The sequence below is a fragment of the Agarivorans sp. JK6 genome (assembly GCF_045277145.1).
GTDB lineage: Bacteria > Pseudomonadota > Gammaproteobacteria > Enterobacterales > Celerinatantimonadaceae > Agarivorans > Agarivorans albus.
Genome location: NZ_CP113525.1, coordinates 434297 through 548705, shown reverse-complemented (window position 1 = coordinate 548705; position 114409 = coordinate 434297). Strand labels below are relative to the sequence as shown.

The 114409-nt window shown below is 45.0% G+C and carries 115 protein-coding genes, 3 tRNA genes, 3 rRNA genes and 1 riboswitch (2 of these 122 cut by a window edge); of the genes, 54 read left to right on the top strand and 67 right to left on the bottom strand.

Translation table 11 applies throughout. The features are described 5' to 3' along the window. Window positions 1-1694: the beginning of a NahK/ErcS family hybrid sensor histidine kinase/response regulator gene (locus OV592_RS02630; protein ID WP_406610290.1), read on the bottom strand. 1828 nt of this gene lie to the left of the window's left edge; only the first 1694 of its 3522 coding nucleotides appear in the window; it begins with the start codon at window positions 1692-1694; the stop codon falls past the left edge of the window. A gap of 632 nt (window positions 1695-2326) precedes the next feature. On the opposite strand from OV592_RS02630, the gene OV592_RS02625 reads away from it, so the two are divergent. The 3 genes from OV592_RS02625 to OV592_RS02615 all read left to right on the top strand — a co-directional run bounded on the left by OV592_RS02625 (window position 2327) and on the right by OV592_RS02615 (window position 5742). Further along, the gene (locus OV592_RS02625; RefSeq protein WP_152785681.1) at window positions 2327-4126 is read left to right on the top strand and encodes a DUF294 nucleotidyltransferase-like domain-containing protein; all 1800 of its coding nucleotides are present in this window, start codon (window positions 2327-2329) and stop codon (window positions 4124-4126) included. Window positions 4127-4134: 8 nt separating this feature from the next. Next, window positions 4135-4767: a 3'-5' exonuclease gene (locus OV592_RS02620; RefSeq protein WP_406610289.1), complete on the top strand. Its 633-nt coding sequence runs from the start codon at window positions 4135-4137 to the stop codon at window positions 4765-4767. 162 nt (window positions 4768-4929) lie between these two features. Then, window positions 4930-5742: a family 16 glycosylhydrolase gene (locus OV592_RS02615; RefSeq protein ID WP_152785683.1), complete on the top strand. Its 813-nt coding sequence runs from the start codon at window positions 4930-4932 to the stop codon at window positions 5740-5742. A 130-nt stretch (window positions 5743-5872) separates the two neighbouring features. On the opposite strand, the gene OV592_RS02610 is transcribed toward OV592_RS02615, so the two are convergent. Continuing rightward, window positions 5873-6382, bottom strand: coding sequence for a hypothetical protein (locus tag OV592_RS02610; RefSeq protein WP_406610286.1), 510 nt, complete (start codon window positions 6380-6382; stop codon window positions 5873-5875). A gap of 373 nt (window positions 6383-6755) precedes the next feature. On the opposite strand from OV592_RS02610, the gene acs reads away from it, so the two are divergent. Both acs and OV592_RS02600 read left to right on the top strand, forming a co-directional pair. Further along, window positions 6756-8708, top strand: coding sequence for an acetate--CoA ligase (acs, locus tag OV592_RS02605; RefSeq protein WP_406610285.1), 1953 nt, complete (start codon window positions 6756-6758; stop codon window positions 8706-8708). 201 nt (window positions 8709-8909) lie between these two features. After that, window positions 8910-9272 (top strand): rhodanese-like domain-containing protein, encoded by a 363-nt coding sequence (locus OV592_RS02600; protein ID WP_406610284.1) that lies wholly within the window; start codon window positions 8910-8912, stop codon window positions 9270-9272. Between the two features lie 62 nt (window positions 9273-9334). On the opposite strand, the gene OV592_RS02595 is transcribed toward OV592_RS02600, so the two are convergent. Together OV592_RS02595 and OV592_RS02590 are read right to left on the bottom strand one after the other, a co-directional pair. Next, window positions 9335-12514 (bottom strand): efflux RND transporter permease subunit, encoded by a 3180-nt coding sequence (locus OV592_RS02595; RefSeq protein WP_406610283.1) that lies wholly within the window; start codon window positions 12512-12514, stop codon window positions 9335-9337. Window positions 12515-12537: 23 nt separating this feature from the next. Then, window positions 12538-13761 (bottom strand): efflux RND transporter periplasmic adaptor subunit, encoded by a 1224-nt coding sequence (locus tag OV592_RS02590; protein ID WP_406610282.1) that lies wholly within the window; start codon window positions 13759-13761, stop codon window positions 12538-12540. A gap of 182 nt (window positions 13762-13943) precedes the next feature. Here OV592_RS02590 and OV592_RS02585 point away from each other — a divergent pair, with 182 nt between their 5' ends. Beyond that, window positions 13944-14594, top strand: coding sequence for a TetR/AcrR family transcriptional regulator (locus OV592_RS02585; protein ID WP_152785693.1), 651 nt, complete (start codon window positions 13944-13946; stop codon window positions 14592-14594). 25 nt (window positions 14595-14619) lie between these two features. Here the strand turns inward: OV592_RS02585 and OV592_RS02580 are convergent, their stop codons facing one another. Continuing rightward, window positions 14620-15462 carry a helix-turn-helix domain-containing protein gene (locus tag OV592_RS02580; RefSeq protein WP_406610281.1) on the bottom strand — a complete coding sequence of 281 codons (843 nt, stop codon included), beginning with the start codon at window positions 15460-15462 and terminating at the stop codon, window positions 14620-14622. A 142-nt stretch (window positions 15463-15604) separates the two neighbouring features. Between OV592_RS02580 and OV592_RS02575 the strand changes: the two genes are divergently transcribed. The 4 genes from OV592_RS02575 to accC all read left to right on the top strand — a co-directional run bounded on the left by OV592_RS02575 (window position 15605) and on the right by accC (window position 19422). After that, window positions 15605-16990: an MATE family efflux transporter gene (locus tag OV592_RS02575; RefSeq protein ID WP_406610280.1), complete on the top strand. Its 1386-nt coding sequence runs from the start codon at window positions 15605-15607 to the stop codon at window positions 16988-16990. A 143-nt stretch (window positions 16991-17133) separates the two neighbouring features. Further along, on the top strand, window positions 17134-17580 hold the full coding sequence (gene aroQ / locus OV592_RS02570) for a type II 3-dehydroquinate dehydratase (protein ID WP_406610279.1): 447 nt from the start codon (window positions 17134-17136) through the stop codon (window positions 17578-17580). Between the two features lie 36 nt (window positions 17581-17616). Continuing rightward, window positions 17617-18069, top strand: a complete 453-nt coding sequence (accB, locus tag OV592_RS02565) for an acetyl-CoA carboxylase biotin carboxyl carrier protein (RefSeq protein WP_406610278.1) — start codon at window positions 17617-17619, stop codon at window positions 18067-18069. 12 nt (window positions 18070-18081) lie between these two features. After that, window positions 18082-19422, top strand: a complete 1341-nt coding sequence (gene accC / locus OV592_RS02560) for an acetyl-CoA carboxylase biotin carboxylase subunit (protein ID WP_016402066.1) — start codon at window positions 18082-18084, stop codon at window positions 19420-19422. A gap of 267 nt (window positions 19423-19689) precedes the next feature. Here accC and OV592_RS02555 read toward each other — a convergent pair whose 3' ends face one another. Further along, entirely contained in the window at window positions 19690-20718 is a 1029-nt protein-coding gene (locus OV592_RS02555; RefSeq protein ID WP_406610277.1) for an MBL fold metallo-hydrolase, read from the bottom strand. Window positions 20719-21009: 291 nt separating this feature from the next. Between OV592_RS02555 and OV592_RS02550 the strand changes: the two genes are divergently transcribed. The 5 genes from OV592_RS02550 (at window position 21010) to fis (ending at window position 24441) form a co-directional block, all read left to right on the top strand. Continuing rightward, window positions 21010-21405: a hypothetical protein gene (locus tag OV592_RS02550; RefSeq protein WP_152785705.1), complete on the top strand. Its 396-nt coding sequence runs from the start codon at window positions 21010-21012 to the stop codon at window positions 21403-21405. A gap of 107 nt (window positions 21406-21512) precedes the next feature. Beyond that, window positions 21513-21893: a hypothetical protein gene (locus OV592_RS02545; RefSeq protein ID WP_338623629.1), complete on the top strand. Its 381-nt coding sequence runs from the start codon at window positions 21513-21515 to the stop codon at window positions 21891-21893. A 214-nt stretch (window positions 21894-22107) separates the two neighbouring features. Then, window positions 22108-22986, top strand: coding sequence for a 50S ribosomal protein L11 methyltransferase (gene prmA, locus OV592_RS02540; RefSeq protein ID WP_406610276.1), 879 nt, complete (start codon window positions 22108-22110; stop codon window positions 22984-22986). Between the two features lie 163 nt (window positions 22987-23149). After that, window positions 23150-24106, top strand: a complete 957-nt coding sequence (dusB, locus tag OV592_RS02535) for a tRNA dihydrouridine synthase DusB (protein ID WP_016402071.1) — start codon at window positions 23150-23152, stop codon at window positions 24104-24106. Window positions 24107-24141: 35 nt separating this feature from the next. After that, window positions 24142-24441, top strand: coding sequence for a DNA-binding transcriptional regulator Fis (fis, locus tag OV592_RS02530; RefSeq protein WP_016402072.1), 300 nt, complete (start codon window positions 24142-24144; stop codon window positions 24439-24441). 134 nt (window positions 24442-24575) lie between these two features. On the opposite strand, the gene OV592_RS02525 is transcribed toward fis, so the two are convergent. The 3 genes from OV592_RS02525 to udp all read right to left on the bottom strand — a co-directional run bounded on the left by OV592_RS02525 (window position 24576) and on the right by udp (window position 28187). Beyond that, entirely contained in the window at window positions 24576-25637 is a 1062-nt protein-coding gene (locus OV592_RS02525; RefSeq protein ID WP_406610275.1) for a hypothetical protein, read from the bottom strand. Window positions 25638-25639: 2 nt separating this feature from the next. Next, a complete protein-coding gene (locus OV592_RS02520) occupies window positions 25640-27115 on the bottom strand; it encodes an MBOAT family protein (protein WP_338623622.1) in 1476 nt (491 codons plus the stop codon). A 304-nt stretch (window positions 27116-27419) separates the two neighbouring features. Next, on the bottom strand, window positions 27420-28187 hold the full coding sequence (gene udp, locus OV592_RS02515; protein ID WP_016402075.1) for a uridine phosphorylase: 768 nt from the start codon (window positions 28185-28187) through the stop codon (window positions 27420-27422). A gap of 242 nt (window positions 28188-28429) precedes the next feature. Between udp and OV592_RS02510 the strand changes: the two genes are divergently transcribed. Continuing rightward, window positions 28430-28837, top strand: a complete 408-nt coding sequence (locus OV592_RS02510) for an META domain-containing protein (protein WP_016402076.1) — start codon at window positions 28430-28432, stop codon at window positions 28835-28837. 10 nt (window positions 28838-28847) lie between these two features. Here OV592_RS02510 and OV592_RS02505 read toward each other — a convergent pair whose 3' ends face one another. The 3 genes from OV592_RS02505 to OV592_RS02495 form a co-directional block, all read right to left on the bottom strand. Next, window positions 28848-29897, bottom strand: coding sequence for an SO_0444 family Cu/Zn efflux transporter (locus OV592_RS02505; RefSeq protein WP_406610274.1), 1050 nt, complete (start codon window positions 29895-29897; stop codon window positions 28848-28850). After that, entirely contained in the window at window positions 29881-30288 is a 408-nt protein-coding gene (gene zntR / locus OV592_RS02500) for a Zn(2+)-responsive transcriptional regulator (RefSeq protein WP_406610273.1), read from the bottom strand. Before zntR ends, OV592_RS02505 begins: the two co-directional genes overlap by 17 nt. Window positions 30289-30410: 122 nt before the next feature. Further along, the gene (locus tag OV592_RS02495; protein WP_016402079.1) at window positions 30411-30827 is read right to left on the bottom strand and encodes a VOC family protein; all 417 of its coding nucleotides are present in this window, start codon (window positions 30825-30827) and stop codon (window positions 30411-30413) included. A 131-nt stretch (window positions 30828-30958) separates the two neighbouring features. On the opposite strand from OV592_RS02495, the gene soxR reads away from it, so the two are divergent. The 9 genes from soxR (at window position 30959) to OV592_RS02450 (ending at window position 41073) form a co-directional block, all read left to right on the top strand. Next, a complete protein-coding gene (gene soxR / locus OV592_RS02490) occupies window positions 30959-31420 on the top strand; it encodes a redox-sensitive transcriptional activator SoxR (protein WP_406610272.1) in 462 nt (153 codons plus the stop codon). Window positions 31421-31499: 79 nt separating this feature from the next. Further along, on the top strand, window positions 31500-31676 hold the full coding sequence (locus OV592_RS02485) for a DUF6435 family protein (RefSeq protein ID WP_016402081.1): 177 nt from the start codon (window positions 31500-31502) through the stop codon (window positions 31674-31676). Between the two features lie 128 nt (window positions 31677-31804). Continuing rightward, window positions 31805-33568, top strand: coding sequence for a diguanylate cyclase (locus OV592_RS02480; protein WP_406610271.1), 1764 nt, complete (start codon window positions 31805-31807; stop codon window positions 33566-33568). Between the two features lie 295 nt (window positions 33569-33863). After that, complete coding sequence (gene purH / locus OV592_RS02475; protein WP_220719188.1) at window positions 33864-35456, top strand: bifunctional phosphoribosylaminoimidazolecarboxamide formyltransferase/IMP cyclohydrolase; 1593 nt, start codon at window positions 33864-33866, stop codon at window positions 35454-35456. An 85-nt stretch (window positions 35457-35541) separates the two neighbouring features. Further along, window positions 35542-36831, top strand: coding sequence for a phosphoribosylamine--glycine ligase (purD, locus tag OV592_RS02470; RefSeq protein ID WP_406610270.1), 1290 nt, complete (start codon window positions 35542-35544; stop codon window positions 36829-36831). A 155-nt stretch (window positions 36832-36986) separates the two neighbouring features. Continuing rightward, entirely contained in the window at window positions 36987-37583 is a 597-nt protein-coding gene (locus OV592_RS02465; RefSeq protein WP_338623602.1) for a YitT family protein, read from the top strand. 9 nt (window positions 37584-37592) lie between these two features. Then, complete coding sequence (locus OV592_RS02460) at window positions 37593-38789, top strand: methyltransferase (protein WP_406610268.1); 1197 nt, start codon at window positions 37593-37595, stop codon at window positions 38787-38789. Window positions 38790-38863: 74 nt separating this feature from the next. Next, window positions 38864-40489: a succinylglutamate desuccinylase/aspartoacylase family protein gene (locus OV592_RS02455; protein WP_406610267.1), complete on the top strand. Its 1626-nt coding sequence runs from the start codon at window positions 38864-38866 to the stop codon at window positions 40487-40489. Beyond that, window positions 40489-41073 carry a DNA-3-methyladenine glycosylase I gene (locus OV592_RS02450; RefSeq protein ID WP_406610266.1) on the top strand — a complete coding sequence of 195 codons (585 nt, stop codon included), beginning with the start codon at window positions 40489-40491 and terminating at the stop codon, window positions 41071-41073. Before OV592_RS02455 ends, OV592_RS02450 begins: the two co-directional genes overlap by 1 nt. Before the next feature lie 70 nt (window positions 41074-41143). On the opposite strand, the gene OV592_RS02445 is transcribed toward OV592_RS02450, so the two are convergent. Then, on the bottom strand, window positions 41144-42310 hold the full coding sequence (locus OV592_RS02445) for an acyltransferase family protein (RefSeq protein WP_406610265.1): 1167 nt from the start codon (window positions 42308-42310) through the stop codon (window positions 41144-41146). Between the two features lie 11 nt (window positions 42311-42321). Then, window positions 42322-42762, bottom strand: a complete 441-nt coding sequence (locus OV592_RS02440; RefSeq protein ID WP_406610264.1) for a hypothetical protein — start codon at window positions 42760-42762, stop codon at window positions 42322-42324. A 1025-nt stretch (window positions 42763-43787) separates the two neighbouring features. Here OV592_RS02440 and OV592_RS02435 point away from each other — a divergent pair. Further along, window positions 43788-44741: an NADPH:quinone reductase gene (locus OV592_RS02435; protein WP_406610263.1), complete on the top strand. Its 954-nt coding sequence runs from the start codon at window positions 43788-43790 to the stop codon at window positions 44739-44741. Window positions 44742-44795: 54 nt separating this feature from the next. On the opposite strand, the gene OV592_RS02430 is transcribed toward OV592_RS02435, so the two are convergent. Continuing rightward, window positions 44796-45863: a TRAP transporter substrate-binding protein gene (locus OV592_RS02430; protein ID WP_406610262.1), complete on the bottom strand. Its 1068-nt coding sequence runs from the start codon at window positions 45861-45863 to the stop codon at window positions 44796-44798. A 200-nt stretch (window positions 45864-46063) separates the two neighbouring features. Further along, window positions 46064-46762, bottom strand: coding sequence for an aquaporin Z (gene aqpZ / locus OV592_RS02425; RefSeq protein ID WP_016402094.1), 699 nt, complete (start codon window positions 46760-46762; stop codon window positions 46064-46066). Window positions 46763-47041: 279 nt separating this feature from the next. On the opposite strand from aqpZ, the gene OV592_RS02420 reads away from it, so the two are divergent. Continuing rightward, window positions 47042-47581 (top strand): YfaZ family outer membrane protein, encoded by a 540-nt coding sequence (locus OV592_RS02420; protein WP_016402095.1) that lies wholly within the window; start codon window positions 47042-47044, stop codon window positions 47579-47581. 67 nt (window positions 47582-47648) lie between these two features. Here OV592_RS02420 and OV592_RS02415 read toward each other — a convergent pair whose 3' ends face one another. From OV592_RS02415 to OV592_RS02405, 3 genes are all read right to left on the bottom strand, one after another. Continuing rightward, entirely contained in the window at window positions 47649-48878 is a 1230-nt protein-coding gene (locus OV592_RS02415) for an ABC transporter substrate-binding protein (protein WP_406610261.1), read from the bottom strand. Between the two features lie 71 nt (window positions 48879-48949). After that, a complete protein-coding gene (locus OV592_RS02410; protein WP_016402097.1) occupies window positions 48950-49801 on the bottom strand; it encodes a carbohydrate ABC transporter permease in 852 nt (283 codons plus the stop codon). Continuing rightward, window positions 49801-50733 carry a carbohydrate ABC transporter permease gene (locus OV592_RS02405; protein WP_016402098.1) on the bottom strand — a complete coding sequence of 311 codons (933 nt, stop codon included), beginning with the start codon at window positions 50731-50733 and terminating at the stop codon, window positions 49801-49803. Before OV592_RS02405 ends, OV592_RS02410 begins: the two co-directional genes overlap by 1 nt. 259 nt (window positions 50734-50992) lie before the next feature. Here OV592_RS02405 and OV592_RS02400 point away from each other — a divergent pair, with 259 nt between their 5' ends. Continuing rightward, complete coding sequence (locus tag OV592_RS02400) at window positions 50993-52096, top strand: ABC transporter ATP-binding protein (RefSeq protein ID WP_406610260.1); 1104 nt, start codon at window positions 50993-50995, stop codon at window positions 52094-52096. Window positions 52097-52366: 270 nt separating this feature from the next. Further along, window positions 52367-54046: a 2-isopropylmalate synthase gene (gene leuA, locus OV592_RS02395; protein ID WP_406610259.1), complete on the top strand. Its 1680-nt coding sequence runs from the start codon at window positions 52367-52369 to the stop codon at window positions 54044-54046. Window positions 54047-54085: 39 nt separating this feature from the next. Here the strand turns inward: leuA and OV592_RS02390 are convergent, their stop codons facing one another. Then, a complete protein-coding gene (locus tag OV592_RS02390; RefSeq protein ID WP_220719202.1) occupies window positions 54086-54565 on the bottom strand; it encodes a peptidylprolyl isomerase in 480 nt (159 codons plus the stop codon). A gap of 103 nt (window positions 54566-54668) precedes the next feature. Then, a complete protein-coding gene (locus OV592_RS02385; RefSeq protein ID WP_406610258.1) occupies window positions 54669-54860 on the bottom strand; it encodes a hypothetical protein in 192 nt (63 codons plus the stop codon). A 262-nt stretch (window positions 54861-55122) separates the two neighbouring features. Here OV592_RS02385 and OV592_RS02380 point away from each other — a divergent pair, with 262 nt between their 5' ends. Further along, entirely contained in the window at window positions 55123-55554 is a 432-nt protein-coding gene (locus tag OV592_RS02380) for a hypothetical protein (protein ID WP_016402102.1), read from the top strand. Between the two features lie 140 nt (window positions 55555-55694). Here OV592_RS02380 and OV592_RS02375 read toward each other — a convergent pair whose 3' ends face one another. The 3 genes from OV592_RS02375 to OV592_RS02365 form a co-directional block, all read right to left on the bottom strand. Then, on the bottom strand, window positions 55695-56048 hold the full coding sequence (locus OV592_RS02375; protein WP_406610257.1) for a sirohydrochlorin chelatase: 354 nt from the start codon (window positions 56046-56048) through the stop codon (window positions 55695-55697). A 148-nt stretch (window positions 56049-56196) separates the two neighbouring features. Further along, on the bottom strand, window positions 56197-56469 hold the full coding sequence (gene hupA / locus OV592_RS02370) for a nucleoid-associated protein HU-alpha (protein WP_016402104.1): 273 nt from the start codon (window positions 56467-56469) through the stop codon (window positions 56197-56199). Between the two features lie 165 nt (window positions 56470-56634). Then, window positions 56635-57222 (bottom strand): YjaG family protein, encoded by a 588-nt coding sequence (locus tag OV592_RS02365; protein WP_406610256.1) that lies wholly within the window; start codon window positions 57220-57222, stop codon window positions 56635-56637. Between the two features lie 115 nt (window positions 57223-57337). Between OV592_RS02365 and OV592_RS02360 the strand changes: the two genes are divergently transcribed. Then, window positions 57338-58270 (top strand): D-2-hydroxyacid dehydrogenase, encoded by a 933-nt coding sequence (locus tag OV592_RS02360; protein ID WP_406610255.1) that lies wholly within the window; start codon window positions 57338-57340, stop codon window positions 58268-58270. Window positions 58271-58313: 43 nt separating this feature from the next. On the opposite strand, the gene OV592_RS02355 is transcribed toward OV592_RS02360, so the two are convergent. After that, entirely contained in the window at window positions 58314-58550 is a 237-nt protein-coding gene (locus OV592_RS02355; protein ID WP_016402107.1) for a TIGR02922 family protein, read from the bottom strand. Between the two features lie 255 nt (window positions 58551-58805). Between OV592_RS02355 and OV592_RS02350 the strand changes: the two genes are divergently transcribed. Next, window positions 58806-59018: a DUF4177 domain-containing protein gene (locus OV592_RS02350; protein ID WP_016402108.1), complete on the top strand. Its 213-nt coding sequence runs from the start codon at window positions 58806-58808 to the stop codon at window positions 59016-59018. 2 nt (window positions 59019-59020) lie between these two features. After that, window positions 59021-59404, top strand: coding sequence for a TM2 domain-containing protein (locus tag OV592_RS02345; RefSeq protein WP_406610254.1), 384 nt, complete (start codon window positions 59021-59023; stop codon window positions 59402-59404). Here the strand turns inward: OV592_RS02345 and OV592_RS02340 are convergent. The 6 genes from OV592_RS02340 to nudC form a co-directional block, all read right to left on the bottom strand. Next, window positions 59401-59568, bottom strand: coding sequence for a PLDc N-terminal domain-containing protein (locus OV592_RS02340; RefSeq protein WP_016402110.1), 168 nt, complete (start codon window positions 59566-59568; stop codon window positions 59401-59403). The two genes, OV592_RS02345 and OV592_RS02340, sit on opposite strands and share 4 nt — an antisense overlap. 24 nt (window positions 59569-59592) lie before the next feature. Next, window positions 59593-59913 (bottom strand): hypothetical protein, encoded by a 321-nt coding sequence (locus OV592_RS02335; RefSeq protein WP_016402111.1) that lies wholly within the window; start codon window positions 59911-59913, stop codon window positions 59593-59595. Window positions 59914-59923: 10 nt separating this feature from the next. Next, the gene (locus tag OV592_RS02330; protein WP_406610253.1) at window positions 59924-60706 is read right to left on the bottom strand and encodes a sulfite exporter TauE/SafE family protein; all 783 of its coding nucleotides are present in this window, start codon (window positions 60704-60706) and stop codon (window positions 59924-59926) included. A 24-nt stretch (window positions 60707-60730) separates the two neighbouring features. Beyond that, window positions 60731-60913 carry a hypothetical protein gene (locus OV592_RS02325; RefSeq protein ID WP_016402113.1) on the bottom strand — a complete coding sequence of 61 codons (183 nt, stop codon included), beginning with the start codon at window positions 60911-60913 and terminating at the stop codon, window positions 60731-60733. 172 nt (window positions 60914-61085) lie between these two features. Beyond that, complete coding sequence (hemE, locus tag OV592_RS02320) at window positions 61086-62150, bottom strand: uroporphyrinogen decarboxylase (RefSeq protein WP_406610252.1); 1065 nt, start codon at window positions 62148-62150, stop codon at window positions 61086-61088. A 104-nt stretch (window positions 62151-62254) separates the two neighbouring features. After that, window positions 62255-63049 carry an NAD(+) diphosphatase gene (gene nudC / locus OV592_RS02315; protein WP_249483406.1) on the bottom strand — a complete coding sequence of 265 codons (795 nt, stop codon included), beginning with the start codon at window positions 63047-63049 and terminating at the stop codon, window positions 62255-62257. Between the two features lie 184 nt (window positions 63050-63233). Between nudC and rsd the strand changes: the two genes are divergently transcribed. Continuing rightward, complete coding sequence (gene rsd, locus OV592_RS02310) at window positions 63234-63713, top strand: sigma D regulator (RefSeq protein ID WP_406610251.1); 480 nt, start codon at window positions 63234-63236, stop codon at window positions 63711-63713. 97 nt (window positions 63714-63810) lie between these two features. Here rsd and fkpA read toward each other — a convergent pair whose 3' ends face one another. Further along, a complete protein-coding gene (gene fkpA, locus OV592_RS02305; protein WP_016402117.1) occupies window positions 63811-64578 on the bottom strand; it encodes an FKBP-type peptidyl-prolyl cis-trans isomerase in 768 nt (255 codons plus the stop codon). Window positions 64579-64725: 147 nt separating this feature from the next. On the opposite strand from fkpA, the gene OV592_RS02300 reads away from it, so the two are divergent. From OV592_RS02300 to OV592_RS02290, 3 genes are read left to right on the top strand one after another with little or no spacing between them, the layout of a single operon-like run. Then, entirely contained in the window at window positions 64726-65703 is a 978-nt protein-coding gene (locus OV592_RS02300) for a WD40 repeat domain-containing protein (RefSeq protein WP_016402118.1), read from the top strand. A gap of 1 nt (window position 65704) precedes the next feature. Then, window positions 65705-65926: a SlyX family protein gene (locus OV592_RS02295; protein WP_016402119.1), complete on the top strand. Its 222-nt coding sequence runs from the start codon at window positions 65705-65707 to the stop codon at window positions 65924-65926. Window positions 65927-65934: 8 nt separating this feature from the next. Beyond that, a complete protein-coding gene (locus OV592_RS02290; RefSeq protein ID WP_016402120.1) occupies window positions 65935-66432 on the top strand; it encodes a GNAT family N-acetyltransferase in 498 nt (165 codons plus the stop codon). Window positions 66433-66550: 118 nt separating this feature from the next. Here the strand turns inward: OV592_RS02290 and OV592_RS02285 are convergent, their stop codons facing one another. Then, complete coding sequence (locus OV592_RS02285) at window positions 66551-66748, bottom strand: YheV family putative zinc ribbon protein (protein WP_016402121.1); 198 nt, start codon at window positions 66746-66748, stop codon at window positions 66551-66553. Between the two features lie 101 nt (window positions 66749-66849). Here OV592_RS02285 and OV592_RS02280 point away from each other — a divergent pair, with 101 nt between their 5' ends. After that, window positions 66850-68769 (top strand): ABC transporter ATP-binding protein, encoded by a 1920-nt coding sequence (locus tag OV592_RS02280; RefSeq protein WP_406610250.1) that lies wholly within the window; start codon window positions 66850-66852, stop codon window positions 68767-68769. A gap of 73 nt (window positions 68770-68842) precedes the next feature. Further along, window positions 68843-69190, top strand: a complete 348-nt coding sequence (locus OV592_RS02275) for a hypothetical protein (protein ID WP_016402123.1) — start codon at window positions 68843-68845, stop codon at window positions 69188-69190. A 66-nt stretch (window positions 69191-69256) separates the two neighbouring features. Here OV592_RS02275 and mgtE read toward each other — a convergent pair whose 3' ends face one another. From mgtE to metA, 3 genes are all read right to left on the bottom strand, one after another. Next, window positions 69257-70594: a magnesium transporter gene (gene mgtE / locus OV592_RS02270; protein WP_016402124.1), complete on the bottom strand. Its 1338-nt coding sequence runs from the start codon at window positions 70592-70594 to the stop codon at window positions 69257-69259. 226 nt (window positions 70595-70820) lie between these two features. Then, window positions 70821-74501 (bottom strand): methionine synthase, encoded by a 3681-nt coding sequence (gene metH / locus OV592_RS02265; RefSeq protein ID WP_406610249.1) that lies wholly within the window; start codon window positions 74499-74501, stop codon window positions 70821-70823. An 89-nt stretch (window positions 74502-74590) separates the two neighbouring features. Continuing rightward, window positions 74591-75532: a homoserine O-succinyltransferase gene (gene metA / locus OV592_RS02260; protein ID WP_406610248.1), complete on the bottom strand. Its 942-nt coding sequence runs from the start codon at window positions 75530-75532 to the stop codon at window positions 74591-74593. A gap of 158 nt (window positions 75533-75690) precedes the next feature. Here metA and OV592_RS02255 point away from each other — a divergent pair, with 158 nt between their 5' ends. Next, window positions 75691-76953, top strand: a complete 1263-nt coding sequence (locus OV592_RS02255; protein ID WP_016402127.1) for an HD-GYP domain-containing protein — start codon at window positions 75691-75693, stop codon at window positions 76951-76953. 88 nt (window positions 76954-77041) lie between these two features. On the opposite strand, the gene rplQ is transcribed toward OV592_RS02255, so the two are convergent. The 23 genes from rplQ to OV592_RS02140 form a co-directional block, all read right to left on the bottom strand. Then, the gene (rplQ, locus tag OV592_RS02250; protein ID WP_040307251.1) at window positions 77042-77434 is read right to left on the bottom strand and encodes a 50S ribosomal protein L17; all 393 of its coding nucleotides are present in this window, start codon (window positions 77432-77434) and stop codon (window positions 77042-77044) included. A gap of 38 nt (window positions 77435-77472) precedes the next feature. After that, window positions 77473-78459, bottom strand: a complete 987-nt coding sequence (locus OV592_RS02245) for a DNA-directed RNA polymerase subunit alpha (protein WP_016402129.1) — start codon at window positions 78457-78459, stop codon at window positions 77473-77475. 23 nt (window positions 78460-78482) lie between these two features. After that, entirely contained in the window at window positions 78483-79103 is a 621-nt protein-coding gene (gene rpsD, locus OV592_RS02240; RefSeq protein WP_016402130.1) for a 30S ribosomal protein S4, read from the bottom strand. Window positions 79104-79129: 26 nt separating this feature from the next. Further along, window positions 79130-79519, bottom strand: coding sequence for a 30S ribosomal protein S11 (gene rpsK / locus OV592_RS02235; protein WP_016402131.1), 390 nt, complete (start codon window positions 79517-79519; stop codon window positions 79130-79132). A 13-nt stretch (window positions 79520-79532) separates the two neighbouring features. Next, the gene (gene rpsM / locus OV592_RS02230; RefSeq protein WP_016402132.1) at window positions 79533-79889 is read right to left on the bottom strand and encodes a 30S ribosomal protein S13; all 357 of its coding nucleotides are present in this window, start codon (window positions 79887-79889) and stop codon (window positions 79533-79535) included. Between the two features lie 107 nt (window positions 79890-79996). Beyond that, the gene (gene rpmJ, locus OV592_RS02225) at window positions 79997-80110 is read right to left on the bottom strand and encodes a 50S ribosomal protein L36 (protein ID WP_000868186.1); all 114 of its coding nucleotides are present in this window, start codon (window positions 80108-80110) and stop codon (window positions 79997-79999) included. Window positions 80111-80151: 41 nt separating this feature from the next. Next, window positions 80152-81477 (bottom strand): preprotein translocase subunit SecY, encoded by a 1326-nt coding sequence (secY, locus tag OV592_RS02220; RefSeq protein WP_016402133.1) that lies wholly within the window; start codon window positions 81475-81477, stop codon window positions 80152-80154. An 8-nt stretch (window positions 81478-81485) separates the two neighbouring features. Further along, window positions 81486-81920 carry a 50S ribosomal protein L15 gene (rplO, locus tag OV592_RS02215; RefSeq protein WP_406610242.1) on the bottom strand — a complete coding sequence of 145 codons (435 nt, stop codon included), beginning with the start codon at window positions 81918-81920 and terminating at the stop codon, window positions 81486-81488. A 2-nt stretch (window positions 81921-81922) separates the two neighbouring features. Continuing rightward, entirely contained in the window at window positions 81923-82105 is a 183-nt protein-coding gene (rpmD, locus tag OV592_RS02210; protein ID WP_016402135.1) for a 50S ribosomal protein L30, read from the bottom strand. A gap of 6 nt (window positions 82106-82111) precedes the next feature. Beyond that, on the bottom strand, window positions 82112-82615 hold the full coding sequence (rpsE, locus tag OV592_RS02205; protein ID WP_016402136.1) for a 30S ribosomal protein S5: 504 nt from the start codon (window positions 82613-82615) through the stop codon (window positions 82112-82114). A 10-nt stretch (window positions 82616-82625) separates the two neighbouring features. Then, complete coding sequence (gene rplR / locus OV592_RS02200; protein ID WP_016402137.1) at window positions 82626-82976, bottom strand: 50S ribosomal protein L18; 351 nt, start codon at window positions 82974-82976, stop codon at window positions 82626-82628. Window positions 82977-82985: 9 nt separating this feature from the next. Beyond that, window positions 82986-83513 carry a 50S ribosomal protein L6 gene (gene rplF / locus OV592_RS02195; protein WP_016402138.1) on the bottom strand — a complete coding sequence of 176 codons (528 nt, stop codon included), beginning with the start codon at window positions 83511-83513 and terminating at the stop codon, window positions 82986-82988. Between the two features lie 15 nt (window positions 83514-83528). After that, entirely contained in the window at window positions 83529-83921 is a 393-nt protein-coding gene (gene rpsH, locus OV592_RS02190; protein WP_016402139.1) for a 30S ribosomal protein S8, read from the bottom strand. Window positions 83922-83947: 26 nt separating this feature from the next. Next, window positions 83948-84253 carry a 30S ribosomal protein S14 gene (rpsN, locus tag OV592_RS02185; protein ID WP_016402140.1) on the bottom strand — a complete coding sequence of 102 codons (306 nt, stop codon included), beginning with the start codon at window positions 84251-84253 and terminating at the stop codon, window positions 83948-83950. A gap of 13 nt (window positions 84254-84266) precedes the next feature. Continuing rightward, window positions 84267-84806 (bottom strand): 50S ribosomal protein L5, encoded by a 540-nt coding sequence (rplE, locus tag OV592_RS02180; RefSeq protein WP_040307252.1) that lies wholly within the window; start codon window positions 84804-84806, stop codon window positions 84267-84269. Window positions 84807-84818: 12 nt separating this feature from the next. Beyond that, entirely contained in the window at window positions 84819-85133 is a 315-nt protein-coding gene (rplX, locus tag OV592_RS02175; protein WP_016402142.1) for a 50S ribosomal protein L24, read from the bottom strand. A gap of 10 nt (window positions 85134-85143) precedes the next feature. After that, the gene (gene rplN, locus OV592_RS02170; protein ID WP_016402143.1) at window positions 85144-85512 is read right to left on the bottom strand and encodes a 50S ribosomal protein L14; all 369 of its coding nucleotides are present in this window, start codon (window positions 85510-85512) and stop codon (window positions 85144-85146) included. A 323-nt stretch (window positions 85513-85835) separates the two neighbouring features. Beyond that, a tRNA-Thr gene (locus OV592_RS02165) sits at window positions 85836-85911 on the bottom strand. A 40-nt stretch (window positions 85912-85951) separates the two neighbouring features. Continuing rightward, a 5S ribosomal RNA gene (rrf, locus tag OV592_RS02160) occupies window positions 85952-86067 on the bottom strand. Window positions 86068-86178: 111 nt separating this feature from the next. Further along, window positions 86179-89066 (bottom strand): 23S ribosomal RNA (locus OV592_RS02155). 234 nt (window positions 89067-89300) lie between these two features. Beyond that, a tRNA-Ala gene (locus OV592_RS02150) sits at window positions 89301-89376 on the bottom strand. 21 nt (window positions 89377-89397) lie between these two features. Then, window positions 89398-89474: transfer RNA gene (locus OV592_RS02145), tRNA-Ile, on the bottom strand. Between the two features lie 74 nt (window positions 89475-89548). After that, a 16S ribosomal RNA gene (locus OV592_RS02140) occupies window positions 89549-91091 on the bottom strand. Together the 16S, 23S and 5S rRNA genes with 3 tRNA genes alongside form the textbook arrangement of a ribosomal RNA operon. Before the next feature lie 610 nt (window positions 91092-91701). Here OV592_RS02140 and OV592_RS02135 point away from each other — a divergent pair. After that, window positions 91702-92163 carry an RNA-binding protein gene (locus OV592_RS02135; protein WP_338623521.1) on the top strand — a complete coding sequence of 154 codons (462 nt, stop codon included), beginning with the start codon at window positions 91702-91704 and terminating at the stop codon, window positions 92161-92163. Here the strand turns inward: OV592_RS02135 and murI are convergent. From murI to OV592_RS02120, 3 genes are all read right to left on the bottom strand, one after another. After that, complete coding sequence (murI, locus tag OV592_RS02130; RefSeq protein WP_406610241.1) at window positions 92160-92945, bottom strand: glutamate racemase; 786 nt, start codon at window positions 92943-92945, stop codon at window positions 92160-92162. The two genes, OV592_RS02135 and murI, sit on opposite strands and share 4 nt — an antisense overlap. Window positions 92946-93026: 81 nt before the next feature. Then, the gene (locus tag OV592_RS02125; RefSeq protein ID WP_406610240.1) at window positions 93027-94877 is read right to left on the bottom strand and encodes a TonB-dependent receptor domain-containing protein; all 1851 of its coding nucleotides are present in this window, start codon (window positions 94875-94877) and stop codon (window positions 93027-93029) included. A gap of 36 nt (window positions 94878-94913) precedes the next feature. Further along, window positions 94914-95140: riboswitch (cobalamin riboswitch) on the bottom strand. 56 nt (window positions 95141-95196) lie between these two features. Beyond that, window positions 95197-96372: a DUF5610 domain-containing protein gene (locus OV592_RS02120; RefSeq protein ID WP_406610239.1), complete on the bottom strand. Its 1176-nt coding sequence runs from the start codon at window positions 96370-96372 to the stop codon at window positions 95197-95199. 146 nt (window positions 96373-96518) lie between these two features. Between OV592_RS02120 and trmA the strand changes: the two genes are divergently transcribed. Both trmA and OV592_RS02110 read left to right on the top strand, forming a co-directional pair. Further along, entirely contained in the window at window positions 96519-97622 is a 1104-nt protein-coding gene (trmA, locus tag OV592_RS02115) for a tRNA (uridine(54)-C5)-methyltransferase TrmA (protein WP_406610237.1), read from the top strand. 118 nt (window positions 97623-97740) lie between these two features. After that, on the top strand, window positions 97741-98199 hold the full coding sequence (locus OV592_RS02110) for a YHS domain-containing (seleno)protein (RefSeq protein WP_406610236.1): 459 nt from the start codon (window positions 97741-97743) through the stop codon (window positions 98197-98199). 16 nt (window positions 98200-98215) lie between these two features. Here the strand turns inward: OV592_RS02110 and OV592_RS02105 are convergent, their stop codons facing one another. Then, window positions 98216-98554 (bottom strand): DUF1422 family protein, encoded by a 339-nt coding sequence (locus OV592_RS02105; RefSeq protein WP_016399695.1) that lies wholly within the window; start codon window positions 98552-98554, stop codon window positions 98216-98218. 9 nt (window positions 98555-98563) lie between these two features. Further along, window positions 98564-99184, bottom strand: a complete 621-nt coding sequence (gene fabR, locus OV592_RS02100) for an HTH-type transcriptional repressor FabR (protein WP_016399696.1) — start codon at window positions 99182-99184, stop codon at window positions 98564-98566. 284 nt (window positions 99185-99468) lie between these two features. On the opposite strand from fabR, the gene OV592_RS02095 reads away from it, so the two are divergent. Then, complete coding sequence (locus OV592_RS02095; protein ID WP_406610235.1) at window positions 99469-101547, top strand: alpha-amylase family glycosyl hydrolase; 2079 nt, start codon at window positions 99469-99471, stop codon at window positions 101545-101547. Between the two features lie 159 nt (window positions 101548-101706). Here the strand turns inward: OV592_RS02095 and metL are convergent, their stop codons facing one another. Together metL and metB are read right to left on the bottom strand one after the other, a co-directional pair. Continuing rightward, a complete protein-coding gene (gene metL / locus OV592_RS02090) occupies window positions 101707-104118 on the bottom strand; it encodes a bifunctional aspartate kinase/homoserine dehydrogenase II (RefSeq protein WP_406610234.1) in 2412 nt (803 codons plus the stop codon). Between the two features lie 28 nt (window positions 104119-104146). After that, entirely contained in the window at window positions 104147-105304 is a 1158-nt protein-coding gene (gene metB, locus OV592_RS02085; RefSeq protein WP_406610233.1) for a cystathionine gamma-synthase, read from the bottom strand. A gap of 152 nt (window positions 105305-105456) precedes the next feature. On the opposite strand from metB, the gene metJ reads away from it, so the two are divergent. From metJ to OV592_RS02070, 3 genes are all read left to right on the top strand, one after another. Further along, window positions 105457-105756 carry a met regulon transcriptional regulator MetJ gene (gene metJ / locus OV592_RS02080; protein ID WP_220719238.1) on the top strand — a complete coding sequence of 100 codons (300 nt, stop codon included), beginning with the start codon at window positions 105457-105459 and terminating at the stop codon, window positions 105754-105756. A gap of 228 nt (window positions 105757-105984) precedes the next feature. Next, complete coding sequence (locus OV592_RS02075; protein ID WP_406610232.1) at window positions 105985-106353, top strand: hypothetical protein; 369 nt, start codon at window positions 105985-105987, stop codon at window positions 106351-106353. Between the two features lie 380 nt (window positions 106354-106733). Beyond that, window positions 106734-107222 carry a DUF3859 domain-containing protein gene (locus OV592_RS02070; RefSeq protein WP_016399702.1) on the top strand — a complete coding sequence of 163 codons (489 nt, stop codon included), beginning with the start codon at window positions 106734-106736 and terminating at the stop codon, window positions 107220-107222. 76 nt (window positions 107223-107298) lie between these two features. Here OV592_RS02070 and rpmE read toward each other — a convergent pair whose 3' ends face one another. Beyond that, entirely contained in the window at window positions 107299-107511 is a 213-nt protein-coding gene (gene rpmE, locus OV592_RS02065) for a 50S ribosomal protein L31 (protein WP_016399703.1), read from the bottom strand. A gap of 240 nt (window positions 107512-107751) precedes the next feature. Here rpmE and priA point away from each other — a divergent pair, with 240 nt between their 5' ends. From priA to hslV, 7 genes are all read left to right on the top strand, one after another. Continuing rightward, window positions 107752-109956, top strand: coding sequence for a primosomal protein N' (gene priA / locus OV592_RS02060; RefSeq protein WP_406610231.1), 2205 nt, complete (start codon window positions 107752-107754; stop codon window positions 109954-109956). Between the two features lie 187 nt (window positions 109957-110143). Beyond that, complete coding sequence (gene argS, locus OV592_RS02055; RefSeq protein ID WP_406610230.1) at window positions 110144-111898, top strand: arginine--tRNA ligase; 1755 nt, start codon at window positions 110144-110146, stop codon at window positions 111896-111898. 2 nt (window positions 111899-111900) lie between these two features. Next, window positions 111901-112464, top strand: coding sequence for an SPOR domain-containing protein (locus tag OV592_RS02050; protein ID WP_152783562.1), 564 nt, complete (start codon window positions 111901-111903; stop codon window positions 112462-112464). Window positions 112465-112782: 318 nt separating this feature from the next. Further along, window positions 112783-113085 carry a PilZ domain-containing protein gene (locus tag OV592_RS02045; protein WP_016399707.1) on the top strand — a complete coding sequence of 101 codons (303 nt, stop codon included), beginning with the start codon at window positions 112783-112785 and terminating at the stop codon, window positions 113083-113085. Window positions 113086-113192: 107 nt separating this feature from the next. Further along, window positions 113193-113861: an AAA family ATPase gene (locus tag OV592_RS02040; protein WP_016399708.1), complete on the top strand. Its 669-nt coding sequence runs from the start codon at window positions 113193-113195 to the stop codon at window positions 113859-113861. Beyond that, window positions 113848-114171 (top strand): replication protein RepA, encoded by a 324-nt coding sequence (locus OV592_RS02035; protein ID WP_406610229.1) that lies wholly within the window; start codon window positions 113848-113850, stop codon window positions 114169-114171. Before OV592_RS02040 ends, OV592_RS02035 begins: the two co-directional genes overlap by 14 nt. 109 nt (window positions 114172-114280) lie before the next feature. After that, window positions 114281-114409, top strand: partial view of an ATP-dependent protease subunit HslV gene (hslV, locus tag OV592_RS02030; protein WP_016399711.1) — the start only. 402 nt of this gene lie beyond the right edge of the window; only the first 129 of its 531 coding nucleotides appear in the window; its start codon is at window positions 114281-114283; its stop codon lies beyond the right edge, outside the window.

Sequence of the window (114409 nt, the reverse complement as noted above, 5' to 3'; positions counted from 1 at the left end):
ATGCGTTGAGTCCCCAAAAAGCGCGATGCCAGCATGTGAAGCTCTTCTACACTCACCTTTGATTGGTATAGAGCACCTGCATCATCACTTTTACCGGTTTGGCCAACAAAGTTACTGGCTTGCAGCCATTCGGAAACGGCTGGGCTAGATAACTTAGACACCAATAAATACGCCAACAAGTTACCCAATAAACTAAGCACAATGCCCCAGTTTTCATTGGAGATCAGCGCGTGACCAGCAAGTTGCGGTGCAGTCAGCCAATCAGCAATCCATTGGTTAAAAATCAAGGGATTTAGGCCATCGGTCATATTGAGTAAATTGAGTAGCCATAAGCTCATGCCCACTAACAAACCAGCATAAACACCGGTTCGATTGCCTTCTCGCCAGTACAAACCAAAGATAAGTGGAATCGCTAATTGAGCGATTGCAGCAAAAGATAAGAAGCCAATGTCAGCAAGGTTTGTTAGCTCGCCCAACATCAAGAAGGTACCCCAAGCCAGTAACAGAATCACCAAAATGGTGGTGCGGCGAACATTAAGCAGTAGTTCGCTAAACTGAGCGAAATTGCGACGGCTCAAACCGCCTTGTTTTAGCAGCAGCGGTAACACTAAATCGTTGCTCACCATAATCGCCAAAGCAATGGTAGACACCACCACCATGCCACTGGCGGCGGAGGTTCCGCCTAAAAATGCCACCATGCCCAACCAATCGTGCCCTGCGGCAAGCGGTAAACTAATCACATAGTTATCGGCAGGCGTATTCGCTGGCAATATAAAATCACCCGCAAAGGCAATGGGTAATACAAAAATAGCCAGCAACACCAAATAGGCAGGAAATAGCCAACGTGCGGTTTTTAAATCATTAACTTGGTTGTTTTCTACCACAGTCACATGAAATTGGCGGGGTAAACAAATAACTGCCGACATCGCTAACAGCGTGGCAATTACCAAATCGGTCACATCGGCAACGCTGATCTCTTGCCATTTAAAGCTAAAGGACTCACTTACCGCTTGCTGAGCGCTAAGTGGCAAATCCCATAGTATCGATACCGCCAGCAAACCCACACAAACAAAGGCCACCAGCTTAACCAGCGACTCAAAAGCAATCGCTACTATCACCCCACGGTGATGCTCTGTGGCATCAATATGGCGAGTGCCAAATAACATGGTGAATATCGCCAAGGCGATACTCACAAACAAGGCGATTTGCGAGCTACTGCCTTTGCCCACCGCTTCACGCATTGCATCGCCGCCGAACAAGTCTAAACCCATCACAATGGCGCGTAATTGCAATGCGATATACGGCAAAACACCAATAATACAAATAAGCGAAATAACTACTGCTAAGGTTTGTGACTTGCCATAACGTGCTGCGATAAAGTCGGCAATGGTTGTGATGTGTTCGCGTTTAGCGATTAACACCACTCTAGCGAGTAATTTCCAACCAAACAGAAATAGCAATACCGGACCAAGGTAAATGGGAATAAATGATAAGAAGTTCTCGCTGGCTTGGCCCACGGTGCCGTAAAAGGTCCACGAGGTACAATAAACAGCGATAGAAAAGCTATAAAAAGCCGGTTGCCAGTGCAAACGGGCACTGGCATTTTGATCGGTAAAATAGGCGATCACAAATAGCAAACCCAAGTACGCCAACGACAGCGGGATAACTAACCAGCCCTCACTTACTATTTGCATCTATTCTTTCTATCCTTGTGATCACTAACCCACTCGATACAAGGCTTAACCCAGCCTTCACTATCAGCAACTAGAACAACATCCATTTTCTACCTGCCTACAAACATTGATTTACTGCTCATTTTATCTGCAGCTCGTTCACTTAGCTTACGCTAGCAAAAAAGATTGTCGATAACTGTGATTAATACAAAGAGTTATCAAACTATTACTAGGGTCTGTTGATCTTTGCTGATGGTTTTTGCAGCAATTTATTAGCCATTTAGGCAAGGCAGTGAGTGTGCAGTTAAGTAGGCTTAATAATCACTCGCTAACGCTGAATAAATGGCTAAGAAATGCTGCCCGAAGGGTTCGGATAAGCGAACTTTACTCTTTGTTAAGCACTTCTTGCTTAGCCCACTAGGCTTCTAAGTGCTCGCCGCGATTAAAGCCCGCTTATCTCGAACAAAATTTCAACACCAAAGATCAACAGCCCCTAGGAAAGCAGGGAATTTAGACTTAACAAAAACTGTAATTTCTGGCTGCCAAAATTCGCTTAAGGCCGCGTTTAGACTAAAGTCGTCTAGGTTCGCTAAGCAAAAAATATCATGCTAAATGCGGATAAATACCTGAGTTAAACACGACTAGGTGAGGCAATGAGTACCGACTTTAATTTTCAGCACCCGCCCTTTGACCAGCTTGAACCCAAGCAGCGTGAGCTGGTGTCTAGCAATCTAGACATTCACTATTTTCAAAGCCAGCAAAAAATAGTTACAGCGGGCGCACAAGCCTCCAGTTTGTTCATTATTATTAAAGGCCAAGTTGAAGAGCGTGCCGACAATAATGATGAGGTATTTGCCCACTACACGCTAGAAGACTGGTTTGATGTACGCTCGCAATTTGGCGGCTATGCAAAACATGACTACATCGCGCTAGAAGAAACCCTTTGTTACGCCCTGCCTAGCCAAATTTTCCGCCGCTTAGTGAGTGAAAACAGCGATTTTGGTGACTATTTTCAGCGCGACTTAGCCACCCGTCACCAACTGGTAGAGTCTCGCGAAGGCAATAAGAACTTGGCAGAATTCATCCTCACCACCATTGATGAACGCAACGTACAACCCGCAGTGGTCATTGAAGGAGAGACCTCGCTGCAGCAAGCCACCCTAATTATGCGCGAGCAAAAGCTGGAGTCATTGCTGGTCAATCACGATGGCTGCTTTGGCATGCTAACAGGTACCGACTTACTCCATGCTGCGGTACTGGTGCAGCAATCTCTCGATACTCCGGTTTGCCAGTTAGCCAACTTCAACTTAATCAGTGTGAACAAAGGCGATTTTTTGTTTAACGCCATGCTGTTAATGACGCGCAACAGCATCGAACGCGTGGTGGTTAAAGACCAGCAAAAGATCATTGGCATACTGGAGATGGCGCATCTGCTTAGCTTGTTTTCGACCCACTCTCACGTATTGGCTTTACGCATTGCTCGCGCCTCAAGTATTGAAGAACTCAGCGAAGCGGCACACACCCTCAATAAACTGGTAGAAAACCTCTGCAATAACGGCATTCGCACCTTATTTATTATGAAGTTGCTAGCCACCATGAATGAGCAAATTATTAGCCGAGTGTTTGAACTGAGCATCCCTCACCAACATCACAACCACATATGCTTAATGGTGATGGGCAGTGAAGGTCGTGGCGAGCAAATCGTTAAAACCGACCAAGATAACGGCTTAGTCATCGAAGATGGTTACGATTGGCCAGAGCGACAACAGCAACTAAATCAGTTTAGCGAATACCTGCTCGAGTTAGGTTACCCACCTTGCCCCGGCAACATAATGGTTAACAACCCAGAATGGGTGCAGCAACAAAGCCAATGGAGTAAAACCATTGCCAATTGGATAGAAACCGGCCACGGCGATGCCATGATGAACCTCGCCATAGTATTAGATGCCCACGCCATTGCGGGTAATAAAAGCCTACTGCGTAGATTACGCAAAGATCTAATGGCACAAATGGCTAATCGCAGCGTTACCTTGGCGTTTTTTGCCCAGCCAGCCTTAAAGTTTCATACCCCACTCACCATGTTTGGCAATATTAAATCCAAACAAGCAGGCTTAGATATCAAGAAAGGCGGGATTTTTCCTATTGTGCATGGGGTGCGCGCTCTAGCCTTAGAGCACGCAATTAGCGCGACCAATACCTTAGAGCGCATAGAACAACTCGCCTCATTAAAAGTGATAGACGAGGACAGTGCAGCTAACCTTAAAGAAGCACTATTACTGTTTTTTAAACTGCGTATTCAACAGCTGTTCCCCGCTGAAGAGGGCCAAGACTATCACGTACTTAAGCTAGACAAGTTAAATCACAGTCAGCGAGATTTATTACGCCATGGCTTACACGTAGTGAAAAAGTTTAAGCAGCTATTAGCGCTACACTTTAATATTCGCGATTACTAGGCGGTTAAATGTTGCAGCGTTTGCTTTACCAACGAAAATATAAAGACAGCGAATTCGCCACGTTGTTTGCCCCTTATCGTGGTAAAGAATATGTAGCATTAGATTTAGAAACCACCAGTTTAGACACCAAACTGGCCGACATCGTTTCGATGGGTGCGGTCATCATCAGTGAAAATCGTATTTTGGCCAGCCAGTGTTTTGATATAAAAATTCGCGCTACCGATAAACTTGCTGGCGACTCAATTAAAGTGCATCGCCTTCGCCACAGTGATTTAGCCCAAGCCTGCAGCATTGAAGAGGCTTTGCCGAAACTGCTGCAGTTTATTGGCGCTCGGCCAATCGTGGGTTACAACATTGGCTACGACCAACGGATTTTAAACCGCCATTGCAAACAACGTTATGGTTTCAAATTAGTGAATCCACTCATTGATGTAGGTCGAATGTTTGCCGACAAAGTACATGTAGACCACGTGGGTATAAGCCCCAATCAAGACTTAGTGCATATATGTCAAAGTTTAGGTATTCCGCTATCTGGTCGCCATCAAGCGATTGACGACGCGATAACTGCAGCGATGATCTATTTGCGTTTACAACTGGGCCCAAGGCCAACCAGTGCGCTGCCTAAAGCCATATCGGCTTAACCACCCTGTTGATAAAATAAACGCTAGTATGAATGGGATTTCATCGTTCAATTGAGCTATAAGCGCTTAATCACAGCTCTGTGATTTGCTGAGAAAAGCCGCTAGTTCCAAGCATATTTTAAGGCTACATTAGCCCTAGTTTTCTCCAGTTTGGAAGGTTAAATGAAAAAACTCGCCCTATTAGTTTTACTTGCCAGTTCAGTCTCTTACTCCGCTTTTGCAGAGCAACCAAACCAAGATACCTTGGCCCAAACCGGTGCGCTAAACAGCAGTAAAACGCCGCTATTTGGCGCCGAAGTTTACAGCAACGACAAAGTGCTTTATGGCAAATTTGTGGTTCGCATGAAGTTAGTATCCGAGCCCGGAGTAGTTTCGTCGTTTTTCACTTACGACAACGAATCTTGGCAAGGCAATGGCATTCCGTGGAGCGAAATAGACTTCGAAGCCATTGGTAAAACGCCTCATCAGCTGCAAACCAACCTCATCACTGGCCAAGCCAATAAACGCAAACACAGCGAAAAGAAACACAAAGTTCCACAGCTAGAAGAGTTTGTTGAATACGCCATTACCTGGACACCAAACGAGATTATTTGGGATGTTGATGGCGAAACAATCCGCCACGACACCGCCGAAAATTCAAAGCAAGTTATCGCCATGCGCGACATTCCACAAAGCTATCGCATGAACATTTGGATTTCGGAAGCCATTGGCTGGGTAGGTCGCTTTAAAGCCAGTAGTTTGCCACTTCACCAAGTTGTAGATTGGATTGAGTATCACGAATACCAAGATAACGGAGAGTTTGCCTTAACTTGGCGTGACGATTTTGACAACTTTGACCAAAAGCGCTGGGGCAAAGGCGATTGGGGCTTTGAGTCAAACTTAGTCACCTTCTCTCCGAACAATGCCAACATTGTTAACGGCAAGCTAGTACTTAGCCTAAGTGCCGAGGGCATGGATTTAAATTACAGCGAGTAACTCAATCAAGAATCCCAGCCACCTAGCTGGGATTCTTTAAAAACTAGTTAACCTGAACCAGGGATAAGGAAGTGACGATAATGTTGCAACCAAGTACTTAATCTAGTGTCATGTTTCTAGCGAGCTCAGCTTAGTTATATTGAGTTTCACTAGTTTTATCGAACACCTCACCTTGAGTGTTATCAACAGTGAGTTTAATTCTGCCGGTATTGTAGCGGGTAATCATAACCTTTGAGTTGGTCTTCAAAGCCACTTCATCGGCTTGTGTTATTTCCATCACCTCACCTGAGTTAGACTCCACCAAGTACTGAAAAGCCTCTATCTCTTTATTATTATTGGCTTCTATTGCCGCGCCCACTAAACCAATTACCGCTAATGCTGCTCCCGCATCACGTGCGTTTTCACTACGCCCAGCACCCGCCATAAGACCGCCAGCGGTCGCTACAGCGAGTCCAGTATGTAAGCCTTGTTTATCTATATCTGAGGGTTTTACTCTTACCTGCTTAACACTAAGAACCACTGCTCGCGTCACCTGAACCGCACTTTCATCAGAATTATGTACATCTGGATCATAACGATCGGCCATACTTGAGCACGCGCTGGTAACAATAACCATGGCAATGACGAGAAGTTTTTTCATAGTGTTTCCCATTTGAGCTTGTTAAAAAGCCCAAATGTACCCGCACTTGAACAAGTTATTAAACGAACACCTTTAAGCGAAACTAACAGCTAAAGTTATCCCCCTTAGCTGCAAAAACCACCAAAGCAAAATAACGTTAATTGGGAAGTGTTGCTTTAGCTCGCAAATTAATCCAACACAGGCCGTGAGCCGCCTCTCAGTTTCATCGCGCAACATAAAAAATCACTTTGATTAATAAAGCATTTTACTATTCTTCACAAATAATTAACCAAAAGTCTAATTGTCGACAACCTGTGTCAGTGCGAGTCTAGATTAAAATCCGAGACGTCAATGACGATATCCCGCCTCACATCGAGGAAGCAAGGAGAGGAAGATGAGTGAACAAAAGCTGTACCCCGTTAAAGCTAACATTACAGACAACTGCTTACTAAACGATCAGCAATATCTAGATATGTATCAAGAATCTATCACCCAGCCTGATCAGTTTTGGGGGAAGCACGGTAGCGAGTTACTCGATTGGATCCAGCCTTTTACTAAAGTAAAAAACACCTCATACGACCCTGGTCATGTGAGCATCAAATGGTTTGAAGATGGCCTGCTAAACGTAAGTGCCAACTGTATTGACCGTCATCTACAAGAGCGCGGTGACGAGGTAGCAATTATTTGGGAAGGCGACAACCCAGAAGAAGACAGCAAACTCACTTACAACGAACTGTACCAACAAGTTTGTAAATTCTCTAACGCGCTTAAACAGCAAGGCGTTAAAAAAGGTGAAGTAGTATGTTTGTACATGCCAATGGTACCAGAAGCGGCTGTGGCCATGTTGGCTTGTACCCGTATTGGCGCCGTGCACTCGATTGTATTTGGCGGCTTTTCTCCTGAAGCACTGGCGGGTCGTATTATTGATTCAAATTCTAAATACGTGATTACTGCCGACGAAGGTGTTCGCGGCGGGCGTGGCGTACCACTTAAAGCCAACGTAGACCAAGCCTTAGAAAACCCAGACTGTGAGTTTGTTAAAAGTGTTGTGGTACTAAAACGTACCGGCGGCGAAGTAAACTGGAATGCCAACCGCGATGTATGGTGGCACGACATTACCGAAAACCAAGCTGCCGATTGTCCGCCAGAACCAATGAATGCCGAAGACCCGCTGTTCATCCTTTATACCTCTGGCTCTACCGGCAAACCTAAAGGCGTATTACATACCACGGGCGGTTACCTGCTTTACGCCACAATGACCTTTAAATATGTATTCGATTATCACCCAGGCGATATTTACTGGTGTACCGCCGATGTCGGTTGGATTACTGGCCACAGTTACCTGGTATACGGGCCATTAGCCAATGGTGCAACCACCATCTTGTTTGAAGGTGTGCCTAACTACCCTACCTCAGCACGTATGAGCGAAGTATGTGACAAACACCAAGTGACCATTTTATACACGGCTCCAACCGCTATTCGCGCCCTAATGGCGCAAGGTGATGCCGCCGTGCAAGGTACCAGCCGCAGTAGCCTGCGAATTATGGGCTCGGTAGGTGAACCGATTAACCCGGAAGCGTGGGAATGGTATTACCGCACCATAGGTGACGAGCGCTGTCCAATTGTCGACACTTGGTGGCAAACAGAAACCGGCGGTATTTTAATTACTCCACTACCAGGAGCAACCGCACTTAAACCTGGTTCTGCTACTCGCCCATTCTTTGGCGTGCAACCAGCCTTAGTAGATAACGAAGGTAATGAGCTAGAAGGCGCTGCCGAAGGTAACTTGATTATTAAAGACAGCTGGCCAGGACAAATGCGCACCGTTTATGGTGACCACGAGCGTTTTGAGCAAACCTACTTTTCAACCTTCCCTGGAACCTACACCACCGGAGACGGTGCACGCCGCGATGAAGATGGCTACTTCTGGATTACCGGTCGCGTAGATGACGTACTCAATGTAAGTGGCCACCGCATGGGTACCGCCGAAATTGAAAGCGCACTGGTTGCCCACCCTAAAATTTCAGAGGCTGCCGTGGTAGGTGTACCTCACGAAATTAAAGGCCAAGGCATATATGCTTACATCACCCTTAATGCCGGTGAAGAGGCCAGCGCCGAGCTACATAAAGAAGTGAAAGCATGGGTACGTAAAGAAATTGGCCCAATTGCCACGCCGGACATTTTACACTGGGCAGAGGCTTTACCTAAAACCCGTTCAGGCAAAATTATGCGCCGTATTTTACGTAAGATTGCCACCAACGAGACCGACTCTCTAGGTGATACCTCGACCCTAGCGGATCCATCTGTGGTTGATAAGCTGATAGAAGAAAAATCGAATGCAGCTTAATTGCTAAAACCAAAAAGCCGCTTTAGTTAGCGGCTTTTTTCTATCCAAAAATAGTGCAACATGGTACCAATCTGTATCCAAAAGTTAACAGCAAGCTTAAAAAATCGTTTAACCAGATCAAGAATTTCGCCATCGATTACCGATACACTATTAAGCAATTTCACATCACCACGCTGGCTTCTGAACAAGGATGAGAAGAAGATGATTAATGTATTTAAAAGCTTAGTGCTTTGCTGTTTTATAGGTCTATTGTCTCAAACCCACGCTTCAGAGCGCTCCGATCTTGCTTGGCAAAGTGTAGAGCAGCAACACGCGATACTCATTGATGTTCGCAGCGAAGGAGAGTTTAGCCAAGGGCACTTGAGTAACGCACATAACATTCCGCACACCGTGATTGCCCAGCAGATCACCGCCATCACCAAAGATAAAAGCCAGCCTATCGTGGTTTATTGCCGTTCGGGTAATCGTTCTGGTTACGCCTTACAAGTATTACAAGCTATGGGTTACCAGCAGGTGGTAAACGGTGGTGGCTTAAAAGAAATGCTCGCCTCAAAAAGCCATTGATTACAAAAACGCCGCTACATTATCTGTAACGGCGCTTTAGAGTAATTGCCACTGTGTCTGTGTTACTTAGCAGCCAATATATCAGCGTCTAGCGCCAGCGGCTCGGCTTGCTCACTGGTTTTAGGATTACGTTTTGCCAGCAAATAGTAAAATAGTGGGGTAAGTAGCAAACCAAAAATGGTAACCCCAATCATGCCAGAGAACACCGCCACGCCCATCGCTTGACGCATCTCTGCCCCTTCACCAGTAGAAAACACCATTGGCACAACCCCCATAATAAAGGCGATAGAGGTCATTAGAATTGGCCGTAAACGTAAGCGTGATGCTTCTAATACCGCTTCCATTACTGTGCGACCTTGATCTTGTAACTCCTTAGCAAACTCGACAATTAAAATGGCATTCTTCGTAGCCAAGCCTACCAATACAATCAAACCAATTTGAGTGAAGATGTTGTTGTCTCCACCCCAAAGTAATACTCCACTAATGGCCGACAACAAAGTCATAGGAATGATTAAAATAATCGCCATTGGTAACCGCAAGCTCTCGTACTGAGCAGCTAACACCATAAATACCAAAATAATCACCAAGGGATAAATCAGCATTGCAGTATTACCCGACAGCTTTTGTTGATAGGTAAGCTCGGTCCACTCAAAGGTCATGCCGATTGGCAAAGTTTCCGCCAAAATTTGCTCGATGGCTGCTTGAGCTTCACCCGAGCTATAACCCGGCGCCGGCCCACCATTGATCTCGGCAGTGGTATAGCCGTTGTAGTGCATCACTCGGTCTGGGCCCGCCACATAAGAGACATCAACAAAGGAGCCTAGCGGGATCATCGCACCATCGGCATTTCTCACCTTAAGTTGGCTAATTTGCTCTGGCGATTGCCTAAAGGACTCATCGGCTTGAATGTTCACCTGATAAGTTCTGCCAAACTTATTAAAGTCATTTACATAGGTTGAACCCATGTAAGCTTGCAAGGTAGAAAATACTTCATCTATCGCCACCCCTTGTTGCATGGCTTTGGTTCTATCTAAATCCAAATCAAGCTGCGGCACATTTACTTGGTAACTAGAGAAAATCCCCGTAAGTGCCGGTGTTGCCCAGGCCTTTTGCATAACTTGCATGGTGACATTGGCTAACTCTTCATAACCAAGGTTTGCGCGATCTTGGATCTGCAATCTAAAGCCACCAATAGTGCCTAAACCCTGCACTGGTGGTGGTGGGAATATCGCAATAAAGGCTTCTTGAATGCCGGCAAACTGTTGGTTAAGCGCCCCAGCGATGGCATTGGCCGAAAGACTTGGATCTTGGCGTTGGTCAAAATCGGCCAAAGGTGTAAATAAAATCGCGCTGTTTGGGCTGTTGGTAAAGCCGTTAATGCTTAAGCCAGGAAACGCCACAGCGTGTTCAACCCCGGGTTGTGCCAAGGCAATCTCAGACATTTTTTTCACTACCGCTTCGGTGCGCTCTAAAGAGGCAGCATCGGGCAACTGAGCAAACGCCACTAAGTATTGTTTGTCTTGCCCTGGCACATAACCAGTAGGAGTGGTGTCAAATTGATAAGCCGTAAGCCCTAATAAACCTACATAAATAATCCCGACCAAAGCCGACAAGCGAATAGTCTTCTTGATGATGCCGCCATATACATTGGCACCTTTATTAAATAAGCGATTAAACGGAGCAAATATAAACCTGCCAAACAAGCTGTCCATAATGCGAGTTAAACGGTCTTTCGGTTCGTCGTGACCTTTTAGCAGCAAGGCAGACAAAGCAGGACTCAAGGTTAATGAGTTAATCGCTGAAATAAAGGTAGAAATGGTAATGGTTAAAGCGAACTGCTTGTAAAACTGTCCGGTTAAGCCAGACATAAAAGCAGTAGGAATAAACACTGCCGCCAATACTAAGGTAGTTGCCACAATTGGCCCCGTCACCTCTTTCATGGCGCGCTGGGTAGCCGCTACCGGGCTTAAACCTTCAGCAATATTTCGCTCCACGTTCTCCACCACCACAATGGCATCATCCACCACAATACCAATCGCTAATACCAAACCGAATAACGACAAGGCATTGAGTGAGAAGCCCATAAGGTGCATAAAGGCAAAGGTACCTACTAGAGAAACCGGTACTGCCACTAATGGAATGATAGAAGCACGCCAAGTTTGTAGGAACAGTACCACCACTAATACCACCAGTAGTACGGCTTCAAACAAGGTTTTAACTACCGCTTCAATAGAGCCACGCACAAACACGGTTGGGTCGTAAACGGTGTCGTAGTTTAGACCTTCTGGAAAGCTTTGCGCTAACTCGGCCATACGCGCACGTACATCTTCAGAGATCTGGATAGCGTTCGAGCCAGATGCTTGAAACACACCAATAGCAATTGCATCCTTGTTGTCGAGTAACGAGCGTAATGCATAGCTGCTAGCACCCAACTCAACCCGAGCAACATCTCGCAAGCGGCTAACTTCGCCTTGCTCGCCCACTTTAATGATGATGTTCTCAAACTCTTCGGTGGTACTTAAACGCCCCTTCACGTTGATCAAAATCTGAAAATCAGACTCACCGCTAGGCTGTGCGCCCAAACTACCGGCAGCGGCTTGCTGGTTTTGCTCTCTAATCGAAGCGATAATTTGGTTTGGATTTAAACCTAGAGCAGCTACTTTATTAGGGTCTAGCCAAATTCTTAAGCTGTAATCACCCGCACCAAACAAACGCACAGCACCCACACCTTCAATTCGGGCTAGCTCGTCTTTAACGTTAAGCGCCGCATAGTTGGACAGGTACAATAAGTTGTAGCGATCTTCTGGTGAACTAAGGTGAACCACCATAGTAAGGTCTGGTGATGACTTTTCGGTCACAATACCTAAGCGCTGCACTTCTAAGGGCAAACGCGGTGTGGCGCGATCAACTCGGCTTTGCACTTGCGTTTGAGCTTGGTCGATATCGGTGCCAATGGCAAAAGTAACGGTCAGCGTCATGCGGCCATCAGAAGTGGCCTGAGAAGACATATACAACATGTCTTCAACACCGTTAATTTCTTGCTCAAGCGGTGAAGCCACGGTTTCGGCAATCACTTTAGGATTTGCCCCAGGGTAGTTGGCGGTAACCACTACTGTTGGTGGCACCACTTCTGGGTATTCGGTTATGGGTAATTGCCACACGGCAATGGCACCGCCAATAAACATCAGCAGCGATATAACGGCCGCAAAAATCGGCCGTTTAATAAAAAACTGAGAAAACATGGGCGAATCTATCCTTGTTGAACTTACAACTTAGCGTTAAGGCTTAATTGCTGATGTTGTTGGTCAAGTAACTGTTGAGACTCACGCAAGGCAGAAACAACCTCTTCGCTAGCCATCGCGGTGGCAATTGGCGTTACCTGCATTTGCGGCCGTACCCGCTGAATACCGTTAACCACAATTCGCTCTGAACCCGATAAACCTTGGGAAACAATTCGCAAGCCATTGATCCGCTCACCTAATACTACCGGGCGATATTGCACCTGGTTATTTTCGTCTAATACCAATACAAACTTGTTGTTTAGGTCGGTACCAACTGCTTTGTCATCAATTAATACCGCTTGATAAGAACTGCTTCCTGCAATTTGTAAACGAGCAAACATACCTGGCAGCAATTCCCCACTAGGATTACCAAAGCTGGCACGTAAACGAATAGTACCGGTGCCGCTGGCTACAGCATTATCGATAAAGTCTATCTGGCCCAAGTGCTTAAATATTTGCTCATCAGCCAAAGCCATTTGCACTACCGCTACAGTTTCTTGCGCGCCTTGCAGCGGCAATACGTTGCTTAACTCTTGGTATTTCAAAAAGCTTTGCTCATCTACATCAAAGTAGGCATGCATATGCTGGGTAGACACAATACGAGTAAGCTGGCTAGCGCCAAGATTTACATAGTTACCCTCGGTGATAAGCGCGTTAGACACTCGGCCGCCAATAGGAGCGCGCACCTCGGTAAAGTCTAAATCCAAGCGAGCTCGCGATAAGGCAGCAGTAATTGATGCCACAGCCGCTGCACCCTGCTCTCGCGCCGAAAAGCGATTATCTAAAATCTCATCAGAGATGGCGTTTTGCTTATTCAAGGCTTGGGCCCGCTTGTACCCTTTTCGCGCCAGTTCTAAGCTACTTTTAGCACTTTGTAGTTCTGCTTCTAGGCGAGCGACTTCGGCGGCAAAAATACGGCTGTCGATTTTAAACAGCACTTCACCTTTTTCTACCAAGCTACCTTCATTAAACAGCACTTGTTCGATGTAGCCCGATACTCGCGGCACCACCATCACGGTTTGTGGTGCTTGCAGGCGACCGGTATACACATCGGTTTCGGTAATGCGTTCAAGCAATACTTCGGCTACATCTACACTTGGTGGTGGAGGTGCTTGATTGGTCGCAGCTTCCGGTTTTCCGCAAGCCACTAGGAAAATGCTTAAAGCACTTACTGCGATGAGTTTTGTTAGATCAAAAACTGATGCCATCTTCGTTCCCTCAAGTGATGATAAATTGATATGTGAATGATATTTTGTTTTGTACTGGCTGGTATATTAATCACGAAGTATGATCGAGATCAAGATCTTTTTGTACCAAGTGGTATTTAAATATCTAGACAGGTCTGAGTGGCTTAGCTATGATCAGTTTAATGATAAATTGAGGTAGAAAAATGTCCCCCAAGTGCTGTTCTCACATTGGTCGTCCACGCAGCTTTGACGCAAACCAAGCGCTAGAAAAAGCCTTAGAAGTATTTTGGCAAAAAGGCTACGAAGGGGCATCGTTAAATGATTTAACCCAAGCCATGGGCATCAATAAACCCAGCATGTATGCGGCTTTTGGCAATAAAGAGCAGTTGTTTTTGCAGGCTATAGAGCTTTACGAATCTCGTCCTCAAGCCTATTTCTATCCCGCCCTTGAGCAAGATACCATCTACGACGTAGTGGATTACATGTTGAAAGGTGCAGTGGCTAATTTAAGCGATCCCTCGCAACCGCAAGGCTGTGTGATAGTGCAAGGTGCTCTGTCGTGTAGTGAGTCTGCAAGCACCATTAAACAAGCGTTGCAGGAACGTCGTGCCCAAGGCAGCATTGCCTTACAGCAACGTTTCGAACGCGCCAAAGAAGAAAAAGATCTCACCGCTGATGCCGATCCAGAAGCGCTCGCCCACTACTTGGCAACGGTGTTACAAGGTTTAAATGTTCACTCCACCAATGGCGCAACAGAAAAACAATTGCAGCAAGTCGCTTCGCTCACTTTAGACACCTTTAAGCGAGTAAGCAGTGCAAAAATAGCAGCTAGTTTGCAAAGCATGAGTAAATAAAGCTTATCACCAATCCTGTTGATTGTTATTGGTTGAAGCTGCGTCGATAACGTCCAGGAGAAACCCCAAAGCTTTTCTTAAAGCGATGCGCAAAGGCAAAACCATCTTGGTAACCTAGTTGACTGGCGATCACGTCTATCGACCAGCGGCTTTCGCGCAGCAAATAACTGCCATGCTCCAAACGTAAACGGCTTAGATACTGCTTGGGGCTGCATTTAAACTCTTGCTGAAACAAGCGATAGCAGTGCGCTTCCGATACCGACAAACGTTGCGCCATCTCGGCTACTGTCCATGGATAGTGTAAAGAGGAGCGTAATTGCTGCTCTAGCTTGTGCAATGGGCTTGGCTCGGCATTTTTTAGCGGCTTAAGCAACTGCAATAAATAGCGTTTGATAAGTTGGGTTAAGGCCGATTCTACTAGAGGATCTGCCTTGGCTTTAGTTTCCTCATCCAATAACAACTTCATGCACTTATCAATGTTTTGACTAGAGTTGATTTTCAATACTTTGGCGTTTTTGGGAAAGCGATACCAACTAATGTCTGAAGAAAACTGAAACCAATTATGCCGCCAAAAGTGGCTAGCCAAGCTGAGCGAGTAATTAACCCCAGCAGGCAAAATAACTAAGTCGTTTGGTCCCAAGCGCTGACTAAACTCTGAAGTATGTAAACTGCCCACTCCCGCCATAGAAAACAACAAAGTGTGTTCCTGTGGAGCTTTGCGGCTAACAAAGTACTCACCTCGCAAATACGACACCCCAGATAAGTTAATCTGCAATTTAGTTAACTCTGAAAATCGTTCGGTGGTTAAAAAGCGCTCAACACAGGCGGGGCCTATCTCGAACTTATCTTGCCAATGTTGCTCAGCCATAAATGATAGTTTTGAACATATTTTTGATAGCTTCAATTATGTGGAAAGCCCAATATATAAGATAGTATCGCGCCCATAATTATTTACCACCACTTATAACTAGATAGCTTTTATCTGATGCAAGTCACATTTTGAGGTTGTTATGTACGCATCTCCTATTACTTTGAATCGCTCATGGCTAGAGCAGTTCTGGCGCCTAGCTTGGCCAATATCTTTACAAGCAGTATTACTAAGCTTATTAGGCTTAGTAGACGTACTAATGGTTGCCACTTTAGGTGATGCCGAAGTCGCCGCAGTAGGTTATGCCGGTCGCGCATTCTTTGTGGCGATCGTAATCTTAAATGGCTTCTCGACAGCGTGCGCCATTTTAAGTGCGCAACACTGGGGCACTAAAAACTGGACAGCCATTGGCCGCACTGTGGCTTTATCTTTTTATGCTGGACTTATTTTTACCCTAGCAACCTTAGCCTTCATGCTTTTCAGCCCTAGCACCATTATGCAATGGGGCAGCAGCGATGCTCATTTAGTTGCTATTGGCAGCGATTATATTCGCGCAACCGCCTTGATGATTCTGTTCACCTTGCCGGTGATTGTGTTTGAGTCTGCACTACGAGCAAGTGGTAATACCAAGCTGCCGCTGTACATTAGTGTTTTTGCTGTGGTCGCCAACATCGCGCTAAACCAAGTATTAATTTTTGGTTTTGGCTCGATCCCGGCAATGGGTATTGTAGGCGCAGGTGTTGCGACAGTTATCGCACGTTTACTGCAACTCGTTGTATTGTGGGCCAGCCTTTGGTGGCAAAAACACCCTTTACTAAAAGTATGTTTAATTGGTTTTTGGCAGTTTAAACAAGCTGAGCTAATCAAATACGCCAAGCTTGCTGTGCCACTTGTTATAAACTTTAGTATTTGGTCGAGCGGTGTATTTGTATTTGCCACCTTGTATGGTCAATTGGGAACGAACGCATTGGCGGCCATGAGCTTAATTAGTCCTATAGAAGGTATCGCCATCTCGTGTTTCATGGGATTCTCAGCAGCTTGCTCAATAATGGTGGGCAATAAATTGGGGGCTAACCAATTTAATCAAGCTTGGGTAGATGCGCGCTTAGCTTTGTTAGTTAGCCCTATTGCCGCCATTGGTATTGGTGTTGCTATTTGGTTATTGAGCTATCCTTTATTGAACTTGTTTGGCGCTTTAGAGTCAGAAACTTTGCAACTCGCCCAACAATTAGTGTTAGTGCTGGCAGCCTCTACTTGGCTACGCATTTTTAACATGGTGCTAATTAACGGTATTTTGCGCAGCGGCGGCGACAATAGCTTTTGCTTAATGTCGGATACATTCTGCCAATGGGGTGTGGGCTTAATGCTTACTTCTATTGCCATTTTTGTGTTCGATGTAAGCTTAATCACCGCCTTCTGTATCGCGTTAAGTGAAGAAGTATTTAAAGCTATGTTGTGTTTTTGGCGCATGAACCAGAAAAAATGGCTACGTAACCTAACTACCGAGCTTCTCGCCGAAACCAACTGATTAGACCAGAAAAATGCTGCCATTTTCTGCGAAAACCCTATAATTGTCGAAAATGTCGATGACATAGCACATTTGTCTTTGATAAATGTGCTAATCTTAAGAAATCGACAAGTTCTATAATTTAAGCTGGTTTTTCAACGAAAATGACTGATAAATTCTCTATTTTGTTACTCAATGGTCCAAATCTAAACTTATTGGGCAAACGTGAACCTGAAGTTTACGGTCACCAGAGTTTAGACGACATTGTTGAACAGCTACGCCAGCAAGCCAATGACATGGGCGTAAATCTGCAAGATTTCCAATCTAATGTCGAAGGCGAACTTATTAATCGCATTCATCAAGCCATGGGCGAGATCGATTTCATCATCATTAACCCTGCGGCTTTTACTCATACCAGCGTAGCGCTGCGCGACGCGCTACTGGGTGTGAACATTCCGTTTATAGAAATTCACCTATCTAACGTGCATGCACGTGAACCCTTCCGTCATCACTCCTACCTTGCCGACAAAGCAGAGGGAGTGATATGTGGTTTAGGTAGTCAAGGATATCAATTTGCTTTAACTGCAGCGCTAAACAAGCTGCAGAAATAGCTATTTAATTAACCTAATACGATAAAGAGAGCCCTTATGGATATTCGCAAGATTAAAAAATTAATCGAATTAGTTGAAGAATCTGGTGTTGCTGAACTAGAAATCACCGAAGGTGAAGAGGCAGTGCGTATCAGCCGTAACTTCAGCGGTGCAGCTCAAGCCGTATACTCTCCAGCGCCTGTTGCAGCACCGGCCCCAGTTGCAGCAGCTCCAGCCGCCGCACCTGCTGCTCCAGCTGCTAGCGAAGTAGCTTCTGGCCACCAATTATTATCGCCAATGGTAGGTACTTTCTACCGTTCTTCATCTCCAGAAGCACAGCCGTTTGTGCAAGAAGGCCAACAAGTTAACGTAGGTGACACCCTATGTATCATTGAAGCCATGAAGATGATGAATCAAATCGACGCCGACAAATCTGGCGTGATTAAAGCCATTTTGGTTGAAGACGGTGACGCCGTTGAGTTTGATGAACCGCTATTCATCATCGAATAAAGAGGCATTTGTATGCTAGATAAAGTAGTTATTGCTAACCGTGGTGAAATTGCCCTGCGTATTTTACGTGCATGTAAAGAGCTAGGCATTAAAACGGTAGCTGTGCACTCAACAGCCGATCGTGACCTTAAACACGTATTGTTAGCCGACGAATCAATTTGTATTGGTAAGCCTGCGGCAACCGAAAGTTACCTAGACATTCCGCGCATTATTGCTGCTGCCGAAGTTACCGATGCCGTGGCCATTCACCCGGGTTATGGTTTCTTGTCTGAAAACGCTGAGTTCTCTGAAATAGTAGAGAAAAGCGGGTTTATCTTTATCGGTCCTAAAGCTGAAACCATCCGCATGATGGGTGATAAAGTTGAAGCGATTAAAGCCATGAAAAAAGCCGGTGTACCTTGTGTACCAGGTTCAGATGGCCCACTAGGCAGCGATGAAAAACAAAATGCCGCCATTGCCAAACGCATTGGTTACCCGATTATCATTAAAGCTGCTGGCGGCGGTGGTGGTCGTGGTATGCGTGTTGTTTACAGTGAAGACGAGCTACATACCTCTATCGACTTAACCCGAACCGAGGCTGGCTCATTCTTTGGTAACGACATCGTATATATGGAGAAATACCTAGAGAATCCTCGCCACGTAGAGGTTCAGGTATTATCAGACGGCCAAGGTGGCGCTATTCACCTAGGTGAACGTGACTGCTCAATGCAACGTCGCCACCAAAAAGTGGTTGAAGAAGCTCCAGCACCAGGCATTACTGAAGACATGCGTCGCAACATTGGTGAACGCTGTACGCGTGCATGTATCGAGATTAACTACCGCGGCGCAGGCACCTTTGAGTTCTTGTATGAAAATGGCGAGTTCTACTTCATTGAGATGAACACCCGTATTCAGGTTGAACACCCAGTAACTGAAATGGTTACCGGCATCGACTTAATTAAAGAGCAGTTACGCATTGCTGCTGGACAACCTTTGTCATTTAGCCAAGAACAAGTGAAGTTAACCGGCCACGCGATTGAGTGTCGTATTAATGCTGAAGATGCGGAAACCTTTATCCCATCTCCAGGTCGCATTAACCGTTTCCACCCACCAGGTGGCATGGGTATTCGTTGGGATTCGCATGTGTATGCGGGTTACTCAGTTCCGCCTTACTATGACTCGATGATAGGTAAACTAATTACCTACGGTGAGAACCGTGACATCGCCATAGCGCGTATGAAGAACGCCCTTTCTGAGCTGGTGATCGACGGCATTAAAACCAACGTTCCGCTGCAAGAGAAAATCATGCAAGACGAGAACTTCCAGTTTGGTGGAGCGAATATTCACTACCTAGAGAAAAAACTCGGTATGTGATTCGCGAGCTGTTAAAACTATAAAAGGCCTTAAGAATACTTAAGGCCTTTTTCTTTGTATGGCGAGACTATTTAACCTGAGCTAGGGATAATTAACTGGTTTCTAACAGCTATTTTTACTTATTTCGGTGTTGAAGCCACTTGCAATAGGCTAGCTATTGGCGCGCAGCTTCGCCTTGAACTAAGCAAAACTATCTCGCCAGAAACATGAAACTGGGTTAGGTACAGTCTTGCAAAGCTATCGTCATTTCCTTATCCCGAGTTCAGGTTATTTGAGAACGCGCCACCACGCTTCTGTAACTTGGCTTTGCCCGACAGTGAATACCTCACCTATTTTAGGTGTCACTAGTTGCACATTGGCTTGCTCGCTTAGCTGGCTAATTCGCTCAAGCGGTTCATACCAAGAGTGGAAAGCCAAATCAAAGGTAGAGTTATGCACTGGCATCAAGGCCTTCCCTTTTAAATCCAAGTGAGCTTGCAAGGTTTGCTCTGGCGTCATGTGTACTGCTGACCAATCTTTGTCATAAGCACCGGTTTCCATCATGGTTAAATCAAAGGGGCCATAACGCTCACCAATTTGCTTAAAACCATCGAAGTAACCTGAGTCGCCGCTAAAAAATATTCGCTGCTCCGGCGCGTCAATCACGTAAGATGCCCAAAGCGTTTGGTTGGCGTCAAATAAGCCACGTCCAGAGAAATGCTGAGTAGGCGTAGCTGTCACCGTTAAATCGCCAAAATTAGCCGACTGCCACCAGCGCAAGCGTTGAATCTTTTGGCTATCCACTCCCCAATCTAGCAGGTGTTGATCAACCCCTTCAGGTACCACAAAATGCTCAACCTTATCTTTTAACAGCTTGATGCTGTGCTTGTCTAAATGGTCGTAGTGATCATGGGAAATAATTACCCCATCAATACTGTCCAACTCACTAAGCTCGAGCGGGGGTTGATGAAAACGCTTTGGGCCAATAAAGCTAAAAGGAGATGTTCGCTGCGAGAATACCGGATCAATCAACCAGCGTTGCCCAGCCACTTGCATGTAAACACTCGAATGACCAAAGCGAATAACACTGCTTTGCTCTGCAGGTAAAGCAGCAAGCTGAGAGGCGCTCAAAGGCATCACCGGAATGCCATTACTTGGCGTGGCATCTACACGTTGCTCACTCACATAACGCCACAAAATACCCCAAGCCGAGGCATTGGCTGGCGTAGGCTGTGCATTTTGGTACTTACCATTATTAACTTGGGTAGTAAAAACCGTGTTGTCAGCCGCTATGGCTGAAGCGAATGGTGTACTCATTAATCCTCCCAAACAAAAACTAATAACCTTGTTTCGTGTGCTCAACGTGGCGCCCTCTTAAATTACACCGAGGAGTCTACTTCCAAGAAACACCAAAGTAAACCCATTGGTTTACTTTATTTTGAATCGTCAAATGTAAGCAAGTTGTTACAGCAATATCTAACTGGGCGATGGCTTGAGCCTGCAGTTTCCAAAATTTGTCTTACACTTAAACCATCTTAATTAGAGCAAAGTTATGCTTTGGGAAGTGATAATTTAGCCAACACCTAGAACAGAAATGAGTGCAATGCAATGATTATTAAACCAATCTATGAAATATTGCCGAGCCTTTACTTGGCTGCCGGCTCAAGCTCGGTAATATGGATAGACTCTACCCTGGGAGTAGCAGGTGGTGTGCTGCTATTTTGCCTTGGCTCGCTTATTTGGGTAATGCGCTCTAACTTTCGACGTTTAGACCAAGCGGAGCATGCTGGCAAACGCTTCAACATCCCTGAATCTTTATACGAGTTTATGCCCTTTTTGTTTATTGGTTTGGCTCTATCCTTAGCATCTACACAGCAATCTATTGCCGCCTACGCCATTGCAGCACTGTGTTTGTACCGAGGCTGTTCCTTACTTTACATGCGTCATCGTTACCGTCGGCATACTTGGCAAAAAGTGCCCAGCGCCGTAAAAACCAGCAACTAGCCTTAGTTACCAATAAACATACAAACAGACAATTTGGCTAATTCTTGTAATTGAGTCTATGCTTAATTATGTTAATGGAAGGTTGCTGGATGTAACAGGGAGGGCTTATGCTGCCACGTGCCATATACGAGATTTTGCCAAGCGGATATTTATCTGCTGGTACTGGGTCAATGCTATTGCTTGAACCTTGGCTCGCTCATGTTGGTGGTGCATTACTATTTTGTATGGGCGCGCTTATTTGGGTGCTTCGCTCAAACTACCGCCGTTACGACAAGTACAAAAAATCATTTGCCCGCAAAACCAAGGCGATTCCCGAGCCTGTTTACGAATTTATTCCCTTTTTATACCTTGCCTGCAGCGTACTGGTATTAAGTCTTATGTTTAATACACCTGCGCTAATTGTTGCAGCTTTAGCGGGATGTCGTGGTTTAGTTTTATTGTACAAGCGCGCGCAGTATCGCAATCGCGGCTTAAGCCCTGCCAATTAACCTGCAAAAATCTGTTTAAAAAAGGCTAGCTTATCCCTAGCCTTTTTTGTTTACTCAAGCCAATAAATAGCGGCCTTGGCTTATAAACAAGCTCACCTATTAGAGACAACAAATGCTAGTTTCGCTCCCTTCGCTTTAAGGGATTTCAATTTTTAGATGATAAGCCTTATCTAACGCAGTACACTTGCCGCCTAATCTAGAAGAGGAGCGGACAATGCCTTGGATCCAGCTAAAAATAAACGCCACTAAAGATACTGCCGACGCCATTGGAGACATTTTAATGGAAACCGGCTGCCAAGCCGTGACATTCTTAGACCGCCACGACACGCCAGTCTTTGAGCCCTTGTTAGGTGAAACGCCGTTATGGGGAGATACCGATGTGCAGGGCCTATACGATGCCGCTACCGATATGTCGCCTATCCTTAACTTCTTAACCGAAGCGCTTATTCTAGAGGACGGCAACTACAAACTAGACCAACTAGAAGACAAAGACTGGGAACGCGAATGGATGAAAGACTTTCATCCGATGCAGTTTGGCGAACGCTTGTGGATTTGCCCTAGCTGGACTGACGTACCCGACCCTAGCGCGGTAAACGTAATGCTAGACCCAGGCCTAGCCTTTGGCACAGGCACTCATCCAACCACAGCACTTTGCTTAAAATGGCTAGATCAACTCGACCTTAGCAACAAAACCGTCGTGGACTTTGGCTGTGGCAGTGGCATATTAGCCATTGCCGCGATTAAGTTAGGCGCTAAACGGGTGGTTGGGATAGACATCGATCCGCAAGCGATTCTAGCTAGCCGCGACAATGCCGAACGCAATGGCGTGGCCGACAAGCTCGAACTCTACCTACCTAAAGACCAGCCTAAAGATTTCCAAGCAGACATTGTTGTGGCCAATATATTGGCTGGCCCACTTAAAGAGCTCAGCGAAATCATCCTAGCCTATTTAAAGCCGCAAGGTTCTATTGCCCTATCAGGCATTTTAGAAGAACAATGCGACGAAGTAGTTGCCGCCTATCAAACACAGTGCAATATGGATCCGGTTGTTCTTGATCAAGAATGGTGTCGATTAAGCGGAACAAAGCGCTAAGTTCACCAATAATGTGGCACAAACCCTCTACTAAAGGGTTTGCTGCCATATTCTGTAGCTAAAAATCCAGCTTTTTTTTTGAAAAATGTTCAAAATATAGCCTTTTCAGCGTGCCTAAAAAGTCGTAAACTACGCCGCCCTGAGATTGAGAAGAACGACAGTCATGCAAATAGGCAGTTACAAGCTGGACAATCCGGTGATACTAGCGCCTATGGCTGGAATTACCGATCAACCCTTTCGTCGCTTATGTTGGCGTTTAGGTGCGGGGCTTACGGTTTCGGAGATGGTGTCCAGTAACCCACGGGTTTGGAACAGCCAAAAATCACTAAACCGTATGGTTCACCTAGATGAATGTGGCATACGCAGCGTTCAAATAGCAGGTTCAGATCCAGAATTGATGGCTCTCGCCGCCCAACATAATGTGGCAAATGGCGCGCAAATCATCGATATCAATATGGGTTGTCCCGCTAAAAAGGTAAACAAAAAGTTAGCTGGTTCGGCGCTATTACAGCAACCCGAGTTAGTTAAACAAATTCTTGATGCTGTTGTACAAGCAGTTGATGTACCTGTGACACTTAAGATTCGCACTGGGTGGTCACCCGAGCATCGCAATGCTTTGCAAATTGCCAAGCTTGCAGAAGCTGCCGGTATTCAATCTTTAGCCATACATGGTCGGACGCGAGCGTGTATGTATAAAGGTTTAGCCGAGTACGACACCATCAAAGCAGTAAAACAAGAGGTTTCGATACCTATTGTGGCAAATGGTGATATCACCACACCGGAGCAAGCCAAGCACGTTTTGGATTACACCGGCGCGGACGCCATCATGATAGGTCGAGGAGCGCAAGGTAACCCTTGGCTTTTCAGAGAAATTAATCACTTTTTAAGCACCGGGCAGCATTTAGATGCACCCAAAGCCGAAGAAGTGAAGGAAGTAATGCTTCACCACTTAGACAACCTATATTCACATTATGGGGAGTACCAAGGGGTTCGTATCGCTCGCAAACATGTGGGGTGGTACTTGAAGCAATTAGCGGACACGGATGAGTTTCGTAGCCAGTTTAACCAGCTTGAATCAGCCCTGGTACAAACGTCCGCGATTGAACAGTTTTTCGAATAGTTGTGATCATTAATTAATTAAAAAGAGCGTCAAGTATGTTTGATTCAAATACCACCACAAACACACTTTCTACTATGACTAGCAGTGCAACTAGCACTGAAGTGAAAGAACGTCCATTACGCGATTCAGTTGAGCAAGCATTGCGCAACTACTTCGCACAATTGAATGGCGAAGATGTGTCTGAATTGTACGAATTAGTACTATCTGAAGTTGAAGCTCCGTTGCTTGACGTAGTTATGCAATACACTCGCGGCAACCAAACCCGCGCTTCAATCATGTTAGGTATCAACCGCGGTACTTTACGCAAGAAATTGAAAAAATACGGCATGAACTAAACACCTGTTCATAAGGTATTGATTAAAAAGCCAAAGTGAATGATTTCACTTTGGCTTTTTTGTTTTTTCTAGCTATTACAATGTATTAGCTTGAGCTTAAATCATTCATTTTCCTGACAGCTCACTTCCTTAAGCTAAGGTCTATGAGCACCCGAATTTAGATAATCGATTAACTGTTCTGCTGCAAATCTATATCCTTCAGATCCCCAGTGTGTGTCATTCGGCAAGTAAATATCAACAGTTCCACGTTCAACTTCGTCCTGAATCAAACTATCCAATCGAAGCATCGATAACTCAGAGTATTTACCCAATGAGGGAATAAGGCTGAAGTTTGCATATTGCTGATCAGCAAGAACCTTCGAATAAGCTGATAATTTGTCGGGTGCGATCATTAACACAAATCGAGTTTTACCATTTTTCTCAACAGCTTTCTGAATAGCTAATAAATTACAGGCCATAAGTTCAAGATCTTCAGCCTCCAAATATTGCTTGTCGAAGTCGTTTTCATGTATCAGCAGCTTATTTTTCACCTGGCTAGAAAACAGCCCCAGGCGTGTAACCTCAAGAGCAACAGTGTCACTAACGTTTAGCCCAATCGTTCGAGATAAAGCTTTTAATAGATAATGGCTAGCCTGATCTAAATCTAAGCTAAAGTGATTAACCTCTCTAGCTACAGAATAAGTTGAATAGTGGCGATTATTGTCTAGTTGAATTGTTGGTAACTCTGAGTGAGAAGTTTTCTGTGGGAACTGACAGTCTTTTTGTGAGGAACGTTTATATAAGCTTGCTTCTACACTTTGAAAAACAAATAGCTTTGGTGGTTTTTCCAGAAACAATGGGCTAGATAGCAGTCGACTGGCTCCCCCCTGATTAAAGTGTAGCACTTGTGCGGTAAGCCCAGTAGCTTCAACAAAGTAGTTCACCCAGTTGTTATTAAGGTCGTCCTGTGAAAATGAATCACCTAGCACGACTACGTCACTATAGAATTGGTAGCTTTTCTTATTTTTTTGAAAAAGTGCATCGTGATAAAAATTTTGGGGCTGGTTCCATCCAAAATCATTCTCACTGAATCCGGCAGTTCGAGTTAAGTTGCCTATGGTCGGTGATTCCAAATATGCACTAGTCGCCACCAATACAATACTGAAAAAACCAATAGACAAAATTACAATACAATTAAAACGATGAAAGCTAGCCATAATCAAAACCGAAAATACAGGAACTCACTAACGTTATTCATATTAAGAATGACATGTAGTGCAAGAATTGAAATCAAAACAGCCCAAACAAAGTTAGCTCGGAATCTAACTTTATCGGCACCGGGAAGTAAACCGACAATCTGCAAGCTATTTGGTAAAACCAATACAGCAAAAGTTAACCCCAATATCCATTTAGTTACAGAAAAATGCTTTCTGAATAGGTCATTGTAAAATAAGCTCCCACTACTATCATAAAATGGGCTAAACCCTAGCATAGATTTCCATATCTGCATTGCTACCTCTAAAGACTCTGCACGAAATACTACCCATGCAAACACTACACATGTAAAAGTAATAAGCCAGCTGATACCTATACTCACCTGTCGTGGTAAATAATAATTTGCTTTAAACCTAGTTAATTGATGCCACTGATGATTAACAACCAACATCACACCGTGCATCCCCCCCCAAATAATGAATGTCCAACCAGCCCCGTGCCACAAACCTCCGAGTAACATAGTTATTAGCAAATTTTGGTATCTTCTGAAGCTTCCTAAGCGATTACCTCCCAAAGGTATATAAACATAGTCTCGTAAGAAACGAGAAAGAGTAATATGCCATCTTCGCCAAAACTCTATAATGTTTAACGATTTATATGGAGAATTAAAGTTAAATGGAAGGGATATACCAAACAGTAAAGCTACACCTATAGCCATATCTGCATAGCCAGAGAAATCAAAATACAGCTGAAATGTATAACTTAAGGCTCCATACCAAGCTTCAATAGGGGCTAATACAACTCCTTGTTCTGCTGCAGTAAATACCTGAGACACATAAACCGACAACTCATCTGCAATCAGCACCTTCTTAGCTAAGCCCAAAATAAACAAACACAATCCGGTAGCAACTTTTTTAGGGTTATATTGGTAGCAACTATCATCCAAAAACTGCGGCATCATTTCTTTGTGGTGAACAATAGGGCCTGCTATAAGCTGAGGGAAAAACGTCACGAATAAGCAGTATTGAAGAAAATTATACTCTCTTGTCTCTTCACGATAAGCATCTATAAGGTAGGCGACTTGCTGAAAAGTGAAAAAAGAAATAGCCAAAGGAAGAACAATCGATTCTAAATGAATATTGCCTGAAATAACGAGGTTGAAGTTATCTACAAAAAAATTGGCATACTTATAATAAGCCAGTAAAGCTAGGTTCAAAGTTATTCCAAAAACCAGAATCAGCTTTCTATTCGAATGGCCACTTGCACGATGATTAAGCTGCACCCCTATTGCGTAATTGAACAACATAGACCCCATAATGAGTCCCAAATACGCTGGGTTCCACCATCCGTAAAAAAATAAAGATGCCCCCACCAACCAAGAAACAGCAACCCGATGATGCCCTCGGTTTCCAATCCAAAAATACACTAAGCATACAATGGGTAAAAATAGGAAAACAAAAGCGTAAGAATTAAATAGCATTAAATTGTTGACGCCACCGACAAAGTTTTTTTTATTCTAGCTTGAGAACGCTTCAAGATCTTTACTTTACATTTTTTAGATAAATACTGAAGAGCAATACGCTAAACATCAAAACCCATCAAAGCAAGCGCTTAAGTTACACCTCTACAAATTAAGACGCTGATTTAAATGCTATTATTTTACAGAGATCGCCGATAACTCCGTTAAAGCGAACAAAAAAGCCCAGTAGACCTTAGCGATTTACTGGGCACAAATTTGGAAAGGACTGCCATTACATCAGACAAAATGTATTGGCACTTTGTGTTTAGCCGAGCATCTTACGTGCGGCTTCAACAACAATGTTTACTGCTTGGTGTTCGGTGTTTTTCATCAAGCTTTCGTCTGGGATCTCTTGCTGGGTTCTATTCACAATTACACCTGCAACACAGCCTGCTTTTAAGCCTTGCGAGGCACACATGGTAAATAAAGTAGCGCTTTCCATTTCAAAGTTAAGTACGCCCATGGCTTGCCATTCTTCCATTGAACCTTGAAAGGCTTTAACTACGCGGCCAGACACCGTGTCGTAGCGCTCTTGGCCTGGGTAAAAGGTATCGCTAGAAGCAGTTACACCCACATGGCAGGTTGCCTTGGCGTCTAATGCCGCACTGTTTAAGGCTTGCATACAAGAAAAATCAGCTACCGCAGGAAACTGCATGGGAGCAAAGTGGCTGCTGGCGCCATCTAAACGAACCGAGGCAGTAGTTACAATTACGTCACCCACATTAATGTGTGGCTGGATAGCGCCGGTAGTACCTACCCGCAAGAAGGTGCGAATACCTAATTGAGCCAACTCTTCAACCGCAATTGAAGTAGACGGCCCGCCAATGCCGGTTGAACATACTACAACAGGTGTACCGTCCAATTTACCTAGGTAAGAGGTAAATTCACGCTGCGAGGCTAAAAACTCAGGTTCTTCTAATAACGAGGCAATACGTTCTACGCGCTGCGGGTCGCCAGGAATAATGGCTAAAGTTGCGCCTTTTAGCATCTCTGGGTTTAAGCCAAGATGAAATACACTCGCTTGCTGGTTCATGTTTACCTACTTAATGTCGTCCAATGATTGATGAGCAGAGCATAGGACGAGAACTGAGCAATAAGTGTGAAACATCTCGCATTTGAAGCTAACTTAGCAGCAAATAGCCTAATAGTTACTGCTTGTGTTGATCAAAAAGCCTGCTCAAAAAAACATTAAATTTATCAATAATCGAACTTTTCTTGGCCGCTGTGTTCTACAATAGCCTGAAATAGTTTTTGTGCTTACTTGAGGTAACAACCATGAATAAACAGCTACTTATTGGCTTAACTTTAACCCTAGGTTTAGCCGGCTGTGCCAGTAAACAATCGGAGCCAAGCATGGATTTAGCAGATAGCCGTTGGTATATGACGGGTGATTTCTACAACATTGCAGATATTAAGCTGCCAGCATTTACCTTAGAAGAAAATGAAAATGGCTTTAAAATTTCTGGCACCACAGGCTGCAATAACTTTTTTGGCCAAGCAGAGTGGGATGGAAAGCAACTCAACGTTACCCAACCAATAGGCATGACCCGCATGTTGTGTGACGACATGGCGAACAAAATTGAAATGGAATTTGTTCAAGCGCTAGAAAAACCCCTAGTGAGTGATGGCGAGAACTTACGCTTAAACAACGGTGCAATGTTTAAGCGCGTACCAAAAAGCTAAGTCTTTAGTTTTATACGGTAGCGCTAAACCAGCGCTGCCGTGCATCTTTAATCCCCGCAACAGCCATCAATAATGCAATCACAGCACTACTACTCAAGACCCACCAGCTAGTAACTAGTTGATGCTCTTGCCACTCTACCGGATTTACTTGCCACTGCCATTGAGCAATGGCCCAATCTAATCCCCAACCAAATGCCATAGCACTAGCAACCACCCCAACCAAATAAGCGACCAATGCTCGCATGCCCATTTCTTGGCGAACCAACATTAGCGTTGCGATATTAGTCGCCGGGCCAGCCAACATAAATACCAAGGCAGCTCCTGGAGATATACCCGCAATAATTAAGCCTGCGGCAATTGGCGTTGAAGCAGTGGCACAAATGTACATGGGGATCCCCACCAACACCATTACCACCATGGTGATCCATCCTTGCCCCCATCGAGTCATAAAACTTTCGGGTAAGTAAGTTTGAATGAGTGCCGCAAAGACTAAGCCCAACACTAGCCACAAGTAGCTATCTTCCACTAACTCTACAAAACTATGCAGCCATTGCTTGGTATTAACTTTTGCCCGACTCTGCGGCGGCGAAGGCTTGGCCTCACTGGCACAGCTACTTTTGCCACTACAACAGCTTTTAACTTCGTTAGCGCTGGCTGACTCGTCCTCGCCTTTGCCAACCAATAAGCCGGCTACAATAGCACTTACTATTGCAGCTATTGGCCTCACAACCGCCATTACCGGCCCTAACAGTGCATAAGACACGGCTACTGAATCCACTCCAGTTTCTGGGGTGGCAATTAAAAACGAGGTAGTGGCACTTTTAGATGCGCCAGCACGGCGCAATCCCATGGCCGCGGGAATTACCCCACAAGAGCACAAAGGCAGCGGCGCACCAATAAATGCGGCTTTAACTGTGGTACTCGCTTTGCTGTTACCCAAGTGCTTGGCTAACCAACGGCTAGGTAAGCCTAACTTAAGGCTAGCTGCAATAACAAAGCCCAAAAACAACCATGGGGCTGCGCTTAAGAAAAGGTTTATAAAGTTATTCAATAGCATCATCTAAGACCTTTAGTATTGAACAGGAACGTGCACTTTCTTCTCCGCCACAGCAGGCATCGTGAAGAGTTTTAAGGGTTGTTTCGAAGGCTTTTAGCTCTGCTAGTTGCTGCTGCACCTTAGCCAGTTTTTGCCCTACTACATTGCTTACATCGTTACAGCTGGCGGTTTCTGCATGCTCTCGCAGAGTGAGTAGCTCCAATATATCTTTAATTGATAAACCGGCTTGTTTAGCGCGCTGGATAAACCTCAAACGCGCTAAATCTTGCTTGCTGTACATGCGGTAGAGGTTCTCGCCACGGGCAGTCGGCACCAACAAACCTTTACGTTCGTAAAAGCGCAAGGTTTCCACCGTTAAACCACTTAGCTTTGCTAGCTCACCAATCTTGTACATAACCATCCTCCATTTCTTTTATGATAAACCCTGTAGCTAGGTATAGGGTCAAGAGTTTTATGAAAGAAACAAAAAAGCCTGATAAAAATCAGGCTTTTGGGGACAGTGATTTTGACCTTGCGCTACTCGTAACGATTACGCTCTTCGGGCAAGTCTGATGAATACTCAACAAACTCCACTTCAAAGTTATTCGGATCGCGAAAATACACATTACGACGATGGCTACTTTGGGCCCCTTCATGGTGAATCTGAAAGCCTGCATTTAACATACGAGTAATTAAGCCGTCTAAATCAGCCGTAATATAAGCAAAATGCGCCATACCTATTTGATTACCTTCAAGCGGCCGATTCTCCCCATAACCTTGATCGTTAAACGTGAGGTATTGGTCATCATCGCCAAAATGTAACCAATGCCGCTCTACCCCATACCAAGTTTGCTTACCCTCTCCTCTCACCTGCCAATGAGGAAAAGCCGCCTGATAAAAAGCCAAGGTTTGCTGCATGTCTTTTACCACTAAGTTCAGATGTTCTAATTGCATCGTGTTCTCCTTTGCGCTTTTAGTGCTAATTAAAGCTATTTATTGTTACTGTGCTTATCAGCCTAAAACCTCAACTTAAGTTGAGGTAAAGAGATTTTTTACCTAATCTTTAAAATTTGTAGGAAATAGCTATGCAAGATCGACCTAAACAGGCCTTGTCTGTTGGCTTTGTGGCTAAACGCTGTGGTATTAAGGTGTCTACGCTGCACTTTTACGAAACTAAAGGTTTAATTAATAGTTGGCGTAATCACGGTAATCAGCGACGTTATCATCCCGATGTACTGCGGCGGGTATCGGTCATTAAAGCTGCCCAAAAAATGGGGATAAGCTTGGCAGAGATAAAAGCAGCTTTTGCTAAGCTACCCAATCAACGTACCCCTAATAAAACCGACTGGGAAGCTCTCTCGCAGCAATGGCGCGAGATACTAAATCAACGTATCAAACAGCTGGAGAATTTACGTGATTCCCTCACTGGCTGCATCGGATGTGGTTGTTTATCCATGAAAAGCTGCCCGCTCTATAACCCCGATGACCAACTCGCCAGCGAAGGACAAGGACCAGTTATTTTAAACCGCAATAACCAGTCCTCATAAAAAAGTCATCTTTTTCCCGCATACTTGAGAACTATTTACTGCCTTAAAGCGTTCTATTGTTGATAACAAAGGAGTGTCTATGTTTAGTTTTCTAAAACCTAACCCACTTAAACGCAAGCGCCAAAAGTACGATGCATTGTTGGAGTCTGCAATGCTGGCTCAGCGGCGTGGAGACATTATGACTTACTCGATGTTAAGTGCTGATGCTGACGAACTATGGAAAGAAATAGAGCAACTTGAATCACAGCAAAAATAATTAACAAAAACCACAGCAACAGCTTCGCAAGTTGCTGATATAAAAGTTATTTTCTTCTATACGGTTGAGTCATTTCGCTAAGCCGTCCATACTGGTTAAAAATCAAGCAAATATAAACAACTAGTCAAATGGCCGACAGTAAGACCGTTACACCTCAGTTCAGGACAAAATACATAAAGCTCGGAACCGTTGTGGCAATGGTGTCTATATTCAGCTTGGCTATTTTGGCGATTGTCTTTACCGCGCTTGAAAACATTGAACAAGAAGTAGAACAAAAGGTTAAAGAGTCACTGCAAACGGTACTGCGAGCAACTCAAGAAGCCCATCATATCTGGATTCAACACCGGCTTTTGGAATTGAGCAATGCCGCTCAGTCAGAGTCGGTAGTGCGTTCTGCTAGCATAATTAGTCAGCCAGATAGCCCCTCAATCATGCGTGCCAACGCAGAAGCCAGCATTAAGCTAAGCTTTGCTCTGATGATGGAGACCTATCAAGATAAAGCTTATTGGTTGAGTGACTTAAACGGGCAAGTGCTCTATTCCAATAGGTCTAGAGACATCCACCAAACTCACCCCTTGTTTGAATTTAAAACCGACAAAATGGAGCAAGTACTCACCGGCGAAACCTTGTTTATTACCGGCTTGCCACAACAAACTAAGCACAGTAACAACATGTACTTTAGTGCCCCGGTATTTAATGCAGATAAGCAGTTACAAGCGGTACTTATTGTGAGTGTTAACCAAAGTGACCACTTCAGTCGAATTACTCAATTGGGTCGAATTTGGGATTCAGGTGAAACGTACGCTTTTGATCGCAATGGCTTAATGCTTTCGGCAAGTCGCTTTAATGAACAGCTGCATCGCTTAGGCTTGCTGGAGCCAGGACAAGATGCCATCAACAATTTGCATATCAGTGACCCCAACTCAGCCAACAACGAGAACAGTAAAACGCTTACCTTGATGGCCCAAAGCGCCACCCAAGGAATTACCAGTTACGACCTTAAGGGCTATCCCGACTATCGGGGGATACAAGTAGTGGGAGCTTGGACATGGCAACCCACTTATGATTTTGGTTTAACCACCGAAATCGACCAAGCCGAAGCTTTTCAAATCTACTATCGAACCCGCAACATCGTACTGCTGGGTATCATCAGCTCTTTACTGGTAGCGGTGAGCTTATTTTTATTACTCTACTTTAGCCAACGCAACGCTAAACAAGACTTGCGCCAAGCAAGAATGGTATTGGAAGATCGAGTAAAAGAGCGCACTGCGGATTTAGAAGCCTCGCAACAGGAGCTACGCACCGCCTATCGCGAGCTAGAAAAACTGGCAGTTACCGACAGCCTTACCGGCATTCCTAACCGACGTTGTGCCGATGAATTTCTTGAACAAGAATGGCGACGCGCCCAGCGTGGTGGCTACCCCATTACTATTATGCTTATAGACATTGACCACTTTAAACAATACAACGACCACTATGGCCACCCAGCTGGTGATGTATGTTTAGAAAAAGTGGCTCAAACCTTAATTGCTACCGGCATTTGTAAACGCCCGGGCGATCTTATCGCTCGCTACGGCGGCGAGGAGTTTATTGCGATTTTGAGCAATAGTGATTTCGACTATGCTGAATTCTCGGCCAAGCGACTAGTAAAAGCCATTAACAAGGCAGAAATTCCACACCAGTTTAGTTTGGTAGAAAAGCAAAATCACATCACTATTAGTGTGGGCGTATCCATTGCCGAAAGTGCTGATATAGGTTTGACAGAGATTATAGATTTAGCTGATAAAGCCCTTTACTTGAGCAAGCAAAACGGCCGCAATACCTTTCGTTTTCAGCTGCCACCAGCTGACTCATCCACATTGCACATCGATTCAAGCTCAAAGGTAGATTGATATGGCTCTAGTTGGTAAGGGTAAAAGTGAAAAACTGCCACTTAAGCTTATACTCTAGCTAAAGCCGCAGCTTGTGCTTACCAAGTGGTCAACTATCACTATTTAAGCGCTTGGAGTAACGGTTAATTTAAGCTTTTGTTTCACTCAATTTGCCCTCCATACCAACATTTCTCAGTTAAAAACGGCGCATTCTTCACACTTTTGCTGTAAAATGCGCGCCTCAAACCTAAGTTGTTTATTTTTCGGGCAACTTGTACCGCTAGCGCATGTAACTGCTAATGAGGATAAAACCCCAATGGAAAACGCTCGACCGATTCGACGTGCACTGATTAGTGTTTCAGATAAAACAGGCATTATCGAATTCTCACGATCTTTAGCCCAACAAGGTGTAGAGATCTTATCTACTGGTGGCACCGCAAAATTACTGGCCGAAAACGGCATCGAAGTTATTGAAGTATCTAACTACACTGGCTTCCCAGAAATGATGGATGGACGTGTTAAAACTTTACATCCAAAAGTACACGGTGGCATTTTAGGTCGACGCGGTACCGATGATGAAGTGATGAACAACCACGGCATTAATGCTATCGATATGGTTGTTGTTAACCTTTATCCTTTTGCAGCAACAGTAGCCAACCCAGATTGTAGCCTTGAAGATGCAGTAGAAAACATCGACATTGGCGGCCCAACTATGGTGCGCAGTGCGGCTAAAAACCACAAAGACGTAACCATTGTGGTTAATGCATCAGACTACGATCGCGTACTCGCCGAAATGGCAGCCAACGATAAGTCGTTAACTCACGCTACTCGCTTTGATTTAGCCATTGCAGCCTTTGAACATACTGCAGCTTACGACGGCATGATCGCCAACTACTTTGGCACTATGGTTCCTAGCTACGGCGACAACAAAGAAGGCGACGAAGACAGCAAGTTCCCACGCACCTTCAACAGCCAGTTCATTAAAAAGCAAGACATGCGCTATGGCGAAAACAGCCACCAAGCGGCAGCTTTTTATGTTGAAAACAACATTGAAGAAGCTTCAGTATCTACTGCCACTCAACTTCAAGGTAAAGCCTTGTCGTTTAACAACATCGCCGATACTGATGCAGCACTAGAATGTGTGAAAGAATTCGACGAGCCTTGCTGTGTAATTGTAAAACACGCTAACCCATGTGGCGTAGCGCTAGGTGGCAATATTCAAGAAGCTTACGAGCGCGCATACAAAACCGACCCAACTTCTGCCTTTGGCGGCATTATTGCCTTTAACCGCGAGTTAGATGCCGATACTGCTGAAGCCATTGTGTCTCGCCAGTTCGTAGAAGTAATCATTGCCCCTAAAATTTCTGAAGCCGCTGCACAAATTGTTGCTGCTAAGAAAAACGTACGCTTATTAGAGTGTGGCGAATGGTCAACTAAAACCACCGGTTTGCAGCTTAAGCGTGTAAACGGCGGCTTATTGGTTCAAGATCGCGACCAAGGCATGGTAACTCAAGACGAACTAAGCGTTGTGAGCAAGCGCCAGCCTAGCGAAGAAGAGTTGCGTGATGCACTATTTTGCTGGAAAGTAGCCAAGTATGTTAAGTCTAACGCCATTGTTTACGCAAAAGGCAACATGACTATTGGTGTGGGCGCTGGCCAAATGAGCCGAGTATACAGCGCTAAAATTGCTGGTATTAAAGCCGCCGACGAGAAGCTAGAAGTAGCAGGCAGCGTAATGGCATCGGATGCATTCTTCCCATTCCGCGATGGTATCGACGCAGCAGCTGAAGCTGGCATCACTTGTGTGATTCAGCCTGGTGGCTCAATGCGTGATGACGAAGTGATTGCAGCAGCCGATGAACATGGCATGGCCATGGTGTTCACTGGCATGCGCCACTTCTACCACTAAAAAACCACAGCCAGCCTCGCGCTGGCTGTTTTGTATTTCGGCTTGGTAAGCCAAGCCCCGTTTACTCAGTATTGGATAGACAAACATGAACGTACTTGTGATTGGCGGCGGTGGCCGCGAACATGCTCTAGCATGGAAGGCTGCGCAATCTCCTTTAGTTGAAAAAGTATTTGTTGCCCCAGGTAACGCCGGTTCTGCTCTAGAGCCTAAGCTAGAAAACGTAGCCATTGGCGTAGAAGACATTGCTGCTTTACTTAGCTTTGCTCAGCAAAACCAAGTTGAACTCACCATTGTTGGCCCAGAAGCGCCATTGGTTATTGGTGTGGTTGATGCCTTTAGAGCCGCAGGCCTTAAAATCTTTGGCCCTACTGAAAAAGCTGCTCAACTAGAAGGCTCTAAGTCATTCACTAAAGACTTTTTAGCCCGTCACGACATTCCAACTGGCTACTACCAAACCTTTACTGAGGTTGCCCCAGCGATTGCCTACGTAAAAGAGCAAGGCGCACCCATTGTGGTTAAAGCCGATGGTTTAGCAGCAGGTAAAGGTGTAATTGTAGCCATGACCGAAACCGAGGCAATTGCTGCTATTGAAGATATGCTTGCCGATAACGCCTTTGGCGAAGCCGGTTCTCGCGTAGTAATCGAAGAATTCTTAGACGGCGAAGAAGCTAGCTTTATCGTAATGGTAGATGGCAGCAACGTATTGGCCATGGCCACCAGCCAAGACCACAAACGTGTTGGCGATGGCGATAGCGGCTTAAACACTGGCGGCATGGGTGCATACTCGCCAGCTCCAGTGGTTACACCAGAAATCCACCAGCGCATAATGGATGAAGTGATCATGCCTACGGTTAAAGGCATGGCCGCCGAAGACAATGAGTACACTGGCTTCCTATATGCTGGATTGATGATTATGGCTGACGGTTCGCCAAAAATCATCGAATACAACTGCCGCTTTGGCGACCCAGAAACCCAACCAATTATGATGCGTATGCAGTCTGACATTGTTGAACTGTGTTTAGCTGCTGTTGACCGTAAATTGGATACTAAAACTGCCGAGTTTGATCCTCGCGCAGCAATGGGCGTAGTGCTAGCTGCTGCTGGCTACCCAGGTTCTTACCCTAAAGGTGACGTAATCACATTGCCAAGCCTTAGCGAAGAAACCAGTAGCGCTAAAGTATTCCATGCAGGTACTAGCGAAAAAGACGGCAACATTGTAACTAACGGCGGCCGCGTATTGTGTGCTACCGCTCTAGGTAACAACGTTACCGAAGCCCAAGCAAATGCCTATGCGCTAGTGAAAAAAGTATCTTGGGATGGCATGTTCCACCGTAACGATATTGGTTACCGCGCAATCGCCCGCGAAAAAAGCTAAGTAAACCAAGCCGCTTGGCAACAAGCGATATATCAAGCCACTGTAAATGACATTTATAGTGGCTTTTTTTGTTTTATATCTCCCAGCCAGTTCTTTATCTCAATTATCATAGAGCGATGCTATTATTCACTTGTCGGTATTAACTAGAGATATTTATGGAACAGCATAATTGGCTAGAAGATATATTAGCCTTGCTTATTGGCACTACCATGGTGGCCTTAGGCGTGTTCTTTTTTAAAGAAACCCAACTTCTTACTGGCGGTACCGCCGGTTTAGCCTTGCTTGCCAGCCAATTTATGAATTTGTCTTTTGGGCAAATGTTCCTACTCATAAATCTGCCCTTTTTTGTACTAGGTTTTGCCAAAATGGGGGCAGCCTTTACATTTAGAACCGTAGCTTGTGTACTTTTAGTGTCGGTGTTTACTGATTACATGCATCTAGTCATCGACATCGCCCAACTCAATAGGATTTATGCGGCACTGAGTGGTGGATTTTTAATAGGCACTGGCATGCTTATTCTAATTCGCCATAAAGGTAGTTTGGGCGGTGTGAACATCTTGGCTCTGTATCTACAAAAGCGTTTTGCGATTCGTGCTGGACATGTGCAAATGGGCTTAGATGTGGTGATAGTAACCGCCTCTTACTTCTTAGTGCCACTTAGTGTGTTAATGTGGTCTATTGCTGGTGCATTTGCCTTGAACATAGTAATTGCACTTAATCACAAAAGTGGTCGCTATCAAGGGTTGTCTTAATCTTTCGCTATGTTTAATCAATCACTCGAAGCGGTTTTTCTCCAGCACGACCAATTACTCCAAAGCTACCAGCAATACTGGCAGTTCAGCCCTTTTCAGCAACACAGTTTACCTTGGCAAAACCACGCGCTAGTGGACCAAGTAAAAAACTTAAACACAACGCAAATTCAACAACTTGAACAATCCCCAGACCAAGCGGTTGAGTTGTTTGCTAAGTACTTCCCCGAACTAAAGCCATGTTTAGAACGATGGCAACCTCAAACGGCAAAAAACGCCGATTTGGAGACCCCATTTTGGTTAACTAACGGAATAAAGGGGCGAAAGGCAGCACAAATTCAAGCCTTTAGCGAACAGCTACAAGGTGAAAACTTACCAATACTGGAGTGGTGCGCCGGTAAAGGGCATTTAGGGCGTTTAATTAGCTTTCACCATCAATTGCCAATAACCAGCTTAGAGTGGCAAGCAAGTTTGTGTGACAGCGGCCAGCAACAAGCCAATCAACTTAAACTGCCACAACAGTTTCATCACTGCGATGTACTTGAGCCAAACGCCCAACAGCACCTCAAAAGTAGGCAGCATGCGGTAGCCTTGCATGCCTGTGGGGAGTTACATCTACAGCTACTGCGCTTAGCGGCCAATCATAAGCCGCAAAAACTCAGTATTTGTCCCTGTTGTTATCATTTAATCAACAGCTCTCACTACCAGCCTTTATCAAAGCTGGCTAAGCAAAGTGCACTTACCTTAAGCAAAACCGATTTACGATTGGCGGTGGCGCAATCGGTCACCTCTGGGCAGCGAGTACAAACTCTACGTCAGCGCGAAATACACTGGCGACTCAGTTATCAAAGCTTACGCGAAGAGCTCACTAACACCGATCACTACCAAGCGCTGCCTTCTGTTGGTAAGCAATGGTTCAGTCAAGATGCGCAATTTGCAGACTTTGCGCGGTGGGCCTGCCAACAACATCAAATAGGCTTTCCCGATACTTTTGATCAACAGCTTTACCTGGAAAAAGGCCAACAACGCCACTTGTTAGTAAGGCAACTCGAGTTAGTACAACTGCTATTTCGTCCTATTATGGAGCGTTGGCTATTGTTAGACCGTTGTTTATTTCTTCAACAACAGGGTTATCAAGTTGGATTAATGGAACTTTTTCCCTTTAAAACCAGTCCACGTAATGTATTAATACAGGCGCAGCTCAGCTAACTCTGGTTTACACTTTTAATTGCTACACTCGCGGTTTGATAATTATTGCCGCTTGTTCAAACTTTGGAGACGCTATGTCACGCCGTTTAATTTTGGTTTTGTTATGTTTCTGTTTCAGTGCCGCTGCGACAGAACAAGATAATCAATATGAAGAACTCTACGATCAAAAGCTTTCTGACATAGAAGAAACCACAACAGAGATTAGCCATCAGCAAGTAGAAGTAGACTCGAACTTAACAGAGCCAAACACAGAAGATGATTCAGTTGAAGCTGAAGCAGGCGGCGTTAGCGAACCGCAAGCAGAACTGGCTTTGCCCGAACCACCCAAGCCAATCATTCCTATCGTAGCCGGTAAAACAGACCAAGCCAGCGCCAGCCAAACTACCGAAGAACTGCCACAGGAAGAAACTTGGGGGCCACTGTCTTTACTCAACACCGAGCTTAGTCCAAACAGTAGCGCTACCCTAGATTGGTACTCTGGCCACCTACCAGGTGGCTTTGAGCTAGCCACCCCAGTAGTAGTTATACACGGTAAAGAGCCTGGTCCACGCGTTTGTATCACTGCGGCGGTACACGGTGATGAAGTAAACGGCGTAGAGATAGCGCGCCGGGTGGTTAAGCAGCTGGAACCTGAGCAACTAAAAGGTACGGTTATCTCTGTGCCTGTGGTAAATATTGATGGTCTGTTTCGCAAAGATCGCTATATGTCAGATCGCCGTGACCTAAACCGTGCATTCCCAGGTAGCCCAAACAGCTCAACCGCTTCACGAGTCGCCTACAGCCTCTTCAATAGCATTATTCGACACTGCGACAGCTTGGTTGATTTGCATTCAGGGTCAATGTTTCGCGAAAACCTCACTCAGCTTCGTGCCGATTTAACCATCCCAGAAGTCTCTGAGTTAGCCAACCAATTTGGTGCCATTCCGGTGCTACAAAGTATTGCCCCTTCGGGCAGCTTGCGCGGTGCAGCTACCGCAGCTGGCATTCCTACGGTAGTGATGGAAGTAGGTGGCCCCTACACTGTGGACGAGAAGCAAGTAGATACAGGAGTTAAAGCAGTGCAGAGTTATTTAAGCTCTGTGAATATGTTGCCACGTTCGTTCTTTTGGTCTTCACCGCAGCCGGTGTTTTATGCCTCGCAATGGTTACGAGCCCGTGATGGCGGCATCCTGTTAAACAGGGTCGAGTTGGGTGCTAGAGTTAACAAAGGCCAACTACTCGGCACTATCTCCAACCCCATTACTGATGATGTAGAAGAGGTCTTCTCGCCCTTTAATGCAGTGGTGATTGGCCGTGCTCAGAACCAGGTGGTGAGTGCTGGTTTTGCCATATTCAACCTAGGTGAGCGTCGGACCATTGAAGACCTAGAACAAGAAGGTGAGCAGATTAAGAAACAAGTGGCCGCGCAAAATGCTGAACAATTAGGCATGGCTGAAGGCCAGACAGAACAGCCTGCGATAGATAGCGAGCAGCAAACCGAGCAAACGCCAGCAGCAACTGAAGCCGCAGGATCAGAAGCAGCCACCGAGCCAAGTCAAAACAGCGCCAATCAAAAAGCAAGCGTTGAAGAGCCTGCAGCCACAAGCGAAGCGGCTCCAGCAGAGCCAGCAACAGCTGTTCAGCCGGCTACAGACCCCGCGCCTGCTCTCGAACCCATTCCGGAAGAGCGCATGCCGCAACCCGAAGATGAGGATGGATAATGAGCCAACAGCAACGCTGCCCATGGTGCGGGGATGACCCCTTCTATCAGCAATATCATGACCAAGTTTGGGGGCGTCCAGTCTACGACGCCAAGGACTTATTCGCCAAGCTTTGCTTAGACGGGCAGCAAGCTGGCTTATCCTGGATCACCATCCTGCGTAAGCAGCAGACTTACTATCAAGCCTACGCGGATTTTGAGCCTAGCGAGATCGCTAAGTTTGACCAAGCTAAAGTTGAAGAGCTACTGCAGAACCCCGGTATTATTCGCAACAAGCTCAAGGTTAACTCAGTGATCCGCAACGCTAAGAGCTACTTGGCGATGCAAGAACAAGGCATCGACTTTAGTGAGTACCTGTGGAGTTTTGTTGGCGGGAAACCCATTCAGAATAGCTGGACCAGCATGGCCGACATCCCCACAGAAACCGCCGAATCACAAGCTATGTCGAAGGCGCTAAAAAAAGCCGGCTTTAATTTTGTCGGCCCCACTATTTGTTATGCATTTATGCAAGCAGTAGGCATGGTGAATGATCACCTCGTTGATTGCCATGTATACCAAGAATGCCTTGAACTAGGCCGTCGATAATAACGGCTAACATAACAACTAAGCCATGGGAGCAGAGCATTATCACTTTTAGAGATAGTGTTAACAGCCCCTAGGCGCTGCGATTAATTTTGTTTGAACCACGGGCCCAGTTAAGTATCGGCTTTTCCAACAAGTAGAAACTTAATGCGGCTATAGTCCAAGACAAACACACTACCAATGCCCCAATTTGCAAACCAAAGGCAATATCCTCCATGCCCATATAATGGTATTGCGGCACCCACAAAATACGAATGATCTCCATTATCAAATAATGCCAAAGATAAATACCGAAGGATAAAGTTGCGATATGGGAGAACAAACGATTATCTAACAGCCAGCTGCAATAACGGCTAAAATGGGCGGCCAGCAAAGCGACAGCACACAACATCGAAAACAATGGGGCCAAATACGCTTGACCAAGGCTTTGGCTAGGCGCTCCCGGGACCAAATAATTTAAGCTCATCCAAGTAGCCAAACCAAAGGCACCGAGAAAAGCCAGATCAAAATAGTAATGCCTCAACTGCTGTTGCTTTTCGTACCAAGCAATACCTGCAGCAGCGATAACACCACACAAAAACTGCCCCATAAAACTGGCAATATTCCAGTAAGGCAGCCACTGTTTTGCTCCGCCAATAATTCCGTACTGCCAACCTTTACCTTCTTGGTCGGTCATAAAAAGTAAAACAATTAAGTAATGCAAAAACTGCATTACGATTAGCAACGCAACTCCCCAGGCTATTGCCACTTTCAAGCTTGCTGTTTTACGCCGCCACAGCGGCATTAATAAAAGCGGCAGCAATAAGTAACAACTCACCTCTAAACCTATTGACCATAACGGACCGTTTATATCGCTGGGGAAAAAACTAATGTAGTGATAAGGCGCAATAAAGCTTAAGCCAGCTAATAGACGTGGCAAGGCATAATCTTGAGGCGCAATTAGCAAGTTTAATAAAACGCTAACAAACAGCACCAAGTAATACGCTGGAATGATGCGAGCGGCTCTTCGTTTTACGTATTCTTTAATGCGTGGCAGAGTTTGAGCAGAAAAATGCGCTTGCCAAAATGGGTAAGCTAGCAAAGCCCCAGATAACACAAAAAACAAACTCACACCTAACTCACCAGCATGCAAGCCCTTAACTAACCAGTGATGAGAATCTAAGCGTTGTGCTAAGTGATGCGCAAGTACAGCTAAACAAGCTAGGGCTCTCATCCCATCGAAACCACGTAAGCTATGCATGTTTCCCCCGATCAATTTACTCGACTCATAACGGTGATAGCGTGCTGCTTACCCGTTAATTCGGCCCATAACTCGCTTCCTTTAAACCAATATCGAGTTTGGTAGTCAGTATCGCGATAAGACACTTCACCCTGTTTAAAATCAGCAATAAAGTGCCGAGGCTTGTCGTCTATACCCAAAGCAGCGTTGGCGACATGTTGCAGTACCACTTCAATCTGCTGCGCATTAGGCTGGCGTTTAAAATCAATGGTAAATTCCACCACACCACTCCAACTGCCTTGCCACTTTCCGAAAAAGGCACTGGCATCCTGGCTTACCCGATCTTGCTCTACAACTTTAGGCCGGTCATTAAGCCACCACCGATATAAAGGCAATGCCAAGCTCATAACAAGACTAAGCAAGCATAAACGTCTTAAGTACGACCATGGGATAGTTTGTGTTGATTTCAACATAGGCTCGCCTCCTAGGTGTAGTTTTCCACAACTAGGTCAAGCTAAGCAGCCGGATTACTGGTTTTGCGAGCAAACAATATAATTTTTCTTAAATCGAAGAAAAATTCGTACCGCCATGAAAAAAAACTGCTTCGAATTGAGGCTTTTAAAGAGTATCTCGAGTTGGATAGCTAATCGGGATCTACGTTGTAACGTTCAAGTAATTAGTTGTGGGAAGATTCAAATCTAGTTGTTGATTGAAAAATACTACTGGGGATTGTATTTGCTTCCTCAGGGAGGTTGAGGAGAGCCGGTTCGCCTGATCGGCGATTACATCATTCTTACTGTAAAACTATTTCTATTTAACTATTTCGGTTTAGCGTTGTTCTGAAATTAACGGCTTAATTCAGCAATGCGTTGTTCTTCAGTTTTTTTGTTTTGTAGGTAGCTTAGTGCAACCCAACCCATAAAATCCATCATAATCATTCTCTCTATATTAGTGTTAAATTTAGCGGCTACGTTCTTGAAGTTTTTGTTCTTCAGTTTTGTTGTATCCAAAGTAGTTAAGGGCTACTAATCCAAATAAATCGTACATAATTTGTTTCCTATTGTTACTTGTTTAACTAGCGGCTACGTTGAGCTACTGTTTGTTCGTTGTTAACGTTTTTAGCGCGAAGAGCGTAATATAATCCGAATAATTCCATAATATGTTCACCTTTATGTTTAAGTTGATTCTGAAAGAAAATAACCTCTGGCAAATGCTTTTTGTTACTAACTTTCTCTTACGGTTTTAATTTTATGCGACACAACGCACATTTAGTATTATGAAATTTAATTTAAATATTATTAAATTTAGTTTTTGGTAATAAAATTACCAAACCACCTATTTGAAAACACTTTCATTACATTTTTCTTAGCACGCTATTCAAAATTTCTTTGCTAACTAACAGCAAAAAGATCATTAAGCTGTTACTTCACTCAGCTTTTCCTGCAATTAATTGAGCTACGCTAGGAAAAAACAACGCCCCTAAATAAAAGGAGTAACAATGCAAGCTATCCAAGCTCAACATCATGGCGACACACTTAGCCTTAACCAAATTGACGACTTACAAGCAAATGCCGAGCAGATCCTCATAAAGGTTGAGGCCGCTGGCGTGAACCCTGTAGATACTTACATCGTTGCTGGTACTAACAATTACACCGCGACGTTTCCCCATACTCCGGGAAAAGACGCCGCAGGTACTATTGTCCAGTTGGGCGCTAAGGTAACAGGCTTCGAGTTAGGGCAACGCGTATATTGTGCAGGCACCATAAGTGGCGCCAGTGCTGAATTGTGTTTAGCTAGCCCACAGCAAGTTCATCCCCTTCCCGATGGCTTAAGCTTTGACCAAGGCGCTTGTTTGGGCACACCTTACGCAACCGCTTGGCGAGCTTTGTTTATTCGCGCCAAGGTTCAGGCAGCTGAAACAGTGTTGATTCATGGCGCGAGTGGCGGAGTAGGTTTGGCGGCAATTCAATTAGCCAAAGCGGCAGGATGCAGAGTGTTTGCTACTGCAGGTAGTGATGCAGGTTTAGCCTTATTGAAACAACAAGGTGCAGACCTTGTGGCCAATCACCACCAAACAGAACATTATCAAGCACTACAACAAGCCGGAGCGGTTGATGTCATTTTGGAGATGCTGGCAAATCAAAACCTAGGCGATGACCTTCCCTTGCTTACTAAAGGTGGAAGAGTGGTAATAATAGGTAGTCGCGGCAGCGTAGAAATTAATCCGCGCGATTTAATGGCGCGAGACGCCTGCGTAATGGGTATGGCGCTAGCAAATGCCGATAGCAAACAGCTCACTCAAATACACTCGGCAATATATGCAGGTGCCACAGCCGGTTTTGTACGTCCAGTAATAAGCCAAAGCTTTAAGTTGGCCGACACCACTTTAGCCCATCAAGCAGTTATGCAAGCAGGTGCTACTGGTAACATTGTTATTCAAATTAACCAGTAAGCAATATCAAGTACAAAAAAAGCGGCTTAAGCCGCTTTTTTTATTATCCGCTATTTACAAATCTTTAGTGCTCTCTAGGTAACCAAGATCAGAAATAAGTGTGTAAGCACGCGCTTTTTCAGTGAAGCTTTGCTGCGACTCGATAATCTCTTTAGCCAATGGATCACGAGCGGCGTGTTCCGCTAGCAACTCATCATTGGCTTTTTTCAATGCAGTGAGAACTTCTTTAGGGAAGGTGCGCACTTTAATGTCAGGGTACTCTTGCAACATAGTTGCCCAGTTATTGGTGCTCATTGCCGTGGCTTCAACATAAATATCAAAGGCTGTGGCGCGCATTGCCGTTTCTAGAATGGCCTGCAAATCTTCTGGTAGAGATTCAAACTTCTTTTTGTTCACAAGAAACATGTTCTCTGAACCTGGCTCATGCCAACCGGTGTAGTAGTAAGGGGCAATTTTGTGAAAGCCCATACGTAAGTCTAGCGAAGGCCCAACCCACTCTAGGGCGTCAATAGTATTACGCTCAAGCGCGGTATATAACTCAGCTGGCGGAATGTTTACTGGCGTAGCGCCTAGTTTAGCCAGCACTTCACCAGCAAAACCTGGGATACGCATTTTCAGATTTTGTAGATCATCTACACTGTTAATTTCATTGCGAAACCAGCCGCCCATTTGCACCCCAGTATTGCCACCTGGGAAGGTTAGCAAGTTATGCGGCTCATACACCTTTGCCATTAGCTCTTTGCCACCACCATAGCTATACCAAGCGTGTTGCTCCATCGCCGTCATACCAAAAGGCATGGTGGTAAAAAACATGGTGTTAGGCACTTTGCCTTTGTAGTAGTAAGACGCCGAGTGGCCCATGTCGTACTGACCGCTTTTTACAAGATCAAAAATACCCAAAGGCGCTTTGTGCTTATTGGCAGAATCAACACGAATCACCAGCCGGCCATCCGACATCTGTTCGGCCATTTTGGCAAAACGTTGCACCCCAGTATCGAGCAGTGGGAACTTAGTTGGCCAAGATTCAGCTAGCTTAAGCTTATAAACCTTGCCCTCTGCAATAGCATTAATAGAAAAACAGCTCGCCAATAACGCAGTAAAACAGAGCAATCCTTTTCTCATGATAAATCCTTATGTGTAGGTAGTACTTTAGTGATTATTATTATGTTGTGTCGCTGAAATCTAAAGTCATACTTTAGTTTCATTAACAGAATGATAACAGAGCCTTAGCCTGACTCATACCGCGTTTAAGCCCTAAACCGAGCGCAATAAAAAAGCCTTTCAATTAAGAAAGGCTTTAAGGTGTTGAACCGAATAAGCAGCTAGTTTTTAGCCGACACTTGCTTGTACATAAGTGCAGCACACACAGCACCAATAATAGGCGCTACCCAAAATAACCAAAGTTGCCCCAAGGCAATGCCACCCTCAATTAGCGCAGGGGCGGTGCTTCGTGCGGGGTTAACCGAGGTATTAGTAACCGGAATAGATATTAGGTGAATAAGGGTTAAACCCAAGCCAATTGCGATAGGGGCGAACCCCGCTGGCGCGCGTTCATCGGTGGCACCTAAAATAATGAATAGAAACATAAAGGTCATCACTATCTCACATACTAATGCGGCCACTAATGTATAACCACCCGGTGAATGCATGTCGTAGCCATTGCTGGCTAACCCATGACTTGCTAGGTCGTAATCACCGCTACCACTGGCAATTAAATACAAAATAATCGCCCCCACAAAGCCACCCAGTAACTGGGCACAAATGTAAGGAAACACATCTACTTTAGAAAAACGCCCAGCAACCGTTAGGCCTATGGTAACTGCAGGGTTTAAGTGACAACCAGAAATGTGGCCAATGGAGAAGGCCATAGTCAGCACGGTTAAACCAAAGGCTATCGACACACCTACTAAACCAATACCTACTTCGGGAAAGGCTGCGGCTAAAACTGCGCTACCACACCCACCTAATACCAACCAAAACGTACCGATCCCTTCGGCAATTAATCGATTAAACAACGGCATGTTTGCTCTCCTTTTCAAACATTTAGTGACAAATGCAAGTCATCTTGCTGCAGCCTAACTATAGGCCACAATTAGCATCGTCACTGATTTTTGCTACAGATAAGTGATTTACTCTGTTTTAAAAGCTTAACGCAGCGCCTTAGCAGCTTGTTTAAATAACCTGAAGATTTAGGTTTGTTAGATTTTATATTCGATAAATGCAATGTAATCAGATAATAACTTAGATAAATGGTATGATCGCCGCGTTTTTGTCTGATTAGAGCTTATTGTAGGAGAATTATGTTTAAGCGTTCTTTGTTAGCGGCGAGTCTATTCGCTGTAAGTAGTACCGCAGCCTTGGCGAGTTCAATTAAATTTGATCTTAATAACGATGTTTTTGAAACAGGTTTTGCAACGCAAATTGCACCTGGCGCAGAGATGTCAGCTAACTACATGTACTCTCGCCCAGAGGGTGATTTAGCAGATTTCGGCATAAAAGCGACTCACCAACAAGACATCCATAAATTTGCCATTGGCGCAAAATTTACCAAACTGTGGGCTAACCACCGTGAAAACCCACATGCCTTTGCCATTGGTGGCGATTACAGCATTGCCGTTGCCCAAAACCTTAAAATATCGGGCAGCGCTTATTATGCGCCTTCGGTATTAACCAGCAGCGAGCTAAACCGTTACTACGATTTAGACGCCAAGATTGCTTACTCAATCATGCCGCAGGCAGATGTATACCTTGGCTATCGCGCCATTCAATTCCGTTACGCTAACGAACCCGATTTAGATTTTACTAAGGGCCTGTATATTGGTGCAGCCTTTAACTTCTAAACAAGAAAAGCCCTGTTAAACAGGGCTTTTTATTATGGATATATAGTTAAGGAAAGTTTATCTGGGATTACTTAAACGTACGCTGACGTGTTTTCTCAAGACCTTTTAAAATCTTATCTAAGCGATCTGGGTGTACCATAAACTCTTGGAAACCCTTCATACCGGCTTTAGCCATAGCAGGATCGGTATCACGGTCATAGAACTGCGCCGTACCTGAAGCTGAACCCAACATCGCCACACCTTTATTTAAGAACTCATTGTCTGCTGCTTTAGCTTTCTTGTTAGGTGGAATTTGTAACAAGGCTTTGTTGATTTTGGTTTGGTTCTCAGGACGCGCCATAAACGCCAGGTATTTTCTAGCATCTTCTTTGTTTTTGGCTTTAGCTGGAATATGTAAGGTATCCATCGGTGCATCTTCTGCTACACCTACCGTTGGGTCGATAATTGGGAACTGGAAGAAGCCCATTTTATCTTTCACTTCATCTGGGAAGTTTGGGGTAATAAAGTTACCAATTAAGTACATAGCCGCTTCACCGTTGTATAAGAACGGCTGTGCTTCCTGCCACGAGTAGGATGCGTGGTTCTCTAAGAAGTAACCAGGCTCAATCATCTCTTTCCATTTTTCCATGGTTTTCACAACACGAGGATCGGTGTAAGGCACTTTGCCATCCATCAATTCCATGTGGAAATCCAAACCATTTACACGCAGGTTCATGTAATCAAACCAACCGGCGGCAGTCCAAAGGTACTTAGTACCAATAGCGATAGGCGCTACGCCATTCTCTTTAAGAATTTTAGACGCCTCAACTAACTCTTCCCATAGATAGGGTTCTTCGATGTCATATTTTTCGAAAATGTCTTTACGGTAGTAAATGCCCCACTGGTAATAGGTGTAAGGAACACCCCATTGCTTACCATCAATAGTCATCGCAGGCGCAGCTGTTGCAAAATCTGCAGCCATGTCGTTTTGTTGCCAAAGGTCACTCACATCTTCAAACAAGCCTTTATCAACAAAGGCTTTCATACGGTTACCTGCGTACCAATGCACAACATCTGGCGGCGAGGTTACTAGCCAGTTACGAATGGTAGTTTTGTAGGCTTCGTGATCGTACAAGTTGTACTTCACTTTAATGTCTGGGTACTCTTTTTCAAATTCAGCAATGATTTCTGCAAATGCGGCTTTAGGTGCAGGGTCAGAAGCGTCAGAGTTAATAATCAGTTCGCCAGCGTTAGCATAGCCACCAATTAAAGTAGCTAGCGCTAAGGCTTGACCACATTGTTTTAGTTTACTCATCATTTACATTCCTTTAGTTTTGTTGTCCTTGAGCAGGATTTATTTACTTCCCTCATTATTGCTTGAGGGTGTGTTTAGCCTTTAGTTGCCCCGAGGGTCAACCCAGCAATAAAATGACGTTGCATGGTAAAAAATAGTATGACCGGAGGTAAGGCCGCTACTACTGCACCAGCTGAGATCAACTGCCATGATGCCAACCACTGACCTTGCAACGCACTGAGACCGGCGGTAACTGGTCGCACTTCATCGCTTTGTACCAGTACTAAGGCCCAGAAAAAATCGTTCCATATAAAGGTAAACACCAGTACCGCTAACGCCGCTGTAGCCGGTTTTACCAATGGCAATACAATGTGCCAAAAAATCTTAAATTCACTTACGCCTTCTACCCGCGCAGACTCAATCAACTCGGTAGGTAAGCCAACAATAAAGTTACGCATAAACAAGGTACAAAACCCTGTTTGAAAGGCCACATGGAATAAAATAAGCGCCCAGTGAGTATCGTATAAACCAAACTGAATGGTTAAATCGCGCACCGGAATCATCAAAATCTGAAACGGCACAAAGTTACCCGCAATAAAGGTGGCAAAGATCCAAATGTTTGCTTTAAAGTTGTATTTAGCCAGAGCAAAACCCGCCATGGTAGACAGGGCAACACAACCGGCTACTGCTGGTAGAGTAATGATTAAGCTATTCATCAGGTACTGGAACATCGGCGTAGAAGTAAATACCTGAGTGTAGTTTTCAATTAACATCCACTCACTTGGCCAGCCCCAGTAATTACCTTGGTTAATATCGTTAAGCGAACGCACCGAGGTTGCCATTACTGCTAGCAATGGCAGCAGCCACAATACAATCGAAATCGGCAATGCCACACGGTAGCTAATGTTAGTGAAGGCAGACGCCTTTTCTATAGGACGTGGGTACATTATTTCTCACTCCTTATCATCCGCCACAAGAAGTAAGCGATATAGATATCCATAATTAAAAATAGCACTACAGCCACCGCTGCGCCGTAACCCATGCGATAGTTGAAAATTGATTCTTCATACATCATGTATGCTAATACTGTTGAGCTGCCCCACGGACCACCCGCGGTCATAGTGGCCACTAAGTCGAATGAACGCAGTGCGCCAATCACGGTTACCACAATGGCAATAAACGTTGCTGGCCTTAATTGCGGTAACACGATGTACCACAGCATTTTCCAGCCCTTGGCGTTGTCTAAACGCGCAGCTTCAAGTTGCTCATGATTTAAGTTATTGAGGCCTGTGAGGTACAAAATCATGCAATAAGCGATTTGAGGCCAAAGCCCGGCGGCGATAATGCCGTAAGTCACTAAGTCTTCATCTGCTAGAATAGAAACCGGATCGCCACCAAAGAAAGTGATCACACTATTCAAAACGCCAAAGCTTGGGTCGTAGAACCAAGAGAACACCAAACCTACAACTACTTGCGAAATAACAAAGGGGAAAAAGAACAAAGCTTTTACCAGGCGAATTCCGTAAACCTGCTGGTTAAGAAATAGTGCAATAGCTAAGCCCATAGGCGGCGCCAACATAAACAACACCATCCACATAATGTTGTTGGTTAAGGCGGTCCAAAACTGATCGCTGTCGAACAATTCGATGTAGTTTCCAAACCCAATAAAGGTTTTTTCACCCAGGCCATCCCATTCAAAAAAGCTGAGCCAGATACTTTCTAAAACTGGAAACAACACATAAATGGAAAAAATGATTAATGCCGGACCTAAAAACATCCAAGGTGCGACATCACTAGCGCGTAATCGTTTACCCGCAACCAACTCAGAAGCTGAATTAACAGCATTTTCTGGAGATTTATTTGAAGAACTCGACGCCATTCCATGTTCCTTATTTGCCTGCAGGTATCAAACAATATAGCTATAAATAGCGGTTTACCCTTGATACACATCGCATTTCAGCAATTTTAACCACCCTTACGAGCAGTCAATTAACTATTGTTATAATCAAACTTAGATCAAAAATTGTGACAAGTAAACGTTTTCACAAGGAGAATGTTAAGGTAAAGTAAGATTTATGATCAACATCATACTTGTTCCGTTGCTAAGATTTAAAAGCAACCAAAGATAGGGATAGAAAATGGCAGATATAACACTTACCGGCTTAGTGAAACGCTACGCCAAAATTGAAACGATTCACGGCGTTGACCTAGATATTAAACACGGAGAGTTTGTAGTATTTGTTGGGCCCTCGGGCTGCGGTAAGTCTACCCTACTGCGTATGATTGCTGGTCTAGAAGACATTTCAGGCGGCCAGTTAAGCATTGATAATCAAATAGTTAACAATGTAGACCCAGCAGAGCGCGGGGTTGCAATGGTATTCCAATCTTATGCCCTATACCCACACATGACGGTTGCCGAGAACATGGGTTTTGGCATGAAGATGAACGGCGTAGAAAAAGCTGAAATCGATAAACGGGTGAACATGGCTGCAAAAACTTTGCAGATGGAAAACTTGTTACAAAGAACCCCTAAAGAGCTATCTGGTGGTCAGCGTCAGCGGGTTGCGATAGGACGCGCGATCGTTCGTGATCCTCGTGTTTTCCTCTTTGATGAACCTCTTTCTAACCTAGATGCTGAATTACGGGTTGAAATGCGTTTACAAATAGCCAAGCTACATAAAGAACTTCAAACCACGATGATTTATGTGACCCACGATCAGGTTGAAGCAATGACTTTAGCCGATAAAATTGTGGTGCTACGTGCCGGTAATATTGAACAAGTAGGTTCGCCACTTGAGCTCTACAACTATCCTGAGAATCTTTTTGTAGCTGGCTTTATTGGCTCACCAAAGATGAACTTTATGCCTTGTAAAGTTCATGCCTTAGAAGGCGACCAAGCTGATATCCAATTGGCAGATGGTCAGCACATTAGCATTACAGTACGCGATAACAGCGTAACCGTAGGCGAAGAACTCAAGTTGGGCATACGCCCCGAGCACTTGCGTTTAGATGATACTGGCGCACTAAAACTTGGCTTCAAAAACGAAGTAAGTGAACGCCTAGGTAATGCTACCTACTTATTTGGTCAGCTAGGTGATATTGATGGGATTAAAGTGCACGTAAATGGCGATCACCAAGTTGCTCGCTTTACCGACATTACGCTTAGCTGTGAACTGTCGGAGTGTTATTTATTTAACCACTCCGATGAAGCGGTTCGTGTTTACAACAAAACTGTTCAGTAATCATCTCGACACTACAATAAAGTCCTTATAGAGACAATTATTGCTTATCTTTGTATAAAGGTAAGTAATAGTTGCTCAAAACACTTCGTTTCAAACACTCTTAGCAAGCACTCTCCCTAGGTTATTCTTTACACTTTATCCATATTAGTTTTCTGGGATAAACATTATGACTTTCACTCTGCGACTAAGCCACAGTCAGCGCATTAACTAGCCAAGCGCTGGCTGCAAACTGGCTTTTCTATTTTTCTTTCCAATATCAAGGACGTCGCAATGTCTCAGTTTAATCACAATAAATACGCTTCATTTAAACCGGTCGCGTTGACCAATCGCCAATGGCCAAACAACAGCATTAATCAAGCTCCACAATGGTGTAGTGTAGATTTGCGTGATGGCAACCAAGCCCTAATCGAGCCGATGTCGGTAGAGCAAAAACAGCGTTTGTTTGCCTTGCTAATAAAATTAGGCTTTAAAGAAATAGAAGTGGGCTTTCCAGCCGCCTCTACAACAGACTATGATTTTGTACGCTGGTTAATTGAAACAAATCAAATACCTGATGATGTATCGATTCAAGTATTAACTCAAGCTCGTCCGGCCTTAATTAGCCGTACTTTTGAAGCCTTGAAGGGAGCAAAAAATGCCATTGTGCATTTGTACAACTCCACCTCAAAAGTGCAGCGCGATAAGGTATTTAAATTAGACAAAGCTGGCATCATTAATATTGCAGTGCAAGGCGCTAAAGAACTACAAAAACATGCCGACCAAAACCCACACACTAATTGGCAATTTCAGTACTCCCCCGAGAGCTTTACCGGCACTGAGTTAGACTTTGCCGTAGAGATTTGCAACGCAGTTGTGGCCCAGTGGCGCCCCAAAGCACAGCAGAAAATCATTCTTAATTTGCCCGCTACCGTTGAGATGTCTACTCCCAATGTGTATGCCGACCAAATCGAATGGTTTATTCAGCACATTGCCCATCGCGAAGACATTATTATTAGCCAGCATACTCACAACGACAGAGGTTGTGGCATTGCAGCTGCTGAGTTAGGCCAACTAGCCGGAGCCGACCGCGTTGAAGGGACTTTGTTAGGCAACGGCGAGCGCACCGGTAACATGGACATCGTAACCATGGCAATGAACCTTTATAGCCAAGGTATCGATCCTAAACTAGATCTGGCCGACATCGACGAAATAGTACAAGTAGTGAAGTTTTGCACCCAATTGCCGGTTCACCCACGCCACCCTTATGTGGGCGAGCTGGTATTTACTGCCTTCTCGGGTAGCCATCAAGACGCAATTAAGAAATGTTTAGATATTCAACAAGCAGATCAACACTGGGATGTTGCCTACTTACCTATAGACCCGGCTGATTTGGGCCGCGATTACCAGGAAGTGATCCGCATTAATAGTCAATCGGGTAAAGGCGGCATTGCTTACATATTGGATAAGGATTACGGCATTCAGTTACCTCGTTGGGCCTTAATTGAATTTAGCGCGATAGTGCAAGCCGATGCAGAAAAAAGTGGTGAAGAAATCAGTCCTGAGAAAATTTGGAGATTGTTTAACAATCACTATTTGGAGCAAGCGCAGGGCTACAAGTTAACTAATTATCAGGTTAACTACCAACAACAAGAGCAGATCCAAGTATTGATTGAGCGTAAGCAGCAGCGCTGTGATATTCAAGCCAGTGGTAACGGCGCTTTAGCAGCCTTTGTGAATGGATTAGCCGCCGAGTTTAAGCAACAGATAGAAGTTCTAGACTACAACGAACATGCCTTGAGTAAAGGCGCTGAAGCAGAAGCGGTATGTTACATAGAAACCAAAATAGCGGGCAAACGCTACCTAGGTGTAGCAATTGATAAAGACATACTAACTGCCAGCCTAAAAGCCCTATTGTGTGCATTCAATCAGCAACTAATCACTGTGGAACAACGCCAGCCACAACCCGCTTAAACTAACGCTCGCGCAGCACTGCTGCGCGAGTAGACTTGTTTAGTGCTGATGACCACCAGCACCATGGGCGTGGCCATGAGAGATCTCTTCTTCACTGGCGGCTCGCACTTCAACTAACTTAATAGCAAAGTCTAGATGCTTGCCTGCATAGGGGTGGTTGGTGTCAATAGTCGCCATAAACTTGCCAACCTTAACTACCGTAACTTGACGTGGGCCTTGCTCTGTTTGCACCACAGCTGGCATACCGGCCTTCCAGTTTTTAGCGCCCTGTAAGTGCTTAACAGAAATTCGCTCCACGGCTTCTTCGTTGCGCACACCGTAGCCATTTTCTGGGGCTAAGCTCAAGGCAACTTCGGCACCGGCTTCTTTACCTTCTAAGCCCTCTTCAATGGCAGGAATCATCGACTTGTGCCCGTGTAAATAAGCTACAGCTTCGCCATTAGTGCTCTCTAATAGAGCACCATCGGTTTCATGTAAGGTATATTCAAAGCGAACCACTGTGTCTTTAGCAACTTTCATAACTATCTCTCAAAATAAACGTTGCCACACTACAACAAAACGCAGCCGCTTTGCCAAGTATTATCAGCAAACGTAGCCGCTACTTAGTTAGCAGACCTAGATCTCAGTCTAAGCGCTGAACAATACAACTCTCGGAGACAGTGGAAAATGCTCTCTTATTAACTTGCTGATTGTCACGAAGCTTAGTGGAAACGTTTACATCTAAGTCCGATTTAGCCAGAGAATTTCTTCTATTGCGTCGTCTTCTTGTGGGTAATAATGACAACTCCATGTCTTTGGCTTGGTAGTCTTGCATTGTGTGCTCCCTGCAACTGGTATTTCTAGTTATTTTAGAGATGATAAACAAACAGCCTAGACGAAGTTTATTACATCTACACCTCGACCTTAGTCTTATATACTTTTTCTTGTAAAAGTTTTCTTGGGTTTAATTAACTTATTCATTTTTTACATACCAGCAATAACCGTGATTTGCTTGATTGAGTCTTTGAAAGCGCTATCATTCACTCAATAACGCTGCAATATTAATCAACAAGGAGGTTGAAACTAGGAGATAGCCGATGAGTATCGACAACGTAGTTCCCTACCCGTCCAACCAAACCCCGTCTAATGCATCGCAAGCATTAATGGAACATTTATTCTCTCTACGCAGCTTGCCACAGCAACATCACATTGATGAGTTAGCCGGCATAAGCCTAAGCATTCGCTCACTTGATCAGCTAAACCAACTGGCCGTACTAAGAGAAACAGCGGAGCGCCAGCAGCTTTTTGAGCATTTCGAATCGAGTTCTTGGTTTGTACAAGAGGGAGGTGACTACCTGTATCGCCCAGAGCTACTTAGATCGGCCCCGCTAACCAAAGTAGTGTTGCTGTTAAAAGAAACACTCACTTATCGCAATTGGAATGATTTACTGCGCTTGGCGCACCCACATTATTTATCTCAGTTGCTAGAGCGATTACGCGATTTTTCAGAGTCTAAGCATACGGCTTAAGTAAACCCAACTAGACAGGCCACATAAAGCTTTTGGTATAAAAGCTCGGCTAAGTTGCCACAGCGAACTTGAAGCTGTGGCTTACTGCTTTAAGCAAACTATAAGGCCAAGCCGAGCGAACTCAGCTCAACCAATATCAACTAGAGCGCTTTGCTAATATACTCGGCCAAGCCATCAAAGCCGCCCAAATGTGGCAACAGCTCTATAGTTAGGCCTGGGTGCTCGTTAGTGGCTTGTTCGATAATACGTGGCAGGTCATTCACCACATGTGTACCAGCGGCTAAAAAGTGCGGATACAAAGTTATTTGCTTAGCGCCAGCCTGGTAACAACGTTCTATCTGTTGTGGAATCGTAGGCTCAACCAATTCCAAAAAAGCAGCATGTACTTGAGAGTAATGACTTAGCTTTTCAGCCAACTGTTTTGCAAGCTCAACCACTTCTTGATTTGATTGAGGACGGCGGCTTCCGTGTGCCACGACCAATAAGGCTTTCATACAATTCCTAAGAGTTACAAGATTAATTCAATTTAGGCGCTAGCCAATTGAGTAGGTATTGCAGGTATCTTACTGAAAGTGTCTAGAGATGGGAAAGGAGATATTGAAGAAAACCAGCCCTCAGAGTTGAGGGCTGGTTTTAAAGAAACTATTTAACAGCGTCTTTTAATGCTTTACCAGCTACAAAGGCAGGTACATTGGCTGCTGCAATTTGAATCTCAGCGCCAGTCTGAGGATTGCGACCAGTGCGCGCTGCACGATGATTAACTTTGAATGTACCAAAGCCGATTAGCTGAACTTGGTCGCCTTCTTTAAGCGCGTCAGTTACTGCACCTAAAGTTGTTTCTAGTGCTAGTTTAGCTTGAGCTTTAGATAGGTCAGCTTTTTCAGCAATAGCATCAATTAGTTCAGTTTTGTTCATAATGTCTAAATCCTTTATGTTCGTTTTTAAATAATCCAGCTTCACTTTAAGAGAAAAAAAAACGCTGCGCAAAGAGTTTTTCTTCTTTAGAGCCTTGTTTGGCGGGGCTTTAACCAATTTATGCGTAAACAGTCACAAAAACACCGCTTAAAAGAGGATTATTCCTTAAGCATTGTCTTCTAAACAGATCCCTAAATTGCTCACACCTTGGTTAGCAGCCAGCGTTTTCAAGGCTTGCATAGACGCTTTGCCTAGTTCAAGTTGCTCGATTAGGTCAAGTAATTCACTTTGAAAAGCCAACTCTTGTATCACTAAATCATGCGCCAAGATCTCTTGTTCTGTTTGTTCTCCAAATTGCAGCTCTAACAAGCTTAAAACACTAGCTAATGAGGTTTGACTAGCTTGTTCAGCTTCTTGACCAGTTGGTTCAAGTAAAGCATTAAATAGGCACTCCACCACCACACAACAATCTAAGGCAGGATAAACGCCATACATGTCGTAACTCTGTGGGTCTGGGATTAAGCTATCAAAGCGCTCACGCTGAGCAGAAAAGTTAATTTTGGTTTTAGGATGAAGCGCGCTTTCCCAAAATAGACTGAGTAATTTGTTAAAGTCACTGTCATGTTCCAGCTCTACAGCTTGGCAAAACAATAAGTAATTTGGCGCCATGCGTTGGCATAAAGCTAAACAATAAAGTGATTGTTGCTTACTGCTTAACTGGGCTAAACGGTCGATATCACAAGGGGTAAGCATGGTTTGCTCCGCACTCAATAAAACGATTAAGATAATCAGGGCTAATTTGCTATGCAGCTTAACACCAGCACGCTTGCTTAGCGAAGTTTAGTCTTATTCAACCACAAGGTGCCCTATGCAAATTACCATTGTAACTCCTCAAGCTCAGCGGTATGTCGAGGCTTTAAGCCCGCGTTTCCCTCAATGCCAATGGTTTTATGCTGAACAAGCAAGCTTGTTGAACAAAGCGGCTTTGGCGAGTGAAATCCTATTAGCTACGCCTAGCGAGGCAGCCAACATCGTCACCCAAATGCCAAACTTGAAATGGTTGCACTCTAGTTTTGCAGGTGTCGATGCGCTACTAAAAAATAACCTACCTCAACACTACATACTTACCAATAGCCGCGGTGTATTTGGCCCGTTGATGAGCGAGTATGTATTTTCTTACCTATTAGCTCACACTCAGCAGCATCAAACTTATCAATATCAACAACAGCAAGCGCTATGGAAAACTCAACCAGGCCTTAGTTTGCAAGGTCTTACATTTTGCAGCGTTGGTAGTGGCAACATTAGCCAACACTTGGCAACCACCGCTAATCATTTTGGCATGCGCACGGTTGCTCTAAGCCATAGCGGCGCAGCCAAAGCACCGTTTACCCAAGTGGCCAACTTTGAACAACATAAACAAATATGTGCCGAAGCTAAAGTAGTGGTTGCGGTGTTGCCTAATACTCCGCAAACCCTTGGTGTATTAAACGAGACGTTTTTTGCCAGCTTGGCCGATGAGGTGGTGTTTTTTAATGTGGGTCGCGGAGACACACTAGACCAAGCGGCATTGCTCGCCTTTTTAAAAGCCAAGCCCAATGCTACCGCTATTTTAGATGTGACTAGCCCAGAACCACTGCCTAAAAACCATCCTTTATGGTCACAAAGCAACTGTATTATTACGCCCCATATTGCAGCGCCCAGCCGAGTGAGCGATATCATTGAGCTATTTGCTAGCAAGTTGGAGAACTATTTAGCAGGGGAAGAATTAACCGATAGAGTAGATTTTTCGAAGGGTTATTAGCTAGAAACGTTAGGCAGCGAAGGCTCGCTGCCCTTAGCGGTGTTTACGAGTCACCTTCAAAAGCAATTTGTTTTTCTAAGTCAAAAGCCGCAAACGCGCGATCTCCCAGAGAGTTAAGCACTTTTACCTCCCCATCAAGAATAGCGATAATAATTTTACCCACTTTATCGTCATTAGGAATAATCACCCGGCCTTTACTGCTTTGGTTTAGCCCCGACAATACCTGCTGTTGCAACAACAACGGGTTATCCTCATCGTAATAAAGCATGGTTACTTTCATAGTAGGTCCCTAAGGCTTAGCCATTTACGTAACAATAGCAACAAATAAACCAACAAATAGCAACTTTAGCCTAGCTAAAGCGCTTCTAGCTATGTACTCAGTTCCGGACGCTGCCTAACAATCCCTTAAAAAACATATTGTTCAAAACAACATCCGTTAATTAACATTAGCATAGCTTTTGTTTAGTGGTTAATGATGGTTTTGCTTTTAAGCATAGCTTATAGTCGACGCTAAAGTTAAATGAAGAGAGAAATCATGGCGTTTAAAGAATACAAAGTTTTAGCAATTACCGAAGGCGCTCTTGGCACCCTGTTTTTAGGCGCATCTGGCATGCCTTTGCAAAAAGTAGAAGCGACCTTAAATAAAGAAGCCGCTGATGGCTGGCAGTTGGTCTTTCAGGTAATCGAAAATCGCCGTTTCTGGCTTTTTTGGAGCCGCGAAACGGTAATTGTCACTTTAGGTCGTTAAAGGTGTTGCATCGCGAGCAAGTAGAACAGCGGCAAGAGCAATTGCGGGCGCAAATTGCTCTGTTGCCCCAAGAGCAACGCAAGCATTTTTATCAGCGCTGGCAAAAACAAGTGAAAGATCCCGACAGTTACGCGGTGCTTAACTACCTGTTATTAGCTGGCTTGCATCATTTTTATTTGGGGAAATGGCTACGTGGTGCGGTTAATTTAGTAATATCCATAATTGCAATACTACTGGTAGCCTTAGGTGCTGGGCTGCTTGGTTTAGGCTTATTGGTGGCAATTACAATAGTAGAACTGCCTGCTCTATTTCGCTCCGAATTAGTGGTGTTAGATTATAACAACCAACAAATGCAGCAATTATTAGAGCAGGTTAAATCGGCTTAATCTTTTGGCCCTTTAACTAACCACAGTAAAAAGCCAGCCAATGGCAGCAAGCAAATCAAAAATACCCACAAATACTTACGCCCTACTTCAGCGCTACTTTTTATGATTTTTACGATGGCAAATACATCACACACCAAAATGGTGATAGCTAACAGTAACGACATGCATACTCCTTGTTGAAATCGGGCTTATTCTAAATCAATTTGACGGCGTAAGTTGAAAAGAATTTGTTGGCGAGCTTTCGCAGCTTCATCGTCTGGCTGTAGGCTTATTTTTTGGGTCACCATTTGCAACTCAAAGTACAACCAACTTCTCACAAAAACGCTATAACGCGTGTCTAAACCAAAAGCGACTAAACGCGCATAATCTTGCTCGGGAGGATCTTGATAAAGGCCTTCTCGAGACTCCACCAGCACTTCGCCCAAATACTCTTGAGATACCTCATCGTTTGCATAAGCGCCATAAATACTACTCAAGGAAAACAATATGCCCAACATCAACTGCTTCATATATAAAACCTTATTCTGTGAGTAACTTAATTGCCATTATTAGCAACAATAGTGCAAAGGCTTGTTTCAAGCGTCGCGCTGGCAAGCGATACGCCAAACGACTGCCCAAACGAGCAAAAATAGAACTGGTTAATACTATGCCACACCATGCCGGCAAATAAACATAACCCAAACTCCAGCTAGGTAGTTCGGCAAGATGCCAACCGTTGTAGATATAAGATATCGTGCCTACCAGCGCAATGGGTAAGCCACATACCGCAGAAATTGCCACGGCTTTGGGGGCCGGCACACCAAACCAGCTAAGGCTAGGAAAGGTTATGGTACCGCCACCAATGCCAAACATTGCTGAAATGCTTCCTACCAGTGTGCCTAACAGTCCTGTACCAAGCGGCCCTGGTAAACTTTTTTGTGCCTTAGGAGTGCGACCAAACGCCATGTACGCAGCCATAAACAGCAAAAAGCCAGCAAAATAAGCACTTAAGTGATCGGCGTGTAATTGTGTAGCAAGCCAAGCGCCAAACATTGAGCCAACAATTAAACCAATGCCTAAACGATTCACTACTTGCCAGTCAATCGAGCCTCGGCAGTAATGGGCATAGCTGGCACTACTTGCGGTAACAATAATCGACGCTAAAGAGGTACCAATTGCGAGATGAATGGCTGAATCACTGGCAAAGCCCATTGCGCCAAAGCTACCAATTAACACCGGGACAATAACTAGACCGCCGCCAATACCAAACAGTCCCGACATCAAGCCAGCAATGGCACCAATAAGCAGAAAGCTTAAAAACATCACAACAATTACAGCGCTATTTGTTTAGTTAATGCGCTCAGTCTGCGTTAAGCGTAAAGGTTGCGCAAGATTTTCTGGTTCGCTTTTAGAAAAATGCGAAGAAATATAAGGATGTAGATTCGATTCACCAACACTTTTTAGTTTGTAGGTGACAACAACGATCAGCACTAATACAACAACAATGCTTATTTGTAGTGGGGATTTCATAACATCAAGCTCTCTGTTACGGGTATAAACGAACTTCATCCGTAAAGAGTTCTAAGACGCTCACTATAGCAAATTAACTTGCAATAGCGAGCGATTTTCAGTGTAACAACCAAGCATACTGCTTATATGTGTTATTTAACTTTGTAATATGTGGGCGGAGCGACACAAAAATCTATTTATGGTATTTAGCACTAAACTCATGCACAGCATCAATAAATGCCCCAGCATGCGCTGGGTTTACGTCTGGGTGAATACCGTGACCTAAGTTAAATACATGGCCACTACCCTCACCAAAGCCTGCCAGAATAGTTTGTACTTCTTCACGAATCCGCTCTACTGGCGCATACAACATTGATGGGTCCATATTGCCTTGCAGGGCAACCTTGTCGCCGACGCGCTTTTTAGCGTCTTCGATATTTATAGTCCAATCTAGGCCTACCGCATCACAACCAGTAGCAGCAATTTGCTCTAACCACTGGCCGCCATTTTTAGTAAACAAAGTCACCGGCACTGCTTGGCCATTAACACTGCGGGTTAAACCACTCACGATTTTATGCATGTATTGCAACGAGAACTCGTTGTAATCACGTGGCGACAACACCCCGCCCCATGTATCAAATACCATCACCGATTGTGCACCAGCAGCGATTTGGGCGTTCAGATAAAGAATTACTGAGTCAGCCAGTTTATCTAACAACATATGCAGGGTCTTTGGCTCACTAAAGGCCATTTTCTTAATACCTGCAAAAGATTTGGTTGTACCGCCTTCAACCATGTAAGTCGCCAAAGTCCAGGGACTACCAGAGAAGCCAATCAAAGGCACTTCACCTTTTAGCTCACGTTTAATGGTGCGAACTGCATTCATTACGTAACCCAGCTCTTGCTCAGGATCTGGCACACCTAAGGCCTCTACCTGCGCTTTGCTAGTAACAGGGCGTTCAAACTTAGGGCCTTCTCCAGTCGAGAAGTACAAACCTAAGCCCATAGCATCGGGAATGGTAAGTATGTCTGAAAATAAAATGGCGGCATCTAGATCAAAACGGCGTAAAGGCTGCAAGGTAACTTCACAGGCTAAATCGGCATCACGGCATACCGACATAAAATCACCGGCACCAGCGCGAACCTCGCGATACTCTGGTAAGTAACGCCCGGCTTGACGCATCATCCAAACTGGTGTCACATCAACTGGCTGCTTTAACAGTGCGCGCAAATAGCGATCGTTTTTGAGTTCCGACATACCTTTCCCAATTATCTAAAATTTTAGCTAGAGCATTGTAACTAGCTGCCTTAACAACTCAAGCCTTTAGCACTAGCAATGGGTAATTCTGCACCGGATTATCACTAATTGTGGGTAACTTGCTCACTCCAATGGTCAATCATTTCGCGAGCAATGGTGCCAGGTGGTGGCAAATGTGGCAGTTGGCTTACATCAAACCACTGTGCGTCGGCTAATTCTCGACGGTCTATCTGTATTTCGCCCTCATCGTATTCAGCAAAATAAGCGGCCATTAAAGAATGCGGGAATGCCCAAGGCTGACTTTTCCAATAGCGCAGATTTTTTATCCGTAAGCCTGTCTCTTCGCGTACCTCACGGTGAACAGTATGCTCAAGAGTTTCGCCCGCTTCCACAAAGCCAGCAATGGCTGTGTAAATCGGTTGTTCTTGTTTTTGATGACGCCGATGATTAGCCAACAGCACTTTATTACCATGACTAATTAATACAATAATGCTCGGCGAAATACGTGGGTAAGCGCGAAAGCCACATTGTTGGCATTGCATTGCCAGTTCCCAGTCCACTCGCTCTAAAGCCTCTCCACAACTGCCACAAAAACGATGCGTTTTAAGAAACAAGGCAAATTGTTGGGCTTTTCCCACTAAGTCAAACAGCTGGCTATTTAATACCGCCATGCTGGCACGTAGTTCTATCCACTCACCCATGCCTAAATCAATAGGCTCGGCAAGTTCAAGCCGTAAACATGCTTCCCCCTGATAATGGGAAAAACGTTCAACTTTGGAAAAATCCAAGTCAGGCAATGGTAAATCTTCAACATCGCCATAGGGGATCCGCTCCCCTTGAGGAATAACTAATATTTGGTTACCACAGGTGAAAAACCACCAGCCAAATTGCTTATTCACGGTTGATCCTTTTTATCGCGCGCTTGCTCAATTAGCGAATAATGACCAAGCTTACACTACATAACAAGCTTTTCCCGACTGACAAATGTTTAGCCAAGCCGCACTTAAACTAAATATCGGTTGACGAAAGCCGCGATTTTATTTAGTTATAGTTACATAAATTAGGGAACTAGGAGCAAGGGCGATGCTAAGCAAACTAGAACAAGCTCAAGCCAAATGGGGAGGCGCCAGTCAAGTTATTGATGCTTGGCTAGATGCCAGAAAACAATTGCTCATCGCTTATTGTGAATTAGCAGGGCTGCCACCTTACGACAGTGACGAACGCTCTTTACCCGCACTGCCTCAAATTACCCAGTTTTGCCAACAGTTAGTTGACTACGCCTCGACTGGACATTTTGAGATCTACGAGCAAATCGTTAGTGAATGTGCCAACGATGGCGATACTCTTCCAGGAGAAAAGCTGCTCCCTCAAATCACCGAAACAACCGACACTGCCCTAGCCTTTAATGATAAGTACGCTGAGGTTAACGAAGATTTAGAACTTGGTAGTTTTGATAGAGATTTATCACTACTGGGTCAAGAGATGGAAGTTCGCTTTGCTATCGAAGATGAGTTACTGGATCATCTTTACCAACATAGCCAGCAAAGCGCAGCCGCAGAATAACTTTAAGTAAAGGCCTATGACGGCCTTTATTATATTTTGCTTAGCCAAAAAAAACGCAGCACCTAGTGCTGCGTTTTTTGTTTAACTTAACGCTTACTTAGCTAGCTGGCGTTTCTTCAGCTGGAGCATCAGCTTTCTCGATGTCGATTAGCTCAACTTCGAATACCAAGATAGAGTTTGGTGGAATGCTACCAGCACCGTTTTCACCGTAACCTAACTCAGAAGGGATGAAGAATTTGTACTTCGCACCTTTAGACATTAGCTGAACGCCTTCTGTCCAACCAGGAATTACACGGTTAAGTGGGAATGTTGCTGGCTCGCCGCGGTCGTAAGAACTATCAAAAGTAGAACCGTCAGTTAGGGTGCCTTTGTAGTGAACAGTTACAGTATCTGCTGCACTTGGCTTATCGCCTTCTGCATCAGTTAGCACTTCAAATTGAAGACCTGAATCAGTAACCGTTACGCCTTCACGCGCTGCATTATCAGCTAGGTACTTATCGCTTTCTGCTTTAGCTGCTGCTGCATCTTCAGCAGCTTTTGCTTCAACTAAACCCGCTAGTTTTTCGTCTAGTGCTTTAAGAGAAGCTTGAATATCTTCTTCAGACATAGCAACTTCGCCGCTAAGTCCATCTTGCATACCTTTAAGAACCAATGCGTTGTCTAATTCAAGACCAAGCTCTTTTTGCTGTTCTAGAGTTGTCGCAATGTAGCGAGAAACAGACGCACCAATCGCGTATGCTTGCTGCTGGTCTACATTTTCTAAGGCAACTTGCGCTGCCGCTGGAGCTTCAGCTTTTTCTTCCTGACAGCCAGTTACGGCAAAAATCGAGGCGGCTAAAACCGACACGGCAAAATACTTTTTCATTCATTTATCTCCAATAGAGTCGCATTAAATCTGTGGCATTGCGTGCAAGATCATTATGAATAATTAAACACTTAGCCGACAAAGCCCTTATACTAACCCTATTAGTCAACACAACCTAGTGACAGTTCCGTAAAAAAACGTAAAAAAATGACATTTATTAAGTTGTTTGTGATTTATGGCATCGCTTTGCTACTCAGCAGTTGTAGTGACGATGCTCCCCCGCTAAGTAGCTGGCAACAAGCTACCGACGGTGCTTATGCTGCCGATTTTTCGAGTGATGGTAGCTTGAGTTTGGTTTCTTCTATTCATCATGGTTTAAGCCTTTGGGATGTAAAGCAACAACGTCAGCTGTTTCAATGGGATCATCAAAACCAGCAAAATAACCAAGTATTTTTAGTTAAAATTGCCGAAGGCCAACAGTTTGCTATTAGCGCCAGTCGTGATGATTTTGTGGTGTGGGACATAAATAGCGGACAAGCGCTAGGCTATTGGAAGCTTAGTGAATCAAGCATCCGTGATATCGCGTTATCGAGTAATGGTCAGCAGGTACTTATTGGCCTAGGCGATGGCAAAGTTATTCACCTTAACTTGGTATCTGGCCGCCGCTTAGAGTTTTTAGGCCACAGCGAAAAAATCAACGCTGTTGCGCTGTCGGCCAACGGGCGCTATGCGCTCACCGGCGGCAACGACTACCAAGCTTTATTTTGGGATACCCAAACCGCGCAAGTTATTTTGCGTTTCCCTCATCAAGGACGCGTTTCCTCGGTGGCTTTAGAATCTGACGGAAAGTATGCCTTTACTTCTGACAACGGCAAACTTGCGCGAGTATGGGCCTTACCTAGCGGCGAGCAAGTGAGTAAGCTCAAGCTCACTGCCAGACAAAACATATTCTCTTACGTTAGCTTTACTAATAATGGTGAATGGCTAATCACCGGTTCAGCTGCCAGAAAGCTTAGCCTTTGGCATGTTGCCAGTGGCCAAGCCTTACAAGATTGGTTGGTCACCCCTACCAAGAAAACCCGCCCCAAAAGCGCTGTTGTGTATAGTGCAGCGATGCTTGATAATGGCCAACTAGCGAGCGCAAGCTCCAGTGGGTTAGTCGAAATTTGGCAGGTTAAAAAGTAGTATGAATCAGCAAGAATTAGAAAGTGTTATTGAACGCTTAGAAACAAAACTGGCCTTTCAAGAGGACACTATCGAGCAACTAAACCTTGCATTGCAAAGCCAACAAAGCCAATTAGAGACCTTAGAGCACCAGTTTAAATTGATTCGCGCCAAACTGTTTGAAGGTGATGGCAGCGCAGCAGTTGCTCCGCAAGAACAAGAAACGCCTCCTCCTCACTATTAAGCGCGGCCATGTCTCATTCATTTCGTTTAGCCCAGCAGGCCGATCTGCCCAGCATCGTTGAGATCTATAACTCAACGATAGCCTCACGCAAAGTAACGGCAGACACAGAGCCACAAACGGTGACCTCTCGCCAAGCTTGGTTTGAGCAGCACCAAAATCCTAAGCGCCCCTTATATGTGCTAGAACAAAAAGGAGAGGTGATTGCTTGGTTAAGTTTTAGTGATTTTTATGGTCGGCCAGCCTACCAACATAGTGCTGAGATAAGTTTATATCTAGCAGAAAGCCAACGTGGTAAAGGTTTAGGCGGTAAGTTGTTAATTGAGGCCGAAAGCTTAGCCCAAGAGCTAGGAATAGAAATCCTACTTGCCTTCATATTTAGTCACAATACCCCTAGCCTAGCCCTATTCGAAAAGCTTGAATATCAACGTTGGGGTCAACTGCCTAATGTAGCCCGAATGGATCAGCAAGACTTCAGCTTAACAATACTGGGGAAATCTCTCACTTAAAGTCAGATGAGCTAACTGGACTAAAATAAGCATTATGATCATGGCTTACCGAAATCAACGGGTATGCTATGCCTTAATAGAGCCGCAAATTGCTTAAGTCGATAAGGCTAAAACCTCATTAAGGCTTAAACAAACCTATGATATCTTGCTCTGCTTTTTCTGCAGCTTGCTTGGGACGCTCGGCGCGGTAGTCACAGCTTACGCACTCAATATGCTCGCGCTCTTCACCGTCGATTTGCTCAACGATTAAACGAATAGAATCTTGTTCACTACATTCTGGGCATACTGCGCCAGCAATAAAACGATGTCTTGCCATAGTTAACTCTAGTTTGCACTACCATGTTGCTATGCGGCATTCACCGCATCGGTTATCATAGCGGCATTATTGCATACTTTTAGCAGCACATAGCAACAACCATGATCGTAGCCAACAACATTAGCCTGCAGCGCGGCAGCAAATTTCTATTAGCAGAAACCAACCTCACTATTCACGCTGGTCAAAAAGTGGGTTTAGTCGGTCAAAATGGCTGCGGTAAGTCTTCGCTATTCGCCTTGCTTAAAAATCAGCTGCAAGTTGATGAAGGCGACCTAAAAGTACCGAGCAAGTGGGAAATTTCCAGCGTAGCCCAAGAAACACCGGAGCTGCAACGCAGCGCTATTGATTACGTACTTGACGGCGACCAAGAGTTTCGCCAATTGGAACACGATATCGCTGCCGCTGAAGAATCTGGCGAAGGCGAGCTTATAGCTACCTTGCACACCCAAATGGATACCATTGGCGGCTACCAGATAAAAACCAAAGCTGCCGAGCTACTGGCTGGTTTAGGTTTTAGCGAAGCCGGCCAACAACAAAGCGTGAGTGATTTTTCTGGTGGTTGGCGAATGCGCCTAAACTTAGCCCAAGCGCTGCTGGTTCGCTCCGATTTATTGTTACTTGATGAGCCAACCAACCACTTAGACTTAGACACCGTTGTATGGCTAGAGCAATGGCTAAAGCGCTATCCCGGAACCTTAATCCTTATTTCGCACGACCGTGATTTCCTCGATAACATTGTTAATCGCATCGTGCATATTGAGCATCAAAAGCTCAATGAATATACCGGTGGTTACTCCGACTTTGAGCAAATGCGTGCGACACAGTTAGCTCAACAACAAGCTATGTATGAGAAACAACAACGCGAGCGCGCCCACATGCAAAGCTTTGTGGATCGTTTCCGTTACAAAGCCAGCAAAGCTAAGCAAGCGCAAAGCCGCTTAAAAGCGCTAGAGAAAATGGAAGTGATAAGCCAAGCACATGTCGACTCGCAGTTTAGCTTCCACTTTAGAGAGCCCGACAACTTGCCACTTCCCTTGCTCACTATGGAAAAGGTGAGCGCCGGTTATGAAGACAAAACCATTTTAGAACAGGTTAAATTTAACTTAGTTCCCGGCAGCCGAATTGGCTTGTTGGGGCGTAATGGCGCTGGTAAATCAACCTTTATTAAGCTGTTATCAGGCGAACTTAAAGCACTCGCTGGCAATGTTGAAATAAACAAAATGGCTAAAGTGGGTTATTTTGCTCAGCACCAGCTTGAAACACTGCGCCCCGACGATACACCCATGCAGCATTTGCAGCGCTTAGCACCAAACACCACCGAGGCTGAACTACGCAAGTATTTAGGCAGCTTTGGTTTTCAGGGAGATAAAGCGCTCGAGCAAGTTGCCCCCTTTAGCGGTGGCGAGAAGGCCCGCTTAGTATTGGCCTTGGTAGTTTGGCAAAAACCTAACTTGCTATTGCTGGATGAGCCAACCAACCACCTCGATTTAGAAATGCGACATGCGCTAACACTGGCTCTGCAAGAGTTTACCGGAGCAATGATTATTGTTTCGCACGACCGAGCGCTACTACGTGCGACCACCGATGAGTTTTACTTGGTAGATAGCCAACAGGTCTCGCCATTTAACGGCGACTTGGATGATTATCAGCAGTGGCTTACCCAAGCCAATAGATTAGAGAACAGCAGTGCTAGTGCTGCAAATAGCGCTAACCCGGTAAACCAGCGCAAAGAACAAAAGCGTCGCGAAGCAGAATTTCGTCAGCAAACTAAAGGCATTCGTAAAGAATTAGAAAGTTTAGAAAAGCGCAGTGCTAAAGCCCAAAAAACGCTTGATGACATCGAGCAAAAAATGGCTGAACCAGAACTGTACGAAGCCGATAACAAAAATCAGCTACAAAAATTATTAAAACAACAAGCAGAACTTAAGAGCGAACTCGAAGAAACTGAGCTAAGCTGGTTTGACCTGCAAGAACAGCTAGAAGAGCAACAACACGCTTTTGGCATCGAGCAGGCTAATTAAGCCACTTGACCAATTTTGTTAGTGCAGTAAGGTAGCTAACAATAAAACTATTAATAAAGATTCAAGGATGTATATGAACACGGCGTTAGACCGCTCACGATTGATTATTGCCATTGTGCTTATTGTGGTGGGTATTGCAGTAATAGCCTATGTATTACCTCAAACCATCAGTTTAGTATCACTGCCTCATGATGCCCCATTTATGCAAGGCTTCTTTGAATGGCTAATGGCAGATACCGACGCGATTAACGAGCAAGTAAGCGAAGAATTTTTCGAGATATTTCAAACCTTTATTAAGGTTATTGTATTAGTTGTATTCCTTTGGGTTTGTGTGAAGCTAGTCAGCGTAGGCCTAATGATTATTCGCGAAGGTGTTGGCTTAATAAAACCAGCTAATAGCAGCGAAAAGAAAGCTAAATAGCCCTTATAAAGGCAACAAAAAAGCGAGTGTTAGTACTCGCTTTTTTGTTTCTTCGCTATGGCAGCTTTATAAACCTAGCACCATGCTGGCCAGCCCAAAATACACCAATACCCCAGATACATCAGCAATGGTTGCCACTAAAGGCCCCGATGCTGTGGCAGGGTCCATCTTCATCTTATTGAGCAAGAACGGAAGACTCAAACCGACTAGTGAGCCTACTAGTACAATAATTATCATCGACATTGAAACGATCATGGCGACATCTGGTCCACCACGAAATACACCAACACTATAAACTGCCGCTGCCATGGTTAAGCCCAAAGCCAAACCAACCAGTAGCTCTCGCGCAAATAATTTAGACCAGTCATTTTTGTCTACTTCACCGGTTGCTAATGCACGTACCATAAGCGCAGCCGCCTGCGAGCCTGCGTTACCGCCACTGCCAATAAGCAAAGGTAAAAAGAACACTAAGGCAACATGGCTGGCAATGGTATCTTCAAAGTGAGCAATGCCAGCACCCGAGAACATTGCGCCAAACACCAGTAATACCAGCCACATTACCCGCTTGCGATACAGCTCCCAAATGCTCACGCGATCAACGGTTTCATCTAACTTACCTACCGAGGCACTTTTTTGCGCATCTTCGGTGGCTTCTTCAACGGCTGCATCCATTGCGTCATCGTAAGTCACGATGCCCACTAACTTTTGCACCTCATCAACCACCGGTAAAGCCAGTAAGTCGTAATGACGAATTTGCTTAGCGGCTTGCTCTTGGCTCTCTTCAACGGTTACCGATACCACTTCGGTACGCATTAACTCACGTACTTGAGTATCTGGAGAGGCCAAGATCAACTCACGCAAAGACACTGTGCCGCGCAAACGGCGCTGGCCATCAATCACGTAGGTTTGGTAGATGGTTTCTTTATCAGGCGCTTCTAAGCGCAACTGCTTAAGCGCACGGCTAACTAGCCAATGCTCTTTTAAGGTGGCGTAGTCAGAGGTCATTATCGCCCCCGCTGTACCTTCTGCATAACTTGACAGCTTACGTAGATCTTCACGTTCGGCTTGCGCTAAACCCGGTAACACCATGGCGCGCTGCTCTTCGTCTAAATCATTATATAAATCGGCCCGCTCATCGGCGTCCATACGTGAAAATAAGGCAGCCAATTTATGACGCTTCATCAAACCGGCAACATCGGCTTGCAAGTAAGGCGGCAAATAAGAAAAAACCTTGGCGCGATCACCCAAGGAGAACATGGAAATTAGCGGTAACGCTTCTTTAGGTTCGAACTCTGCTAAGGCTTGGCCAATATCTGCAAAGTGATACTCATCAAGGGTAGAGCGAAGAGTTGGTTTATCGAGATTAACTAAAGCTAGCTCTAGTTTTTGTTGAAGTTGTGCCATGTACTGCTCCAGCTATCGCATAGAGCCAGACATCAACGAGACGGACTACACGAAGGAAATTTTTTGTATAAGATTTAAAAAACAATAAAAGTTTCGACTGTCGGGGTCCGGGTTCATAGAAGATTCTCAGTGATAAAATCGGCGCAAATTGTAGGGGGGAATCGCCTTTAATTCAAGCAATTTCCGCTCCGAGAGCAGCGCCTCAGAGCAGAAATATGTAGTTGTTTTAGCTGTTGTAACCCAAGTTAGGCGCTAACCAACGCTCAGCGTCTTCCAAAGACATGTTTTTACGTTGGGCATAATCTTCAACCTGATCTTTTTGAATAGACGCTACTGCAAAGTAACGACTCTCTGGGTGCGAGAAATACCAACCAGATACCGCTGCACCGGGCCACATGGCGTAGCTTTCGGTTAACTGCATGCCAATACGCTGCTCAACATCAAGTAGCTCCCAAATTAAGCCTTTTTCGGTATGCTCTGGGCAGGCCGGATAACCAGGCGCAGGACGAATGCCCTGATAGTTTTCGCGAATCAGTTCTTCGTTGCTTAACGCTTCATCGGCAGCATAACCCCAATACTCTTTACGCACCTGCGCATGTAAGTATTCAGCAAACCCTTCTGCTAAACGGTCGGCCACTGCCTTCACCATAATGGCATTGTAATCATCGCCATCTTCTTTGTAGGCTTCAGCTAATTCGTCTTCACCAATCCCGCCGGTCACGGCAAATGCGCCAAAATAGTCTGCCTTACCAGAAGACTTAGGCGCAATGAAGTCGGCCAAACAATTGTTGGCACCCTTTTTCTTTTCTGTTTGCTGGCGAAGCTGAGAGCTTACACCCAGCAATTCGCTACGCGACTCATCGCGATAAATTTCGATATCGTCACCCACGCTGTTGGCAGGGAATAGCCCAAATACGCCAGACACTTTTATTTCGTCCTTGGCTTTGAAACGCTCTAACATCACCTTTGCATCAGCAAAGATACGTTTGGCTTCTTCACCTACCACTTCATCTTCTAATATACGTGGATATTTACCGGCCAAAGACCAGGTCATAAAGAATGGTGTCCAATCGATATAAGGTTCTATCTCGGCAATTGATACATTCTCAAATTGCTGAATGCCCAACTGCTTAGGCACGGGTGGCGTATAATTTTGCCAGTCAATACTTACTGCATTAGCGCGTGCGGCTTCCAATGTAACTGGTGGAGTGCGAGGTCGCTTACGTGCATGCTGCTCACGCACAATGTCGTAATCCTTATCGAGTTTTTCAACAAAGGCTGGGCGCAGCTCGTCTGATAACAAACTTTGGCATACCCCTACTGCACGAGAGGCATTAGATACGTAAACAACTGGCTTTTCGTAATTTTGTTCAATTTTTACTGCGGTGTGCGCTTTAGAAGTTGTCGCACCACCAATTAGCAGTGGGATATCTAGGCCAGTACGCTGCATTTCTTTAGCAACATGCACCATTTCATCTAGCGAAGGTGTAATCAAGCCAGATAGACCAATCATGTCTACCTTCTCTTCTTTGGCTACTTTTAAGATTTTATCGCAAGGCACCATCACACCTAGGTCAATCACTTCAAAGTTATTACATTGCAGCACCACGCCAACAATATTTTTGCCAATATCGTGTACGTCACCTTTTACCGTGGCCATAACAATTTTGCCGTTAGAGCGTTGCCCTTCGCCTTTTTCTGCTTCGATATAAGGTTGCAGATAGGCCACAGCTCGCTTCATCACTCGCGCCGATTTAACCACTTGCGGAAGGAACATTTTACCGGCGCCAAATAAATCGCCCACTACGTTCATGCCATCCATTAATGGCCCTTCAATCACATGCAGCGGACGCTCTGCAGCTTGGCGAGCCAGTTCCGTATCCTCTTCGATGAATTCGGTAATACCTTTGACTAAAGCGTGTTCTAAGCGCTTATTTACATCCCACGTCCGCCACTCTAAATCTTGAGCATTTTCTTGCTGCGTTCCGTCACCACGGTACTTCTCGGCAATCTCTAACAGCTCTTCTGTAGCATTGTCATGGGTGTTTAGTACAACCGCTTCAACTTTGTCTTTAAGCTCTTTGGGAATGTCTTCGTAAATGGCTAGCTGGCCTGCATTTACAATACCCATGTCCATGCCATTTTTAATGGCGTAATACAGGAATACCGCGTGAATAGCTTCACGTACAGGGTTGTTTCCGCGGAATGAGAAACTTACATTTGAGACGCCGCCCGAGATCATCGCATGAGGCAAGTTATCTTTGATGTCTTTAACCGCTTCAATGAAATCAACTGCATAGTTGTTATGCTCGTCGATACCGGTAGCTACAGCAAAGATATTAGGATCGAAGATGATATCTTCTGGTGGGAAGCCTACTTGATTCACCAAAATATCGTACGACTTGCTACATATCTCAAACTTACGCTCTCGCGTATCAGCTTGCCCCACTTCATCAAAAGCCATCACAATCACGGCAGCGCCATAACGGCGAAGAATTTTGGCTTGCTCAATAAAAGGCTCCACCCCTTCTTTCATAGAGATGGAGTTAACTACAGGTTTACCTTGCACACACTGCAAACCCGCTTCAAGAATGTCCCACTTTGATGAGTCGATCATTACCGGTACTTTGGCAATGTCTGGCTCTGAAGCAACCATGTTTAAAAAGCGCACCATGGCAGCTTTAGAATCAAGCATGCCTTCATCCATGTTCACATCGATGATTTGCGCGCCGTTTTCTACCTGCTGCAAAGCAACTTCGATGGCTTTATCGTAGTTTTCTTCTTTAATTAAGCGCTTAAACATGGCCGAGCCAGTAACGTTATTACGCTCGCCCACATTTACAAATAAGGTTTCTGGAGTAATGGTTAGAGGCTCTAGTCCAGATAAACGACAGGCAACGTCTATTTCTGGCAATTGGCGCGGCGTAACACCTTCAACGGCATCGGCCATTGCTTTAATGTGTTCTGGCGTTGTACCACAACAACCACCTACAAGGTTTAGGAAGCCAGCGCGAGCCCATTCACCAATATGTTCTGCCATTTCTTTGGCTTCTAGATCATATTCACCAAAGGCATTAGGTAAACCCGCATTAGGGTGAGCCGACACATAGCTCTCGCTTACCCGGCTTAGCTCTTCAACATATTGGCGTAGCTCATCGGGACCAAGCGCACAGTTCAGACCCATGCTAATTGGTTCGGCGTGGCGCAAGGAGTTATAAAATGCCTCGGTTGTTTGGCCGCTTAAGGTACGCCCTGACGCGTCAGTAATAGTACCGGAAATCATTATGGGTAAATCGATGCCCAATTCATCGTAAACTGATTTAACCGCAAACACTGCTGCTTTAGCATTCAAGGTATCGAAGATAGTTTCGATAAGGATCAGGTCGCTACCGCCTTCAATTAAAGCCTTAGTAGACTCTTCGTAAGCTTCTACTAACTCGTTAAAAGTAACGTTTCGATAACCTGGATCGTTTACATCAGGAGAAATAGAACAAGTACGGTTAGTTGGGCCCAACACCCCCGCTACAAAACGCGGACGCTCTGGGTTTAGCGCGGTAACTTCGTCAGCCACCTCACGGGCTATTCTGGCTGCTTCTCGGTTTATCTCAGCAGAATAAGCTTCCATGTCATAATCGGCCATGGCGATAGTGGTGGCGTTAAAGGTATTGGTTTCGAGAATATCAGCGCCGGCAAGTAGATAATCACGGTGGATATCGGCAATGATTTTAGGCTGAGAAAGGACCAACATATCGTTGTTACCTTTCACATCGGTATGCCAATCAGCAAAGCGCTCTCCGCGGTAATCAGCCTCTTCCAACTTGTAAGATTGAATCATGGTTCCCATGCCGCCATCAATAATCATGATGCGTTGAGAAAGTTGCTTTTCTAATTGAGGCCTTGCTGACACGGGAACATCCTATTTCTTTCGCTGGTATTTCGACACGGCAGTGTAGCACACTGCCTTTAAAGGCTTAGCTGCGATAAAGTTATATGAAATTATTTCAAGATATTATCGGATTTTGGTTTTAGCTCTGTTAAGTCGTACGGCGTGATTTGGTACACACAGTAATTTAGCCAATTGTTGTAAAGCAAATGACCATGACTGCGCCATGTGGCACAAGGTGAATTGCCACAATCATCTTGCGGATAGTAATTCTCTGGTAACTGAGGATTCAAACCTTCTTGGCTGTCACGCTGATATTCGTTATGTAAGGTGTCGGCGGCGTATTCTGGATGACCAGTAATAAATACTTGACGGAAATCTTCACTGGCAAACAAATAGCTGCCTGCTTCAGGGTTATCTGCCAATACTGTTAAGTCAGTTTCTTCGGTAATCAAATTAGGATCGAAGTGAGCATAACGTGACAAAGGCGCTAAAAAGGCGTCGTCAAACCCGCGTACTAAGGGGTTATGCTTATGCTTAGTTTGGTGCCAGTACACGCCTGACAACTTCTTCTCACGTGTCTGTTTTTCTAGACCATATAAATGATACAAAGCAGCTTGCGCCGCCCAACATAAGTACAGTGTTGAGGTTACGTGTGTTGTCGACCAATCAATGATTTCTTTAACTTGGTCCCAGTAATAAACGTCTTCGAATGCAACTTGACCAAGCGGTGCTCCAGTAATAATTAAGCCGTCAAAATTGCGCTCTCGCAATTTTTCAAAATCTCGATAAAACTTATCAATATGCTCTTGCGGGGTGTTTTTAGACACCCGATGATTAATCCGTAATAGCTTTACGTTCACTTGCAGCGGCGAGTTAGAAAGCAAGCGAAGGATCTGATTCTCGGTCTCGATTTTCTTTGGCATCAAGTTAAGCAATACCACTTCTAAGGGACGAATGTCCTGGTGAGCGGCACGGCTCTCTGGCATTACAAATATATTTTCATTGCGCAATACTTCAGCAGCGGGTAACTGATCAGGAATACAAATTGGCATATAAAGGTTCCTTGCTAACAACAGGCAATGTATGTCTAGACATCTAGATACCTATTTTAGTTAGATTGTAGTGTATGTCTAGAACTTGTTAAAAGCAGCTGATTTTGTGTGCCAAATTCTTCATAATGCAGGCTAGACGGATGAAGTAGAAAGGAAAAATGGCAGAGTTAAAGCTAAATGTTGAACGCTTACAGATAGGAGTTTACGTAAAGCTTCCTGTTAAGTGGGGCGAGCACCCATTTATGTTCACCAGCTTCAAAATTAAAAGCCAAGACCAAATTGAGGTTATTCATAACCTAGGTTTAAAACATGTCATTGTTGTTCCAGAAAAGAGCGACAAACCACCGCTGCCCGTTGACCAAGAAAATGGCGATAGTAAAAAAGCCGACCCAAAAGCCCAAGAGAAAGCAGAAAAAGCCCTTTGGGAAGAGAAGCGCGCCCGTATCGAAGAACTTAAAAACTACCGCCGCAACCTGCAAAAAGTAGAAAAAGAGTTCGATCGCTCCATGGCCCAAGTGCGGGCGGTAATGTCTAAGCTTAAAAGTCGCCCGCTAAATGCGGTAGACGACGCAACCAGCCTAATTAACAACTTGGCCGATGATTTACTATCCGGCGAAAACGTTGTACTTCATCTAATGAACGACAGCAAAGATGCTGACAGCTTTTATTACCATAGCCTCAACGTTTCTATCCTTGCGATGATGCTGGCCAAAGCTGCAGGGTTTTCCGAGCGTGATATCAAGATTTTGGGTCTTTCGGGATTATTCCACGATGTGGGTAAAATGAAGATCCCGGATAAGATTTTACGCAAGCCGGGCAAGCTAACAGCTCAAGAAGCAAACTTGCTTAAAATGCACACCAAGTACGGTGCTGATTTTCTTAAGCTCTCAGAAACGCTACCGGCCAAAGTTAAGTTAATTGCTGAACAACACCACGAGTTTTTAGATGGAAGTGGTTATCCCAAAAAACTTAAGGGTGAGCAAATAGACCGCTTGTCTCAGCTAATTTCAGTGGTAAACGAATACGACAGTTTGTGTCATCCACGCGATGTGAAGCAGACTCGCATTCCTTTCACTGTTATTTCATATCTTTATAAACAGCGTAAAGAACAGCTAAATACAGCAGACTTAGGCATTCTGATCCGCTTGCTGGGCATTTACCCACCAGGCAGCGTAGTACAGCTTAGCTCAGGCCAAATTGGCTTGGTGATGTCGGTTAACTCTGAGCGTTTATTATTTCCAGCGGTACAAGTTTACGACGCTAATATTCCACGTACCGAAGCGCCAATTATCGATTTAGAAGCTGCTGGCTTAACCATAGAAAAAGCCTTAAAGCCAAGCGCATTGCCCGATGCAGTGTTTGAATACCTGAACCCTCGGGCACGTATTTCTTACTACTTTGACCACAATAAACGTTTGTAATCATCTAACCCAAGTTACTAAGCGATAACAAATTTTAGACAAAAAAAAGCCGGACCTAAGTCCGGCTTTTTAAGCTTGGTGTCTGAGTTTACTCAGCAGCTTCTTCAACTACTTCTTCAACTTCAGGACGGTCCAATAATTCAATGTATGCCATAGGAGCATTGTCGCCAGCACGGAAACCACATTTTAAAATGCGAGTATAACCGCCTGCACGTTCTTTGAATCGTGGGCCGATTTCAGCAAATAGCTTACCAACAACTTCTGCATCGCGAGTACGAGCAAAAGCTAGACGACGGTTAGCTACACTGTCATTTTTAGCCAATGTAATTAATGGCTCAACAACACGGCGAAGCTCTTTGGCTTTAGGCAATGTTGTCTTGATAACTTCATGGCGAACCAATGAACTGGCCATATTCCGGAACATAGCCTGACGATGGCTGCTATTTCGGTTCAATTGACGACCACTCTGACGATGGCGCATGACCTTATCCTTCTATATTAAGACGTTAAAACCAGTGACTACTTATCAGCAATGCTAGCAGGTGGCCAATTTTCTAGGCGCATACCTAGAGATAGACCACGTGATGCTAATACATCTTTGATTTCTGTAAGCGACTTCTTACCCAAGTTAGGGGTTTTAAGTAGCTCAACTTCGGTACGTTGTACCAAGTCACCAATGTAATGAATCGCTTCTGCCTTCAAACAGTTAGCAGAGCGTACTGTCAACTCTAGATCATCGACAGGACGAAGCAGGATTGGATCAAACTCTGGCTTCTCTTCTTTTTCTTCTGGCTCACTTACGTCACGTAAGTCAACGAAGGCATCCAACTGCTCTGCAAGAATTGTTGCACTGCGGCGGATAGCTTCCTCTGGATCAAGAGTACCATTGGTTTCCATATCGATAACCAATTTGTCCAAGTCAGTACGTTGCTCTACACGTGCAGCTTCAACAGTATAAGCTATACGCTCTACTGGGCTGTAAGCCGCATCTGTTAGCAAACGACCAATTGGACGCTCCTCATCTTCAGAGTGAACCCGAACTGAAGCTGGTACGTAACCACGACCACGTTCTACCTTAATGCGCATGCTAATTTCAGCGTTGCTGCTAAGGTGACAAATAACGTGCTCAGGGTTAGTGATTTCGACATCAGCGTCGTGCTGAATGTCGCCTGCAACCACAGGACCTGCTCCAGACTTGGTAAGACTTAAGGTTACTTCGTCTTTACCTTCTAACTTTACAGCAATACCTTTTAGGTTAAGCAAGATTTCCAAGATATCCTCTTGAACACCTTCCTTACTGCTGTACTCATGCAACACGCCATCGATTTCTACTTCAGTTACCGCACAACCTGGCATAGAAGATAAAAGAATACGACGAAGAGCGTTACCTAAAGTGTGGCCAAAACCACGCTCTAACGGCTCAAGCGTAACTTTTGCACGAGTTGGGCTAACTTGTTCGATCTCAACTAGCCTTGGTTTTAGAAACTCTGTTACAGAACCCTGCATTGTGTCCTCTCTATAATTCAACTTTACTTAGAGTAAAGTTCGACGATCAGCTGTTCGTTAATTTCCGCAGACAAGTCAGCGCGCTCAGGTAGGCGCTTGAAAGTGCCTTCCATCTTAGTTGCGTCTACTTCTACCCACGATGCCGCTTCACGTTGTCCAGCGATTTCTAAAGATGCAACGATACGCGCTTGCTTCTTAGATTTTTCGCGAACACTGATAACGTCTTCTGGTAGTACCTTGTAAGAAGGAATGTTTACCACTTTACCGTTTACTAGAATAGCTTTGTGGCTAACTAGCTGACGAGCTTCGGCGCGAGTTGCACCAAAACCTACACGGTAAACAACGTTATCCAAACGACTTTCTAACAATTGCAACAAGTTTTCACCGGTGTTGCCTTTAAGGCGAGCAGCAGCTTTATAGTAGTTGCGGAATTGCTTTTCAAGAATGCCGTATAAACGACGAACTTTTTGCTTCTCACGAAGCTGTAAACCGTAGTCTGAAAGACGCGCTTTACGTGCACCGTGTTGTCCAGGTGCTGTATCCAGCTTACACTTTGTGTCGATCGCACGTACGCCACTTTTCAAGAAAAGATCGGTACCTTCACGACGGCTAAGTTTAAGCTTTGGACCTAAATATCTTGCCATTTTTCTTTCTCCAATCTATCCAGAAACTACACGCGGCGTTTCTTAGGTGGACGACAGCCATTGTGTGGAATCGGAGTCACGTCGGTGATGTTAGTCACACGGAAACCCGCAGCATGTAATGCACGGATTGAAGACTCACGACCAGGACCTGGGCCGTTTACAAACACTTCTACGTTCTTAAGGCCGTAGTCTTTAGCTGCTTCAGCAGCACGTTCAGCAGCAACCTGTGCAGCGAACGGAGTAGACTTACGAGAACCACGGAAACCTGAACCACCTGCGGTAGCCCAAGAAAGCGCGTTGCCCTGACGATCAGTGATAGTCACGATAGTATTGTTGAAAGACGCATGGATATGAGCCATGCCATCAGCAACTTGTTTTTTTACGCGTTTACGAGCGCGAGTCGGAGTTTTAGCCATTATCACTCACCCCTTATTTCTTAATAGGTTTGCGAGGACCTTTACGGGTGCGCGCATTAGTTTTAGTGCGCTGACCGCGAAGGGGCAAACTGCGACGATGACGAAGTCCACGGTAACAACCGAGGTCCATCAGGCGCTTAATGTTCATAGATACTTCACGGCGTAGATCACCTTCAACGGTGAATTTAGCTACTTCGTCACGAAGTTTATCGATTTGTGTTTCGTCAAGTTCTCTGATCTTTACATCTTCAGCGATACCAGCTGCCGCACAGATTTTCTGTGAACGGGTTAAGCCAATGCCGAAGATTGCAGTTAAAGCAATAACTGCGTGCTTCTGATCAGGAATGTTAATGCCGGCTATACGGGCCATTGGCACACTCCTATTTTTCGTGTTAAACGAAGGCCATCTGTGAAAAGCCCGTAAGGATACTCAACAGATGACCACATTGCAAATAATATTGTCTTGAAATCTACTAACTAGCCTTGGCGCTGTTTATGCTTTGGCTCACTGCAAATTACACGCACAACACCGTTGCGCTTAATAACTTTACAGTTACGGCAGATTTTCTTAACGGATGCACGTACTTTCATTGCTATCTCCGCAAAAGTTAAAGTCCAATCTCAAGGGCGGCCTATCGGCCGTAACCTTTAAGATTAGCTTTTTTCAGAACCGAACCATATTGATGAGACATCAAATGGGTTTGGACCTGAGCCATAAAGTCCATGATAACCACCACTACAATAAGTAGCGAAGTACCACCGAAGTAGAACTGAACGTTCATTCCGATCATCATAAACTCAGGAATTAAACATACAAACGTGATGTACAAAGCACCAGCTAGGGTTAAACGAGTCATCACCTTGTCGATGTATCGCGAGGTTTGTTCACCAGGACGAATACCTGGAATGAACGCGCCACTCTTCTTCAAGTTATCTGCTGTTTCGCGAGGGTTAAATACCAACGCAGTATAGAAGAAGCAGAAGAAGATAATGGCTGCTGCATACAAGAACACATATAACGGTTGCCCAGGTTGTAGCGTTAGCGATAAGTCAGATAAGAAAGACAAGCCTTCATTTTGACCAAACCACTGAGCTAATGTGCCAGGGAACAGAATAATACTTGAGGCAAAAATAGCTGGGATAACACCCGCCATGTTTACCTTAAGTGGTAAATGTGTGCTTTGCGCAGCAAACACTTTGCGACCTTGTTGGCGTTTTGCATAGTTAACAACGATACGACGTTGTCCACGTTCTACAAATACCACAAAGAAGGTCACCGCAAATACAAGAGCAACGATGAACAAGAGTAACAACAAATGTAACTCTCCTTGACGCGCCTGCTCAGCCGTCTGACCGATTGCAGAAGGCAATCCTGCCACAATACCAGCAAAAATCAGAATCGAGATCCCGTTGCCAATACCGCGTTCAGTAATTTGCTCACCTAACCACATTAGGAACATAGTTCCCGTTACCAAGCTAACCACCGCAGTGAAATAGAATGGTAGGCCTGGGTTAATAACCAGACCAGCCATCATATTTGGTAAGCCAGTAGCAATACCAATAGCTTGGAAGGTTGCTAGAACCAGTGTGCTATAACGCGTGTATTGACTGATTTTACGTCGACCCGACTCGCCTTCCTTTTTAAGTTCGGCAAGCGTTGGGTGAACAACAGTCAATAACTGGATGATAATCGATGCCGAAATATACGGCATGATACCTAACGCGAAAATAGACGCACGTGAAAGTGCACCACCTGAAAACATATTAAACATTTCCAGAATGGTACCCTTCTGCTGGTCAAACAACGCGGCCAGTACAGCGGCATCAATCCCAGGTAACGGCACAAAGGAGCCGGCTCGGAACACAATAATGGCTCCAAGCACAAATAATAAACGACTCTTAAGCTCGCTTAAGCCGCCTTGTGCACTTGCTGATGCTGTTCCTGGATTCTTAGCCATGTTTTGTACTATTCCTCGATTTTACCGCCAGCAGCTTCAATAGCTGCCAGTGCGCCTTTAGTTACACCCAGGCCACGTAAGGTAACTGGTGCTTTAACTTCGCCAGATAGTACTACTTTTGCAAACTTAATGTTGCGAGTAATAAGACCAGCCGCCTTCAAAGCGTCCAAATCTACCACGTCAGCAGTAACTTTAGCTAGCTCAGCAGTGCGAACTTCAGCAGTTACCATTGATTTACGTGAAGTAAAACCAAATTTAGGCAAACGTTGTTTCAATGGCATTTGACCGCCTTCGAAACCTGGACGAACACTACCGCCAGAACGAGACTTCTGACCTTTGTGACCACGACCACCGGTTTTACCTAAACCAGAACCAATACCACGACCTACACGCTTAGCATTTGGCTTAGAGCCAGCAGCTGGAGAAAGAGTATTCAAACGCATGATTATTCTCCCTCAACCTTAACCATGTAAGAAACTTTATTAATCATACCGCGTACACAAGGAGTATCCTCTAGTTCTACAGTGTGATTAATGCGACGAAGACCTAGACCTGTTAAAGTCGCACGGTGCTTAGGCAAACGCCCGATACCGCTTTTAGTCTGTGTTACTTTTATTTTGTTCGACATGGCTTATTACCCCAGAATTTCTTGGACGCTTAGGCCACGCTTCGCAGCAACGTCTTGTGGAGAATGCATATTCTCAAGAGCGTCGATAGTAGCGCGAACAATGTTAATTGGGTTAGTAGAACCGTATGCCTTAGACAATACGTTCTGCACACCCGCAACTTCTAGAACAGCACGCATCGCACCACCGGCAATAATACCAGTACCCTCTGATGCAGGTTGCATGTAAACACGCGACCCAGAGTGGCGACCCTTAATAGGATGCTGCAGTGTAGTGCCTCTCAGCTGTACACTAGTAAGGTTACGACGCGCTTTTTCCATTGCTTTTTGAATAGCAGCTGGAACTTCACGTGCTTTACCATAACCAAACCCTACGCGACCGTTACCGTCACCCACTACTGTTAGAGCAGTGAAACTGAAGATACGACCACCTTTAACTACTTTTGACACACGGTTTACAGCGATAAGCTTTTCGTTCAGATCACTACCGGCTTGTGCTTCAAATTTAGACATGACTCACTCCTTAGAACTGAAGACCAGCTTCACGTGCTGCTTCTGCAAGCGCAGCAACGCGGCCGTGGTACTTAAAGCCTGAACGGTCAAAAGCTACAGATGTAACGCCTTTTTCAGCAGCACGTTCAGCGATTGCTTTACCTACTGCAGTAGCGGCAGCTACATTACTTAAACTTTCAAGACCGTTAGCAACGGCTTTATCTACTGTTGATGCTGCGGCAATAACCTGTGCATCAGGTGCAATCACCTGCGCGTAAATATGGCGCGGAGTACGGTGAATCACCAGGCGGGTTTTACCCAACTCTTGCATAGCTTTGCGAGTGCGTGTTGCACGACGCAGACGAGCAATTTTCTTTTCCATAGTGTTAACCTACTTCTTCTTAGCCTCTTTACGGCGAACATTTTCGTCAGAGTAACGAACACCTTTACCTTTGTAAGGCTCTGGTGGACGGAACGCGCGAATGTCTGCTGCTACCTGACCAACAACTTGCTTATCAGCACCTTTCAGTACGATTTCAGTTTGTGATGGACACTCTGCTGTAACACCTTCTGGTAAGGTGTAATCTACAGGGTGAGAAAAACCTAAAGTTAGGTTAACTACCTTGCCTTTAACAGCGGCACGGTAACCAACACCTAATAGTGTCAGTTTTTTCTCAAACCCGTCTGTAACGCCAACAACCATGTTGTTGCTAAGAGCACGAGCTGTACCTGCTTGAGCTGAAGAACCACCTTCGACTACAGCAAATTTCAATTCGTTTTCTTCCTTCGTTACAACAACTGCGTCATTAAAAACGCGAGTCAATGTACCTTTGCTACCTTTAACCGTTAATTCTTGGCCGTTGATATTTACTTCAACGCCAGCAGGAATTGTAACGGGAGCCTTGGCTACGCGAGACATATTACCTACCTCCGGTTAAGCTACGTAACAGACGATTTCACCGCCCATGCCAGCTTTACGTGCTGCACGGTCAGTCATAACGCCTTTAGATGTAGAAACGATTGCAACGCCAAGGCCACCCATAACTTTAGGTAGGTCTTTAGCACCTTTATAAATGCGTAGGCCTGGACGGCTTACACGTTCAATCTTTTCAATAACTTTTTTACCTTCAAAGTACTTGAGGGTAACTTCTAATGACTTTTTCACGTCACCAGTCACAGCGTATCCTGTGATGTAACCTTCTTCTTGCAACAAGTTAGCAATTGCCACTTTTACTTTAGATGAAGGCATAACAACAGATACTTTATTTGCTGATTGACCGTTGCGAACGCGAGTCAACATATCTGCAATAGGATCTTGCATGCTCATAATCGTTTACTCCGTAATTAAGTGGATTACCAACTGGCTTTCTTAAGGCCAGGAACCTCACCGCGCATCATAGCTTCACGCAATTTAATACGGCTTAAGCCGAATTTGCGTAGGTAGCCATGTGGGCGGCCAGTTACGTTACAGCGGTTACGCTGACGAGACCGACTTGAATCACGAGGTAACGATTGCAATTTTAACACTGCGTCCCAACGCTCTTCATCAGAGCTGTTCACGCTGCTAATAATCGCTTTAAGCGCAGCGCGCTTTTCCGCGAAGCGAGCAACGGCTTTTTCACGTTTCACTTCACGAGCTTTCATTGATTGTTTAGCCATAACTAACTCTACCTTACTTACGGAATGGGAAGTTAAAGGCAGCCAGCAGAGCGCGGCCTTCCTCGTTGGTTTCGGCAGTAGTAGTGATAGTAATATCCATACCACGAACCTTATCAACTTTGTCATAATCGATTTCAGGGAAGATGATTTGCTCACGTACACCCATGCTGTAATTACCACGGCCATCGAATGACTTAGCATTCAAACCACGGAAATCTCGAACACGAGGAATAGCGATCGAAATCAAACGCTCTAAAAACTCCCACATACGCTCACCGCGTAGAGTCACTTTACAACCAATTGGGTATCCATCACGGATTTTGAAGCCTGCTACAGATTTACGAGCTTTGGTAGTAAGTGGTTTTTGACCTGAGATAGCTGCTAGATCAGCAATTGCGTGCTCTAGTACTTTCTTGTCATTAACCGCTTCACCCACACCCATGTTAAGGGTGATTTTCTCAATCCGAGGGACTTGCATGATGGATTTGTAACCGAACTCCTTTAAGAGTTCAGGCGTTACAGTTTCCTTATATAGGTCATGCAGTTTCGCCATCGTTAACTCCAGTTACTTTACAATTTCATTAGACGATTTGAATACACGAACTTTTTTGTCGTCTTCAAATCGGAAACCAACGCGATCAGCCTTGCCAGTGGCAGGGTTAAAAATCGCTACGTTTGATGCATCAAGGGCCGCTTCTTTCTCAACAATACCGCCAGCAACACCCAATTGTGGGTTTGGCTTTTGGTGCTTCTTGATTACATTCACGCCTTCAACGAATAGTTTTCCAGTAGGTAAAACTTTGGTTACGCTACCGCGTTTGCCTTTGTCTTTACCTGCAATAACTATTACTTCATCGCCTTTTTGGATTTTATTAGCCATTTTGGACTCCTTAAAGTACTTCTGGCGCTAGAGACACAATTTTCATGAACTGTTCATTTCGCAGTTCACGTGTCACAGGACCAAAGATACGAGTACCAATAGGCTGATTGTTTGCATTCAAGATAACCGCTGCATTGCGGTCAAAACGAATTACAGAACCATCAGGACGACGAACGCCTTTTCTAGTACGCACTACCACAGCATTCATAACGTCACCTTTCTTAACTTTACCGCGAGGAATTGCTTCCTTAACAGTAACTTTAATGATGTCGCCAATTCGTGCATAACGGCGGTGCGAACCACCTAGGACCTTAATACACTGTACAAGGCGCGCGCCGGAATTGTCCGCCACGTCCATAGTAGATTGCATTTGGATCATTTCAGTGCTCCGCTATATATTACAACTGACCCCAGCAATTAGCGCTGAGATCTCTGGCTGCCTAATTAAAGGGCGCGAAATTATAACACCCTAATTTTTTAATTGGTAGGATTGTCTAAATTTTGTTTAATTTAATTAAAAAAACAATAATAAACAAAGAGTTACCACGCAAGCTGCAAGTAAAAAACAGCTAAAAAGAGGCTAATTTCACGCTTGGGTCATTAGAGTTGAAGCCATTAGCCCCAACCTAATCAGATAAACCGACCAATAATTGGCCGATAAAAACAAAAAAGCCCAGCAATAGTGCCGGGCTTAATTGAATATGGTGCTGATAGGCAGATTCGAACTGCCGACCTCACCCTTACCAAGGGTGCGCTCTACCAACTGAGCTATATCAGCGAAATAAAAACCCAGCTATAAGCTGGGTTTCTAAATTGGCGCCTGGCGGTGACCTACTTTCACATGGGGAAGCCCCACACTATCATCGGCGCAGTTGCGTTTCACTTCTGAGTTCGGCATGGAGTCAGGTGGGTCCACAACGCTATTGCCACCAGGCAAAAACTGTTGTCTTTAACATTCGAAAAAGCTGAAACATCTCATGAGCACTAACAAGTATTCATGGTTTCTAAAATAAAGTATCTATAAGCAACACCCTTTAGGTGTTGTATGGTTAAGCCTCACGGGTAATTAGTACAAGTTAGCTCAATGCCTCACAGCACTTACACACCTTGCCTATCAACGTTGTAGTCTCCAACGGCCCTTCAGAGGACTTAAAGTCCTAGTGAGAATTAATCTCGAGGCCTGCTTCCCGCTTAGATGCTTTCAGCGGTTATCAGTTCCGAACGTAGCTACTGGGCAATGCTATTGGCATAACAACCCAAACACCAGCGGTTCGTCCACTCCGGTCCTCTCGTACTAGGAGCAGCTCCCCTCAATTCTCAAACGCCCACGGCAGATAGGGACCGAACTGTCTCACGACGTTCTAAACCCAGCTCGCGTACCACTTTAAATGGCGAACAGCCATACCCTTGGGACCGACTTCAGCCCCAGGATGTGATGAGCCGACATCGAGGTGCCAAACACCGCCGTCGATATGAACTCTTGGGCGGTATCAGCCTGTTATCCCCGGAGTACCTTTTATCCGTTGAGCGATGGCCCTTCCATACAGAACCACCGGATCACTATGACCTACTTTCGTACCTGCTCGACGTGTCTGTCTCGCAGTTAAGCTGGCTTATGCCATTGCACTAACCGTATGATGTCCGACCATACTTAGCCAACCTTCGTGCTCCTCCGTTACTCTTTGGGAGGAGACCGCCCCAGTCAAACTACCCACCAGACACTGTCCGCAATCCCGATAAGGGACCAACGTTAGAACATCAACACTACAAGGGTGGTATTTCAAGGTCGGCTCCACGTCATCTGGCGACAACGCTTCAAAGCCTCCCACCTATCCTACACATGTAGGGTCAATGTTCAGTGTCAAGCTGTAGTAAAGGTTCACGGGGTCTTTCCGTCTAGCCGCGGGTACACCGCATCTTCACGGCAATTTCAATTTCACTGAGTCTCGGGTGGAGACAGCTTGGCCATCATTACGCCATTCGTGCAGGTCGGAACTTACCCGACAAGGAATTTCGCTACCTTAGGACCGTTATAGTTACGGCCGCCGTTTACCGGGGCTTCGATCAATAGCTTCGCTTGCGCTAACCACATCAATTAACCTTCCGGCACCGGGCAGGCGTCACACCGTATACGTCATCTTTCGATTTAGCACAGTGCTGTGTTTTTAATAAACAGTTGCAGCCAACTGGTATCTGCGACTCTCAGCAGCTTAGGGAGCAAGTCCCATCACCATCAAGAGCGTACCTTCTCCCGAAGTTACGGTACCATTTTGCCTAGTTCCTTCACCCGAGTTCTCTCAAGCGCCTTGGTATTCTCTACCCAACCACCTGTGTCGGTTTGGGGTACGGTTTCGTATAATCTGAAGCTTAGAGACTTTTCCTGGAAGCAGGGCATCAACCACTTCGTGTCCGTAGACACTCGTCATCAACTCTCAGCGTAATGTAAACCCGGATTTGCCTAAGTTTACCGCCTACTGCCTTTCACGTGGACAACCATCGCCACGCTGGCCTAGCCTTCTCCGTCCTCCCATCGCAATTATACGAAGTACAGGAATATTAACCTGTTTCCCATCGACTACACTTTTCAGTCTCGCCTTAGGGGCCGACTCACCCTGCCCTGATTAACATTGGACAGGAAACCTTGGTCTTTCGGCGAGGGGGCTTTTCACCCCCTTTATCGTTACTCATGTCAACATTCGCACTTCTGATACCTCCAGCAATCCTTACGAATCACCTTCAACGGCTTACAGAACGCTCCTCTACCGAGCATGCAAGCATGCTCCCGTAGCTTCGGTGGTATGTTTAGCCCCGTTACATCTTCCGCGCAGGCCGACTCGACCAGTGAGCTATTACGCTTTCTTTAAATGATGGCTGCTTCTAAGCCAACATCCTGGCTGTCTAAGCCTTCCCACATCGTTTCCCACTTAACATACACTTTGGGACCTTAGCTGACGGTCTGGGTTGTTTCCCTTTCCACGACGGACGTTAGCACCCGCCGTGTGTCTCCCGAGTAGTACTTGATGGTATTCGGAGTTTGCAAAGGGTTGGTAAGTCGGGATGACCCCCTAGCCTTAACAGTGCTCTACCCCCATCAGTATTCGCTCGAGGCGCTACCTAAATAGCTTTCGAGGAGAACCAGCTATCTCCCGGTTTGATTGGCCTTTCACCCCCAGCCACAAGTCATCCGCTAATTTTTCAACATTAGTCGGTTCGGTCCTCCAATTGGTGTTACCCAATCTTCAACCTGCCCATGGCTAGATCACCGGGTTTCGGGTCTAATCCCAGCAACTATGCGCGCAGTTAACACTCGGTTTCCCTACGGCTCCGCTATTCGCTTAACCTTGCTACTGAAATTAAGTCGTTGACCCATTATACAAAAGGTACGCAGTCACCCCACGAAGGGGCTCCCACTGCTTGTACGTATACGGTTTCAGGTTCTATTTCACTCCCCTCACAGGGGTTCTTTTCGCCTTTCCCTCACGGTACTGGTTCACTATCGGTCAGTCAGGAGTATTTAGCCTTGGAGGATGGTCCCCCCATATTCAGACAACATATCACGTGTGCCGTCCTACTCGATTTCACTTAAAGTAGATTTTCATGTACGGGGCTATCACCCTGTATCGCCATCCTTTCCAGAATGTTCCACTAATCACCTAAAAGCTTAAGGGCTAATCCGGGTTCGCTCGCCGCTACTACCAGAATCTCGGTTGATTTCTTTTCCTCCGGGTACTTAGATGTTTCAGTTCCCCGGGTTCGCCTCGCAACGCTATGTATTCACGTTACGATACTGCATAAAATGCAGTGGGTTTCCCCATTCGGAAATCCATGTCTATAACGTCTTTTATCGACTTAACATGGCTTATCGCAGATTAACACGTCCTTCATCGCCTCTGACTGCCAAGGCATCCACCGTATACGCTTAGTCACTTAACCATACAACACCTAAATGTTGTCGCTTAAATCACTTGAATGGTCAGGCTGTATAAATCCTGCCATTCGAGTACGATCACCTTATTTTTGAATACCAAGAACACTTGTTATTAAACTCATATTCTTGAGATATTTTTTTATCAGCTTTTCCAAATTGTTAAAGAGCATTGGTTCATAAAAAAACCAAAGGTAAATGGCCAAGTTTCGGCGACTTATCTTTGGTTTTTAGGTAAGAAGTGGTGGAGCTATGCGGGATCGAACCGCAGACCTCCTGCGTGCAAGGCAGGCGCTCTCCCAGCTGAGCTATAGCCCCATTTCTTACTTAGTTGGACCCTGGTAGGTCTGGGCAGACTTGAACTGCCGACCTCACCCTTATCAGGGGTGCGCTCTAACCAGCTGAGCTACAGACCTAAATAGGTGCCAACTTTCTCTTACTTTCTATCAAGCAATCTGTGTGAACACGTCACAAAACCTAAGCATCATAATAAGGAGGTGATCCAGCCCCAGGTTCCCCTAGGGCTACCTTGTTACGACTTCACCCCAGTCATGAACCACAAAGTGGTGAGCGTCCTCCCGAAGGTTAAACTACCCACTTCTTTTGCAGCCCACTCCCATGGTGTGACGGGCGGTGTGTACAAGGCCCGGGAACGTATTCACCGTAGCATTCTGATCTACGATTACTAGCGATTCCGACTTCACGGAGTCGAGTTGCAGACTCCGATCCGGACTACGACATGCTTTTTGGGGTCCGCTTGCTCTCGCGAGTTCGCATCCCTCTGTACATGCCATTGTAGCACGTGTGTAGCCCTGCCCGTAAGGGCCATGATGACTTGACGTCGTCCCCACCTTCCTCCGGTTTATCACCGGCAGTCTCCCTAGAGTTCCCACCATTACGTGCTGGCAAATAAGGATAGGGGTTGCGCTCGTTGCGGGACTTAACCCAACATCTCACGACACGAGCTGACGACAGCCATGCAGCACCTGTATCTGAGTTCCCGAAGGCACCAAACCATCTCTGGTAAGTTCTCAGTATGTCAAGGGCAGGTAAGGTTCTTCGCGTTGCATCGAATTAAACCACATGCTCCACCGCTTGTGCGGGCCCCCGTCAATTCATTTGAGTTTTAACCTTGCGGCCGTACTCCCCAGGCGGTCTACTTAATGCGTTAGCTGCGTTACCCACGAGTTAAACTCACAGACAACTAGTAGACATCGTTTACGGCGTGGACTACCAGGGTATCTAATCCTGTTTGCTCCCCACGCTTTCGTACATGAGCGTCAGTTTTTGTCCAGGTGGCCGCCTTCGCCACTGGTATTCCTTCAGATCTCTACGCATTTCACCGCTACACCTGAAATTCTACCACCCTCTACAAAACTCTAGCTTGCCAGTTCCAAATGCCATTCCCAGGTTGAGCCCGGGGATTTCACATCTGGCTTAACAAGCCGCCTGCGTACGCTTTACGCCCAGTAATTCCGATTAACGCTCGGACCCTCCGTATTACCGCGGCTGCTGGCACGGAGTTAGCCGGTCCTTCTTCTGTCGCTAACGTCAAAGATAGCAAGTATTAATTACTACCCCTTCCTCACGACTGAAAGTGCTTTACAACCCGAAGGCCTTCTTCACACACGCGGCATGGCTGCATCAGGCTTTCGCCCATTGTGCAATATTCCCCACTGCTGCCTCCCGTAGGAGTCTGGGCCGTGTCTCAGTCCCAGTGTGGCTGATCATCCTCTCAAACCAGCTAGGGATCGTCGCCTTGGTAAGCCATTACCTTACCAACTAGCTAATCCCACTTGGGCTAATCTTTACGCGAAAGGTGCCGAAGCATCCCCTCCTTTGGTCCAAAGACATTATGCGGTATTAGCAGTCGTTTCCAACTGTTGTCCCCCACGTAAAGGCATATTCCCAAGCATTACTCACCCGTCCGCCGCTCGTCATCTTCTAGCAAGCTAGAAATGTTACCGCTCGACTTGCATGTGTTAAGCCTGCCGCCAGCGTTCAATCTGAGCCATGATCAAACTCTTCAATCAAAAGTTTTTTCGCTCAAAGTTAAAAACTGAAATTATTACTGTGTTTTACAGTGTAAGACTCCAGTTCACTTAAGCTTAATTTTTTCGCTTAAGGTCCTGTGAGTGCTCACACAGATTGCTTGATAAATTGTTAAAGAGCGTTGCTTCTTGCCGAAGCGAGGTGCGCATTCTACGCTTTCCTCTGTGGCTGTCAACCGCTTTTTAAAACATTTTAAAAAGAAGTTTGAGAGCCGGCTAACTTAGCCCTAGGCCTTGCTAACCCTGACCTAGCCTTGCTTCGCTTTAGCGCGCTGCGTGCCGTGTCAGTGGAGGTGCATTATAGGGATCGATTCCCGCGGCGCAAGCGTTTTTTGAAGAAAATCACAATTAATTTTGAATTGATAATTAACCCCCAACTAAGCCACAAAATACCCACAAACTTATCCACAGAAAACCATGTTCGCGACTAAACAAGCCTATGAATTAAAAGTAATTGTGTCATTTAGCAAGTTTCTGATAGAGAAATTGTACATTTTCTAGCTTATCGGCAAAAAGCTGGCTACCATGATGTCGCAATTTTGTTAAAAAATTGCTTTCCATTATTCCGAATACATTGAGCATTGAATTTATTATGAAAAATTCCAGTTTATCTGTTGTCATACTTATAGCGGTAGCAGTTGCTGCCTATTTTGTGGCTGCCGCAGTCGCTCCACTACAGCCTTTATACCTATCTATAGCGGTAATTGTTGGCGGCGCCATCGTATTGTTAAGTTCTAACGGTGCTACTAGCGACGAACAACCAGCAAGTTCATCAACGAATGAATCATCCGACGGTGTGGAAACACAAACCTTATACGTAGGTAACCTACCTTATCGTGCAAACGAGTCAGCTATTCGCAAATTATTCTCAGATTACGGCCAAGTAGTATCAGTACGTTTATTGAAAGATAAGCAAACCGGTAAACGTCGCGGCTTTGGTTTTGTTGAAATGGCAGCTAAAGATGCACCAAAAGCAGTTGAAGCCCTAAACGAACAGGAATTTCAACAACGCACTTTAAAGGTTCGTGAAGCGAATGAGCGTAAAGAAGCCTAAGTAAATAGTTGCAAGCTACTTAGTTGATAAGCTTGCAGCTGTTTTAACAACGAAGAATTAGCGGGATGCATAGTGCAGTAAGCATGAGCTTCCGCTTTTTTTTGGGTTAGATTCAAGGCTTCGTTAGTTGATAGCAAACTGTGTACACGATTGGCTATCGCGGCGCCAGAATCAACCAAATATACTCGTTCACCCAATACTTGCTGGATTTCATCCTTTAATAAGGGGAAATGGGTGCAACCTAATACCACGCAATCTAGATCATCAAACAATAACCACGACGCTAGCGCCTGCTTTATATCTTCAAGCGCTATAGATTCGCCCGCTAGTTTTTGTTCTGCCAATTGCACTAATAATGTAGAACCGAGTAACTCAACGCGACAATCTTTAGCAAAGTCTGCAATAAGTTGTTCAGTATAACTGCGCTCTACGGTACCAGGAGTCGCCAATACACCTAAGTGGCGAGTGATGCTTTTGTTCGCAGCAGATTTTATCGCTGGCACAACGCCAACTATTGGTATGGAGAGAGTTTCGCGCAAAGAAGGAAGGGATAAGGTACTGGCAGAATTACACGCCACAACCACCAGATCGGGGTTAAACTTATTTACTGCCTTAGTAAGCAGTTCGACCACACGGGTAATCAGTTGTTGGTCGTCTAACTCCCCATAGGGAAAATAAAGGTTATCGAACAAGTAGCTGTATTGCATATTAGGGTTTCGCTGCTGCAGTTGCTCTAAAACAGATAAACCACCCACACCAGAATCAAAAACAAGAACGTGCATTACTCTACCAATAAGCCTTTAAAATAATTCAGCCCTAGTTTAACCAAAGCTAGGGCTGAGAGCTATGTTAAAGCGTAAACCTTAAAACTGGTAACTTGCGCCCAACTCAAAGGTACGACCTTGTGCTTGGTAGTCGTTTACAGTTGAATACTGCTTATCAAATACATTTCGTAGTTTCGCATCAACACGTAACCCGCTAGCAAACTTATAGTTTGCACTTAGATCCCAAATGGAATGGCTATCAATGGTTGTAGTATTTGCTGCATCTTCATACGAATCTCCGCGCCATAGAAAATCGACAACAACTTGCAGGCTCTGCCAATACATATCAGCTTTATACTTAACTTGCTCCTCTGGACGGCGAATCAAGTTTTTATCGGTACTGCGATCCTTCGGATCTAAAAATTCTACAATTACTCTATGGTTTACCCAAGCTGTAGAAAATTCACCTTGGAACTCGATACCCTGAATGCGCGCATCACTTACATTGTCTGGCGTCCATAATGGCCATGTATCAGGCGTTCCTGAGTAGTCGTTATCACAACGTGCTACACAACCCCAAGCAATAAGATTATCCACGTCATTACGAAATACATTAAGCTGCCATTGGCTTTGCAGTAAATTAAGCTCTAAGCCCAACTCACTATTAGTTGACGTTTCTGCTTTTAAACTAGGGTTTTCACTACCTGGGTAGTAAAGATCGTTAAAAGTTGGTGCTCTAAAGGCGGTGCCATGCAATGCATTAAAACGCATTGACGGTTGGAACTGCCAAGCCCAACCTAGGTTATAGGTAGTGTGGTCACCGTAATGTTCGTTATCATCATAACGTAAGCTACCCTCGAGAGTATGCTGGTCGTAGTCTGCTCGCGTACCAATATGGGCAGCTTTGTTATCTCGGCTTTCTTGTTGATAAATCAAGCTTGTGCCAGAAATATCATCTTTTTGATAATCAAGCCCGCCTTGCAATAACCATTGCTGGTTAAGTTGATAGCCTAGTAACCAGTTAGCCGCAACTCGTTCTGTAGAATAGCGCTGAGGATCAACAAAATTATCGGCCGGGGCTGTATCCGATTGGTCTTGTTGGGAGTTTAATGCGAACTCACTATTAATTCGGTCTTGAGTGTAATTAACACTAGCACCGTAAACGGTCTGCTTGTGCTTGGTTAAAGCTTTACCACCTTGAATAAATTCGGACTCGCTATCATTTAGGAGTAGGAATACTCGTCCACGCCAAGCTTGGTTGAATTCATGATCCAAGCTTAACAATCCTCCAAAGGTATCGTAGCCATAGTCTTCGTCTAAGTTATCTTGTGGACGAATATCATAACCATTGCTCTTATCTTTGCTAAAAATAACATTGTACTGAGTAGCATCATCTAGTTGTCCGCTTGCACGAGCGGCAAGCTTAACAGTCTCTTGAGTACCAACTGCTGCTTTCAAGCCGTGATACTCGCTGCCAAAACTAGGACGAGTGATAATGTTGATTACCCCGCCCACGGCATCGGCGCCGTATATCGAAGCTCTCGCACCACGTAAAATCTCAATACGCTCAACAAACTCTAAGGGTAGCAATGACAACTGCGCGCCGCCATTTGTAGCAGTATTGATTCGCACGCCATCGATAAGAAACAAAGACTGTGCTGAGCTGGTACCACGAATAAACACACTTTCGGTATGTCCTTTACCACCATTACGGGTAACGCTAATACCCACTTGCTGACTTAGCACATCAATAATGTCTTGAGCGCCGCTGCTTTCAATTTCGCTACGGCTAACCACAGTAAGTGGCGCAATAACACTGGCTTCGGTTTGTTCCATGCGGTTGGCGGTAACAACCATAGTAGCTGGCTGTTCTGTTTGGGGTGCTTGCTGGGTTTCTTGGGCATAGCCAAAAGCTGGCGCTACTGCGGCCAGTAATATGAACTTCTTCATCGATGTAATCCTAATCGTCGCGTAGTACTTTGCTGTTATAAGCATGTGCGATGTGGCAGGTATTCGGACTTAGAGGCGTATTACTTGTACTACGGCTGCGACTTCCCGTTTGGCGTTACAAACAGTGTCTGGTGATCCTTGGAAAAGGCCAATCCTTGAGCTTTCGTTCCTCATTACCGCTGCGCGTCAGTTCCGGATTTGCACCAGATTCCCTATTAAGCTTGAGTATTAAATACACAAGCACCACAGCGGGCGAGATTATAAGCGAGGCTTAATGTGATTGATAGCACAAAAAGCCGCGCTTTTACCCAACTTGAAATTAACTAATGTTGTCCGCTGCGTTATTCGCAGCAGCGGGTGTGTTGTTAAACATCGCCAAAGCTTCAGCCATGCGGTCGGCAAAACCTTTAAAACGTTCTACGTCTGCTTGTTTGTTTTCTTCATCACTAGGACTAGAAATAGGCAGTATTCCAGCCAATAGCGTTTCGGTGGCAGATTCAGGTTGAGCAAACAAAGCACTCACTTTGGCTTGAATATCTTGCCAAGAGCTCAAAAACTCACTTAAGTCTGGCACCAGCTCAGAACCACCAGAGGATTTATCATTAGCTTGTTGATAGGCTTGGGTAACCGCTACGCTTTGTTGCTGCTGAAAATTAACCGCAAAGCCAACTAGCTGCTGTTCGTCAAAACCAATATTTAAGGCTTGATCAAAGGCTTTATCTAAATCGCCCGAGAAGAACTGCTGGCCAACCTCATCAACCTGTTTAATCAAATCTGCAATTGCCGCCAATTCATCATCATTAAGGTCACCCTCAACCGAGAAGCTAAATTGTTGCTGCGAGGCAAAAGAGGCTTGGATTGAAGAACGCCCTTCACTATAACTGGCGGCTAATTGCGAGCCATAGCTAATAGTGACCTTATCACCTTCTGCTGTTTCTAACTCCATTGTAGCGGATTGCGAACTAGACATTGCCAGTTGGCTATAAAGAGGAGCAGATTGAATTTCATAATCGCCTTCTTCAATCTTTTCTAAACCTTCTTGAATTAGGTCATAACTCTTATCGATGCCTTTTTCTAACTCTTCATTAAGAATACCCGCATCACTAAGTTCCTCACGGGCACCTTCAAAACCCATATCTACCCCTTTACGGGCTTGGGCCATCATTTCGGCTAGCTTATCTTCCGACATCCCCGACTGTTTAGCACTATGTAGGGAACTGGCAACAAAATTAAGCACGTTTCGAGCGACTTCTTCAGCATCAAACACGCTCACTTGCTGGGGTTTAGGGAGGCTTACTCCACCCGTTGCCATAGACAAGGTATGTTTTTCAACAGAACTTAATAACACATGGCTAGCTACCGCACCTTGCTGGTTTAAGCTTGCCTTGTCATCTGCCAAGTTATTGCGTTTCTCAATCGCCGGAGCCGACTGCTGCAACAAGCGCTCGGCATACTGTTGTACGGGGGTTTTGCCCACGCCATTCAGTTCGTTCATAAAGCCTCCACGGATTTACCCTAGTCACAGCTTATCGGCGACCAAAATTAAAACTTTAGAAATATTATCACTATTATTGTAGATAAACTGGACAAGCAAGCCACGCACCTTTAAATTGCGCTGCTTGCTAGAACAGAGGAACGGCCATGAGCGCTATTGCATACTACCCAGAACAGTACCAACAACTATTGGCCGACAAAGTGGCAAAACGCATAGAGCAGTTTGCCGAATTTTCGCCTGCTCAACCGAGTGTATTTGCATCACCGACTAAACATTACCGAATGCGCGCCGAGTTTAGGGTGTGGCACGAAGGCGACGATCTCTTCTACATAATGTTTGATCAACAAACCAAACAAAAATTTAGAGTAGACAGCTTTCCTCCGGCTAGCAAAATCATTAACCAGCTTATGCCAATTTTAGTTGAGCAGCTAAAACCAAACCCGCTGCTGCGCCACAAACTATTTCAAGTGGACTTTTTATCTACTTTAAGTGGCGAAGTGATAGTAAGCATGCTCTACCACAAACCGATTGATGAGGCTTGGCGCGTAGAAGCCGAAAAACTAAAAGCTGAGCTAAGCAAGCAGTTTTCCATTCAGTTAATTGGTCGCTCACGTAAACAAAAAATGTGTTTAGACCAAGATAGAGTAGACGAAGTACTTACTGTTAATGGTGAAAAGCTTATTTACCAGCAAATAGAAAACAGCTTCACTCAACCTAACGCAATAGTAAATCAACACATGTTGGAATGGGCGCAACACGCCACCAGCGATAGCCAAGGTGATTTGCTAGAACTGTATTGTGGCAATGGTAACTTCTCATTAGCCTTAGCCAAAAACTTCAATCGTGTATTGGCCACCGAGATTGCCAAACCCTCGGTTGAAGCAGCGCAATACAACATTAAACATAACAACATCGACAACGTAAAAATTATTCGTTTGTCGGCAGAAGAGTTTACTCAAGCGATGTTGGGTGAGCGCGAGTTCCGCCGCCTAAAAGAAGCAGATGTTGATTTAAGCACTTATCAATGCGATACCATTTTGGTAGACCCACCACGAGCGGGTTTAGATGATGCTACCTTAGGCATGGTGCAAGGCTACGACAACATTGTTTATATCTCGTGTAATCCTAATACACTTTACGACAATTTAAGTGAGTTAAGCCGTACTCACAAAATTAGCCATTGGGCGCTGTTTGACCAGTTTCCCTATACCGACCACATCGAAGTAGGCATGTACCTGCAGCGTCGCTAGCACAAGTATTCACCCGCAACTTAAAGCCGCGTTAATTGACGCGGCTTTTTACTATTTGAAATAGTGCTCTGCTAAGCACGGTCTCCATTTATGGCTTACTCAGCATCTAGGGAAGATTATGAAACAGACTATATTTGCCACCACTTGCTTGATATTCAGTTTAAGCAGCTTTGCCAATGAGCCGGTAAGCACCAGCTTTTGGAGCGACAAAGCCATAGGCGGAATCGACATAACCAGTTACCAACTTGCTCAAGAACAAGCCAATCGCAACATTCAGCAGGGCAATAAAAAGTATACCGTGAGGTGGAAAGAGGCAAACTGGCAGTTTGCCAGTCAACAAAGCGCCGACAAATTTGCGGCTAGTCCCGAGACCTACCAAGCTAAATACAACGGATTTTGTGCCAATGCGCTGTCTTTAGGCGAGGGCTTAATTGCAACCGATGGCCAAGTGTGGGAATTTTTTGATAACCAACTGCATCTATTTTTTGCAGAAAAAGGTCGCCAACGATGGTTAAAAGGAGATTGGAAAGCCTACCAACAACAGGCCGATTTAGCATGGCAGCAGGCTTTACAATAACTTAAAAATTCAAACCTTAGCGTTTAAAGCCACCTAACTTAAACATCAACCATAAGCCAATAAACAAACAGATGATTAGCAATACTAAGTTGCTACCGATGTCGGGGAACTGAGCACGCAGCATGGCCGAATAACCCAGCGCGCCCAGCAGAAAGGCGGCGACACTCATTAAGGGTGAGTCTTCACTTAAGTCTTTCTCAGTATATAAGTGGTACAGCTGCATAATAGCCAGTACAAAGGCAATGATTGGAAATACCGAAAACTTTAACTCAGGTACCGTAAACAAGGCCAAGCTGGCGTTACCACATAAGCCTGCAATAAAAGCTAGCAATAGCAGCGATTTTCTTACCTTCATATTCACCTCTTAACTTAAGGCTTCCGAGCGATTGTAGAGTGCCGCTCCCTTGGCAACAATGCGTAACTGTTTAATGGTTTTATCGGCCAACAATTGGCGATCAAACTCGGCTAAATCTAAAGCAGATGCTCCAGCATTAAAAACAATGATCACCATTGCCTCGGCTTGCATTTGCGCATCCTCTCTTGGGCAGCGATATTGCAGCTCTAAATAGTCGGTAAGCTCGGCAATAAAATGGGCGATCTCCCGCGCCACAGCGGCCCTAAAAGCCGGAGATGTACCTGAACGCTCACGCAGCAACAAACGAAACACATTAGGATTGTTATAAACAAACTCCATAAAGGTTTCTACCGAGGTGCCAATAACACTGCCACCACTAGCAATAATGCGCTGCCGCGCTTGGCGCATCAGCTGGCGTAAGGTTAATCCACCTTCATCTACTAAGGTTAGTCCCAGTTCTTCCATATCGGAAAAGTGACGATAAAAAGAAGTGGGTGCAATACCCGCTTCCCTAGCCACTTCCCTCAAACTTAAGCTCGACAGACCACGTTCAGCACTTAGCTGACTAAACGCAGCATCAATAATTGCTCTACGTGTTTTCTCTTTTTGCTGGGCCCTAACGCCACTCATAAACCTGCCACTTTCTTTCTATTTATAGGGCTATCATACCGTGAGTAGTAAAAAACCCAAATCGAACAATGCAAATCCTCACAAACCAAGTTTTTAACCATGAATCGTTTCTTGAGCAGAATAATCAAAATGAAAACCATTTCATAAAAAAACAATATTCTCAATTAAACGAAAGATGGGAGCTGGGTCAATTTTCCACCAATCTGAAAACGCTATCAAGTATCTAGTCTACAGACGCTGTGATTAACTGAGCTCATATAAGTTGTATTTAGCAAGGATGAATAATGAATTGGTCCAAGAGCGCCATCTCAATGGCAGTAGTATTTGGTTTAAGTGCTTGTGGCGGTGGCGGCGGTGATAGCGGCGGCAACGGCGGCGATGGCGGAACACCTGATTATGAATACCAAGCTTATGCTTGTGATGCGGAAATTTATGAAAAAGCAAAAGAACTTCGCATCTATCAAGTAATGACCGAAGCGTTTATCGATGGTGATTCAAACCACGACTACAACGACGGTTACGGTACTAGCCACCATAAAGGTGACCTTCAAGGCATTATTGATTCGCTTGATTACATCCAGAGCTTAGGCATGAATGCCGTTTGGATGACGCCTATCTTTGACTCAGAAGGCGATAGCAAGCTAGATGCTACCGGTTACTTTACCCGTAATTACTTCGCCATCGACCCAAACTTCGGTACCAAAGCGCAAGCTAAAGAATTAGTAGACGAAGCTCATGCTCGCGGCATGTACGTATTTTTTGATGGGGTATTTGGTCACCACAAAGGCAATGTAACACCTTCTCCAAACGGCTTAACGCCTTCAGGCGCGAATGACCCAGTTAGTTACCCAGGTACCGATAACGATACCCTAGAGTTTTATAAAGAGGTGGCTACTTACTGGATTACTGAGCTGGGTATCGATGGCTGGCGTTTAGACCAAGCTTATCAAGTACCAGTTGGTGCATGGGGCGAAATTCGTAAATCGGTTGAAGATGCTTCTAAAGCAACCACCTACACCATGAATGGCGAAACTGTTAACCCTATGGGCTACCTAGTTGCCGAAATCTGGAGAGGTGAATCTGAAATTGCAGAACAGGCTTATGGAACAACAGAACAGCCCGGTTTATGCTCAGCCTTTGATTTCCCAGGTCGATACCGCATTGTTCAGTCTTATGCTGTGGAAGAAAGTGGCGGCAATAATCACAGCGCGGGCAACCTAGCCAGTGTATTTAGCACACATTCTGCTTACCCTGAACACGCCGTTCCTAATGGTTTTATCTCTAACCACGATTTAGTTCGCTTAGGCGACTTACAACAGCGCGGCAACATCGCAGAACCAAATGAATCAGAGTACTGGTTACGACATAAAGCAGCAAATGCGTTTTTGGCTGCCTATTCTGGACCAATTACTTTCTACTATGGCGAAGAAATTGGCGATGAAGTACCCGGCTTTGCCGACCAAGAAGACAACACTACCTGTGCAGCTGTTGGCTTGTGTGATGACCACGTAGCCCGAAATAGCGGAAAAGTTGAAGGCTTGCCAACTGGCGCCCGAACCAACGGTGAAATATTTGCAGCTAATACTGAGCAAGCAGATTTGCGTGACTACATATCAACGCTAATGCAAATTCGTTCAGAAAACCCAGCCTTATATAAAGGCGAACGCACTGCAATTGTTACCGACGAAGCAGTCAATGTTTATTTTGACCACAAGTTGTCTGGCGACAACGTAGTGTTATTCCTAGCCAACACTAGCACTTCAGCCAAAACTGTTACCGTTAGCGATGCGCAAATTGGTAGTAATGGCGATCTTAAAGATTTAGTTAACGATGCCCTTATCTCTCAAGCTTCTGGTGAATATGAAATCACATTAGGAGCCCTAGAGTCTCGCTTCTTAGAAGTTGTAGATCCTTCTCCAGAAGGCCCAGATACAGGCGGCATCGTAGGAGAAGGCGAGTTAGCAGATTGTACCTTACCTGATTCAAGTGAAGTTGGACCAATCGGCGAAGATGTATTTGCTCGAGGTTCTCACAACGGCTGGGCTGCAGTCGATTCTCACAAACTAAGCTACAAAGGTAACAACCTCTATCAATTAGTATTTGATGAGCCTAGCGATACAGCCTTTGGCTTTAAATACGCAGTTGCTGAGTGGAGTGACGACAGTACTAAGCGTTTCGAAGTGTCGACTCCGAGTCAAACTGTTGTATTAGGAACAACACTACCAGTATCACGCATTGAAGGCTCTGGTAAAGAAATGAACGTAACGATTCCTGAAGCAGGTAAGTACGTTTATAGCCTTAAGATTGACAATGCAGATCCTGTGTCAGCTGCTGGCACAATGATGGTAAGCAAGTGTGAGTAAAAATTGAGGGGTGGCTTCACGCCACCTTTTCTTGTGCGGAAGGTTTTCTAGCAACCCTTAAAACTAGAGTGAAGGTAGCAACCTTCAAGCGTTTGTAAACACCCTTAATATCCTATTTGGCCTCTTAGTTTAAGAGGCCTTTTTTTATCCAACATCAGCTTATTTAAGGCTTTTACAAAGGCTAACTAAATCAGCTTGAATAGCCCCTGCAGTAACTTCTCTGCCCGCGCCTGGCCCTTGAATCACCAAAGGGTTTTGCTTGTACCATAAGCTCTCAATGGCAAACACATTGTCACAAGGTTTAAGGTTAGCAAAAGGATGAAGTGCATCAATTGCCGATAAGCCAACTTCAGCCTCTCCCTTTTGATTCACTTTGGCTAGAAAACGAATCACTTTGCCTTGACGTTTAGCGTCATTAAAGGCTTCTAGCATGCTTTGGTCTAACTCGCTCATCGAGTCTAAAAACTGCTCTACCGTTAAGGCCGCTAAATGCTCTGGCACTAACGAGCTAAGCGCAATATCGGCTAGCTCCAACTGTAAACCCGCCTCTCTAGCTAAAATAAGCAACTTGCGCTGCACATCTTTACCAGAAAGATCCTCGCGAGGATCTGGCTCGGTTAAACCTTGATTTAAGGCATCAGCGAGCAATTCAGAAAAGGCCACGGTTCCGTCGTACTGTTGGAACAACCAACTCAAAGTGCCAGAAAATATTCCTGAGATGGTATGAATCTCATCGCCAGAGTCACGCAAACATTGAATACTTTTTTGCACTGGCAAGCCCGCCCCTACCGTGGCGTTACTTAACCATTGAGCACCATGATCACTAAAGGCTTGCTGCAAGGCTGAATAATTAGCTTGCTCACTTGCACCAGCATGCTTGTTAGCGGTAATAAGATGGAAGCCATGTCGAGCAAACTCACCATAATAAGCACTTAATGCCTCACTGGCGGTAATGTCTAACACAGCAAGCTCGTCATAAGGATGACGTTTTAACTTATCAAATATCTCTGGCCAAATAAGTGCAGTATCTGCCTCACTGCTGTTTAGCTGCTCAAGCGCTAAGCCAGCAAAATTTAAATGGCCAGCTTTACTAGAAAACACTCCCGCCAAACACAACTCAATTTGATGTTGCTGCTCCAACTTAGTTTGTTGCTGGCTAAACAACTCAAGCCACTGGCTACCGATGTTGCCTTTACCAAATACCACCAAACCTAACTTGGTTTTTTGCTTGAATAAGTGGCTATGTAAATCTTTTAATAACGGCTCTAAGGTGATTTTTCTCACCACCGCACACAAACTTAGTTTGTCGGCACTAGAGTGAATAAACTCTAATGGCTGCTCAGCCAAATGCTGAAAAAACTGGTAGCACTGCTGCGGGTTATCACATACGCCCGCGCCCACTAGGGCCACCAAACTGTAACCTTCGCTACGCTCAATTTTTTGGATATGAAATTGGCTCGCCAGTTGGTCTATTTTTGCTAAGGCTTCATCTACAAGCTCACAGGTGTAAGCCATACGTAAAGAACCTGTTTCGCTATGTTTATGGCGAGTTGCTGGCGCTAAATGGCTACACGCTAAAGCCTCTAACAACGCGGTGGCGTTGTGAGAAAAATCTTCGGTAAAAGTAAGCTCCAGCAGTACCACATTGTCTACCGAGGTAACAATTTTAGCGCTGTGACTGTTTGCGCCTTTACGGTGAATTAAGGTTTGCCCGTCGTTGGGAGCGTAGCTGCAACGCAAGTTCACTTTTTGGCGAGAGCGCGCCAGTGGCTCTAAGGTGCGCGCATGCAATACCGAGGTACCAATGCGCGATAATTCTGCAGCTTCATTCAACGCAAGGTTTTCAAGCAATACCGCATCTTTCACTAAACGTGGATCAGCACTGTAAATACCGGCTACATCACTCCAAATCGTAGTAGACACAGCATCGGCCAAGGCAGCTAACTCGGTAGCCGAGTAATCACTGCCGTTGCGACCTAAAGTCACGGTACGTTGTTCACTATCACTACAAATAAACCCCGTTACCACTATACGGCACGCGGCTTTTTCAGCTAAACATTTAGCTAATAACGGTGCGCTTTGCGCAACATCCACTTGCGGTTGAGTAGATAACTCCGCTTTAAAAAACTGGCGAGAATCTAACCACTCGGCTTGGCAATCTTGAGCACTTAATAAAGCAGCTAATAAACGTGCAGACCAACGCTCGCCAAAAGACAATACTTCATTACAGGTAAAGGCTGTAAGCTCACCTTCAAGAATACTAGCAATTTGGTGATGCTCGCCATCAAGCGCTGTTAGGATCGGTTTGGCAGCGGCTTCATCAAGAAGCTCATTCACCAACTTGCTTTGAAATTCAATTAAACCGGTTAGCGCATCTGCTGCGGCATTATCGGCTTGTTTAGCCAACTCAATAATATTGATTAAACGGTTAGTGGTTTTACCCGCTGCCGATACCACAATTAAATCCTGTGCTTGAGTATGCTCGGCCACAATGGCCGCCACCCGCTTAAAGCACCCTGCATCAGCTAAGCTGCTGCCACCAAATTTATGCACATGTCTATTTACCGACATGACTTACCTCTCTACAACGCTGGTAAAACTACAGCTGGGCAAAGGCCTGCTGTAAATCATTAACTAAGTCTTGCGAATCTTCCAAGCCTACCGATACCCGCAATAACTGATTAGAAATGCCAGCCTCTGCTAGCGCTTCCGCCGACATGGCAGCGTGCGTCATGGTAGCCGGATGAGCAATTAGACTCTCTACGCCACCTAAAGATTCCGCCAAAGAAAACAACTGTAAGCTTTTTAAAAACTTAACCATTTGGCTTTCTTCTAAATTCAATTCAAAACTGAACATAGCACCAAAGCCTTTTTGCTGGCTTTGCGCTAAAACATGCCCAGGATGCTCTGGTAAACCTGGATAGTAAATCGCGCCCACCGCTTGTTGCTGCTGTAAACATTCCACCAAGGCTTGGGCATTTTGTTGGTGTACATTCATTCGTGCTTTAAGGGTACGTAAACCACGCAAAGTAAGGTACGAATCAAAAGCCGAACCCGTTAACCCTAAACAGTTTGCCCACCACGCCAATTGCTCGGCCAGTTCTTCGTTGGCCGCAACCACCATACCGGCCACCACATCCGAGTGGCCGTTAATGTATTTAGTGGCCGAGTGCACCACAATGTCGGCACCTAACAAAATTGGCGTTTGCAAAGCAGGCGACAAGAAGGTGTTGTCTACCACCACCAATGCGCCTGCAGCATGTGCCTGCTCGGCAATGGCTTTAATGTCTACAATTCGAAGCAAAGGGTTACTTGGGGTCTCTAACCATACCAATTTAGGCTTCTTAGCCAATAGCTGAGCTAGAGCTGCGTCATCGTTTTGATCAACAAAAGCCACTTCAAAAGCATTCTTTTTAGCTAGGCTGTCGAATAAACGGTAGCTACCACCGTAACAATCATGCGGTGCAACCAATAAATCGCCTGGCTCAAGCAAGGCAGTAACAAGGTTAACCGCCGACATACCGGTGTTAGTAATTACCGCACCAGCACCATGTTCTAAATCGGCAATCGCCTCGGCTAAAATGTGGCGAGTAGGATTACCCGAACGGCTATAATCAAACTGGCGTTTTTGGTTAAAATCAGCAAAGCTGTAGTTACTCGACAAATAAATAGGCGGCACTACCGCACCGTGTTGGGTATCACTTTCAATACCGCTGCGCACTGCTATAGTAGCCGCTTGTAGATCTTTTAAAGACATTGCTGATTTACTCCCTCAATTTATCCTGCCACTTTACCACCAGCAAATAAGACGTCAACACTTCTAGACGTCTAAATGTCTTTGCTGTTGGATTGCTAAGTCGCATTTCCCCCGTTACAATAGGGTCTCTTTAGTTTGGTGTGTATTGCAGAATGTCTACAGATTGGAATGGTGAGTGGATCAGCCCTTACGCTGAGCACGGTAAAAAAAGCGAACAAGTAAAAAAAATCACAGTATCTATCCCACTAAAAGTGCTAAAGATATTGACCGATGAGCGAACCCGTAGACAAATAAATAACCTACGCCACGCCACCAACAGTGAGCTACTTTGCGAAGCATTTTTGCACGCCTACACAGGCCAGCCGCTCCCCGATGACGCCGACTTGCAAAAAGACAAGCCAGACCCAGCCTTAGAAAAAGCCGCCCAAGCAGAATTGGATAAAGAAGATTAAGACTTTAAAAAGCCGCTCACCGAGCGGCTTTTTTATTGCCTAAACCCAGCGTACAACAAACTATTTTCACCAACTATTACTCATAAACTGTAATCAAATTGGGGGCTTACCGGTCTGTAAACAGGCTCTTAATTTAAAATAGGTAAAAGGATGAAAACGTCGTACCCACCTCAGTTAGCCTCAAAGCTATCACTTGGCCTTTTATGTTTAAGGCTAAGCATTGCCCTCGTGTTTACAATATGGGCATTAGATAAAGTACTTGTACCAGAGCATGCTATAAAAGTGTTCTCTGGTTTTTACGGATTAAATTTAACCACCAATACACTTATTGCCATGGGTCTTGCACAACTCGCCTTTATCGCAGCCTTTACCTTAGGTTTATGGAAAAATATCACCTACCTTGCGGTGTTGGTACTGCATGCTGGTTCAACATTTTCTTCATTTGCTAAGTATCTAGACCCATTTAATAACTTATTGTTCTTTGCTGCTTGGCCAATGCTAGCTGCATGCTTAGTTCTCTATGTGCTGCGAGATTATGATACTTGGACCTTGGGTAAAGCTCACTCTTTAGAGCAGAGAGAAGAAGCCAACAACTAACTACTAATTGATAAAACGAAGCCGCTGATTAAGCGGCTTTTGTTGCTTTATCTTACTTAAGGCTATGCTTGCCTCCAATTACTCTATCCTTCATCCGATAGCGCAACCCACCCGTTTCGCCTTCGGCGACGTCATTTTTCTTTGCCGACCAAAGAAAATGAAGCAAAAGAAAGGTTGCCCCGCATTATCTGAACACTCAGGAGACACTAAATATGAAGTGAAAGTTTGTACTGCGTTTGCTAATGAGTTCAGCTGCGTATGTCTAACTTCGAAAGAAAATAAGCTCAGCAAAACATTAAGCAATCGACTTTCTAGTTTAGTTAGTTATCATCCTCAAAAAAATTTCTATTTTAAGTCAGTTAATAACGTCAAGGATGATCATGAAAAAGCTATACACAGCTGCGCTAATTCTATTAGCAGGATGTGCCAGTACTGAATCAAATACCGAAGTAACTTCAACAATTCTCGACTACGGGATTTACGGGCAATCAAGTCTCACAGGAGAATACTCAGCAAGCAATACGCCAAACGATTCGGTACTAACGGGTAAGAGTGGAAAAGTCACTAAGCAAACAACTGAGATAGCAGCTCAAGTGGGTACAACTTTTGGTTATTGTTTTGAAGTAAAAGCTGGACAAAAAAAGGTTGAAGTAACTAAATCGATTACCAGCCCTGAAATGATAGATGATGACGGGAAAATCTATACTTCGATGTCATACAGTAAAACGCTAAAACTAAAAAACGGGACAACGAGTAATTGTCATTTCTACTTCATCGAAGAAAAATGGGAAGCTGTTACTGGTGACTGGTTATTTGAAGTATTCCATGAAGGTAAACTTCTAACTAAAAAGCAATTTAGCTTAATCTAAAAACTATTAAGCCCCAGACACAAAAAAAGCGCCCTTAGGCGCTTTTTTTTTGCTGTGTAGCGTAAATAAGGCTGGCTTATTTTTTGCCCAATACAGCGAATTTCTTGTTGAAACGATCAACACGACCACCGGTATCAACGTTACGTTGCTTACCAGTGTAGAACGGGTGACATTTGTCACATACGTCTAGGAACATTGCGCCAGTGCGAGTAGATTTAGTTTCGATTACGTTACCGCAAGAACAAGTAGCAGTAAGTACTTCGTAAGTTGGGTGGATATCAGTTTTCATGGATTACCTCAATACTTGGGCCGTATCGCCATCTGGTCGCCACAATTGACACCAAACACCATACGAAAGCAACTCTATCAGAGCCTATAAATTTTAGGTGGCGGATCATATAAGAAGCCACCTAGCATAGCAAGCACCCAACAACAAAAAGCGGGCAAAAATTCGCCAAACGCTTAATTTGCTCCGCAAGGTGCTCTGCCAGTAGAATGAGACAGGTTTTTTGCTTGAGTTTATTCATTAGTGTCGATTGTTCGTGTTGCCTTAGCTATTCCCCTGCGTCGCCTTTTTGATTACAGCGTGCCAGCAAACACTCCAATGCCAGCCATTGGTACTCGGGTAAAGGTGCCTTTTGGTAAAGGCGAAAAAGTGGGTTTGGTTATAGAACACCCCAGCGATAGCGACATTGCCGAAGATAAACTTAAACCTTTTAGTGAATCACTCGATCAACAAGCATTGTTACCAGAAAGCCTATTTAAGCTACTTAATTGGGCTAGCTCTTATTATCACCACAGCCTGGGAGATGTGATCAGCCAAGCCTTGCCGGCACTTTTACGCAAAGGTGAGCCAGCCAAAGCTAAAAGCATTGTAGTGTGGCGTTTAAGTGAGCAAGGCAAAGTGGCCGATCTAGCAAACTTTACCCGCGCCCCCAAGCAAGGGGTTGTATTAGGCAGCTTGCAACAGCAAGAAGATGGCCAGCTGAGTGACGAACAATGCAAGCAACAAGAATTATCCCGTACTGCCATTAAAGCGCTAGTAGATAAAGGTTTTATCGAAAAACATGAGATTACGCCCGCGCCAGCGCTGTGGTCCAAAAGCGATACCGACAACCAAGCCTCGCTAAAACTTAATGCAGAACAAGCCATTGCGGTGGCGGCTGTTAATCAAAGCATTGGCAGTTTTCAGGCCTTTCTTATCGAAGGTATTACCGGCTCGGGCAAAACCGAGGTGTATTTAAATATCATTGCCGAAGTGCTCGCTCAAGGTAAACAAGCCTTAGTATTGGTGCCCGAAATTGGCTTAACGCCACAAACCTTAGCGCGCTTTGCCGAGCGCTTTAAAGTGCCGGTTTATGCGATTAACTCAGGTTTAAACGACACCGAGCGTTTTACCGCATGGCTTAAAGCCAAACAAGGTGAAGCAGGCATTATTATTGGCACGCGTTCGGCAGTATTCACTCCCATGAAAAACCCCGGGGTAATTATTATCGATGAGGAGCACGACAGTTCTTTTAAGCAGCAAGACAGCTTTCGCTACCACGCGCGCGATTTAGCCATAGTGCGTGCCCGCTTAGAAAAAATGCCGGTAGTGTTAGGCTCTGCCACCCCATCGCTAGAAAGCTTGCATAATGCGCTAAGCGGCCGTTACTCACACTTAGAACTAAAGCAACGCGCCGGTAATGCAGTATTGGCCGAGCAACAATTACTGGATATTCGCCAGCAGCCACTATCGTCAGGTTTATCACCAGCATTAATTAAAGCCATGCGCATTGAGTTAAAAGCTGGCCGCCAAGTAATGCTGTTTTTAAATCGCCGCGGTTACGCCCCTGCGTTGCTGTGCCATGAGTGTGGCCACGTATGTGAATGTGAGCGCTGTGAGGCCTACTTTACCTATCATCAGCAACCTCGCCACTTGGCTTGTCACCACTGTGGCAGCCAAAAAGCCGTGCCACACCAATGTGAGAAATGCGGCTCAACCAACTTGGTGACTACAGGTTTAGGCACCGAGCAGTTGCAAGAAGCCTTGCTGGAGATTTTCCCCGAATACAAAGTGGCGCGCATCGACCGCGACAGTACCCGCCGCAAAGGCAGCTTAGAACAGTTGCTGGACGATATTCACAACAACCAATACCAGATTTTAATTGGCACCCAAATGTTGGCCAAGGGCCACCACTTTCCAAATGTAACCTTGGTTGCCTTATTAGACATAGACCACGCGCTGTTTTGCTCTGATTTTCGCGCGCCAGAACGCTTAGCCCAACTTTACGTTCAAGTAGCTGGCCGAGCTGGTCGAGCGAATCTGCTGGGTAAGGTGTTATTGCAATCTCACCACCCTGAACACGAGCTGTTGCAAGACCTTATCAACAACGGTTACCAACATTTTGCTCGCTTTGCCTTAAGCGAGCGTAAAGATACCGAGCTACCGCCCTTTAGCTTTCAAGTGCTGTTTCGCTTTGAAGCTGCCGATGGCAACGCAGTTAACGAGCTTAGCCAACAGCTATACCAACTTGCTCAACCGTTACAGCAGGGCGAAACGTGGGTATTTCCGCCCTGCCCTGCGCCACAAGCTCGCCGTGCGGGTAAGTTTCGTATGCAACTGTTGATTCAAGCCGAACAACGCCCGCAATTGCACCAATTGGTTTATCGCCTGTTGCCTCAACTAGAAAGCTTAAAACTAAGCCGCAAAGTACGTTGGTCACTGGATATCGACCCTTACGACATGCAATAAATCTAAGGCTTTTTGTAAGGCTTAAAAGATCAATCTCTCGCCAAGCAGCACCTAGGATCTTCGGTGATTTCCCCTAGCTTCCAAAACTAAGGCTAATTAGCCCAGATAAGAGATAGTTTTCGTCACAAATTGTCGGTAAAATGCCCGCTTTGTACAATTTATTTACGCGAGATTGGTGCCAACCTACATGAAAGAGCTTATTCAACAACTTCTGGAACAAACGGTCACAGCCCTAAAACAACAGCAGGTGCTGCCTGAAGGATTCGAACCACGTATCCAAGTAGACCGAACCAAAGATAAAGCTCACGGTGATTTAGCCACCAACCTTGCGCTAATGGCTGCTAAGCCTGCGGGCAAAAACCCACGCGAGTTGGCTCAACTCATCGTAGATAACCTACCGGCTTCAGCCTTGGTAGAGAAAACTGCAATTGCGGGACCAGGCTTCATTAACTTCTACCTAAACAACGATTGGTTAGCATCGCAAGTTGAAGCTATGGCTAGCTCGCCAACCGCTAACGTTAAGCCTGCTGACAAAGCCCAAACTATTGTGGTGGATTACTCGGCGCCAAACGTAGCCAAAGAAATGCACGTAGGCCACTTGCGCTCAACCATTATTGGCGACGCAGTTGTTCGCACCCTAGAGTTTTTAGGTCACAAAGTGGTTCGCGCTAATCACATTGGCGACTGGGGTACTCAGTTTGGCATGCTAATCGCCAACCTAGAGGAAGTAGAGGCGCGTGGCACCGATGCTGGCGATATTGAATTAGCCGACTTAGAAGTATTTTACCGCGAATCTAAAGCACGCTACGACAGCGACGAAGTATTTGCCGAACGTGCCCGTAACTATGTAGTAAAACTGCAAAGTGGTGACGAGTACTGCAACACTATGTGGCGCAAACTGGTAGACATTACCCTTAGCCACAACCAAGCCGTTTACGACCGCTTAAATGTATCGTTAACTAAAGACGATGTGATGGGCGAAAGCATGTACAACCCCATGCTTAACGACGTGGTAGCCGATTTAAAACAACAAGGTTTAGCAGTAGAAGATAATGGCGCTACCGTGGTATTCCTTGATGAGTACAAAAACAAAGACGGCGACCCAATGGGTGTGATCATCCAGAAAAAAGATGGCGGCTTCTTGTATACCACCACCGACATCGCCTGTGCTAAATACCGCTACCAAAACCTTAATGCAGACCGCGTGCTGTACTTCATTGACTCACGCCAACACCAGCACCTGATGCAAGCTTGGAACATTGTTCGCAAAGCCGGTTACGTGCCAGAGGAAGTACCACTAGAGCACCACGCCTTTGGCATGATGTTGGGCAAAGATGGTCGCCCATTTAAAACCCGTAGCGGCGGCACTGTTAAGTTAGTGGATTTATTAGAAGAAGCCGAGCAACGCGCGCAAACCATCGTGGCTGAAAAATCTCGCGATTTAGATGCCGAGCAACAAGTGGTAGCCGCTAAAGCGATTGCTATGGGTGCAGTAAAATACGCCGATTTATCGAAAAACCGTACTACCGACTACATTTTTGATTGGGAAAACATGTTGGCCTTTAACGGCAATACAGCTCCTTACTTGCAGTACGCTTATACCCGTATCCAATCCATTATTCGCCGCTCGGAAGTGGATGTAGCCAATTTGCAGCAAGCAATTAGCTTAGAGCAAGACGCCGAAATTGCATTAGCACAAAAGCTTATTCAATTTAGCGATGCAGTACATAACGTGGCTAACAAAGGTATGCCACACATGATGTGTAACTACCTCTACGAGTTAGCGGGTGCCTTCATGACGTTCTACGAGGCCTGCCCAATTCTTAAAGACGACGTAGCAGCCGATACTAAATCTAGCCGCTTACGCCTAGCCTCACTTACTGCCAAAGTTCTTGACCAAGGCCTATCACTACTAGGAATTGAAACCCTGGAACGCATGTAAGCATGGCCAAGGATTACGTAGGGCGTAGTAAGCCCAAGAAGCGCGCGGCTAAACCTAGCCGCGCGGTATCTAACAATAAACGTTTCCCTTTACCGCTAGCATTAGCGGTAATTGCGGCTATTGTGGGATTTGCAGCGTTGCTCTTTAATATAAAAGGCACAGCCCCAACACCCGCACCAGAGCTAAGCGAGATAGTAAAACCTAAAGCAGCCACGCCCACTAAACCCAAAACAACGCTGCCCGAGCCACCTAAAGAACGTACTTACGTTAAAGAGCTGGAAGAGAAGAAGGTTGAAGTAGAGATTGCCGAGCAGTCCTCTAAACCAAGCAAGCCTTATCAAATGCAGTGCGCCTCTTTTCGTAGCCGCGATAAAGCCGAAGAAAGCAAAGCGCTTATCGCCTTTGCCGGCCTAGAAAGCCAAATTAGGCGCACCGAAGGGAAAAACGGCGCATGGTATCGAGTGGTTTTAGGCCCTTACCCCACTAAACGCGACGCAGAGCGTGCTCGACACATACTGCAGCGAGCCAAAATTAATGGCTGCCAGATTTGGCATTGGAACTTCTAAAACACCTCCCACACTAAATAAGCTGAATAATCCTAATTCAGCTTATTTTTTAATTAGTTAGAATCAAAGTAGTATTAAAGTTTTGTATTAACAATCGACCGTTAAAACAACTACTTTAGAGCACTATTTCAGCAAAAAATCCTCACCCTTTAGTGAAAAAGCTAGAAAAAAACAACGCTAAGCAATTAAAAATATTAGTTATTTGAACTAGTTCTCAACTATGTTATAAAAATGTAGCTAGGCTAGTATGTTAGGAATAACTAAAATGCGGAATATCTATAAGCTTCAATCCGCGACTCGTAATAGGAACGCGATGAAATGGAAAACACGGAACTAGAGCAGCTCGACCGTCGTCGCTCAATGCGACTGGATTTAGAGAATGAGCCAGTGCAACTAACGTGGAAAGACGGCGAAGGCGAAGATCAAAGCATTGAAGCAACCTGCATAGATATCTCTCGACGTGGCATGTTGGTAAAACATAGCAACGATCTGCAAATAGGAACCAAGCTAAAAATACAATTTTCTGCGGGACATAGTGATACCTCAGAAATGAAAGCCAAGGTTGCACGCTGTCACCGTAAAAATTTCTCCAGCTATCATATGTTTTTGTTATTACTATAGAAAAACCACCTGCACGAGCAAAACTGGCGAACTGTCTTATACTTATTATTACTTGTAGCAATCTTAACGAGATAAAAAACAACAAGTAGCGATAACAAGGAGCAGCCATGCTAATACTAGTAGGTGGAGAAAAAGGCGGCAGTGGCAAAAGCTGCCTCGCACAAAACATTGCTGTACACCTTAAAACCAGCCTAAATGCCAACATCTTGATGGTGGACTGCGACCCACAGCGCACTACCTCTGATTGGATTCAAGCCCGTAATGAAGATGAATCGCTACCAGGCATCAACTGCATTCAGCTTTACGGCAAGATCCGCAAAGACCTATTAAGCCTAGAAGGTGGCTACGACTTTGTAATTGTTGATTGTGGCGGCCAAGATAACCTCGCCATGCGCGCCGCTATGTCGGTTGCAAAATATGTACTTATTCCATTGCGTCCAAAACGCCGTGATTTAAAAACCTTACCGCACATGGAAGACATGCTTAGCACTTGTAAAATGGTTAACCCAAAAATGGTGGCCAGTTTTGTTATCACCCAGTGCCCTGCTTTACCTAGCCAAGTACAACGCATACTTGATGCAAAAGACGTTTGCCGCTCCTTTGGTTTACACGTACTAGACTCTGTCACCTTTTCTCGCAACATTTATGACGACAGCGAAGAAAGTGGCCGCTCGGTGATTGAAATAGAACAAGATGGTAAAGCCGCGGCAGAAATAGCCGCCATTGTTGATGAGTTATTTGCGATCCAACAAGAAGACTCTCATGAGTTTAACTGATCTTAAAAAGCGCTCTAAACAAACCGTTAAGCGCAACAAAGTAAGTGTCGATCAGTTTATAGAAGACGCCGATAACTATGCACAGGGTAAACCTAGCACTGTAAATAAACTGACAAGCGAGGCTAAACCTACCACTAATTTCCGTCACTGTACTTTTACCTTCGATGCATCGGCAATTAGCCACTTACAACAAGCTTCCCAGCAACATAAAGTGGCTAAATCTAAACTACTTAGGCTGCTACTAAAGCAATTCGACTCACTCAGCCCTCAGCAGCAACAAGCCCTTTTAGATGAGAACCAAGAGCGCTAAAACCGCGCTGTTTTTTAGATTACACCTTGAAAACGCTGCTACTCCCCCCCATTTCACAGTTATAGCCAAGCTAACGCTGCAAGTTAGCTCAACAAACTGAGGAAATAACGTGACTACTATCGTCTCCGTACGCCGCAACGGCAAAGTGATCATTGCTGGCGATGGCCAAGTCTCCCTTGGCAACACCGTAATGAAAGGCAACGCCAAAAAAGTGCGCCGCCTATACCACGGAAAAGTA

Coding starts and splice junctions, on each gene's coding strand:
- OV592_RS02625 (WP_152785681.1), top strand. CDS start 2,327: ATGAGTACCGACTTTAATTTTCAGCACCCGCCCTTTGACCAGCTTGAA.
- OV592_RS02620 (WP_406610289.1), top strand. CDS start 4,135: ATGTTGCAGCGTTTGCTTTACCAACGAAAATATAAAGACAGCGAATTC.
- OV592_RS02615 (WP_152785683.1), top strand. CDS start 4,930: ATGAAAAAACTCGCCCTATTAGTTTTACTTGCCAGTTCAGTCTCTTAC.
- OV592_RS02610 (WP_406610286.1), bottom strand. CDS start 6,382: ATGAAAAAACTTCTCGTCATTGCCATGGTTATTGTTACCAGCGCGTGC.
- acs (WP_406610285.1), top strand. CDS start 6,756: ATGAGTGAACAAAAGCTGTACCCCGTTAAAGCTAACATTACAGACAAC.
- OV592_RS02600 (WP_406610284.1), top strand. CDS start 8,910: ATGATTAATGTATTTAAAAGCTTAGTGCTTTGCTGTTTTATAGGTCTA.
- OV592_RS02595 (WP_406610283.1), bottom strand. CDS start 12,514: ATGTTTTCTCAGTTTTTTATTAAACGGCCGATTTTTGCGGCCGTTATA.
- OV592_RS02590 (WP_406610282.1), bottom strand. CDS start 13,761: ATGGCATCAGTTTTTGATCTAACAAAACTCATCGCAGTAAGTGCTTTA.
- OV592_RS02585 (WP_152785693.1), top strand. CDS start 13,944: ATGTCCCCCAAGTGCTGTTCTCACATTGGTCGTCCACGCAGCTTTGAC.
- OV592_RS02580 (WP_406610281.1), bottom strand. CDS start 15,462: ATGGCTGAGCAACATTGGCAAGATAAGTTCGAGATAGGCCCCGCCTGT.
- OV592_RS02575 (WP_406610280.1), top strand. CDS start 15,605: ATGTACGCATCTCCTATTACTTTGAATCGCTCATGGCTAGAGCAGTTC.
- aroQ (WP_406610279.1), top strand. CDS start 17,134: ATGACTGATAAATTCTCTATTTTGTTACTCAATGGTCCAAATCTAAAC.
- accB (WP_406610278.1), top strand. CDS start 17,617: ATGGATATTCGCAAGATTAAAAAATTAATCGAATTAGTTGAAGAATCT.
- accC (WP_016402066.1), top strand. CDS start 18,082: ATGCTAGATAAAGTAGTTATTGCTAACCGTGGTGAAATTGCCCTGCGT.
- OV592_RS02555 (WP_406610277.1), bottom strand. CDS start 20,718: ATGAGTACACCATTCGCTTCAGCCATAGCGGCTGACAACACGGTTTTT.
- OV592_RS02550 (WP_152785705.1), top strand. CDS start 21,010: ATGATTATTAAACCAATCTATGAAATATTGCCGAGCCTTTACTTGGCT.
- OV592_RS02545 (WP_338623629.1), top strand. CDS start 21,513: ATGCTGCCACGTGCCATATACGAGATTTTGCCAAGCGGATATTTATCT.
- prmA (WP_406610276.1), top strand. CDS start 22,108: ATGCCTTGGATCCAGCTAAAAATAAACGCCACTAAAGATACTGCCGAC.
- dusB (WP_016402071.1), top strand. CDS start 23,150: ATGCAAATAGGCAGTTACAAGCTGGACAATCCGGTGATACTAGCGCCT.
- fis (WP_016402072.1), top strand. CDS start 24,142: ATGTTTGATTCAAATACCACCACAAACACACTTTCTACTATGACTAGC.
- OV592_RS02525 (WP_406610275.1), bottom strand. CDS start 25,637: ATGGCTAGCTTTCATCGTTTTAATTGTATTGTAATTTTGTCTATTGGT.
- OV592_RS02520 (WP_338623622.1), bottom strand. CDS start 27,115: ATGCTATTTAATTCTTACGCTTTTGTTTTCCTATTTTTACCCATTGTA.
- udp (WP_016402075.1), bottom strand. CDS start 28,187: ATGAACCAGCAAGCGAGTGTATTTCATCTTGGCTTAAACCCAGAGATG.
- OV592_RS02510 (WP_016402076.1), top strand. CDS start 28,430: ATGAATAAACAGCTACTTATTGGCTTAACTTTAACCCTAGGTTTAGCC.
- OV592_RS02505 (WP_406610274.1), bottom strand. CDS start 29,897: ATGATGCTATTGAATAACTTTATAAACCTTTTCTTAAGCGCAGCCCCA.
- zntR (WP_406610273.1), bottom strand. CDS start 30,288: ATGTACAAGATTGGTGAGCTAGCAAAGCTAAGTGGTTTAACGGTGGAA.
- OV592_RS02495 (WP_016402079.1), bottom strand. CDS start 30,827: ATGCAATTAGAACATCTGAACTTAGTGGTAAAAGACATGCAGCAAACC.
- soxR (WP_406610272.1), top strand. CDS start 30,959: ATGCAAGATCGACCTAAACAGGCCTTGTCTGTTGGCTTTGTGGCTAAA.
- OV592_RS02485 (WP_016402081.1), top strand. CDS start 31,500: ATGTTTAGTTTTCTAAAACCTAACCCACTTAAACGCAAGCGCCAAAAG.
- OV592_RS02480 (WP_406610271.1), top strand. CDS start 31,805: ATGGCCGACAGTAAGACCGTTACACCTCAGTTCAGGACAAAATACATA.
- purH (WP_220719188.1), top strand. CDS start 33,864: ATGGAAAACGCTCGACCGATTCGACGTGCACTGATTAGTGTTTCAGAT.
- purD (WP_406610270.1), top strand. CDS start 35,542: ATGAACGTACTTGTGATTGGCGGCGGTGGCCGCGAACATGCTCTAGCA.
- OV592_RS02465 (WP_338623602.1), top strand. CDS start 36,987: ATGGAACAGCATAATTGGCTAGAAGATATATTAGCCTTGCTTATTGGC.
- OV592_RS02460 (WP_406610268.1), top strand. CDS start 37,593: ATGTTTAATCAATCACTCGAAGCGGTTTTTCTCCAGCACGACCAATTA.
- OV592_RS02455 (WP_406610267.1), top strand. CDS start 38,864: ATGTCACGCCGTTTAATTTTGGTTTTGTTATGTTTCTGTTTCAGTGCC.
- OV592_RS02450 (WP_406610266.1), top strand. CDS start 40,489: ATGAGCCAACAGCAACGCTGCCCATGGTGCGGGGATGACCCCTTCTAT.
- OV592_RS02445 (WP_406610265.1), bottom strand. CDS start 42,310: ATGCATAGCTTACGTGGTTTCGATGGGATGAGAGCCCTAGCTTGTTTA.
- OV592_RS02440 (WP_406610264.1), bottom strand. CDS start 42,762: ATGTTGAAATCAACACAAACTATCCCATGGTCGTACTTAAGACGTTTA.
- OV592_RS02435 (WP_406610263.1), top strand. CDS start 43,788: ATGCAAGCTATCCAAGCTCAACATCATGGCGACACACTTAGCCTTAAC.
- OV592_RS02430 (WP_406610262.1), bottom strand. CDS start 45,863: ATGAGAAAAGGATTGCTCTGTTTTACTGCGTTATTGGCGAGCTGTTTT.
- aqpZ (WP_016402094.1), bottom strand. CDS start 46,762: ATGCCGTTGTTTAATCGATTAATTGCCGAAGGGATCGGTACGTTTTGG.
- OV592_RS02420 (WP_016402095.1), top strand. CDS start 47,042: ATGTTTAAGCGTTCTTTGTTAGCGGCGAGTCTATTCGCTGTAAGTAGT.
- OV592_RS02415 (WP_406610261.1), bottom strand. CDS start 48,878: ATGATGAGTAAACTAAAACAATGTGGTCAAGCCTTAGCGCTAGCTACT.
- OV592_RS02410 (WP_016402097.1), bottom strand. CDS start 49,801: ATGTACCCACGTCCTATAGAAAAGGCGTCTGCCTTCACTAACATTAGC.
- OV592_RS02405 (WP_016402098.1), bottom strand. CDS start 50,733: ATGGCGTCGAGTTCTTCAAATAAATCTCCAGAAAATGCTGTTAATTCA.
- OV592_RS02400 (WP_406610260.1), top strand. CDS start 50,993: ATGGCAGATATAACACTTACCGGCTTAGTGAAACGCTACGCCAAAATT.
- leuA (WP_406610259.1), top strand. CDS start 52,367: ATGTCTCAGTTTAATCACAATAAATACGCTTCATTTAAACCGGTCGCG.
- OV592_RS02390 (WP_220719202.1), bottom strand. CDS start 54,565: ATGAAAGTTGCTAAAGACACAGTGGTTCGCTTTGAATATACCTTACAT.
- OV592_RS02385 (WP_406610258.1), bottom strand. CDS start 54,860: ATGCAAGACTACCAAGCCAAAGACATGGAGTTGTCATTATTACCCACA.
- OV592_RS02380 (WP_016402102.1), top strand. CDS start 55,123: ATGAGTATCGACAACGTAGTTCCCTACCCGTCCAACCAAACCCCGTCT.
- OV592_RS02375 (WP_406610257.1), bottom strand. CDS start 56,048: ATGAAAGCCTTATTGGTCGTGGCACACGGAAGCCGCCGTCCTCAATCA.
- hupA (WP_016402104.1), bottom strand. CDS start 56,469: ATGAACAAAACTGAACTAATTGATGCTATTGCTGAAAAAGCTGACCTA.
- OV592_RS02365 (WP_406610256.1), bottom strand. CDS start 57,222: ATGCTTACCCCTTGTGATATCGACCGTTTAGCCCAGTTAAGCAGTAAG.
- OV592_RS02360 (WP_406610255.1), top strand. CDS start 57,338: ATGCAAATTACCATTGTAACTCCTCAAGCTCAGCGGTATGTCGAGGCT.
- OV592_RS02355 (WP_016402107.1), bottom strand. CDS start 58,550: ATGAAAGTAACCATGCTTTATTACGATGAGGATAACCCGTTGTTGTTG.
- OV592_RS02350 (WP_016402108.1), top strand. CDS start 58,806: ATGGCGTTTAAAGAATACAAAGTTTTAGCAATTACCGAAGGCGCTCTT.
- OV592_RS02340 (WP_016402110.1), bottom strand. CDS start 59,568: ATGTCGTTACTGTTAGCTATCACCATTTTGGTGTGTGATGTATTTGCC.
- OV592_RS02335 (WP_016402111.1), bottom strand. CDS start 59,913: ATGAAGCAGTTGATGTTGGGCATATTGTTTTCCTTGAGTAGTATTTAT.
- OV592_RS02330 (WP_406610253.1), bottom strand. CDS start 60,706: ATGTTTTTAAGCTTTCTGCTTATTGGTGCCATTGCTGGCTTGATGTCG.
- OV592_RS02325 (WP_016402113.1), bottom strand. CDS start 60,913: ATGAAATCCCCACTACAAATAAGCATTGTTGTTGTATTAGTGCTGATC.
- hemE (WP_406610252.1), bottom strand. CDS start 62,150: ATGTCGGAACTCAAAAACGATCGCTATTTGCGCGCACTGTTAAAGCAG.
- rsd (WP_406610251.1), top strand. CDS start 63,234: ATGCTAAGCAAACTAGAACAAGCTCAAGCCAAATGGGGAGGCGCCAGT.
- fkpA (WP_016402117.1), bottom strand. CDS start 64,578: ATGAAAAAGTATTTTGCCGTGTCGGTTTTAGCCGCCTCGATTTTTGCC.
- OV592_RS02300 (WP_016402118.1), top strand. CDS start 64,726: ATGACATTTATTAAGTTGTTTGTGATTTATGGCATCGCTTTGCTACTC.
- OV592_RS02295 (WP_016402119.1), top strand. CDS start 65,705: ATGAATCAGCAAGAATTAGAAAGTGTTATTGAACGCTTAGAAACAAAA.
- OV592_RS02290 (WP_016402120.1), top strand. CDS start 65,935: ATGTCTCATTCATTTCGTTTAGCCCAGCAGGCCGATCTGCCCAGCATC.
- OV592_RS02285 (WP_016402121.1), bottom strand. CDS start 66,748: ATGGCAAGACATCGTTTTATTGCTGGCGCAGTATGCCCAGAATGTAGT.
- OV592_RS02280 (WP_406610250.1), top strand. CDS start 66,850: ATGATCGTAGCCAACAACATTAGCCTGCAGCGCGGCAGCAAATTTCTA.
- OV592_RS02275 (WP_016402123.1), top strand. CDS start 68,843: ATGAACACGGCGTTAGACCGCTCACGATTGATTATTGCCATTGTGCTT.
- mgtE (WP_016402124.1), bottom strand. CDS start 70,594: ATGGCACAACTTCAACAAAAACTAGAGCTAGCTTTAGTTAATCTCGAT.
- metA (WP_406610248.1), bottom strand. CDS start 75,532: ATGCCAATTTGTATTCCTGATCAGTTACCCGCTGCTGAAGTATTGCGC.
- OV592_RS02255 (WP_016402127.1), top strand. CDS start 75,691: ATGGCAGAGTTAAAGCTAAATGTTGAACGCTTACAGATAGGAGTTTAC.
- rplQ (WP_040307251.1), bottom strand. CDS start 77,434: ATGCGCCATCGTCAGAGTGGTCGTCAATTGAACCGAAATAGCAGCCAT.
- OV592_RS02245 (WP_016402129.1), bottom strand. CDS start 78,459: ATGCAGGGTTCTGTAACAGAGTTTCTAAAACCAAGGCTAGTTGAGATC.
- rpsD (WP_016402130.1), bottom strand. CDS start 79,103: ATGGCAAGATATTTAGGTCCAAAGCTTAAACTTAGCCGTCGTGAAGGT.
- rpsK (WP_016402131.1), bottom strand. CDS start 79,519: ATGGCTAAAACTCCGACTCGCGCTCGTAAACGCGTAAAAAAACAAGTT.
- rpsM (WP_016402132.1), bottom strand. CDS start 79,889: ATGGCCCGTATAGCCGGCATTAACATTCCTGATCAGAAGCACGCAGTT.
- rpmJ (WP_000868186.1), bottom strand. CDS start 80,110: ATGAAAGTACGTGCATCCGTTAAGAAAATCTGCCGTAACTGTAAAGTT.
- secY (WP_016402133.1), bottom strand. CDS start 81,477: ATGGCTAAGAATCCAGGAACAGCATCAGCAAGTGCACAAGGCGGCTTA.
- rplO (WP_406610242.1), bottom strand. CDS start 81,920: ATGCGTTTGAATACTCTTTCTCCAGCTGCTGGCTCTAAGCCAAATGCT.
- rpmD (WP_016402135.1), bottom strand. CDS start 82,105: ATGTCGAACAAAATAAAAGTAACACAGACTAAAAGCGGTATCGGGCGT.
- rpsE (WP_016402136.1), bottom strand. CDS start 82,615: ATGTCTAAATTTGAAGCACAAGCCGGTAGTGATCTGAACGAAAAGCTT.
- rplR (WP_016402137.1), bottom strand. CDS start 82,976: ATGGAAAAGAAAATTGCTCGTCTGCGTCGTGCAACACGCACTCGCAAA.
- rplF (WP_016402138.1), bottom strand. CDS start 83,513: ATGTCTCGCGTAGCCAAGGCTCCCGTTACAATTCCTGCTGGCGTTGAA.
- rpsH (WP_016402139.1), bottom strand. CDS start 83,921: ATGAGCATGCAAGATCCTATTGCAGATATGTTGACTCGCGTTCGCAAC.
- rpsN (WP_016402140.1), bottom strand. CDS start 84,253: ATGGCTAAACAATCAATGAAAGCTCGTGAAGTGAAACGTGAAAAAGCC.
- rplE (WP_040307252.1), bottom strand. CDS start 84,806: ATGGCGAAACTGCATGACCTATATAAGGAAACTGTAACGCCTGAACTC.
- rplX (WP_016402142.1), bottom strand. CDS start 85,133: ATGGCTAATAAAATCCAAAAAGGCGATGAAGTAATAGTTATTGCAGGT.
- rplN (WP_016402143.1), bottom strand. CDS start 85,512: ATGATCCAAATGCAATCTACTATGGACGTGGCGGACAATTCCGGCGCG.
- OV592_RS02135 (WP_338623521.1), top strand. CDS start 91,702: ATGAAAAATTCCAGTTTATCTGTTGTCATACTTATAGCGGTAGCAGTT.
- murI (WP_406610241.1), bottom strand. CDS start 92,945: ATGCACGTTCTTGTTTTTGATTCTGGTGTGGGTGGTTTATCTGTTTTA.
- OV592_RS02125 (WP_406610240.1), bottom strand. CDS start 94,877: ATGAAGAAGTTCATATTACTGGCCGCAGTAGCGCCAGCTTTTGGCTAT.
- OV592_RS02120 (WP_406610239.1), bottom strand. CDS start 96,372: ATGAACGAACTGAATGGCGTGGGCAAAACCCCCGTACAACAGTATGCC.
- trmA (WP_406610237.1), top strand. CDS start 96,519: ATGAGCGCTATTGCATACTACCCAGAACAGTACCAACAACTATTGGCC.
- OV592_RS02110 (WP_406610236.1), top strand. CDS start 97,741: ATGAAACAGACTATATTTGCCACCACTTGCTTGATATTCAGTTTAAGC.
- OV592_RS02105 (WP_016399695.1), bottom strand. CDS start 98,554: ATGAAGGTAAGAAAATCGCTGCTATTGCTAGCTTTTATTGCAGGCTTA.
- fabR (WP_016399696.1), bottom strand. CDS start 99,184: ATGAGTGGCGTTAGGGCCCAGCAAAAAGAGAAAACACGTAGAGCAATT.
- OV592_RS02095 (WP_406610235.1), top strand. CDS start 99,469: ATGAATTGGTCCAAGAGCGCCATCTCAATGGCAGTAGTATTTGGTTTA.
- metL (WP_406610234.1), bottom strand. CDS start 104,118: ATGTCGGTAAATAGACATGTGCATAAATTTGGTGGCAGCAGCTTAGCT.
- metB (WP_406610233.1), bottom strand. CDS start 105,304: ATGTCTTTAAAAGATCTACAAGCGGCTACTATAGCAGTGCGCAGCGGT.
- metJ (WP_220719238.1), top strand. CDS start 105,457: ATGTCTACAGATTGGAATGGTGAGTGGATCAGCCCTTACGCTGAGCAC.
- OV592_RS02070 (WP_016399702.1), top strand. CDS start 106,734: ATGAAAAAGCTATACACAGCTGCGCTAATTCTATTAGCAGGATGTGCC.
- rpmE (WP_016399703.1), bottom strand. CDS start 107,511: ATGAAAACTGATATCCACCCAACTTACGAAGTACTTACTGCTACTTGT.
- argS (WP_406610230.1), top strand. CDS start 110,144: ATGAAAGAGCTTATTCAACAACTTCTGGAACAAACGGTCACAGCCCTA.
- OV592_RS02050 (WP_152783562.1), top strand. CDS start 111,901: ATGGCCAAGGATTACGTAGGGCGTAGTAAGCCCAAGAAGCGCGCGGCT.
- OV592_RS02045 (WP_016399707.1), top strand. CDS start 112,783: ATGGAAAACACGGAACTAGAGCAGCTCGACCGTCGTCGCTCAATGCGA.
- OV592_RS02040 (WP_016399708.1), top strand. CDS start 113,193: ATGCTAATACTAGTAGGTGGAGAAAAAGGCGGCAGTGGCAAAAGCTGC.
- OV592_RS02035 (WP_406610229.1), top strand. CDS start 113,848: ATGAGTTTAACTGATCTTAAAAAGCGCTCTAAACAAACCGTTAAGCGC.